The following is a 115343-nucleotide window of genomic DNA, read 5'->3' on the forward strand; positions in this document are numbered from 1 at the left end:
TCCCGATCCGTCGTGCCCGTTGTCGCCAGCCCCTTCGGCAGCGGCCGCGATGCCGTCCGCCATTTCGGCGAGCAGTACCGGACGGAGCCCTGCCGGTGCGCTGATCTGGTAGTCCTGGCCCCTGACGTCGAAGCCGCGGGCCGCCTCGGCCCGGACTCGGGCAAAGGTCTGGTCCGGGGCGAGGGCGCGGCGCAGTCCGTCCAGCGACGGGCCTGCGCTGGATTGGCCGGCGGTGGACGGGCCGGGAAGGCTCATGGCAGAAGCTCCTGTGGTGTTCAGTGGGTCGCAGGCAACGCGAAAACCCGAAATTCGCTTCGAATCCCGGGTAAACCCAGCCTACCCTCCTGCGCCGACATGGCGGGCTGATGGGCGCGGTTAGGCTGGCAGAGCCCAGGCAGGCAGGCAGGGCGGCCGTCCAGACGCGCTGCGGCTCCGAACAGCTTAAGGACGAAGAGGAGACAGCATGACCGGAACCAGCAATACCCAGCGTTCACCCAAAACTGTCCTGGTTACCGGGGCCACCGGCTACATCGGCGGCCGGCTGGTGCCAAAGCTCCTGGAGGAGGGCCACACCGTCAAAGTACTGGTGCGCTCACCTGACAAAATCGCCCGCGTCCCGTGGCGCGACAGGGTGGAGGTCGTGGAAAGCAGCCTGGACGACGGCGACGCGTTGCAGGCGGCGCTTTCCGGCGTCGACGTCTTTTACTACCTGGTGCATTCCATGGCTGCGGGGGCAGGCTTTGAAGCCAAGGAACAGGCGATGGCAGGGGCGGCGGCGGAGGCCGCAGCCGCCGCGGGGGTGGGCCGGATCATCTACCTGGGCGGTCTCCACCCCAAGGGTGTGGACCTGTCCACCCATATGCGCTCCCGCGAGGCAGTGGGCAAAGTGTTCCTGGACTGCCCGGTGGACGCCATCGTGTTCCAGGCGGGAGTGGTGATCGGTTCCGGTTCAGCCTCCTTCGAAATGATCCGCCACCTTTCCGAGACGTTGCCGCTGATGCCGGCGCCCAGCTGGGTTTGCAACCGGATCGAGGCCATCGCCGTGCGGGACGTCCTGTACTACCTCGTGTCAGCGGCATCCTTGGAAGGGTCCATCAACCGCACGTTCGACGTTGGCTGCCGCCAGGTGCTGACGTATGCCGGAATGATGAAGGAGTACGCCGCCGAAGCGGGCTTGCCGTACCGGGTGGTGCTGGCACTGCCTGTCCCTGCGCCGAAGCTCGCCGGGATGTGGGTTGCACTGACCACACCCATCCCGCTGTCCATGGCTGTGCCCCTGGTCCAGTCCCTCCAGCACGACGCCGTGTCCAATGAGCACGACATCGACGAGTACATCCCGCAGCCCGACGGCGGCCTCACCGGCTACCGCACCGCCGTCGCCCTGGCCCTTGGCAAGGAACGCGACGGCCAGGTGGAGACCACGTGGGCCAACGCCGGGGTGGCCGCCGATCCCCTGCCCAGCGACCCCGACTGGGCCGGCCACAAGGTATACATCGACGAACGGACCTTCCACGGCGACGTGGACCCCGCCCACGTGTGGACGGTCATCGAGGGTATCGGCGGCCGGAACGGCTGGTACTCCCTGCCGCTGGCCTGGCAGGTCCGCGGCTGGCTGGACAAGCTCACGGGCGGCGCCGGACTGCTGCGCGGACGCCGGCACCCCCACACGCTGGCCCCCGGAGAGGTAGTTGACTGGTGGCGGGTGGAGCGGATCGACCGCGGAAAGCTGCTGCGGCTCCGGGCGGAGATGCGTGCTCCGGGCAGGGCATGGCTGGAGCTGTCGGTGGAGCCGGACGGGAATGGCAGCCGCTACCGCCAGCGGGCCATCTTCTTCCCCAAGGGCCTCAGCGGGCGGCTGTACTGGCTGGCCGTCCTTCCCTTCCACAGCCTGATCTTTCCGGCCATGGCAAGGAACATCACCGGGGCGGCCCGGAACATGGTGGATGCGGAACGGACAGCCCGGACCCCGTAGGATGTTTGGAGCCTAATCCGATCCCACGTCCCAGGAGGACCCATGGCCTTGAGCGCAACCACCACCCTTCCGCACTCCGTCCCCAACGTTGCAGCTGTCCTGGTGGATGAAGATTTCCAGCGCCACGTCAGCCAGCTTGTCGGCGGCAGCCTCGAATCCTTTACGGTCAACGGCGACGTTGCCGGGGCGTTCAGCGCCACGTCCGTGCGGACCCTTCCCACCACCCGGCTTCCCGAGTTCGCCCGCAAGTTCGTGGGTGAACACCTCAAGGTGACGCAGGTGGAAAACTGGGACGCCCCCGCGGCGGACGGTTCCCGCCAGAGCAACATCTCGCTGAAGATCGCCGGAGCCCCCGTAGACGTTACCGCCGTCCAGCGGCTCGTGGCTGCCGACGGCGGCACGCGCGTAGAGCTTGAAGGCGAAGTAAAGTCTTCGGTGCCGTTCCTCGGCGGAAAGATTGCCGACGCCGCAGAACCCATGGTTGCCAAGGCACTGAACCTCCAAGCCAAGCAGGCACAGGCCTGGTTGGAAAGCCACTAGTCCGTGGAACTGCCCGTAGTCGCCGCCCTGGTCCTGGTCATCGCTGGCCTCTGGTCCCTGGTGGTCTGGCCGCAGTTCCTGCGCCGGGTCATGAAGGATCCCCGAGCCCGGGACGCCGCCGGCAAGGCCACGAAGTTCCTCACCGTTCACGTGGTGCTGGTCAGCATCTCCATGGTGCTGGGGGCGGCCACGGCCCTCATTGGCATCATGGGTCTGTTCGGTTAGGTCATACCTTAAAGAAGTCCGGCCCTCCTTCCTGCGGGAAGGAGGGCCGGACTTCTTGATGCCAGGACTTTTTGTTTTCAGGACTGTTGTCAGGCGGCCTGGTTGAGCGCGTCCTCCGCCGCGACCCAGGAGATCATGGCGCACTTGACGCGGGCGGCGTACCGCGCCACTCCCTCAAATGCCGCGGCGTCACCGAGGATTTCGGGGTCGGCGGGTATTTTGCCCCGGGACCGGAGGACCTCGCGGAAGTTGTCGATCACCTCGTGCATCTCGGCCACTGTCATTCCCTCGGCCAGGTCCGTGAGGACGGAGGCGGACGCCATGGAAATGGAGCAGCCTGCGCCGTCCCAGGCAATCTGTGCCACTTTGCCGTCGGCTACGGCCAGGCGCAGGGTTACTTCGTCGCCGCAGACGGGGTTCAGCTGGTGTGACTGCCCCGTGGTGGCGCCGTCCGGTGCCTCCCTCCCGGCCAGTCCGCTGCCATGGCGGGCTTTGGAATGGTCAAGGATGATCTGCTGGTACAGGTGGTCAAGGCTCATGTCATACCTTCGATGTGCGTCTGCGTTTGATGTATTTAGGCGCGGAAGTAGGCGCGCACGCCCGCAACGGCATCCAGGAACTGGTCCACGTCATCGGTGGTGTTGTACAGGTAAGCGCTGGCCCTGGTGGTGGCCGTCAACCCCAGCCGGCGGTGCAGAGGCTGGGCGCAGTGATGGCCAACACGCACGGCGATTCCCCGCGAATCGAGGAACTGGCCCACATCATGGGCGTGCACTCCTTCGACGTCGAACGCTGCGAGCCCTATCCGGTCCTGGCCGGCAGCGGGTCCCAGGACCCGGATTCCCGGAATGGACTCAAGGCCGGTGATCATCCGCTGGCCCAGCTCAGCCTCCCAGCGGTGGATCCGGTCCAGCCCCGTTTCGGTCAGGTAGTTCGCTGCAGCAGCCAGCGCCACAGCCTGGGAGATCCGCTGGGTTCCGGCCTCAAAGCGCTGGGGTGCAGGAAGGTATTCGGCGCGTTCCATGGTCACCGTGGTGATCATGGAACCACCTGTCAGGAACGGCGGCAGGATGTCCAGGACGTCCTGCTTTCCGTAAAGTACGCCGATTCCCGTTGGGGCAAGCATCTTATGGCCGGAAAAGACAGCGAAGTCGATGTCCAGCTCTTTGACGTCCAAGGGCATGTGGGGTGCAGACTGGCAGGCGTCCAGGACCACCAGCGCGCCCGCGTTCCGGCCCAGGGCGGCCAGTTCCCGAACGGGGTTGATGGTGCCCAGGACGTTGGAGGCGTGCGTAAAAGCCAGCACCTTGGTACGTGCGCCGACGATGTCCGGGGCGAGGTCCATGCGGAGGCTTCCGGCGTCGTCCACCGGGATGTAGCGCAGGGCCGCCCCGGTACGGAAGGCGAGTTCCTGCCAAGGTATGAGGTTCGCGTGGTGCTCCATCTCCGTCACCACGATCTCGTCGCCCGGGCTCAGCGCAAGGTCCTTCAGCCGGGCGTCGCCCCGCCCTTGGGTGGCCCAGAGGCCGGCGTTGGAGAGCGCATAGCTGAGCAGGTTCAGGCCTTCGGTGGCATTGGAGGTCCAGACGATTTCGGAGTATTCGGCGCCTACGAAGTCGGCCACGGTCTGCCGGGCGTCCTCGAATGCTTCGGTGGCCTCGACGGCAAGATGGTGGGCGCCCCGGTGCACGGCAGCATTGCGCTGCTCATAGAATTCCTGCTCGGCTTCGATGACACTCAGCGGGTTCTGGGACGTGGCTCCGGAGTCCAGATAGATCAGCGGGCGTCCGTTGACCAACTGGTCCAGGACCGGGAAGTCGTTGCGGATGCGCTGCACTTCGGCGTTATCCATGACCGGCAAGGCGCGTTCCAGTGTGGCTGGCGTTGATACTACGGCCAAAACTAACTCCTTGAGATGCCAACGGATGACACTCAATTGTCCCACAGCACGGCTGTGGCGGCCGCCTGGAGGGGCAGCCGCCACAGTCGCTCCGGGCTTCAGCCCGCGGAATGGAGGGCCGGCGACGGCTGGGGGGAGAGTCTCGGTCTCAGAAGACTCTGACGTCGCCGGCCCCGTCCAGCCCGGCCCAAAAGGACCGGAAGTTTGTCGGGACGGAGGAGCTTGTTCTGCTGTAGGCAACTCTTACGGCTTCTTTTGTGCCGGTTCCTTTTGCCTCCTTAAGTAAATACTCCGGCGGCACCCTGCACACGAGTAGGGAGTACTCGAATTCGTCGTCCCAGGACTACCGGGGCAGCCTGCGGTACCCGCATTGCCGCGGCGGCAGCCGGCGGAAGGGCTGAGCCGGCATACAGCCTCGCGGCTTGGGCAGGCGGAAGTGGCAGGTGCAGGTGTTGGGTAGGCGGCAGGTGTTGGGTAGCGCCTATTTGGGGAGGGCTGACTCGAGCTCGTCGCGGCTGCGTACACCCAGCTTTACGTACGTACGGTACAGGTGCCCTTCTACCGTGCGTACAGAGACCATCAGCCGTTGGGCGATTTCCCTGTCAGTAAGGCCCTGCACGGCCAGGCCGACGATGTCCTGCTCGCGGCGGGTGAGGTGGACGGCGGGAGCAGCAGCAATGAAGCGCCCTTCCCTGAACCGTTCCCCCAGTTCGTGGTCGCATTTCTCACGCAGCGCCACGGCTTGCCTGGACCGCCGGCGTTCTCCGGCCTGCTCCAGGAGGGTACTCGCGCGGGCATAAGCCTCGCGAGCGAGATTCACAAAGCCTGATTCCTCGAGTGAGTTTGCCGTGTCCATCAGGGCATCCCCATCAGCGGCTTCCCAGCCGGTTGCCAGTGCCAGCATCGCCTGGGCGTATCGTCCTTCTATCGTCTGCGCGACCGACTGCACCATGGGAATGACCGATGGGTCACCCAAGTCCCAACAGATGGACAGAATTTCGAGCAGGGTTCCGGCCCTCGAAGTGGCATCATGCGTGGTGGCCAGGGTATGGAGCGTTGCCAGCCCCTTGCCGTCCCGGGACAGATATTCGGAGGCAGCGGCACCGTATGCTGAAGCCAGCAGCTCGTGGGCAGGACCTCCGGCCACTGCGTCGGTGAAGTCCTCTTCAAGTCGTTTGGCCTGCGCTGCATCACCCAGCCGTGCTGCCACGTAGAAGCCCAGCGAAGACCCGAAACGGAACAGCTGCAGCGGATCATTCAACCTCAGCGCTTCCACAGCCGGGAGCAGCACCTGGTACGCCCGTTCCATCCGGCCTTGCCGCAGAAGCGAGTAGCCGCGAAGCACCTCCAGGCTTCCGTTGAAGGTGGCGGCTCCGCGCGTATGGCCAGCCGCGTAATTGTCGAGTTCGCGCTCGGCCGACTCCCATTCGCCCATCGCCAGGTAATCAATCACCAGCCGGCCCAGCACGAACTCTGTGAAAAAGAACAGGCTGTCCTCCAGCGCAGGCAGTTCCGAGGCAGCCAGGAGGGCGGAATCAAGCCCCTGGCCAGCGCGGCCGGCTGCAGCAAGGGCGTGGGCCAGAAGCGCCTCGCCAAGCGCCCTGATGGATTCGCTTCCGGCCTCCGCGGAGGCTGTGTTCCGGATTTCCCGGACCTCACTCGAGAGCGCCCCGGCATCCACAGCCGCGCCCAGCTGCAGGAGGTGCAGGACCTGCAGGAGCCCGTCCTGCCGTTTCTGGTCTCCGTCAACCCCCTGTTGAGTGTTCATGCCCTCGGCCAATGCGTTTATGGACTGGCCGAGGGCCTGGTGTGCCGCAGCGCGGAGCAGGAGGACGGCGGGGCCCTCGGCGTCATCGGAAAGTTGACGCCAGCAGGCATCAAGAAGGTGGGCCGCCTGGCCATAGGCACCCTCGTTGTAGAGGGCGCGTGCCTGGATGGCCCTGGCCAATGGCACCAGTGCGGGATCCTGGATTTTGGCTGCAATGGAACGTGCGCTTGTGTTGCGGAACCGGCGCAGGGCCTCACGGGCAGCGTCGAGCATTTCGGGGTCCGATACCCGAAGCCCGCACTCAAAAGCCCACTCTACGGACCTGAGCTTGCCCTCCCCGCGCAGGACCGTGCCGTTCTGGTGGACCCGGATTTTTTCGAGCAGCTGCAGGCTTCGCGACACCGAGAGTGTATTCCGGATGGCGGTGGCGAAGAGGGCATTCCACATTGACAGTTCAGCCGGCACTCCTGAACTCTCGGTGATCATCTGCTGGTCAAGGAGCGAGCGGACCACAGCGGCCCCGCTGATGTCCTCGATCACCTTCCGGCCCACCGGTCCGGCAAGCGCGATGAGCTTCAGGGCCTCCTGTTCCTCCGGCCCGCGCCGGATGTGGTCCTTGGTCACTACTGCCGTGAGTTGGCCGCCGTCGGCGGGCAAGGGACCAAGCAGCATCCAGATGCCGTTCCGCTTGGCCAGGACACCGGTTTCGGCAGCGTCGTGCAGCAGTGCGTCGAGGATGCGGGGATTGCCGCCTGAAGCAATCCACACTGAATCCACTGTGGCCGCCGGCACCGTTCCATCCAGGACGTGTGCGAGAACTTCCTCAATCTGTTCCCTGTTCAGGGGCCGAAGGTCCACCCGCTCGGCAAGGCCGTCGTACCAGAGCTGGTCCAGCGGCTGCGGGAGGCCCGGCCGGGGCCTGGCAGCAGCTACCACAGTTGCCCAACCTGCCGAGATCAGGTCCGCCAGTACCCCGGCAGAGGCGTCGTCCAAGTGGTGGGCATCATCCACCATCAGAAGGACCGGGGCGCCCCTGCCGCCTTTCAGCTTCTCGAAGTACGTCCACATGGAACGCAGAACCGCCACGGGTGAGACCGATTCTTCGGCGCTCAGTTCTCCGGTATACGGAGTCAGCACGCCGAAGGGCACAGTAGTCAAGGCAGAACTGCCATGAATCTGCAGGATGTTGAGCTCCCCGGAAAGCCGCTCCAGGATCGCCTCCGTCAGGGACGTCTTACCGATCCCGGGCCCCGCCATCACAAAAACCGCATGGCTGGTCCCGTTCCGGACTATGTTGCAGATGCGTTCCAAAGGCTCGCGCCGGCCGGTGACGGGGCGGTGTGCCGGTTTGTGGCCGTTAGACGAGTCCAGTCAGATCACCCCTGGAAGTTACGCCGAGCTTGGTGAAAACCTGGTACAGGTGGCCTTCCACGGTGCGGACGGACACGCCCATTTCCAGGGCGATGTCACGGTTGGACGCCCCGCGGCCGGCCAGCCGTGCAATCTGGCGCTCCCGGGCAGTGAGCAACGGACTGCCACTGCTGGGCACGATGGGAAGATTCGCCACAGTGGCAGCCAGGATGTCCAGCCGGGCCTGGGCGGTCCGGGCGGAAATGGTATCTCCGTCCTGCCGGGCGAAGTCCACCGCCAACGCCATGCAGCGGGCCTCCACGGTGTCCAGTTCGAGGGTGGCCGCGATTTCCCCTGCTGCGAGAAGGATTTTGGCATCCTTGGTCCGGCTCCCCACTGCCAACAGCCGGGCTACTTCCGCCAGCGGTCCCTGCCGGTGATCCGAGATCTCCTCCAGGAGGCGGAAGTCGGCATCGCTGCCGTTCACGGTCGCTGCCAGCAGGCTGATCCCGGCATTTGTGTAAAGTCCTGCCTCCAGGTTCCGCCGGGCGGACTGCTTTAAGCTGGCAGCGGACTCGGAATCGCCCAGCCAGCGCCCCGCAACCAGGGCGCAAAACTCGATGATGCTCTCGGTGGCAAAACTTGACTTGCCCGGTATCCGCTGGAGTTTGGCCAGGAACCTGCGCGCCTGGGCAGCATTGCCCGTCTGCGCATGGGCCAGTGCCGTGGCTGCGTAGGCGCAGCGGAGTGCATTCTGGAGCGGTTGGAGCTCCAGCTGCGCCACCGCCGAAATCAGGGGGTCCAGGGCAGCGCCACCGCGGCCGGAATAGACATAGGCGAGCCCGACGGCGAGTTCAGTGGCGGCGCTCCGGTAAGGGAGGCGGTCGTATTCACCGCTGTTGTATGGGCCCAGGAGGTCGATGCATCGCCGCCACTGCCCGGCCGTCAGCAACACCAGGTAGGCCTCCCTGGTGTATTGCTCGCGCAAACCCACCACATGCGAAGCGTCCGTTAGCTGGCCCCCAAGCTGCCGCATCAGGCTCAGCGCATCCATTTCCCGTCCGGTCAGCGCCAACGCCGTCATCAGGATGACGGCGGACTGCATCCGGTGGGCGGTGTCCGGGTTCCGTGCCGGGTCTGCAGCTGCCTCCAGCTCGGGAATCATGGCCGCGTAGTCACCAACGAACGCGCGGTATTCGAACTCGCTGAGTGCCACGCGGTGTGCGGCAGTCACTGCCGGGTGGGGCCAGGCTGCGTTGTTTGCGATGGAGTCCAGCCGGTCCCTGGCTTCAGCAAGCAGGGCCGGGACTTTGCCTGCCTGGTCCGGAAGCCACAACATCACCTTGGCCTTGGCCGCCACCACCTGGGCGTATTCCTCGACTCCAACATCCTCAAGTTCCGGCTGGGAGATATCGTCCAAGGCAGCAAGTGCTTGGATGGGCAGGTCCAGCTGAAGATACGCGGCAGCCTTCTGGCGCTGGGCGGGTACCCACTCCTGGTCCGTCCGCTTCAACATGTCTGCATAGGTTAGGGCGAAGCGGGGATCAAAAAGCTGGACGGCGGCTTCCGCTGCGGCGAGGGCCAATGCCGGGCTCAACTCAGCTTCACATTCGTGCGTCCACGCGGCGAAGGCCATCAGTTCCTCGACGGTCATGTTCGCCGGCTCGGGTTCCGTACCGCCCAGAAGCTCGCTGCGCAGTTCCCGGCGCCGGGCAATGCTTAGCCATGACCGCACGACGTCGCCGATGTATTTTTCACGCAACGCAACCCAGCGATGGTCCGAATCATCGATCTCCAGCAGGCCGGCGTCCTCCATGTCCGCCACCACTTCTGCGCGGTATATGGCAGTGAGCCTGGAGAGTTCCACCCGCCTGGCGCAGGAGAGCATCTCAATGACTTCCCTGGTTTCCGGGGTCTCCCTCGACCAGCGGGACCGGACGATGTCGTCCAGGCTGGCGGCGCCGTCGAGTACCACCTTGTCCCGGAGGGTCCAGACGGAGTCGGACAAAACGAGGTTTCCCGAGAGCCGCTGTTCGGTAACAAGTGCCTTCAACAGCAGCGGGTTGCCGCCCACCATATGGTGGTAGGTGCTGACCAACGATGCAGACACCCGTTGGCCCAGCAAGGACAACAGAACCTGGCGGGTCTGCAGCTCGTTGAGGTTGTTGAGCCGGACCTCAGTCAGGCGGCGGTCGGTGAGCAGCCAATGGAAGTCGGCGGGAAGATCACTGATCTTTGGTGCAACCGCGATGATTTTGGCTGTACCGGTCAGAAGGACATTCAAGAGCACGCCCGCGCTCATGTCGTCAATGCTTCCCGAGGTGTCCAGCGTGATGATGCAGCGCCGGCCGGCTGCGTCGCTCCGGATCAGCGATGTGATCCCACGCAGAATGGCCGTGGGAGAACCCATGTAGGCCTGGGGGAGGCGCGCCAGAAGGAAGGAAAGGCAGCCGTACGGCGTGTTGGCGCCGGCGGGCCCGCTTCGGAGTTGCAGGGACCAGACGTCGGGACCGAGGTCTGAAACGGCGGCCCGGGCGAGGGAGGACTTTCCTACACCCCGCCCTCCGGTGACAACAACGCCCAGCGAGTCTTCGCTGACCAGTGCTGTTCGGACGGCTTCAAGGTTTGCGCCGCGGGCAGGCGCCGACCACTGTTGCACCCCGGACGCGCCGGAAGTTTCGGTATGCAGCCCAACATCGTGAGAAGTTGACCCACGCCCCCAGCTAAGTGGCTCGATTGACATGAACTTATCCCCTACGTCCCGCGATAGCGGGATGTAGCCCCATTGCTCCCCCGCATACGAAAAAGACTACCTGTGCCACAGACAAGGAAACAGGTAGGCGGGGCTTTAAGTTTTTATGTTGCTAGCGCTCGGACTTCGCCGGATGGAATTTCTGCTGCGCGGATGTGAGCCCCTCCCGCAGCAGCAACTCCACGGCGTCGGCGGCCTCGTCCAGCAGGAAAGGCAATTCCTTGACCTCGGCAGTGCCAAAATCACGCAGGACGTAGTCGGCCGTGTCCATTCGCCCCGGCGGCCTGCCGACCCCCACTCGGACCCGCAGATAGTCCTTGGTGCCAAGCGCTTTGGAGATGTCCCGCAGCCCGTTGTGGCCGCCTTCTCCCCCGCCGGTCTTGAGTTTCACCGTATTGAAGGGAATATCGATTTCGTCGTGTACCGCCACCACATGGTCGGGGGTGATGCCATAGAAGCTTGCCAGCGCCGAGACCGGCCCGCCTGAGACATTCATGTAGCTCATGGGTTTCGCCAGCACTACCCGCGGACCGCCGATGCCGAGCCTGCCCTCGACCACCTGGGCGCGGGCCTTGTGTGTCTTGAATCCCGCGCCCACGCGTCCGGCGAGTTCGTCAAGGACCATCTGTCCGACGTTATGCCTGTTGCCCTGGTATTGCGCACCCGGGTTTCCGAGGCCAACGATCAACCAGGTGTCAGTCATGAATCAATCCTAAGGTGGGGGCGTGGTGAGGGCGGGGGGCAGACACGGCAGTGGCCGGACCCTGGGGATCCGGCCACTGTCGAAACGTGCAGGGTATTACTCTGCTGCTGCCTCGGAGGAAGCGCCAGCGGCTTCTTCGGTGTCTTCCTCGGCGGACTCGGTGGCCTCGGAGATGTTCACCACGAGGGCATCGGCATCGGCGAGGAGGACTGCGCCCTTGGGCAGGACCAGGTCGGACGCGTGGATGTGCTCGCCGGCGGTGCGGCCTTCGATGCTGACCTCGACGGCGGTGGGCAGGTGGGTTGCCTCGGCCTCAAGGGAGATGACAGTGAGCTCCTGGTTGAACACGTTGCCCGGAGCAAGCTCGCCGACGACGTGGACCGGAATGTCAACTGTCACCTTTTCGCCCTGGCGGACGGTGAGGAGGTCGATGTGCTCGATGATCTGCTTGATCGGGTCGCGCTGGACGTCCTTGACCAGGGCCAGGTGGCTTTCGCCGTTGATGTCCAGCGACAGCAGGGCGTTGGCGGTACGGACGGCCAGGGTGGTGGCCTTCGCCGGGAGCGTCACGTGGATGGGCTCTGCGCCATGGCCGTAGATGACGGCGGGGATGAGGTTCGCCATCCGGGCGCGGCGGGCGTAGCCCTTGCCGAATTCGGTGCGTACTTCTGCTGCGAGCTTCTGCTCAGACATGGATATCTCCTTGAAAACTAAACGGTGTTCAGCAAGGGCGGAGGTCTGTTGCGACCTTCAACGCCGGGCGGCCGTGGCCGGGCCCATCTTCGAAGGGAGATTCAGACCCAGTCGATAACGGAGACTGCAGTCCGGTTTCCGTACAGACGGTTACCGGCGCTCTCCCTCGCCAAGGTATCGCTGAAGAGTCTACCAGCGCCGCCCGTGATTCATGAAAACGGGCCCCGCTCCCGGCAGCCGAACGATCGGCCACCGGGCGCAGGGCCCGACTGTAAACGAAGGGTCAGGCTTTGCCGTCGAACAGGCTGGTGACCGACCCGTCGTCGAACACTTCCCGGACGGCACGGGCGATCAGCGGAGCGATGGACAGCACGGTCAGCTGCGGGAAGCGCTGTGACGCGGTGAGCGGCAGCGTGTTGGTGACCACCACTTCCCGGGCGCCCGATTCCGAGAGGCGCTGGGCTGCCGGCTCGGAGAAGACGGCGTGCGTGGCGGCGATAATAACGTCCTTGGCGCCGGCGTTCTTGAGCACGTTGACGGCACCGGAAATGGTTCCGCCGGTATCGATCATGTCGTCGATCAGGACGCAGGTGCGTCCTTCGATCTGGCCCACCACTGTCTTCGAAACGGCCTGGTTGGGAACGGTGAGGTCCCGGCTCTTGTGCACGAACGCCAGCGGGGCGCCGCCCAGGCGTTCCGCCCACTGCTCCGCAACCCGGACGCGGCCGGTGTCCGGCGAGACCACGGTGATGTTTTCGGCGTCCACCCTGGTCCGGATGTAGTCCGCCAGCAGCGGGATGGCCATCAGGTGGTCCACGGGGCCGTCAAAGAAGCCCTGGATCTGCGAGGTGTGCAGGTCCACGCTCATGATGCGGTCGGCGCCGGCGGTTTTGTACAGGTCGGCCACCAGGCGGGCCGAGATGGGCTCGCGGCCGCGTCCCTTTTTGTCCTGGCGCGCGTACGGGTAAAAGGGCGACACGACCGTAATGCGCTTGGCGGAGGCACGCTTCAGCGAGTCGATCATGATCAGCTGTTCCATGAGCCAGTTGTTCAGCGGTGCGGGGTGTGCCTGGATGACAAAGGCGTCGGTTCCGCGGACACTCTCGCCGGCGCGGACGTAGATCTCACCGTTGGCGAAGTCGTAGGCGTCTACCGGGAGGAGGTCGGTGCCGAGCTCCTTGGCGATCTCCCTGGCCAGCTCGGGGTGGGCGCGGCCTGTAGCGAGCACCAGCTTCTTTTCGCCGCGCGCCGTAATTTCGCTCATTATTGGTTGCCCTCTTCTGTAGATGCCGGGGTACTTGAGGAATCTGGGGTGGCTGCCTGGGCCAGTTCGGCCGAGCGCGTACCAGGGCGGTTGGCCGCCACCCAGCCCTCGGTGTTGCTCTGGGCGGCCACCGTCAGCGCGAGCGCGCCCGCCGGGACGTCCTTGCGGATCACCGCGCCGGCGCCGCTGTAGGCGCCGTCCCCCACGGTGACCGGGGCAACGAATACTGTGTTTGAGCCTGTCCTGACGCCCGAGCCAATGACTGTCCGGTGCTTCTTCTCGCCGTCGTAATTGGCTGTGATATTTCCGCAGCCGATGTTGGTGTCCTCGCCGATTTCGGCATCGCCGGCATAGCCGAGGTGGGACAGCTTGGAACCACGGCCGATGGTGACGTTCTTCGTTTCGTAGAACGCGCCGATCTTGCCGCTTTCGCCCAGGACAGTGCCGGGGCGCAGGTAGGTGAAGGGGCCGACGGCGGCGTCCGGGCCGATGACCGCCCCTGATCCGTGCGTCCGGACCACCTTGGCGCCTTCACCGATGGTGACGTCCGTGAGAGTGGTGTCGGGCCCTACGACGGCGTCCCTCGCCACTGTGGTGGCGCCGTGCAGTTGGGTGTTGGGCAGGATCCGGACGTCCTCGTCGAGGGTCACGGAAGAATCGATCCAGGTGGTTGCCGGATCCACAACTGTCACCCCTGCCCGCATCCAGGCCTCGACGATGCGGCGGTTCAGCTCGGCGCCCAGGGCGGAGAGCTGCACGCGGTCGTTTGCGCCTTCCACCTGCCAGCGGTCAGCGGTCACGACGGCGGCGACCCGGCCGCCCGCCTGCCTTGCCAGTCCGAGGACGTCGGTGAGGTACTTCTCGCCCTGGGAGTTGTCTGTGGTGACATGCGTGAGTGCGTCACGAAGGACGGCAGCGTCAAAGGCGTAGATGCCGGAGTTGACCTCGCCGATGAGCCGCTGGGCGTCGGAGGCGTCCTTGTGTTCAACGATGCCGGTGACGGTCCCGTCGTCGCCGCGCAGGATGCGGCCGTAGCCGGTGGCGTCGTCAAGGACTGCCGTGAGGACGGTGACAGCATTGGCTTCGCGTTCGTGCGTGGCCACGAGCTCGGCCAGCAGCTGGCCGGAGAGGAGCGGCACGTCGCCGTAGGTCACCACAACGGTTCCGGTGAGGTGCTGTTCCCCGTCCAGGGCCTGGAGGGCGACCTCCACGGCACGTCCGGTGCCGGGAATCTCGTCCTGGTCCACGATGACCGCAGCAGGATCGAGCTCTGAGAGGTGGCGGGCCACCAGGTCACGTTCATGGCGGACCACGATGGCGAGCTGGCGGGGATTGATGCTCCGTGCGGCGAGCAGCGCGTGGCCCACCATGGACCTGCCGCCAATCTCATGCAGGATCTTGGGAGTGCGCGATTTCATCCGGGTACCGGCGCCTGCCGCCAGAACGATGACCGCGGCCGGTCCGGTATTCTCGGGGATCACGTACGGGCTCTCCTTGCTAAGTTACGCTGGCGTTTTACGGTGCTCCCGCGGCCTGAAGCCGTCCCGGCACCGAATGTCATCCTACTGAACGCTCCTCGCACAGCAGTTCCGCCCATAGGATTCGAACCTATACTCCACGGCTCCAAAGGCCGGGGTGCTGCCATTACACCAGAGCGGACCGTGCCGCAGCGCGCGGCCGGGCACAAGTAGTTATTTTGCCACGGGTTCGGGGCGCCGCGCGACATGAGCCGTTCATGCCCCGTCCTTGCCCCGTTCCTCCCCCTTTTCCGGGCACGGGGGGCGGCTGCAATTCCGCGGGGGCGGGTAGTGCATGATGGAAATGTGAGCAACAACCCTCCGCGGACGCGGATGACCGGCCTTCAGCGGCGGAGCCAGCTGATCGACGTCGGGCGGGGCCTTTTCGCAGTCCGCGGACTTGACGGCACAACCATAGAGGAGATCGCCGCCTGCGCGGGAGTATCCAAGCCGGTCATCTATGAACACTTCGGATCCAAGGAAGGCCTGTACACGCAGGTAGTGGACTTCGAGTTCCGGATCCTCCTGGACGCCATTAACGCCGCCCTTACCGCGGAGGCGAAGCCGCGCGTCCTCGTGGAACGGGCCGCGCTGGCGCTGCTCACCTACATTGAGGACCGCACCGAAGGGTTCCGGATCCTGATGCGGGACGCCCCGCCGTCGCAGCCCGAGGGCGCCTTCTCCACCCTGCTCTCCCACGTCACCGCCAAAGTGGAACACATCCTCTCCGACGAGTTCGACCGCCGGGGCTTCAGCGCCCAGGACGGCGCCATGTACGCCCAGATGCTCGTCGGCATGGTCGCCATGACCGGCCAATGGTGGCAGGACAGCCGCCAGCCCGACAAACACACTGTTGCGGCCCACCTGGTAAACCTCGCCTGGAACGGCCTCACCGGTCTCAAGAAGGACCCGGAACTCAAGTCCGAGGCTTAGGTCGCCTCCTGAGGGAACCCGGCCAAGGAAACGCGGACTTACTCGCCGAGGACCTCGAGGGCCTCCAGCCATTCGAGTTCGAGGGCTTCGCGTTCTCCTGCGAGGTCCTTGAGCTTTTTGTTTTGGTCGGACAGGGCGTCGAAGTCCGATTGTTCGGTGCTTTTGACCATTTGGTCGTGGAGCTTCTTTTCCTGCTGTTCCAGTTTGCCGAGCTGGCGTTCGATGCGGTTCTTGGCCTTGCGGGCGTCCCGCTTTTCGGCCTCGGACGGTCCGGCGGGAGTAGCCGCTGCGGTGGCGGAACCGCCGCTGGTGACTGGGTTGCCGCCGCCGGTGACCGTGGACCCGGCCAGGGCGGACTCACGCAGCTCCAGGTACTGGTCCACGCCGCGCGGCAGGGCGCGGATCTTCCCGTCGCCCAGCAGCGCCATCTGATGGTCCGTCACGCGCTCCAGGAGGTAACGGTCGTGGCTCACCACAACGAGTGTCCCCGGCCAGCCGTCCAGGACGTCCTCGACGGCGGCGAGGGTATCGGTGTCGAGGTCGTTGGTGGGCTCATCGAGCATCAGCACGTTGGGCTCCCCCACCAGCAGGCGCAGCAACTGGAGACGGCGGCGCTCACCGCCGGAAAGGTCCCGCACTGGGGTCCATTGCTTCTCATTCGTGAAGCCAAGCTGCTCCACGAGCTGGCCCGCCGTGAACTCTTTGCCGCCCACGTTGATGGACCGTTTCTCGCGCTCGATCACTTCGATAACGCGCAGGTCCGAGACGTCGTCGAGCTCTTTGACCTCCTGGGTAAGCACCGCGGTAACCACGGTCTTGCCACGCTTGAGCCTGCCCGACGTGGGCTCGATCTGGCCGTTCAGGAGCTTGAGCAGGGTGGTCTTGCCGGCGCCGTTGACGCCCACCAGGCCCAGCCTCTCACCAGGTGCCAGCCTCAGGGTGATGTTGTCGAAGAGTTTTTGCCCTTCTTCACCTCCAAGGAAGTCCAGTGAAACGTTCTCCAGGTCCAGGACATCCTTGCCCAGCCTCGCGGTTGCCATTTTGCTCAGCGCCATCGAATCCCTGGGCTCGGGCACATCGGCGATGAGGGCGTTCGCCGCTTCAATCCGGAACTTCGGTTTGGCGGTGCGGGCCGGCGCGCCGCGGCGTAGCCAGGCGAGTTCCTTCTTGACCAGCTGCTGGCGCTTGCTTTCCATCACGGTGGCCGAGCGGTCACGCTCGGCGCGGGCCAGCACGTACGCTGCGTAGCCGCCGTCGAAAGGATCCACGATGCCATCGTGGACTTCCCAGGTCTTGTTGCAGACCTCGTCAAGGAACCAGCGATCGTGGGTGACAACCAGGAAAGCACCCTGGTTCGCACGCCACCGGGTCTTCAGGTGCCGGGAGAGCCAGGCAACGCCCTCGACGTCGAGGTGGTTGGTGGGCTCGTCAAGCATGATGACGTCATGGTCCTCGATCAGGAGCTTGGCCAGGGCCACCCGCCGTTTCTGCCCGCCGGACAGGGCGTGGACGTTGGCGTGCCAGTCGACGTCGGACACGAGTCCGCCCATGATCTCCCGGATCTGCGGGTTCCGCGCCCACTCATAATCCGCCTGGTCCCCCACGATGGCGGCGCCAACCGTCAAATCGCCGTCAAGCACGTCACTCTGGTCCAGATAGCCCACGTTGACGTCGCCACGCTTGGTGACACGCCCGGAATCCGGCGTGGACCGCAGAGCCAGCAGTCGCATCAGGGTGGACTTTCCGTCACCGTTCCGGCCCACCATGCCGATCCGGTCGCCCTCTTCGAGTCCGAGGGTGATGCCGTCCAGGACGGTGCGGGTTGCGTAGGAGACCGTCAGGTTCTCGCCGCCAAGAAGGTGAGCCAAAGGGAACTGCTTTCTGCTGCTAAGTAGGAACTGAGGGTTTTACAGAAGGATGTCGGACATGATGCGGGCCCCTGGAACCGGGCCGTGGACGGCGAGGGCCGTCAGCCCGTAGCGCCGCAGGTTCTCCGCCAGGCCTTCCGCGGCGACAGGATCATCGGCCAGCAGCGCCACCGTGGGACCCGAGCCTGAGACGATGCCTGCAATGGCGCCGTGTGCTTCACCGATTCCCAGCGTATCGCGCAACGAAGGCGCCAGCTCAATGGAAGCCCGTTGGAGGTCATTGACCAGGACACGGCTGAGGGCCTCGGCGTCCCCGCTGCGCAGGGCGGTGAGAATCTGCGGATCTACCCCTGTTGGTTCGGCCACGTCGATGCCTTCTGCAGCCCGCAGGCGGTCCAGCGTCCTGTACACCTCGGGTGTGGGGAGGCCGTAATCTGCCGTGACCAGGACCCAGTCCGTCTGTGCCTTGGCCAGGGCCGGGGACAGCTCATCGCCCAGGCCCAGGCCCACGGCTGTTCCGCCGAGCAGGGAGAAAGGAACGTCGGCACCCAATTCGGCGGCAAGGTGCGCCAGTTCCTCCCGGGACAGCCCACTGTTCCAAAGTGCGTCACAGGCCAGGAGCGTGGCTGCAGCGTCAGCGGAACCGCCGCCCATGCCCCCTGCCACCGGCACCCGCTTCGTGATCTCCAGATGGACGCCTGTGGCATGTTCGGAAACGTCCGCCATGATGGCTGCCGCCTTGTACGCCAGGTTGTTCTGGTCCAAGGGGATATCGACGTCGTCCAGGTCCAGCGTGCTGTCCGGGCTGAGGCTCACCGTAATCCCGGGGGCTTCGGTGCTGGTGGCCGTTACTTCCTCGTACAGCGATACAGCAAGGTAGACGCTGGCCACTGAATGGTAGCCGTCGGGCCGGAGCGGTCCGACGTCCAGGGAAACGTTGACCTTCCCCGGAGCCTTGGCACGGACAGTCCTGGCGGTAAACCGCCCTGGCTGTGCGTTCATGGCCGGGCCTCACGCGCTTCCGCGATCCTCGCGAAGGCTGCAATGTCGATCACTTCGCCCCTGGCTGTGGGGTCGACGCCGGCAGCCACCAGGCACCGTTCGGCTTCTGCAGCGCTCCCGGCCCAGCCCGCGAGGGCAGCGCGGAGCGTCTTGCGCCGCTGGGCGAAGGCAGCGTCCACCACGGCGAAAACCTGTTCACGGCCGGCGGTGGTTGCCGGCGGTTCATGGCGGACAAAGGACACCAGTCCGGAGTGGATCTTGGGTGCGGGCCAGAACACGTTCATGCCAATCACACCGGCCTTGCGCATCCGGCTGTACCACGCAGCCTTCACCGACGGCACACCATAGGTTTTGGATCCCGGCCCGGCAGCGAGGCGGTCAGCCACCTCGTCCTGGACCATGACCAGGCCATGCTGGAGGCTGGGGAAATGCTGTAAAAGATGCAGCACAACGGGCACGGCCACGTTATAGGGCAGATTGGCCACCAGGGCGGTGGGCTGGACCGGAAGTTCCGTGACTTTCATGGCATCGGCCTGCACCAGGTGGAAGCTGCCGGCAGCGGCCGGGCGCCATTCCTTCACAGTGGCTGGAAGCTTTGCGGCCAGCACGGAGTCAATTTCGACTGCCACTACCGAAGCGGCGGCGTCCAGCAGCCCGAGAGTCAAAGATCCGAGGCCAGGCCCCACCTCCAGCACGGTTTCGTCCTCGCCAATACCCGCCGCGGCCACAATCCTGCGGATAGTGTTGCCATCAATCACGAAGTTCTGGCCCAGGGTTTTAGTGGGGCGGATACCAATCTCTTCCGCCAGCCGGCGTATGTCGGAAGCACCAAAAAGCGGTGCGGGCGCGGCGGGGATGGGTTCAGTCACCTAGGTATCCTATCCCGGGCCGCACTTGCTCCCCGCCCGGTTAAGTGCTGCGGCCGGGCCCGGAGATCCGGACCCGGCCGCACTTTCCCGCGGGGGTTGAGGTCTTCTTGTGTCAGCTGGTGGCAGCCCAGCCGCAGCCCCACGGCTGCAGGCCCCGCTGCGCGTACACGCGGTTGGCGATGTCGATCTGCTGGGCCTTCGTGGCAAGGCTGGCGTTGGGAGCGTATGCGCCGCCGCCGGCTCCGAGCCAGGTCCTGATGTCGAACTGGAGGCCGCCGTAGTAGCCGTTGCCGGTGTTGATGGACCAGTTTCCGCCTGCTTCACACTGGGCAATCTTGTCCCACATGGCCTCATTCATCATGGCCGGGGCAGCGGCACCGGTGTTGGTCCCGGCAGGGGATGCAGGGGATGCAGGGGCTGCCGGGGCAGCCTTGGCTACGGGCTCGGGCTTGGCCTTGGTTCCAACCGTGATCTTCTCGGTCACGGGCTGGGCGGTCACGGTTTCGGACACCAGGGTGCGGGACGCTTCACGGCCGTCAACCAGCACGAGCTTGAAGGTCTTCTCCACCTTCCCTGCGGAACCCGCCTGGGTGACTTCCTTCTCACCCTTGAGCATTTCGGCGCTCTCGATGGTCTCCGACGTGAACGGGACATTGTCGGTGGTCACCGCAGTCTGGCCGGTGTCCACCCGTGAGACCTTAATGACCATGTTGTTGACAACGTGGGCGTTGGCGGGCTGGGAAGAACGGTCATTGGCACCGAGGGTCAGGCCTGCATCTTCAAGTACCTTGCCCACCGTGGCGGCAGTTGTGGTCGCTGTCTCCACTTTGCCGTCGGCAACAATGCTGACGGATTTGGGAGTGGAGATCGACACGAAGGACCCTGCGACCGAGAGCTGGGCGTCCGCGGGCACGGAGATTGACGACGCACTCGCGACGCCGAGCTCGGTCACCAGTCCCGCAACGTCCTGGGCGGTGGTGTTCACCGTCTTTTCGGCGCCGTCCAGGCTGACCTTGACTTCCTTGGCCATGTTGACGTTGATGACCGTGCCGTTCTGGACAGTGGCATCAACGGACGGGGAAACCCGGTCGGCGGCCTTCAGCTCGACGTTGGCGCTCTTGACCACCTGTCCCACAGTTCCGCCAAAGGTCTGGACGGACGTTACCTTGCCGTCAACGTTCAGCGTGATGGTTTTGTTATTGCCCACGAAGGCTACGAGGCCAACCACCAGCGCGCACAGCACCAGGAGTTGCGTTCCAACCTTGATAAAGCTGAACTTGCCGTCCGTTGTGAAGAACTTGACCACGATTGCCCGTAACTTTAGGTCCTTCCGGGCACGGGGAGAGCGCAATAAAATGCCCGGCACCACCTGAAAAAGGGGTAGTCCGGGCACCTTCGCACCGCCACACTCCGTTAGCAGGCAGACTGGAAACAGGCCCAGCAGATCCTGCTGCAAATGAAGTGAATTTACCCGGTGGCCTTCCCCGACCCCGGCTAATAGTTTCCCACTGTAACCGTAGCGTTATAAACTGGCCAAGAATTGTGCATACCCGGTATCCCGAAGGCGGTTGCCTGGTGGTGTGATCTTAATCCCAGGATCCGTACGCCCGCACCGTGTTTTGACTGATTCGGGCGCCCAGCGCTGCAAGGTCCGTACTTGTCAATTCGGCCATGGCACGCACAGTGTAGGGGACCATGTAGCTGGCGTTCGGACGGCCCCGGTGCGGATGCGGAGTCAGGAAGGGAGCGTCTGTCTCCACCAGGACCAGATCAGCATCCGCGACGGCGAGCGCGGCCCGCAGGTTCGTTGCGTTCTTGAAGGTCAGTGTGCCGGCGAAGGACATCCACCAGCCTTCCTTGTTACACGTGGCCGCCAGCTCCTCATCACCGGAAAAGCAATGGAATACCACGCGTTCAGGGGCTCCTTCTTCCTTCAGTACCTGCACAACGTCGCTATGGGCATCCCGGTCATGAATCTGCAGGGTCAGGTCCAGCCGCTTGGCGATATCTATGTGCCGGCGGAAAGAGTACCGCTGGTGCGCCAGGCCCTCACCCTTGGTGCGAAAAAAGTCAAGCCCCGTCTCGCCGATGGCCCGGACGCGGGGATGAGCCGCCAGCCGCTCAATTTCCGCCAGAGCCTCTTCCAGTTCACCGCGTTCGGCGTAGCGCGGAGCGTCGTTGGGGTGAAGCGCCACAGCTCCGAGCAACCGGTCGTCCAGATCCACTGCCTGGACCGTGAACCGCGAGGATTCCAGGTCGCAGCCCACCTGGACCGCCCCCTGGACGCCCACGGCGGCGGCGGCGTCGAGCGCTTCTTTGATCCCAACCGGCGCTTTTCCGTCCGGGAAGTCCAGGTGCGTGTGGTTGTCCATCACAGGCACCGGCAAAGGCTCTGGAGCAGGGGGGAAATCCCGTTGCGGAGAACTGCCTGCTTCCGGAGCGCCGCCGTCAGCGGAAGCACGGTAAGCGGCGGGGATCAGCGGATTGCACATCCATCAAGCCTAAACCGCCAAGTTGGCCGCATATTTGTTGGAACTCTCTGTTAGCTGCGGCAGTTGTGTTAGTAGTCTGGTACGAACACATGCGGACGCCCACCGACGGGCGAAGGCAGGGCTCTCTGTCCCGTCCAGGTGAACCCGGGCTGAAAGGTTGCCGATGGAATCCCACCGACGCAGTGCCAACGATGTGAACGCCACGAACCGCAACCTGGCGGGGTTCACTGACCCCGTCAGCCGCCTCAACGGGCACCGGCCCAACGCGATGGACAGTACATCTTTCCACGCCGCGAGCCAGCGGATCCTGGACACCATCAACACTGTGATCGACGGGAAGTCCGATGCCGCGAAGCTGGCATTAACGGTCCTGCTGGCCCAGGGCCACCTGCTCCTGGAAGATGTGCCGGGAGTGGGAAAGACACTTCTGGCCAAGACACTCGCCCGGACCATCGACTGTACGGTCAACCGGATTCAGTTCACCCCGGACCTGTTGCCCTCCGACGTCACCGGCGTTTCCATCTACAACCAGTCCTCCAGGCTCTTCGAGTTCCGCCCCGGTGCGGTGTTCGCCAACATCGTGATCGGTGACGAGATCAACCGCGCGTCAGCGAAGACCCAGTCCGCCCTGCTCGAGTGCATGGAGGAGCACCAGGTGACGGTGGACGGCAAGTCCTACCGGCTTGACGAGCCGTTCATGGTTGTGGCAACGCAAAACCCGATCGAGATGGAGGGCACGTACCCGCTGCCGGAAGCCCAGCGGGACCGCTTTATGGCACGTATCTCCATGGGCTACCCGGACAAGGACTCCGAGATAGAAATGCTCGAGACCCACCAGGCATCGTCACCCCTTGCCAAGGTATCGGCAGTGGTAACTACTGCCGACGTGGCAGCCATGATTGCCATGGTGCAACAGGTCTACGTCTCGCAGGCAGTCAAGGAGTACACCGTGTCCGTGGGCAGGGCCACCCGGGAGAGTCCTCTGCTTCGCCTGGGAGCGAGCCCCCGGTCCATGCTGCAGCTGCTGCGGGCTGCCAAGGCCACGGCGGCCCTGGACGGCCGGGACTTTGTTCTGCCGGACGACGTCGTGGATGTTGCGGAAGCTGTGCTGGCGCACCGGATCATCCTCGATAGGAAGGCTGCCGGAGCCGGAGAAACCCCGCACAGCGTCCTCCGTGGCATCCTGTCCCGGCTGCCCGTCACACACAGGCCGGCCGACGCCGGAAACAAGGCTTCCGCGGCCACGGGCAGAACCACCCGTGTGGCAGGCCTGAGCAGGAACCACTAGGCGGGTTTCCCATGGCGCTGCTGGACAGACTGCCCCGACACCTCTTCACCCAGCGCGGCTGGGGCATGCTGGCTGCAGGGGCCGCAGCACTTGCCGCTGCCCAAGTGATGGGCCGGAGGGACCTGTTAAGCCTGGCCGTACTGCTGTTCGTGCTTCCGCTGGTCTCCCTCGCGGGGATCCGGCTGGTGAAGCCCCGCTTCCAGGTGTACCGCGAATTCAACCCCTCCCCGGTGGAAACATCCGCCCCCACTACCGTCCGGCTCGCGGTAGCGCGGACCGGGGCAGCCAGTGGCAGGGCCACCATGGAAGAAAGGCTGCCTCCCCGGTTCGGGGAGTCGCCCGCCTTCCGGTTTCCGTCCCGCTCCGCCAACGGCGGCACCAGCAGGTACGAGTACCACCTCCGCTCCGCCCAGCGCGGCCAGTTCCTGATCGGACCCGTGACTGCCGAATTCACCGACCCCTTCGGACTGTCCCTGCACCGGCAGGCAATAGACGACGGCGACACGCTCACCGTCACGCCCGCCGCCGTTGTGCTTCCCCTGACCGGGCTGGCCGGCGCCCGCGGCAACGACGGCGTCACGGCGACCAGGATCCGGGCGAATCCCAGCGACGACGACGTCATGACCCGCGAATACCGGCATGGAGATCCGATGCGCCGGGTGCACTGGGCCGCTACCGCTCGCCACGGTTCCCTGATGGTGCGGCAGGAAGAATCCGTCACCACGCCCGAGGCCACGATCATTCTGGACCACAGGTTTACCGCGTTCTCCGGCGGTTCAGGTGCGGTGCCGGCAGGAAGCGCAGGGCAGGACGGCTACTCCATGATCAGCAGCGAAACCTTCGAGTGGGCCGTAGTTGCCGCCATGTCCATCAGCGCCCACCTTGCCGATCGGAATTACGCCCTGCGCCTCCTGGACGCCCGCGGGGAACCTGCGTTCCTGCATTCGCCCTCCGCTCCCGAACCCGAGGTGGAGGAGTACAGCGGGGCATCCGGGCTCCAGTCCATCGCTGAAAGTCTCGCGGCAATTCAACTCACCGGTCCGCATGCCCGCCGCGATTCCGGACGCAAAGGCATCGTCGGCCCCCGGGAATCGCACGGACACCAGGACTTCGGACCGCCACCCTTTGAGGACAACCTTATGGACAAGTTGTCAGCGCACCGCATGCGGGGACCCGTGATTGCTGTCTTGGGCAGGATCTCACCGCTGGATGCCTTGTCCCTCGCCCCGGCCGCCGGCTACGGCACCAACGCCTTTGCCATCGTTATCACCGAGCGGCCTGCCGAATTCGAGGATGCCCTCGAGAAGTTGCGGCAGGGAGGCTGGCGGGCTGCTGCCGTACCGCCGTCAGTATCCGTGGCAGCTGCCTGGAACCAGTTCGACCAGGACGTCGCCTTGCCGGAAACGCCGGCAACGGAGGTCCGCCGGGGAGCGGAGGTGGCAGGATGACCATAGCGCCACCCCGGAATTCGGGAACGGACCGGCAACCCGTGCTGCCCGCAGGGAACTCAGCAGGACGAACCCGTGTTGGCGCCTACCCCTGGATGATGGCAGGCTCGATTGCCGTGGCAGTGGCTGGCGCCGCCCTTTCCCTGAACGGAGTCCTGAGGGGCTGGGGCTGGTACTGGCCCGTTGCCACCACCGTCCTGGTAGTCTGCCTGACCCTGGCCGCTTTGCGTTCGCTCAGAGCACAGCCCCTGCTGGTGACGGCCGGGGGGTTCCTTGCCCTGGGCGCCGTCCTGACCCTGACGTTCTTCCGAAGCTCCAGCATTGCCGGTGTCTTTCCCACCGTTGCCAGCGTCGCCGAGCTGAACCGGTTGATTCGCCGCGCCAGTGAAACAGTTCTGTCCGAAACAGCGCCCGTCGCCCCCAACGTGGGCATCGTTATGGTGATCTGCGCCGTCCTGGGCCTGGCTGTCATCCTTGTTGACGCGCTTGCCGTGCCGCTGGGCATGCCTGCCGCCACGGGTGCTGGGTTGCTGGCCATCCTCGTGGTACCTGCCATGATCAAGCCGCAGAGCGTCGGCTTTTGGGGATTTACGGCCGCCGTCGCGGGGTACCTGATGATCCTGGCATGCAGCCAGTGGTTTGTTCCGGATTCCCGCGGTCCTGTCGATTCAGCCCGCAATCCGGGCCAGGTCCGGAGGGCTGCCTTGACGGGGTCCGTGGCGCTGGTTGCCACCATGCTGGTGCCGATAGCGATCCCGGGCTTTGACCAGGGCACGTTCCCGCAGGGATCACGACTCAATCCTTGGGGCACCTCCACTGGTCTTAACCCGATGATCACCCTGGGCAACAGCCTGCGCACTCCTGCCGGCACCGGACGGATCACGTATGCCACCAATTCCAGCGCCCCGCTGTACCTGCGGTCTGTCACTGTGGACCATTTCGACGGCGACTCCTGGGGCCCGGATGACCGCAACGCCTCCCGGCGCCCCCTTGGCAGCCAGATCGATCCCGGCTACACCGTCCTTGCCGACGAACAGCAGCCGCTGGTTACGGCTATCGACGCCGGAACCTTCACCAGCCCCTATCTGCCGGCACCGTATCCGCCCGAATCAGTGCGGGGCCTGGATGGCCGGTGGACCTGGGATCCCGCCACCTTGAGCATCAAGGGGACGGATACCACCTCCCGGCGGCAGGAGTACCTCGTCACCTCCTCCGTTCCAAAGCTGACGGCCGGGCTGCTGGCCCGGTCCTCGTCAGGCGTGCAAGGCATCTCCGAGGACTTCACCAGAATTCCGGGCAACGTGCCCGATATCGTTCGGACAACGGCCAGTACGGTGGCAGGTCCCAGTGCCACGCCCTACGAGAAAGCGATGGCCATCCAGAAGTACCTTCGCTCCGCGGAGTTCACCTATTCCCTGCAATCACCGGTGCAGGGCGGATATGACGGGAACGGGCTCTCGGTCCTGGCGGACTTCCTGGACCAGAAGAGCGGCTACTGCATCCATTACGCGTCCGCGATGGCCGTGATGGCCCGGCTCGAAGGGATCCCCAGCCGGATTGCAGTGGGCTACGCCCCGGGCAGGTTGACCGGTGCCACTGTTTCCGTAGCCGGACAGGGTGCACTGCCCGAATACGAGGTGGATGCGAGGGACGCCCATGCCTGGCCGGAACTATACTTCCAGGGACTGGGATGGGTGCCTTTTGAGCCAACGCCGTCCCGTGGGGTTGTGCCTGACTACGCCACGGAGGCATCCGCCCCGTCAGCCCCGGGCGCCCTCGAGAACAATGACGACCTGGCCCCGGATGCCACGCCGGCACCTGCCCCGGCACCCAGCGCCGCTCCCCTGCCCGCCCCGGGCGGAGGCGGGGGCACGGAAGCCGGCATACAGCTCCTGCCGTTGCTTCTGGGCCTGGGCGGCGTCCTGGGGGCAGCGCTTCTCGCCGCAGCGCCGCGCCTGGCCAGGACAGGCATCCGGGCACGGCGGCTCCGACCGGCGGAACCAGGCACGGCCGCGGTGCTGGCCTGGAGCGAAATGGTGGACCTGGGGACGGACTATGGCCTGCCGCCGAAATCCAGTGAAACCCCTCGTGCCTATAGCGCACGCCTGCGGGAATCCGGGCTGCTGGGCGAACCGGGGGGAATCGACGGTCCTGCCCATCGGGCCGCCGCCGCCTTGACCTCAAACTTCGAACGCCGCGAGTACGGCCCCCCGCCGGCAGGGGCGGACATCCCTGCCAGCACCTACCGCACCGATTCGGGGGCAGAAGGCGCTGACCAGGAGGTAACGGGTGCCCGGATCGCGGCACTTGAAACAGCTTTGCGTGCCCATGCCCCCGCCCCGCGGCGGCTGCGCGCCTTGTGGGTGCCGCCGTCGGTGATTGGACGGCTGGGGCGCCTGCTGGCGGCGCCGTTCCGGGCAGCCGGGGCAACCGCGGCCCAGACAGCCAAAGCCGCCGCACGCTTCTGGTCAACGCGGTGGTCTGCGCGTTCCTGATCCTGGCGCGTGCGGCGGCTTAGCCCGGGGGTACCGGGGCTTACCCGGCGTAGGGGTCGGCGATGCCGATGTACTGGGTGTAGAGATATTCCTCAATGCCTTCGAGGCCGCCTTCACGCCCCAGCCCCGACTGCTTGACGCCGCCGAAGGGTGCGGCCGCGTTGGAGATGACACCGGCGTTCAGGCCGAGCATGCCGGTTTCAAGCTTTTCGCCCATTCGGATGCCCCGGTTCAGGTCCTTGGTAAAGACGTAGGCCACGAGACCGTATTCGGTGTTGTTGGCCAGCCGGACGGCGTCGTCTTCGGTGCTGAAGGTGGTGATCGGGGCCACGGGGCCGAAGATTTCCTCGGCCAGGATCCGGGTGCCTTCGGTAACGCCGGAGAGGATGGTGGGCTGGTAGAAGTAGCCCGGGCCCTCCACCGGTCCGCCGCCCAGAACCGCCTTGGCACCGGACGCAACGGCGTCCGAGACCAGTTCGTGGACCTTGTCCCGGCTCTTGGCGTCAATCAGCGGGCCCACCTTGGACTCGGGTTCGGTGCCGCGGGCTGTGGTCATGTCCTTCATCTTCGCAGCGAACTTTTCCGCGAATTCAGCGGCGATGGATTCGTGGACGATGAAGCGGTTGGCCGCGGTGCAGGCCTCGCCCATGTTCCGCAGCTTCGCGAGCATCGCCCCTGCGACGGCGGCGTCCAGGTCAGCGTCCTCGAAGACGACGAACGGGGCGTTGCCGCCGAGCTCCATGGAGGTGCGCAGGACAGTTTCGGAAGCATCCGAGAGCAGGCGGCGGCCCACTTCGGTGGAGCCGGTGAAGGACAGTTTGCGGAGCCGGGAGTCCTTGATCAGTGGGCCCGTGGTGGCGCCGGCGGTCGAGGTGGGGATAACGTTCAGGACTCCAGCGGGCAGGCCCGCCTCCATCATGACGGCGGCGAACAGCTGGGAGGTCAGAGGGGTGAGGTTCGCAGACTTCAGCACCATGGTGCAGCCTGCGGCAACGGCAGGGGCGATCTTGCGCGTGGCCATGGCCAGCGGGAAGTTCCACGGCGTGATCAGCAGGCACGGGCCCACCGGCTTCTTCGTGACCAGCAGCCGGGACTTACCGTCCGGGGACACAGAATAGCGGCCGAAGGCGCGGACGGCTTCCTCCGAGAACCAGCGCAGGAATTCGGCGCCGTAGGTGACTTCGCCCCGGGCTTCCGCCAGCGGCTTGCCCATCTCCATGGTCATCAGCAGCGCGAAGTCCTCGGCCCGCTCCGTCACGAGCTCAAAGGCGCGGCGCAGGATTTCGCCGCGCTCACGCGGGGGAACCTTCGCCCAGGACTCCTGCGCAGCCGCGGCAGCGTCCAGGGCCGCGGCACCGTCCTCGGGACCGGCGTCGGCAACGCTCAACAGCACCTTGCCCGTGGCCGGGTCCTCGACGTCGAAGGTCTTGCCTGAAGCGGCAGCCCGCCACTCACCATTGATAAGCAGGCCGGTGGGAACAGAGGCCAGAAGGGCGCTTTCGCGTTCTGCGGAAACGGCCGGCTGTGCAGTGACAGTCACGATGACTCCCTTGTCAGTAGGGTTGTTTTGCAGCCCCGGGCGGCGGCCGGAGTAGCCGCCGTCGTCATGGCTGATTAGTTGCCAGACTACTGCTGTGCCACCTGCGGGTCTACGCCTTCACGCACTACGGAAAGATGGAAGGGCTGTGCACCTGCACAGCCCTTCCCCTGCCGCTGACGGCCCGCCTTAGCGGGCGGCGAGAACGGCGGAGTAGAGCTCGCGCTTGCTCACCCGGACGTCTTCCGCCACGGCCGCAACAGCCTCTTTAAGGCGGATCCCCTGGGACATCAGTTCGTTGACCGCGGCGACGTGGTCCTCCGCAGTCCCCGGAGCCTGCTCAGGCGCGCCCGCCAGGACAACGGCGATTTCACCGCGGACCTCAGTGCTCTCCGCCCATTGCAAAAGCTCCCCGAGCGAACCCCGGATCACTTCTTCGTAGGTTTTGGTCAATTCCCGGCACACCGCGACGCGTCGCTCTGGGCCGAAGCGTTCACGCAGCGCCCGCAGCATCACCTCGAGCCGGTGCGGCGCTTCGAAGAACACCATGGTCCGGCGCTCCCCCGCAAGGTCAGCAAGCCGGGACGCCCTTTCGCCTGCCTTCCGGGGCAGGAATCCCTCGAAGCAGAAACGGTCGGTGGGTAGGCCGGACAACGCCAGGGCCGTCAGGACAGCCGAGGGGCCGGGCACCGCAGTGACGGTAAGCCCGCCTGCGACTGCCCCTTCCACCAGCCGGAACCCGGGATCGGACACCGAGGGCATCCCTGCGTCGGTGACCATCACCAGGGTCTTGCCTGCCCTGACCTGTTCAAGAAGCTCAGCTGTCTTCGCTGCCTCGTTGTGCTCGTGATAGCTGATCACCCGCCCGGCGACAGTGACGCCCAGGCTTTGCACCAGCCGGTGCAGGCGGCGGGTGTCCTCAGCGGCAACGATGTCCGCTGTACCCAGCAGCTCTACCAGGCGGGCCGACGCATCACCCGTGTTACCGATCGGGGTGGCTGCCAGCACGATCCGACCTCCGGGAGGCGCTGGTACCGAAACCCGTGTCGGCTGTCCTTCGGCTTCCTCCTCGGGGGTGGCAGTGCCGGAATCGGGAAAGGGGCTGGGGTTAGGGTCCACGCCACCAGCCTACTGCTGCGGGGCGCGGCCAGCCGCAAACGGTAGCATGGGGCTCGTGACGCAGACCTCGACGCGGCCGGCCGGGGCCGAACACGCCACATCCCCGGGCTCCCCCAGTTCACCTACCGGAACTGTTGCCCGGCCCGGGAACCCGACGGCCCGTCCGTGGGTTAGCCGGCCCGCAGAGGCCTTCACGGCGGAGTCCCTGCGCGCGCGGCTGCTGGGGTCCGTCCACAGCTGGCGGGCCTACCCGCCGTCGCTGCGGCTGTGGTTCCTAGTGGTTCCCCTCCTGACTGCGGCAACCGGCGGCGTCCTGCGGTTTGTCCGGCTGGACGCGCCACACAAGCTGGTCTTTGACGAAACGTATTACGTCAAGGATGCCTACTCGTACCTGATCAGCGGTTATGAGCGCAGCTGGCCGGACAAAGCCAATGATTCCTTTAACGCAGGAAACCCCGCCCTGCTCCTGGATTCTCCTGAGTACGTTGTCCACCCCCCGGTGGGAAAGTGGATGATCGCCGCCGGCATGTGGCTCTTCGGTGCAGACAACTCCTTCGGTTGGCGCTTCGCCGCGGCCCTGACCGGAACCTTGTCCATCCTGCTCCTATCCCTGATAGCGCTCAAACTCTTCCGTTCACTTCCGCTGGCGGCTGCCGCGGGACTCCTCCTGGCCGTGGACGGCCATCACCTGGTGATGTCGCGGACATCGCTGCTGGATATCTTCCTGATGTTCTGGATCCTCGCAGCGTTCGGCGCCTTGCTGATGGACCGGGACGACGGCCGACGCCGGCTGGCCGCACGGCTGGCCAACGCTGCCGCAGCCAACGGGGGACTTCCCACGCCCGCGCAGCTGCTGTCCGGACCATGGCTGGGCATCCGCTGGTGGCGGGTCGCAGCCGGAATCTTCCTGGGGCTCGCCGTCGGGACCAAATGGTCAGGTTTATTCTTCCTGGCCGGCTTCGGCATCCTCACCGTCCTGTGGGACCTTAGCGCTCGTCGGGTGGCGGGGATCCGCGGCTGGATCAGCGGCGGCGTGATCAAGGACGGCATCCCGGCGTTCCTGAGCATGGTCCCGGTTGCCGTGCTGGTTTACACCGCCACCTGGACGGGCTGGTTCCGCTCAGAGGACGCCTACTTCCGCCGCTGGGCGCAGAGCAATCCGTCCGCTGAGTGGGGCTGGCTGCCGGATTCGATCCGGTCCCTGGCGCACTACCACCTGGAAGCGTACAAGTTCCACCAGGGCCTGGGGTCCGAGCACCCCTATGAGGCGAGCGCCTGGAGTTGGCTGCTGATGGGCAGGCCCACGTCGTTCTTCTATGAATCACCTGAACGCGGCACACCGGGCTGCGACGTAGACAAGTGCACATCCGCCATCCTGTCCGTCGGAAATCCCCTCATCTGGTGGGCGGCAGCCATATCGCTGGTAGTGCTCTTGTTCTGGTGGGCGGGACGCCGCGACTGGCGGGCAGGAGCTGTGCTGGCCGGTGTCGCCGCCGGGTACCTGCCCTGGTTCCTGTACCCGGAGCGCACCATGTTCTACTTCTACGCCGTGTCCTTCGAACCGTTCCTGGTGCTGGCCCTTGTATATTGCCTGGGCCTGGTCCTGGGGAGGACGTCGGACCCGCCCTGGCGCCGCCGGTCCGGGCTGTACCTGGTGGCCTTGTTCGTAGCGGCTGCAGTGCTGCTGGCAGCCTTCTTCTATCCCGTCTGGGCCGCCGAAGTCATCCCGTACCAGGAGTGGCGGCTGCGCATGTGGATGCCTTCCTGGATCTAGGGCAGGATGGCAGGAGACCCCCGATGGAGCCGCTGCCGCGGCATGGCAGCGGAACGGAGACCCCAGTGAGGGAAGCAAGCACCGAACTGCTGGTTGAGCTTGATGCCGCCAGTAACGTCACGGATCTGCTGCTGGAGCAACAGGCCGCCAATCCGGCCCATGCCCTCTACCGGCGCAAGGGGCCAAACGGCTGGACGGACGTAACGGCGCAGAAATTCCTGCAGGATGTCAGTGGCCTTGCCAAGGGCCTGATCGCCGGCGGACTCGAGCCGGGCGACCCGGTTGCCGTTATGTCCGCAACTTCCTACGAATGGACGCTGGTTGATTTCGCCATCTGGTTTGCCGGCGGCGTGACCGTTCCCATTTATGAAACGTCCTCGCCCAGCCAGGTGGAGTGGATCCTCCACGACGCCGGAGTGCGGCGTGTATTCGCCGAGGACCGTGCCAAGGTGAGGCTTGTGACGGACGTCCTTGCCGGTTCCGCGCTGCTCCGGGACCGCCTCGTCAACGTGGTCCGGATGGATTTCGACGGCGAAGCCCCCGATCTCACGAGCCTGGCCGCGGCCGGAACGGGTGTCACCGATGCCGAGCTGGAACGGCACCGGAGCCGGGCAGGGCTGGATGACGTGGCGTCCCTGGTTTATACCTCCGGCACCACCGGCAACCCCAAAGGCTGCGAAATCACCCACGGCAACTTCGCTCTGGTGGCAAAGAACATCGTCGCGTTCCTCCCGGAACTCCTGCTCCAGGACCAGGCGCGCACCCTGATGTTCCTGCCGCTCGCCCACGTCCTGGCCCGGGCGGTCCAGGTGGTCTGCCTCACCGCCGGCGCCACCCTGGGACACACACCAGGGGCCGCCCAGCTCCTGGAGGACCTGGCCACTTTCCGGCCCACGTTCCTGCTGGTGGTTCCGCGGATTTTCGAGAAGGTCCGCGCCACCGCAGCGCACAAGGCAGCAGTGGCGGGCAGGGCGCGGCTTTTCAACGCCGCGTCGGCAACAGCCATTGAGTACTCGCAGGAGGAAGACAAGCGCAGCCGGGGCAAGGGCAGCGGTCCCGGACTGCTCTGCCGGATCCGCCACGGAATCTTCGACAGACTGCTGTATCCCCGGCTTCGCCATGCCTTCGGCGGCCACGTGGGGTACACCGTGTCAGGCGCCAGTGCCCTTGCGCCGGAAGACGCCCACTTCTTCCGTGGAGCCGGGATTCCTGTCCTCGAAGGGTACGGCCTGACTGAGACCACCGCACCGTGCACTGCCAATACTCCCGCACTCACGCGGGTGGGATCGGTGGGCATCCCCGTCCCCGGCACCACTGTCCGGGTAGCCGACGACGGCGAGATCCTGGTCAAGGGCATCGGCGTCTTCCGGGGTTACCACGCCAACCAGGCGGCGAACGCCGAGGCCTTCGTGGACGGCTTCTTCCGCACCGGCGACCTCGGGGAGCTTGACCCCCAGGGCTTCCTGACCATCACAGGGCGGAAGAAGGACCTGCTGGTCACCGCCGGCGGCAAGAACATAGCGCCCGGGCCATTGGAGGAAAGGATCCGCGCTCATCAGTTGGTGGCTCACGCCGTGGTGGTGGGCGACGGAAAGCCTTTTGTCTCGGCGCTCGTAAGCCTGGACCCGGAAGGCCTGGACAACTGGCGTTCCGAGCGGGGACTGCCCGCCCTTGTCATGCGGGACGCCGTCAAGGACCCGGAGGTGGCGGCAGCAATACAGGAGGCGGTGGATCAGGCGAACCAGTTGGTGTCCACGGCAGAGTCGATCCGCAAGTTCACCGTGCTGGATGCCCGGTTCACCGTGGAGTCAGGTCACCTGACGCCATCCCTCAAGCTGAAGCGTTCCGCCGTCGTGCATGACTACGAAGCTGAGATCGCCAAACTTTACGCCTGACCGGCTGGCTGTACGGCTACATCTGATCGGCTGGTTGTTCTGCGGCCGGTTCATCCTTGGCGAGGCCGCGGCGCCGGCGTGTTGGCCACGTGAGGATCAACGTGACGAGTGCAGTCAACAGCACCAGGCCTGCGATCACGATTCCGGCGTCGATCCAGAACTGGCCGGGGAACAGCCGGATTAGGGTGTCGTCCAGGCTGAACGTCCATGATCCGTCAGCGAAGAAGATCCGGTGGAACTCGGTAAAGAACTGCTGCCAGCCCAGCACTGCCAGGGAGCCGAGGCCCAGGATCAGGACGAGTGTGATGATGGAGCCGGCGAACAGGCCCCTGCGGACCCCCCCGGTGCTTCGCTTGCGCAGGTAGAGGACAGCAATGAGGCTCACCAGGATCAGCAGCACGCCGGCACCAAAGGTGGAGAGGATCACCAGCTTGACGTCCGCCATGTGGCTGACTTCGCCATCCTTGAACAGCTTGTCGCCGCCGCGGTGCACCAGGTCCCCCAGGTAGCGTGGGCCGGCCCAGTTGCTGAGGTAATCAACCGCGTAGGAGCCGTAGGTCATCCTGTCGTCGGTGCTGAATCCGTAGCCGTCACCGGGAAATCCCGGACGGTTGTACTCCACCCACAGGAACAGCGGGCTGGCCACGGCACGGACAGCAAGGATGAGCAGGATCAGTGGGAAGAAGAGGGCAAGCAGGACCTGCATCACCCGCGGGGCCACGGGTTTGGCGTTGGCGGCACTCTCGCGCTGGGCGTTGCGGCGCTCCACCTCCTCCTCCGGCGGACGGACCTGCAGCGCGGAGGTGGGCAGCCGTTCCTTGAACACCGGGGAGCCGTGGTGCCCGGACGCGGGTCCTGAATCCTCGACGGCGGACTCTGCGGCTTTTCGGTCGGCCCGGCTCTCCGGCTGGATGGCTTGGCGCGGCTCCGGGTCCGGGGCGGCCATGGCAGCGGCCGCCGGCGCCGTGGAAGAGCCTCCGGCGCTGGCCGCGGCTGGGCCGCCGTATGCCGCGGAGGAACCGACGCCGGCAGTCCCGGCGTGCACCGGCGTCGTGCCTTGGGTGTCACCGGACGGGTCCTCCGGGGCTTCCGCGTCTAAATCACTGGAGCGGTCCGCGGCAGAACTCCCGGTGCCTGAGCCGGCGGGGGTCAACCACGAAAACGCCGGCTCGTCAGAATCACCTGAGGTGTCCAGAACCGGTTCCGGCTGCGGCTCGGCGCGCCTGGCGCGGGCAGGAGTTTCGTCTTTCACAGCAGCGTCACTTCCGTTGGGTTTCCGCGCCAGGTTCTTGATCCACCGGCGCGCTTCATCTGTTGACGAGCCTACCGTCCGGCCTTCCGGCTGGGCGAGGAACCACCCCGCACCGATTACAACGATTCAGGCAGCGATTTCCGAATAGCCTGCGTCTTCCCGGCGGAGGTCGCCGCGCTCCCCTGCCAGGTAGGCATGCCGTCCGCAGGTGAGGACGTACAGCCAGTAGGCTGCCAGCACCGCGGCCCCGATGCCGATCTTCGCCCAGACCGGCATCGCGCTGGGTGTGACGAACCCTTCCACCAGGCCTGAGACGAACAGCACCAGGACAAGTCCCAGGGCTACGGTGATCAGGGACCTGCCCTCCTCGGCAACCGCCCGGCCGCGTGTGCGTTGGCCCGGCGAGACCATCGCCCAGAAGATCCGGAGGCCGGCGGCGCAGGCGATAAACACCGCAGTCAGTTCCATCAGGCCATGCGGCAGGATGTAGCTGTAGAAAACATCCGACTTCCCCGCGGCCGCGAAGATGCCGGCGGCTATCCCCACTCCTTGGGCGTTGCTGAACAGGATCATCGGCACCCACACTCCGGTGATCCCCAGGGCCACAGCCTGCGCACTGATCCAGGCGTTGTTGGTCCAGACCGCGCCGGCGAAGGACGCGGCAGGATTCGCTGAGTAATAGTTGATGAACTCTTCCTCGACATACTGGCGGGCCGCCGCTTCGGACGCCACCGCCCGCAGCGCTTCCGGCGAGGTGCTGATCCAGAGTGCGTAGGCCGCGCCGACCAGGACAAAGGCTGCCCCGCATGCCAGGGTGAGCCAGGTGAGCCGGTAGAAGGCAGCGGGAAGGGCCACCACAAAAAACCGCGCCAGGTCCTCCATTACGTTGGACCGCGCACCGGTGAAGCGTGTTCGGGCCTGTGCAAGCGTGGCGGACAGCGAGGCGGACAGGCCGCTTTCCGGGGCCAGCGAGCGGATGAGGGAGAGGTGGGCGGAGGTGGACTGGTACAGCGTCAGCAGTTCATCTGCTTCCGGGCCGCTGAGCCTGCCCTTGAAGGCAAGTTCATGCAGCCGCGACCATCTGTCCGCGTTGACGGCGGAGAACGCGTCCATATCCACGGCACCAGCCTAGCGGCCCCGCACTAGACTATGAGCGTCCCGTAAGCCGCGAGGAACAGGAACAGCGTGAGTTCGATCGTCACCGGTGAGGCCGTTGTCCTGGAGTTGCGTCCGGCATCGTTTGCGGCCCGCGCGCTGGGCCTGCTCCTGGACATGGCCTTGAGCATCATTCTGCTGGTGGTCATCCTGATCGGAGTAGCGGCCGCGGGCGAGGACCTGGACGAGGCGGCACTGCGGGCCTTGGTGCTTGCCAGTGTTGTCTTCTGCCTGGTCATCGTTCCGGTGGCGGTGGAAACCCTGACCCGCGGGCTTTCGCTGGGCAAGCTCGCAGCAGGCCTGCGGGTGGTGCGGGAGGACGGCGGCGCCATCCGGTTCCGGCACGCCCTCATCCGCGGCCTGACGGGGTTCCTCGAGATCTACCTGACCTTTGGCGGGCTTGCCATTGCCGTGGCCCTGTTCAATGACAGGTCGCGCCGGCTGGGCGACCTGATGGCCGGGACCTACGCCATCCGCAACCGTGTACCGGTTGAAGAGGCAACGCAGGTGCTGGTTCCGCTCAGACTGCGGTCCTGGGCCGGCGCTGCGGATATCGGACGGATTCCGGATGCGACGGCCCGCCGGGCATCCCAGTTCATCCGCCAGGCCGGCCGGATGGCGCCCCTGTCCAGGGCGGGCATGGCCGAGTCAATCGCCACCGAGCTCGCCGCCCATGTTGCCCCGCCCCCGCCGCCCGGGACCAGTCCCGGCGACTACCTTGCCGCCGTCGTGGCGGAGCGGCGGAGCAGGGAGCTTGCCAGGTTGTCGCAGGCACGACGGCGGAGCGCCGAGACGGGTGAGCGGCTGCACCGTCTGCCTTTCGGCAGCTAAGCGCTAGTTGTCGTATTCGCTCCACGGGATGTTCCAGTCGCCAAACCCATCATCGTGGGCCGCATAGTCGCCCTCGGTGTTGACGATCTGGACAACGTCGCCGGTTCCCATGTTGTCAAAGACCCAGGCGGCGCCGTCGGGAGCGAATCCGATGCAGCCATGTGAGACGTTGGCGTTGCCGATAAAGGGGTAGGCGGATTCCAGGGCCTGGTGGATGTAGGCTCCGCTGAGGGTGAGGCGGATGGTGTATTCCACGTCAACGTCGCCGTAGTAGGCCGGATCATCGGGTTTCAGCCCGATGCTCGAGGCCCGGAAGTGGTCGTAGCGCTTCTTTTCCATCAGTACGCCGTAGCCGCGGGCGGACGGGAACCGCTTGTCCCCCATGCTCACCGGCAGCGTCTTGACTACCTGATCGTTGACGCTCAGTGTGAAGGTGTGGGCGGCCGCGTCCGCCACCGCCACCTTCTTGTCGCCGATGGAAACGTTCACCTTTTTGTTGAAGTTGGCAATCTGGCCGTTGCCCAGGTCCACGCCGAACAGCTGCATGTCCATGGTAATGGTGGAGTTCGCCGCCCAGAAGTTCTCCGCCCGGTACCGGACCATGGTGTCACTGTGCCAATGGAAGGCGCCCACCTGGCCGGCGCTGCTGGTGATGCTGATGGCCTTCTCCACGGCATCGCGGTTGACCACAGGTTCACTGAAGATGACCTGCAGCGGCTGCCCGACGCCCACCTTCATGCCGTCCAACGGGTAGATGGCCGCGTCCGCCTCATGGGAACTGGACACGGTGCTGAAGGACTGCGTGGTGCTGGTTTCGCGTCCGGCGCCGTCTTTCACCACGTATGTGTAGCTGTAGTCCGTGTTGAACTTCAGGGGGCCGGATGCCGTCCAGCCTGTCCCCGCGGCGTCGATGCTGCCCTCCACCGTTTCGCCTGCGGTGCTGGTGAGCGTCACGCGTTCAATGGTGCCGTTGGCCACCTTCAAGGACACCGGGGCGGCCGGGTTCACCTGCTTGGAACCGTTGGCGGGCGCGGCGTCGAGCTTCACGGGCGCAATGACCGGCGAGGCGATGCCGGGCGATGTCCGGACGGCGGTCCCTGCCTCGGATTCGATGGCTCCGCGGGCGATTCCCGGCGCCACTGCAGCGAAGACGCCGCCCACGGCGGCGAGGAGGCAGACAGCGATCACCACAAGAATCTTTTTGACTCTACCCGGACGGCGGGGTTGGACTTCAGGCTCCATATTTTGATCCTAGGCGCAGAAAGTAACAGCCCGGGTGCTCCCGGCACCCGGGCACTTTACTTCTTAGTAACGATAGTGCTCGGGCTTGTACGGGCCGGCGACGTCCAGATCCAGGTACTCAGCCTGGTCCTTGGTCAGCTCGGTCAACTCCACACCAAGGGCGTCCAGGTGCAGGCGGGCCACCTTTTCGTCCAGGACCTTCGGCAGGACGTAGACCTGGTTTTCGTACTCGCGCTCTCCCTCGGGCTGGTCCTTCTTGGTCCACAGCTCGATTTGGGCGATGGTCTGGTTGGCGAACGAGTTGCTCATCACGAAAGACGGGTGCCCTGTGGCGTTGCCCAAATTCAGCAGGCGGCCTTCGGAGAGGACAATGATCGACCGCTCGGCGTCAGTCCCCGCTTCGAAAACCCATTCGTGGACCTGCGGCTTGATTTCCACCTTCTTGATGCCGGGGATCCTGGCCAGTCCGGCCATGTCGATCTCGTTGTCGAAGTGGCCGATGTTGCCCACAATCGCCTTGTTCTTCATGCCCGCCATGTGCTCGGCCATGATGACATCCTTGTTGCCGGTGGTGGTGATGAAGATATCGCCTGTGGCAAGGACGGATTCAAGCTTGGCCACCTGATAGCCGTCCATCGCAGCCTGCAATGCGCAGATGGGGTCGATCTCGGTGACGATGACGCGGGAACCCTGGCCGCGCAGTGCCTCCGCTGCGCCCTTGCCGACGTCGCCATAGCCGCAGACGACGGCGACCTTGCCGCCCATGAGCACGTCCGTTGCACGGTTGATGCCATCCGGCAGTGAGTGCCGGATTCCGTACTTGTTGTCGAACTTGCTCTTGGTGACGGAGTCGTTGACGTTGATGGCGGGGAAGAGCAGCTTGCCCTGTTCAGCCAACTGGTACAGCCGGTGGACACCGGTGGTGGTTTCTTCGCTGACGCCCTTGATGGTGGCGGCCGTGCGGGTCCACTTGTGGGGGTCCGCTGCGAGTGAGCGGCGAAGCACGTCAAGGAAGATGCCGTACTCTTCGGAATCCGTGGGTCCGGCGGAGGGCACGTTGCCCACTGCCTCGAATTCCGCGCCCTTGTGCACCAGCATGGTGGCGTCTCCGCCGTCGTCCAGGATCATGTTGGGGCCAAGTTCCGGGTTGGTCTCCGCGCCCGGCCAGGTGAGGATCTGCTCGGCAGTCCACCAGTACTCTTCCAGAGTTTCACCCTTCCAAGCGAACACGGGCACGCCCTGGGGGTCTTCCACCGTGCCCTTTCCGACCACTACAGCGGCGGCGGCCTCATCCTGCGTGGAGAAGATGTTGCAGGATGCCCAGCGGACCTCGGCACCCAGTGCCGTGAGGGTTTCAATCAGCACCGCGGTCTGCACCGTCATATGCAGGGATCCTGCGATCCGCGCACCCTTAAGCGGCTGGGTGGGTCCGAACTCCTTGCGGAGGGACATCAGGCCGGGCATTTCGTGCTCTGCGAGGCGGATCTGGTGCCTGCCGGCCTCGGCCAGCGAGATATCGGCAACCTTGTAATCAAAAGCCATGGGTCAATCCTTTACTCTGCCCGGCGGTGGCCGGGTGCTGCTTGCGGCGCCCGGTCCGGGAGCCGCGGCGTGGGTGCCTGTGGTGTGGTGCAGTGGGAGGGCTAAACGGCCTGGGGTGCGCCGGCGACTGGGTCGTGCTGGTCTGATCCAGCCGCAGTCGCTGCTGCCAGCAGTTCGGGCGGAAGAAGGAGGGGGATGCCGTCCTCGATGGCGTAGCGGAGCTTCACTCCGGATTCGTCCGCAACGGCTGCAACAAGTTCCTCGCCGTCCTGGATCAGGGACGCCCCTGTCACGGGGCAACGCAGGATGGACAGGAGTTCTGAACTGATCTTTGGCATTACTCATGCTCCCTGGCGGGCGCGCTGGCGCCGGTAGCGGACGGAATTGCAGCTTCCAGCCTACCGCCAGATGCCCGTCAGGACGGTTCCCGCAGCACGCGGAGGTGGCCCCTGCGGGTACCTTCCGCTCCGGCCGGTGCTTCCAGTGCCGAATGTGGGCCGCGTTTGCCGGACGTTGGCTGCGTCTGGGCAGGCAGCGCGGCGGCATCGCGGACCGCATTGGCCAGGGCCAGGAGGTCATCCGGTCCCGGTTGCTGCGGAGTGGAGGGCATGGCCAGGCGCAGAACCTCCCAGCCCCGCGGGACCGTGAGGGAATCAGCGTGCTGCTCGCACAGATCGTAACAATGGGGCTCGGCGTAGGTGGCCAGCGGTCCAAGGACCGCAGTGGAATCCGCGTAGACGTACGTCAGGGTAGCTACCGCTGACTGGCGGCACGCAGATCTTGAACACTGACGGATAGCTCCCACGACATCACAGACTACTCCGTGCAGGCTGCAAAACCCTGCATTGTTGCCACGGGTCGACGCGCCTTCACGGGGGCGGGCCATGTGTCGCGTAAATCCTCCCCCGGGTTTACAGTCAATGTATGCAGTCATCGAACCATGAATCAGGCTTTACGGTCCGGTTGGCTGAGCCGGATACCCGCACGGACCAGCGCACGGCGTCCTCAGGCAAAAGCTTTATGATGCGCCGCCGAAACCGCCACGGGCGGGGTCTTCGGGGCGAAGTGGTGCTCCCCACCCATCCTGGTTACCGCACACGGGCGGACCGCTTTGATGACATGGTGCTGGACTCCGCGCAACGGCTGCACGACATCTGGGGCAAGACCCTCGATGGCGTCCGCTTTGGCGTCGATGAAATCCCGCCGGACCTGGAGCAGTTGGCGGCCAATGCAGCCACTCCCCCCATGGGTTCCTACACCCCTGCCACCGGCGAGGACGGGCCGATGATCACCGTCTACCGGCGCGTGGTGGAGCAGGCGTGCGGGAGCGTCGAGGAACTCCAGGACCTGGTCCATGACGTGGTGGTGGAGCACACGGCTGAGATGCTGGGTGTTGCCCCGGAAACCCTCGACCCGGTGTACCGGCGCAGGTACTGACCCCGGCATCAGCAGCTCCTTGCCCCGCTGCATCAACAGGGTCCTGTACCGGAACTGCAGGCTCAGTAACTCAGGGTGACGGGCACTGTTTCCTGGCCCGCGGCTGCCGGCAGGAAGGCCAGTGAGGAGACGTCGTTCCTTCCCTCCTGCTGCAACAACAGTGCACCGTAGGCGGCGTCGCCGGAAGCCGACACTACATAGCCAACGACGTCGGAATCCTCAACCTTTTCGGGGATGGTGATGGACGCCGTCGTTCCGCCGGCGATATCGGCGGTGGACGGCGCCCGGACCTTGCCGTCGGCGGTGATGGCCGAATAGGTGATGGTGGCACGGTTGTCGAGAGCGCCGAAAACCAGGTGGCGCTGGCCCCCCTGTGGAACGGGGACCACGTGCTGGCTGCCCAGCCTGACTCCTGATGCCGCCCACGCGACGTCTGCTGCCTGGGTGTCCTGGAGGCCGCGGGTGACCCGGGTAGCGGCCACGAACGTGACATCCGACGAGGCAACCACAGTGTAATGGCCGGCCGGGACGCCGGTCAGCGGGATTTCCGTGACGGTGCCCGCTTTGGCAGTCATGACTCCCCCATTCGGCAATGCCTTCTGGCCGTCGCGGCCGTAGAGCTTGACCTCCACCACGGCATCAGAAGGACCGGGCACAGTGAGCTGCAGGGCGGGACCTGCGTCCTCGTACCCCGATCTCCCGGTGAGCGCCGCGACCTGGTCCGGGTCCTGGATATCAACGCCGGTCATGACCTGCCGGACGGCTGGCGCGGCTCCGGGTGCGATGAAGTCCACGCCGCCAGGGGTCAGGCCCCGGAGGACACTCTGCTGGATCACGGCTGCAACAGGGCCTCCGGCGCTGCGCACGTGCACGCTCAGCTGGGCCTCCCCCGGAGCCAGGCCAGCCAGAACAACCGGCCGCGATGTACCGGGCGCCACCAGGAGTCCCCGGCTGCCGGGTGCTTGTATCTGCCCGCCGGACCCGAACAGCTCCAGGCTGACAGTGGCCGGTGTGGTGGAAGCGTTGGTAAGAAGAAGCACGGACGTACGGCCCACAGTAGTGCCCGCGCCCGCCAGCCATTGATCATTTGATGGCTGCAGGCAGTTGGCTGCCGCAGTCCCCTGCAGGTCGCCGTCCGTTGCCGTGAACTTCATGGCCGCTGCGGCCGAAGCCTTCTGGCTTGCCAGGGCGTCGGCGCTGAGGACGCTCACCTGGTCAACGGAACGGCCCGCCACCACCCCTGCCAGAATTTCCTGCGAACCGCCTGCGGCACTGGGCTGGGCCTGCTCTTTGGCGATCTCGACGGTTGTTGTTCCGCGCAGGTCCGACAGCCGGCTGGCCGGCAGCACTCCACCGGCACTGAGTACTGCGCCGGTAACCGAGCTGGCGGCAGTTTCGGACTCGGGGCTGAATTGCGGATCAGTGCCCGCTTCGGTGCCTTCAAGCAGCCGGGCCGGGCCTGGGCAGACTCCGACGCTGCTGCCGGCAGGAACTGCCGACACCCCGGCCGGTACGGTACGGCTGGAAACGGGCTGCGGGAATACGGAACCGGCCGCCACCACGGCTCCTGCACCGGCGATGATGACGGCGGCGGACGCCAGGCTGGAAAACAGCGCGTTCCGCCCCTTGGCCGCCGGGCGCTTCGACGGCTCGGGGCTTTCCTTGGTTTCGTCGCCGGCGGTGCCGCTTCCCTCTGGTGCTTCCGCTGGCATGGAAGTGTTATGCATTCTGGTGTTCCTTACGCAGCGAGCCTTCGTCCCGGGAAAGACTCGTCCTCTGGCGCCGGGCAGGCATCGGGACCGCGAGCATCACCGTCAGTCCGATGACGGTGGCCTGGGCGATCCCGGACCACAGGGCCCACGGGTTTTCGTATCGCACCGTGAGGTGGCCCGCCGAGGCCGGGAGGGTGAAGGCCTGGGACCATCCCGATGTGGTGGCGGTCAGCCTGCGGCCGTCCAGCCACGCACTCCAGCCGGGATCTGCCCGTTCCGCCAGCACCACAAGCCGGCCCTCCGGCCCCTCGGGAACAGCAGCATCAACGTCGTCGTAGCCCGAAGGGACCAGCGCGATAGCGGCACCACCCCCATCGACAACCCGCACGCGGTGGGCAACATCCGCTGCTTCGAGCACGGGCTGGTTTAGCGGGGAGATCCGCCACAGCCAGCCGACGTCGGTCTGCCCCACTGCAATAAGCCCGGGTACAGCATCCATCCTGCTGGCAGTGAGCTGGGCGGCGGTGTCGGCTGCCCGAAGAACCACAAAGCCGGCGCCGAGCTGTTCCAGGTCGCTCCGGGGGTCCACGCCCTGGCCGGCCACGAGCGTTGCCACTACGCGACGGACCGCGGCAGTGACGTCGTCGTCCTCGCGCACCGTTTCTGATCCCGGACGGCCGAGGATGTTGCGCGCGGAGGCGATGGCCGAAAGGCTATCGAGCGTTGTTCCCGCGCCGCGCATCAGGGAAGCGTTATAGGTGCCGTTCTCGCCGGTGCTGATCAAGAGCGTGCGCGTCTGTTCGGGACCGGTCCCCCGGTCGGTGGCCGTGGCCGGGAGGATGCGAACGCCGGCAGCATCCACGAGGCGGGGCGTGCCCAGGGCAGCGGAAGCCGGTGGTATTTGGGCGGCAGCTACAGAGGGCCGGAGGATGTTCTGCGCAGACCAGGCGGCCATTCCTGCAAGGGGTCCGGCAAGCAGGAGCACCATGCCGAATGCTGTCGCTGACTGCAGGGCCCTCTTGTGTTTTACGCTGCCGGCCGCCGCTGCGTTGGCCATTCCCAGGAGGCGTTCTGCTCCCAGGAGGCCGGCACCCAGCAGGGCGAACGCTGCTGCAGAAACCGCAGGTCCGGGGAAGGACGCCACCATGGAGTCGGCATTCATGCCGACAGCCACCCGCCCTGCAAGCCAGCCTCCGGCCAAGGCAATAGTTGCGACAATCCACAGGGACCTGGCAATACCGGCCCGGTTAGCGGGCAGGCATAGGCCCGCCACTGCCAGGAGCAGGACGGGGACGGCAAGAAGGAGGGCAAGCAACAGGGCCCACGGCACGGTGCCGGCCGCAAAATACGGCAGTCCGGCCAGCCCGTCGTTTGAACCGAATTCAAGTGGCTGGCCCAGCAGCTGCTGCCATAGCGGAGCGGCGTCGAAGCCAAGGGGGACGCCGGGATCAGCCAGCAGGGCCCGGGGCCTGTCCAGGGCTGAAAGGCCGAAAGGGATGAACAGGGCTGTGGTGGGCAGCAATGCCCACCACACAGTCCGGCCGCGGCGGCCGAGCAGGAGCCCGCAAAGAACTATCACCACAGTGGCCGGAATCAGCAGGGACGGCGCGGACGCGGTGACAACAGCCAGCGCCAGGCCGGCCGCCGCTGCTGACGTCCACGACGGCATTCCGTTGATCCCTGGTTTTATCGGGGGCCGGTCGGTGAAACGGCGGTCACCGGGAGCCGGCAGCTGGAACCGACCTTGCCCTACCGCGGAGCCGGTGGCACGCAGCAGTGCCAGGACGACCAGTGGAATCATGATGTGCGCAATAAGGGCCCCGGCCCGGCCCTGGTTGAGGGCCACCTGCAGGGCAGGGGCAGCCGCCCAGAAAAGTGCTGCTGCCAGGCGGAGCCGGCGGCGTACTGTCAGCCCGCCTGCCGCAAACCACGCTGTCAGGCCGGAGAGCGGCGTGCTGAGCAGCAGCAGCCAGGCCATGGCGGCATTGGCATCACCGCCACCCAGAAGGCCCAGGATCCAAAGGACGTAGCCGAAGGGGTCCCCGCGACCCGGAAGCCCGGCACCCAACGAGATCCACCAACTGGACGCATGGTGCCAGATGTCGCCCAGGCCGCTTGAAACGGGAATGAGTGCCCCGCCCGATACGCCGGGGGCGCCGAAGATTCCGGTCAAACCCAGAAGGGAGGTGACGGACGCAATGATTACCGCGGCCAGGGCACCATTGCCCACCCAGCCACGCTTGCTGGTGGCAAGCGCCGCGAAGTCATCTGATGCGTCGCCGCTGGGCTGGTTCGCCAAAGGGTCCTGCACAAGGTCGTCCACAGAGCTGCCGTCCGAGCCCAGGGCCTCCATCAGGGAGCGTCTATGGCTCCATACCTCACGGCGGGGTGTCTGGAGCTTCCGGATGACCGACCGGCGGATCCGGCGCGTCTTCCTGGCGTTCGCCCTTGCCCTCATGATGGCGCGGGGGCGACCCAGCGCTGCAAAGGTCGCACCAAGCTGAGTGATACCGTGCGCGGGATCCTTGACGGCGATACTCAACACCAGTTTGAAAATGCTGCCGAGAAGGGCAGCCACGCCGTGCACGGGCACCATCCACAGCGGCGCGTGCTTCAGCCGCAGGTGGACCTGGGCCTTCCGCGCTGCGGCAGCGTTGCCCAGCGCGTGCGGCCGGTGCACGACGTGAAACATCCTGGCCGCCGGGACAACCACCACGCGGTGTCCCGCCAGGCGGTTGCGCCAGCAGAAATCGACGTCGTCTCCGCTGCCGGGCAGGGCGGGATCGAAACCGCCGAGGTGTTCCCAGATGTCGCGGCGCACCAGCATTCCGGCGGAATTCACGGCAAAGGTATCGGTGCGGCCGTCGTATTGCCCCTGGTCAAGTTCGTCAGCGTCGATCAGGGTTAGCCGCTCCGCCCAGCGGCTGGTGGAAAGGCCGACGTCCACCAGCTTGCGGCCCGCGTGCCAGTCCAACTGCTTGCAGCCGGCAACTGTGACGGACGGCGCCCGTTCCACTGCGAGGAGAAGTTCGGCGAGGGCTTCAGGAGCCGGCGCGGCGTCGTCGTGAAGCAGCCAGATCCACTCTGACCTGCCGTTGCCGTGATCTCCACCCCAGGGGGCGAGTTGGGCAAGGCCGGTGGATACCGCAGCGCCCATTCCACTCTTCCCGCTGTGGCTTACTACGTGTGCCCCGCCCAGGGCCTGCTCAAGGAGGACTTTGGAATCATCGCGGGACCCGGTATCGACGCCGATGACGTAGTCCGCCGGCCGCGTCTGGTCCGCCAAGGCTGCCAGGGTTCTGGGGAGATAATCACTGCCGTTGTGGGCGACCACAACGGCAGTGACGTGAACATCCTGATGAATTAGATTGCTCGCTTCCTTAGCCGCCGGCGCTCACGCTCGGAAAGGCCGCCCCAGATGCCGAATCGTTCGTCGTTGGCCAGGGCGTACTCAAGGCACTGGGATCGCACATTGCAGGCGCCGCAGACCTTTTTGGCGTCGCGGGTGGAGCCACCCTTTTCGGGGAAGAACGCCTCGGGGTCGGTTTGGGCGCACAGCGCATCCGTCTGCCAGCCGAGCTCGCCTTCGTCGCCAAAGTCCTGCTGGAAAGGCAGCCCGATCCAAACGGGCTGCGCCGGTCCGGAAGTCAGTTCCATCGGAGGATCGAGCTCGTCCTCAGGGTCCTGCCCGCCGCCCAGGAGTGCTTCATGCGCGGCAAGGAAAGCTGTGGCCTGGTCCTGCAGGAGGTCCTTATTGTTCGTGTTGAACCGCTCCGCAGCATCAGGATCCGCCGGGTCTACGTACCAATCACTGGGCACCCCCCGCGCACGGTATCTGGCCGTTGCCTGACCGGCCACGACGGCATCTTCCTGGATACGCTCTGCTTGCCCCACGGCGACCCTCCTGATGTTGCAGCTTCTGCCTGGATACGTGGACACTCGGTTGTGTGCCGGTATTTACGCAGTTGCCTTTAGTTATCTAATTACACGCGTGTAACTAGGGTGAGTCAAGCCGCTGGCCGGATAATAATCACCTGTAGCAACCAATATGGTGCACGCCACGCCCGGCAATTTTCACTGGACGGCGCGATTCCGGCCGACATCAGCGGGTCAGGCGGCGGAAAGCCTCAAAAAACCGCCTGTTGGCGCGGAAAGTACCCGGCCGCCCGATGAATAGATAGCACGCTTAGCATCAGATGATGTGATAAGTATCACGCAGTTCGCTGGGTTTTCTGCGCGGCCGGAGCCGGCTTGGTGACCTGCTGTGGTGCCGGTGGCAGGATTGAGGCATGACTACCCCGGCAATCGATCTGATGACCAGCCTTCGATCAGGCAACTCCACCGCTCCGCGCCTCACCTGGTACGGCCCTGACTCGGAGCGCGTGGAGCTGTCCGGAAAGGTGCTGGACAACTGGGTGGCCAAAACCAGCAACCTCCTCCAGGACGAACTGGACGCCGAACCGGGCATGCGCCTGGCGCTCGACCTGCCTGCCCACTGGAAGGGCATGGTCTGGGCACTTGCCGCCTGGCAGCTCGGCCTTGAAACGGTCCTGGATGGCGGCGCGGCGGACCTCCTGGCCACCACCCGGCCGGAGCCGGCAGCAGGAAAGTATGGTGCCGTCGTGGCCGTTGCGCTGCCCGCGCTGGCTATGCGCTGGGACGGCGCCCTTCCGGCAGGCTGCCTGGATTACGCAGCGGAAGTGCGCTCCCACGGAGACGTGTTTATGCAGCACGCCGAGGCCGACCCCTCGGCTTGCGCGATTGTTGGGCAGGACGGCCGCCGGCACCTGCACCAGGACCTGCTTGACGGGTTCGCAGTCCCCCACGAGGAGGGCGTGCGGTTGCACATCCCAGGGCGGGACGGACTGGAGGCAGCGCTGGCGAACGCGCTGGGCGCATGGCGGCGCGGGGGTTCTGTTGTGATGACGCACCCCGATGTCGAGCCCACCGACAAGCTGCTGGCGGCGGAACGCATCCACGGCAACTGAACGGCCGCCGTGTCGCCTGGCCTACTTCTGCGGCCGGGCCGGGTCCTCCGTGAGGGGCTCGGGCTCCGCTGCACCGGCACCATCGCCGGTGTCCCTGCTGCCATGGTGGTGGAGTTCGATGAGCTCGTGGTCGTGTGAGAACTCCGGTTCCTGGTCCAGTTCCTTGTTGAACACCAGGAACCGGTAGGCAAAGAACCTGACAACAGTGGCCACGAGGATGCCCGCTACTCCCGCGAAGAAGAGCATGTTTTTGTCGGTGACGCCCAGCCCATACTTGGCAAGGGCGGTAAAGCCTGTGGAAATCCCGATGCCTATCCCGTTGATGAGGATGAACATCAGGAACTCGCGGAGTACGTTGTCCTGCCGCCGGTGCCGGAAGGTCCAGAGGCGGTTCGCTACCCAGGAAAAGATCGTTGCCACTGACGCACCTACAAAACGGGCCTTGGCCTCGCTGTCCGTCATTGGGCCATGCATGAGGTAATACGTCATGCCGTTATCGATGACGAAAGCCACACCGCCGACGGCGCCGAACTTGGCCACTTCGCGCCAAAAAAGCGAGGCGAGCCCCCGGATGCGATCTGCAAGCGTGCTAAACATGACCCTCCATGGCCGTTGAACGATGGGCCACACGGCCAGAGGTCCATTTTAGCCCTTCAAATTCCTGTGGCGGTCCGGCAGCCACCCCTAATGCCGTGCCACAGAACCGTCCTGGAGCCCAAAAAACCACTCATGAAGGCAGGAAACGCGGGATCCGGGCTGGTCTTCGGTAGGCTGGCCCATGTGACTTTTCCAGTAATAGGTGTAGTTGGCGGCGGCCAGCTTGCGCGAATGATGGCCCCAGCCGCAACCGCACTCGGCTTCGAACTCCGCGTCCTTGCTGAAGGCGACGACGTCTCAGCCGTCTCGGCAGTGCCCTCCTCACCGGTGGGCGACTACAAGGACCTGCAGACCCTCCTGGAGTTCTCCGAGGGCCTGGACGTCATGACCTTTGACCACGAGCATGTTCCCACGGCGCATCTGCGGGCGCTGCAGGAAGCCGGCGTCAACGTCCAGCCCGGCCCCGATGCCCTGGTTCATGCGCAGGACAAGCTGGTAATGCGCTCCGCCATTGACCGGCTGGAACTTCCCAACCCCGCCTGGGCTTCGGTGGCGGACGTGGCCGCGCTTGTCAGCTTCGGGGAGGACACCGGATGGCCTGTGGTCCTGAAGACTCCCCGGGGCGGCTACGACGGCAAAGGTGTCCGGATCATTTCCTCAGCGGAGGAGGCTGCCGACACCGCTGAATGGTTTGAGGCCATGAGTCCCCTCCTGGCGGAAGCAAAAGTTGATTTCACCCGCGAGCTTTCCGCTTTGGTTGCCAGGACGCCCGACGGCGAAGCCCGGGCCTGGCCCGTGGTGCACACAATCCAGGTCGACGGGGTGTGCGACGAAGTCATAGCCCCTGCCTTGGACATTCCGGTGGAGGTTGCGGCCGCCGCAGAGGATGCTGCCTTGCGGATAGCCCAGGAACTGGGTGTGACAGGGGTCCTGGCAGTGGAACTTTTCGAAACCCCCGGCATCGGCGCAGGGTTCCTCATCAATGAACTGGCCATGCGCCCGCACAACACCGGGCACTGGACGCAGGACGGGTCGGTCACCAGCCAGTTCGAACAGCACCTTCGCGCCGTCCTTAACCTCCCGCTGGGCGCCACCGACGTGCTGGGTCCGGTAGTGGTGATGAAGAACTTCCTGGGCGGCGACAACCAGGACCTGTTTTCCGCCTTCCCGCTGGCGCTGGCCAGCGAGCCGGCGGCCAAGGTGCACTGCTACGGCAAGTCGGTGCGCCCGGGCCGGAAGATTGGCCACGTTAACCTGGTGGGCTCGTCCACAACGGAGGTTGATTCCGTTCGACGCCGGGCAGGCACCGTAGCGGGCATCATCCGGGACGGGCGGGTACCCGCCGAAGAACCGCCAGCAATTTTTGAGGAGAAAGCATGAGTCCCGAAGCCACCCCCGCCCCCGGTCCTGCCGGCAACCCGCTGGTGGGCCTGGTGATGGGATCGGACTCGGACTGGCCGGTCATGGAAGCCGCGGCTGACGCCCTGGCAGAGTTCGGCATTCCGTTCGAAGCTGACGTTGTGTCCGCCCACCGGATGCCTACCGAAATGATCCGCTACGGCCAGACAGCGCACGAGCGCGGGCTGAGGGTAATCATCGCCGGCGCCGGCGGTGCCGCCCATTTGCCGGGGATGCTGGCCAGCGTCACTCCACTCCCCGTGATCGGAGTGCCGGTTCCGCTGAAGACCCTGGACGGTATGGACTCCCTGCTCTCCATCGTTCAGATGCCTGCCGGCGTTCCCGTGGCCACGGTTTCCATCGCCGGAGCACGTAACGCCGGGCTCCTGGCGGTCCGGATGCTCGCAGCAGGCACCGACGAGCTTGCGGCATCACTGCGCGCCGACCTCCTCGAATTCGCCGCAGACCTCAATGCCGTAGCCGCCCGCAAGGGAGCAAACCTGCGGCAGAAGGTCAGCGAGGTTTTCGCCGAAGCCAACGGTCCGCTCCGGGGCAGCCGTTAGGAAGGCGGCCATGACCAGCAGCAAGGTCCAGCAGTCCCTTTCCGGCACAGCGCTCACCGACCCGGTCCGCTACCCATCCAGCGCTTCCTTCCCGGTGCGGACCAAGCGCGGCTTCGTCCTTGTGCTTCTGACCCTCCTGGTGCCAGGCAGCGCGCAGCTTGTGGCCGGGGACCGTAAACTGGGCCGCGCGGCGTTGAGGGTGACGCTCTGTGTCTGGGCAGCCCTGGTGCTTGCGGTGCTCCTGCTGCTGCTCAACCGGACCCTTCTCATCAACATCGTCACCAACCCCTTCGCCTCGCTGGCACTGGTGATCCTGCTGGTGGCACTGGCTGCCGGCTGGGCAATCCTGTTTATCAACACCCTGCGGCTCATCCGCCCGGTCCTGCTCGCGCCGCAGGCGCGGCCCGCCGTCGTCATTGCCCTGGTGTTGGCGATGGTCCTTGGCAGCGGGTCCCTTGGTTACGCTGCGTACCTGCTCAATGTGGGACGGAACGCGATCGGCAGCATCTTCTCCTCCGGCCCCGCCATCGACCCGGTGGAGGGCCGCTACAACTTCCTGATGATGGGAGGCGATGCCGGTGAGGACCGTACCGGCAGGCGCCCGGACAGCCTGTCCGTCCTCAGCGTGGACGCCACGACGGGCCAGACCGCGATCATCTCCGTACCCCGTAACCTGCAGAACGCCCAGTTCAGCGAGGACTCGCCCATGCGCACCGTCTATCCGGACGGCTACAACTGCGGGGACGACTGCCTGATCAATGCCATCAACACCGAAGTGACAAACGAATACGCCGACCTTTACCCCGGCGTGGCCGACCCCGGTGCGCAGGCAACCCTTGAAGCCGTCTCCGGAACGCTGGGCCTTACTGTCCAGGCGTACGTTTTGGTGGACATGCAAGGCTTCTCCTCCCTCATCGACGCCATGGGCGGCATCCGGATCAAGGCCGGCGGCTGGGTTCCCATGAGCGGCTTCTTCGACGATTTCACCCAAACCCACGGTATGCCCCTCGGGTGGATCCCGGCCGGAGAACAAACACTCAACGGAGACCAGGCGCTGTGGTACGGACGGTCACGCGAGTACGTGGACGACTACGCCCGCATCCAGCGCCAGCAATGCGTGCAGCAGGCCATGCTGAAGCAGCTGGATCCCGCTACGCTGCTGGCCAAGTTCGAGGACATCGCCAACGCAGGAACGAAGGTGGTGGAATCAAACATCTCCTCATCGCAGCTGGGCAGCTTTGTGGACCTCGCCATCAAGGCGAAAGGCCAGGACGTCAAACGGCTCACCATCGGCCCGCCGGATTTCGATGCCTCGTTCTCCACCGTTCCGGACTTCGATGATATTCACTCCCGTGTGGACCAGTTGCTCGCATCTGCATCCGGGCAGGGGGCGCAGTCGGCAGGAGTTCCCGACGACGTCATGGTAGTCCCGGCCGCAGGCGCCGGGCCTGTCCAGGCGGCAGGAGCCTCGCCTGCGGGCCTGCCGGCAGGCCGTACCGCAATGCAGCAGCCCGCGCCGTCGGATTTTGTCCCGGTGACCACTACTCCCGACGGTGAGCCGATTACGGAAGAGATGCTGACCCAGCTCAAGCGCGAAGGCAACGAGGAGGCCATCCGGCAGCTCGTGGCCACCAACGGCCAATGCGCGCCGTTGTAACCAGCATCCCCATCAGACCTACCTAGGAAACGGACCCTGCCTTGTACGAGATCGATAATGTCCTCCGGAATTATGCCTGGGGATCGACGACCGCGATCGCCGCCTTGCTCGGGCGGCCGGAGTCGGGCGAACCGGAAGCAGAGTTGTGGATTGGTGCGCACCCGGACTCACCATCCGTGGCCCACCTGCCCGGGGATGGGTCCACCATGACCCTCGATGCCCTGATCGCGGGCGACCCGGTGCATTTCCTCGGCGCAGACTCCGTGGCGCGGTTTGGTCCGCGGTTGCCGTTCCTTGCCAAAATTCTGGCGGCTGCCCAGCCGCTCTCCCTGCAGGTCCACCCAAGCCTGGAGCAGGCGAGGGCGGGCTTCGCACGGGAGAAGGCCCAGGGCCTCGCCGCCGACGCCCCCAACCGGAATTACCGGGATGACAACCACAAGCCCGAGATGATTCTTGCCCTGACGCCGTTTGAAGCCCTGTGCGGTTTCCGCCCGGCGGGCCAGGCCCGGGAGATCCTGCAGCACGTTGCCGCAGCTTTTGACGCCGTGGAGGGCGAGCCGCCCGCGCTGATCAGCTCACTGCTGGCGGATCTTGAGGACACCAACGAAGGCGCCGGTTTGCGGAAGGCCTTCGAGCGCTTGATCTCCGGAGGCACGTCCGTGGCTGAGGACACGGCCCTGGTGGTGGCCGCGCTGCTTTCCGGAGCGCCGCTTGCCCCCTTCGACGCCGAACTTGCGACGGCCATCAGCCTCAATGAAAAGTACCCCGGTGATCCGGGAGTCCTGATCTCGCTGCTGCTGAACCGCATCTCGCTGGAGCCTGGTGAGGCGGTCTACCTGCCGGCCGGGAACGTCCACGCGTACCTGCACGGCCTCGGCGTTGAGGTCATGGCGTCCTCTGACAACGTACTGCGGGGCGGCCTCACCCCAAAGTTCATTGACGTCCCCGAACTGCTGCGGACCGTCGACTTCCACCCCGTGGCCGTGCCGATGCTCGAGGCCAAGCGGACGGTGATGGACCAGGAACTTTTCCGCCCGCCTTTCGAGGAGTTCCAGCTGCAGCGGATTGAACTTACGCCCGAGGCAGGACCCGTCCCGCTGGCACAGTCCGGCGCGGCAGTGGTGATTGTGGTGGCCGGGGATGTCTACCTGGATTCACCCAAGGGCGACCTCCAGCTTTCCCGGGGCGGGAGCGCTTTCCTGGCTGCCGCCGAGGCGCCCGTCAATGTTCATCCGGTAGCCGGCAGCACTGAACCCGCGCTGGCATTCGCTGTGACGACGGGCTTGCGGGAGGGTCTCGCCCGCGCCTAGCAGAAAGGGCGACGACGGCACCATGGCAGGTGCCGTCGTCGCCCTTGTCCTGAGGCTGCTAGCTGCCCCGGCGCACCTTCCGGATCAGTGGCCGGACCCTCCCGGCAGCAGTCTTCAGGAGCCGGCGTGCTGTTTGGAGTCCACGGCGTGCCAGGGGCATGGCCTGGGCATACGCCGGGTACAGCGGCGAGAGCGGCTTCTCCCAGGTTCCCAGGAGCATGTTCTCGTGCTTCGCGAACTGCTTCTTGAAGTCGGAAATGCCGTCGTTGAGGAGGCCGTTGAAGTCATAGCGTCCGCAGCCGTCCTCGCGCATGGCCTGCAGGGCTGCCCATTTCACGCCGTAATTGACGCGCTGCTTCTGCCCTTCCGCGGAGACACCGCCGTAAAGCTCGAAAGCGGTGGAACCGCTCTTGGCGAGCCAGACGAACGCCAGCAACTGCTCGCCGTCGAAGGCCCCGATAATCGGTGAGCCATCCCCCATGTTCCGGAAGATGTCCCGGTAGTACTGGTCCTCGTGGATCCCGAACCCGGCGCGTTCGGCCGTCTCGTGGTAGATCGCGAGCACCTGCTCAAGTTCGGCGTCGTTCTTTACCTTGCGGAACTCGACGTCGCTGCGCATCGCCTTGCGGATGTTCGCGCGGGTGGACTTGGACATGTCAGCCATGAGTTCGTCATCGGATTTGGTGAGGTCAAGGATCAGCGTGCGCGGGATCAGTACCGTATTGGTCGATGAATGGAATCCTGCATCTTTCACCGCAGCCGCGTATGGCGAGTCCTGGTCCCAGTCCGGTTCAATGCTGAGGGCGACTCCCCGGTGGCGGACGGCAGCGTGCCCGGCAAGGCTGGCGAGGACGGCCTGCGCATCTTCCGGCGCACACATAGGCCCCCGGGGAATGTAGACCAGTGCGCGGAAGGGCAGCGGCAGCCGCCGGATCAGCAGCTGAGCGCAGCCGATGGTGTTGTCCCCATCTTTCAAAAGCACCCGGTCAACGGACCAGCCGTGCATGGCCTTGGTCTCACCCCAGCCCCAGAGCTGTTGCGGGTGCCCCTGGAACCGGTCGACGTATTCGTCCCAAAGGGCGCGGTCAGTACAGGGCACAACAGCTGGAATCATGGCTTAAACCCTATACCAACGCATTAACGCCAAAGCCCCGGAATGCGCTGGGCGCTCTCCGGGGCTCCGTCTGGCGTGGGGCCTGGATCAGCTCTTGCGGGCGTAGGCTTCCCACTTGCTGGCCTGGTGCTCGCCGTCCACAAAACGGATGGTGCCGGACTTGGAACGCATCACGATGGACTGGGTCAGGACCTTGTCCTTGGAGTAGCGGACGCCCTTGAGCAGGTCGCCGTCGGTAATGCCGGTAGCGGCGAAGTAGCAGTTGTCGCTCGAGACGAGGTCGTTGGTGGAGAGGACCCGCTCCAGGTCGTGGCCTGCGTCGATGGCCTTCTGCTTCTCTTCGTCGCTGGTGGGCCACAGCCGGCCCTGAATGACGCCTCCCAGGGTCTTGATGGCGCAAGCGGCCACGATGCCCTCGGGGGTGCCGCCGATGCCCATTAGGGCGTCCACGCCAGTGCCCGAGCGGGCCGCTGCGATGGCGCCGGCAACGTCACCGTCCATGATGAACTTGGTGCGGGCGCCCGCCTCGCGGATTTCTTCAACCAGCGGGCGGTGACGGTCGCGGTCCAGGATCATGACGTTGAGCTGGTTGACCTTGACGCCCTTGGCCTTGGCGATCAGGTGCAGGTTCTGCTTCACGGGGAGGCGAAGGTCCACCATGTCCGCGGCTTCAGGACCGGTGACCAGCTTCTCCATGTAGAACACGGCGGAGGGGTCGAACATCGATCCGCGCTCGGCCACAGCCAGGACGGCCAGGGCGTTGTTGATGCCAAGTGCGGTGAGCCGGGTTCCATCAATGGGGTCCACTGCCACATCGCATTCCGGACCGGTGCCATCGCCCACGCGTTCGCCGTTGAAGAGCATGGGGGCTTCGTCTTTTTCGCCTTCGCCGATGACCACTACGCCGTTGAAGTGGACGGTCTGAAGGAAGGAGCGCATGGCGTCAACGGCAGCGCCGTCGGCCGTGTTCTTGTCGCCGAAGCCTACCCAGTGTCCGCCGGCGATTGCTGCCGCTTCGGTAACGCGGACGAGCTCGAGGGCAAGGTTGCGGTCCGGCTCATCGTTGCCCACCGCCAGGGAGGGGGAGATCGTGGAGTACTTCTGGGTCATGGACGCTGGTGACACGTGAACCTCTTCTTCGAGTGGCGATCATTGAACCCGCCCAGCCGGAACAGCCGCGCGGTGATTCCTCTGATATCGATCATAGTCGCGGCACCGGGTTCCGGCTGCGGGATGACGCGGCCGCGCAATGTAGTCCGAAGGTAGTTGCCGGAGCGGCAGCGGCCACGGCGGACCGAGTGTGAGTTGCGGACCGGCATGGGCGACTATAGAGGGGTGAATGAAATGCAGGAAAAGACCAGTCCCTCCCCCGAACCAGCAGGATCCGGAAGCAACAGCGGATCCAGCGCGGCCGGAGGGCAGGACCCGGTTAAGCCTGTCATTCCGGCGGCGGCAGCCAAGCGGGCCAACGCCTCCGTGATCGGGATGATCATTGCCCTGGTGCTGAGCATCGCCGCGTTCCTGCCCATCGTCCTGATGAACCCCTCCCCGAAGAGTGACGGCTACCGTCCCAATATCGACGTCAGTGCCGCAGCCCGGAATGCAACGGACGTGGCAGGATTCACGCCGGTAGCGCCGGACACCGGCAACTCCTTCCGGCCCAACTACGCCAGGTGGGAAGGTGGCACGGGAAGCGGCGTGCCTGCATGGGAGGTCGGCTATATCACGCCGAAGGAGTCCTTCATTGGACTGGTCCAGACCCGTACGGCCAACCCCACCTGGCTGCTTCAGCAAACGAAAAATGCTCCTGTTACCGGGTCCCGCAACGCGGGCGGCCAGGAATGGGAGCTCCGCGATACCGGCAAGGGCGAAAAATCAATGGTGCTGGAGTACCGCGGCACCACTGTCATCCTCACCGGCTCCGCCCCGCTGGACGAGTTCGGCACCCTGGCAGACGCCGTCGTGAAGTCCATGGACAGCAATCCTGCCGTCACAGTTTCACCTGCGGCCACCACCGCCCCCTAAAGTAAGCAGGGTGACTACCTATCTGACTCCTGCCCTTGCCTGGCGCCGGATGCGCGAAGGAAATGAACGTTTCGTCGCCGGCCAGTCCTCCCACCCGAACCAGGACTCCTCGCGCCGGTCCTCGCTGGTGGAGAACCAGCACCCGTTCGCCGTGATTTTCGGCTGCTCGGACTCCCGGCTCGCTGCCGAGATTATTTTCGACGTCGGACTGGGTGACGTTTTTGTGGTCCGTACGGCAGGGCAGGTTATTGACGACGCCGTCCTCGGCTCGCTGGAGTACAGCGTGGGTGTGCTCGGCGTACCGCTGATCGCCATCCTGGGACACGACAGCTGCGGTGCCGTCAGCGCCACCAAGGCGGCAGTGGACACCGGTGAGATGCCGGCGGGCTTCATTCGCGACCTGGTAGAGCGGATCACCCCGTCTGTGCTGACCTCAATTCGCCAGGACAAGCACGAGGTCAACGACATGGTGGTGGAGCACGTCAAGCAGACCGCCCAGCGGCTGGTGGACAGCTCGCGTGTGATTTCGGACGCAGTTGAAAGCGGGCGCACCGCCGTTATCGGCCTCTCGTACAGCCTGGCCGAGGGCCGCGCCAACGTTGTTTCCGGGATCGGTGAGCTCTAGGGCGGGGGTTAAAACCCGCCCGTAGCATGCTCTTCACGGTTTTCGATGGGATGCAGGATCGCCCTAAGCTAGCCCCATGACTTCCACTGAAGAGTTCCGCATTGAACATGACACGATGGGCGAAGTCCGCGTCCCCGTGAACGCACTGTACCGCGCGCAGACGCAGCGGGCAGTGGAGAATTTCCCTATTTCCGGCAAGACCCTGGAACGCGCGCACATTGAAGCGCTGGCCAGGGTCAAGAAGGCTGCTGCCCAGGCCAACGCTGAACTGGGTGTGCTCGACGGCGAGCTTGCCAAGGCCATCGCAGACGCCGCTGATGAGGTGGCCACCGGAAAGTACGACGGCGATTTCCCCATCGACGTCTTCCAGACCGGCTCCGGCACCTCCTCGAACATGAACACCAACGAGGTCATCGCCGAGCTTGCCACCCGTGCACTGAAGGCCGCCGGCAGCGACAAGGTTGTCCACCCGAACGACCATGTCAACGCCTCGCAGTCCTCCAACGACGTCTTCCCCACGTCGGTGCACGTGGCAGCGACGTCCGCCCTGATCAACGACCTCATCCCGGCTCTCGGCTACCTGGCCGAGTCCTTGGAGCGCAAGGCCGTGGAGTTCAAGGACGTCGTCAAGTCCGGCCGCACGCACCTGATGGATGCCACCCCCGTGACGCTTGGCCAGGAATTCGGCGGCTACGCTGCCCAGGTCCGCTACGGCATAGAGCGCATCAACGCTTCCCTTCCCCGCGTCGCCGAGGTTCCCCTGGGCGGCACGGCCGTGGGCACCGGCATCAACACCCCGGCCGGTTTCCCCGAACGCGTGATCGAACTGCTCGCCACGGACACCGGCCTGCCCCTGACCGAGGCCCGCGACCACTTCGAAGCGCAGGCCAACCGTGACGGCCTTATCGAGGCGTCCAGCCAGCTGCGCAACATCGCCATCTCGTTCATGAAGATCAACAACGACCTCCGCTGGATGGGCTCCGGTCCCAACACCGGCCTGGGCGAAATCGCCATTCCGGACCTGCAGCCGGGCTCTTCGATCATGCCCGGCAAGGTCAATCCGGTCATCTGCGAGGCGTCCATCATGGTGGCTGCGCAGGTTATCGGGAACGACACAGCCATCGCCTGGTCCGGGACCAACGGTGCCTTCGAGCTGAACGTCGGCATCCCGGTGATGGCGTCCAACCTGCTGGAGTCCATCCGCCTGCTGGCCAACACCAGCCGCGTCATGGCCGACAAGATGATCGACGGCATCACCGCCAACGTGGAGCGTGCCCGCTTCCTGGCTGAGGCCTCGCCGTCCATCGTTACCCCGCTGAACAAGTACATCGGCTACGAGAACGCAGCCAAGATCGCCAAGACGGCCGTGGCCGAAGGCCTCACCGTCCGCCAGGCCACCGAGAAGCTCGGCTTTGTCGGTGACGGCGAGGGCAAGGTCTCCGAAGCCGACCTCGAGAAGGCCTTGGACGTTACCACCATGACCTCCCCGGCCCACAAGGCTTAGCCCCCAGCGCCTACCTGCCTGCGGCGGCCCCGCTTACGACGACGGCCGGTACCTTTCACACGAAAGGTACCGGCCGTCGTCGTACTGTTCTCTGCCTCCTGCTCTCTGCCTAGTGCGCCCGGTCATCAAAAGTTGCACTAACGTCTAAGGAGTGCAAAACTTTACTTTGTGGATGAAAGTGCAGTTATTGAGGGTGGCCTCCGTGAACGGAAGCGTGCTGCGACCCGTTCAGCCCTTACCGCCATCGCCCGAAGGCTGACCGCTGAACGGGGGCTGAATGGCTATACCGTGGACGAGGTCTGCGAGCAGGCCGACATTTCGCGCCGGACGTTCTTCAACTACTTCCCCACGAAGGAAGACGCCATCCTTGGCCACGTGGATGACGAAATTCCCGCTGATGTCATCGAGGACTTTGTTGCCGGCGGCGAAGCATCCCCACCCGGCAGCATCTCCTCCACCCTCTTCCAGGACCTGATCGGGCTTTCATTGAAGTTGTCCGAAAACATGGCTGCCTCTGAAGAGGAAACCCGCCAGCTGATCGGCGTCATCAAGAAGGAACCACAGCTCATGCTGAGGATCATCGGTGCCACGGAGGAGCGGGAGGGTGAGTTCGCCCGGGTCCTGGCCCGCCGGGAAGGCGTTGATCCACAACACCCCGTGATCCAGATGGCCGTTGTCCTGCTCGGAAACATCGCCCGTAAAAGCAGCATGGTCTATTTCTCCGACGGCAACACCCGCTCCTACCAGGAACTCTTCCTCGAGAACATCAGCGCCGCCCGCCAACTGTTCTCCCAAAACTTCGCAAAGCCCATACCCGCAGAAGGACAACCATGAGTATTGCCGTCAATAAGGGGACAACAGCAGCGGGTCCCCTGCTGCTCACCCAAAAACGCATCTGGATCATCTTCTCGGCGCTGATCGCCGGGATGCTGCTGTCCAGCCTCGACCAAACAATTGTCTCCACCGCCATGCCTACCATCGTGGGCAAACTGGGCGGCGTGGAACACCAGGCCTGGATCACCACCGCGTACCTGCTCGCCACCACCATCGTGATGCCCATCTACGGCAAGTTCGGTGACGTCCTGGGCCGGCGAAATCTGTTTCTTATAGCCATCGCGTTGTTTACGCTCGCCTCGGTGGGCTGTGCCCTTGCCACGGATTTCTGGGGCTTCGTGGTCTTCCGGGCCATCCAGGGCCTTGGCGGCGGCGGCCTGATGATCCTCTCGCAGGCGATCATTGCGGACATAGTGCCGGCCAAGGACCGCGGCAAGTACATGGGGCCGCTGGGCGCCATCTTCGGCCTTTCTGCCGTGGCCGGCCCCCTGCTGGGTGGATTCTTCGTGGACCACCTGACCTGGGAATGGGCTTTTTACATCAACATCCCCATCGGCATCGCAGCCTTCGCCATTGCCTGGTTCACACTGACACTGCCGAACAAGAAGGCTGAAAAGCGGATCGACATCCTGGGTGTTGTGCTGCTGTCCGCAGCCACCACCTGCCTCATCTTCTTCACCGACTTTGGCGGAAAGAAGGACGAGGGCTGGGACTCCCCCCTTACCTGGGCCTTTGGCGCCGGCATGGTCCTGTCCGCCGCAGCCTTCGTAATGGTGGAGCGCCGGGCCGAGGATCCAATCATTCCCCTGAGCCTGTTCCGCAACCGGATCTTTGTCAACGCCACGGCCATCGGTTTCACCCTTGGCCTGGGCATGTTCTCCGCAATTGCTTTCGTCCCCACGTTCCTGCAGATGTCCTCCGGCACCTCTGCGGCCGAGTCCGGCCTGCTGATGCTGCCGATGATGGCGGGCCTGATGGGCACCTCCATCTACTCGGGCATCCGGATCTCCAAGACCGGAAAGTACAAGCTGTATCCCATCCTGGGGGCGGCCTTCACCATGGCTGCGATGCTTTGGATGACCACCCTCGCTGCCAGTACACCCATCTGGGTGATCTGCGTCCAGCTGTTCATCTTCGGAGCCGGCCTGGGCCTCATCATGCAGGTAGTGGTCCTTGTGGTGCAGAACTCCGTCCCCGCGGACCAGATCGGCACCGCCACCAGCACCAACAACTACTTCCGCGAGGTGGGCGCCGCAATGGGCGTTGCAGTCTTCGGTGCCATTTTCACCAACCGCCTCTCCGAGTCCCTCACCAGCGCATTCACCGGTGCAGGAGCGTCCGCGGACCAGGCGGCCCAGTCCACCAGCACCCTGGACCCACGAGCGCTGAGCCAGCTTCCGGAGCAGCTGCGCGATTCGATCGTCAACGCCTACGCCGAGTCGCTCGCCCCGGTCTTCTGGTACCTGATCCCGTTCATCGCGGTTGCCTTGATCCTGGCCGTCACGCTGAAGCAGATCCCCTTGTCGGACACTGCCGGAATGGTGGCCCGGGGCGAAGCCGTGGGCGGTGAGGAGGCCGAGCGCCTTGCCGCCGGCCTGCCGGACAATGCCAAGGACGACGACGGCGAGCTGGTCTCCCAGCGCAACTGACCGCCGTCGTACTAAAAGGATTGCCTAGTGCGGACGGTCAGGGTTTGAAGTGGGCGGCTTCGGCCGGAGCGAGGGCTCGGTGGATGCTGGTGAGGTGACCGGGCATCAGCTCAGGGAGCTCATCGACGCCGAACCAGCCCACCGCCAAGGACTCGTCGTCATTCACGCGGGCAGTCCCGGAGACGTAGCGGCAGCGGAACACCACGTCCAGGAACTCGCACACATCGCCGTTGGGGTAGGTGAACGGACCTACAGCCCCTACAGACACAAGCCGCTCCGGTTCCGCCACTACCGCCGTTTCCTCAAAGATCTCCCGCACCAGGCCTCGGGCTGGCTCCTCGCCCGGCTCCAGCATTCCGCTGACCAGCGCCCACTGTTTGTTGTCGGCCCGCTGGGCGAGCAGGACGCGCCCCGCATCATCAATCACTACGCCCCGGACCCCGGGGACCCAGAGCGGATCGTTGCCGATTTTCTTGCGGAGTTTCAGGATGTAGTCAGGCGCAGGCATCCCGCCAGCCTACCGAAACAGCCAGCCAGCTCTACCCATAAGCCAGGCAGGTCCAGGCTCACGCCGCATGTTGGGTCACGCCGGCAGCAGCATGGCCGCGGCTGCACCGGCGAGCATAAACGGTCCGAAGGGGATGGACGATTTCAGCGTCCCCCTGCGTGCAGCCAGAAGTGCGATTGACCAGAGCCCGCCGAGGAGGAAAGCCAGGAAGGTACCTGCAAACAGGTGTCCCCAGCCGAGATAACCGAGGTACATCCCCAGGACGCCAGCGAGTTTCACATCCCCGAAACCCATGCCGGGCGGATACGCGAACCGCAGGATGAAGTAGAAAAGCCACAGGATGGCGGCACCGGCCACAACCCGGAGCGCCGGTACAGCCATGAGCTCCGCGACGGGACCGGCAGTGCCCTGGCCTGTGGCGGCGCTGGCCCCGGCTCCGGCTAAGGCAGTTGCCGCAAGGAGCAGGACACCGGCCACGGCGTAGGAAGGGAAGACGATCCGGTTGGGCAGGAGGTGATGCCGGACGTCAATCACCGTGAGCCGGACGGCCATCACCGCGAAGTAGGCGCAGGCAGCAAGCACCAGCCAGAAGGCCAGCGGGGTGTGCTGCCATAATTCGCCCAATCGTTGGATCACCCTCGGATGCTACTGGATTTCCGCCCGCCGCCGCACCGCCCGCGCGTAAACTGTGGATATGGCGACGTGGGACTCCCGGCACCGGATGGATCCGGACACCACTTCAGCCGCCGCGCACCCTGCCCTTTTCCGGAACCTTTGCAGGTCCTCGCCCTGGAAATGGCAGTCCCTGCGCTTTGAGTATTGGGATGAGCCCTTCGCGGATGCGCCTAGCCCTACGGCGTCCCTGGTGCGGGCGTGGCTTCGGCGGCCGGGCGCACTTCGTCTTGAAACCGCGGACGGACTTGTCCTGCACAGCACCACGGGAATCAACGATTCCCGGGACGGACTCTATGTCAGTGCCACCCGGAAGTCCTGGCTTCTGCCACCGCACCTGGTGACGCCCGTTTACGACGAGCATGGCCTGGTGCGCAGGCGGCCGGAAGCAGCCTATGGCGAGCCAGGGTTCGGCAACGGGCGGTTCGCCGCGGCCTTGGATCCTGTGGAACTGGCCGGGAACGCCCCAGTGCCTCTGGAGTTTCCCGGCAGCAATGCGGTGGAGATACAGGAAGTCCGGCAGCAGGAGCACGAAGGACGCCCTGTCCTTGAAGCAGTTGCAATCCGCACAGCCGCGTACCATCCGGCCCATCCGGCAGCGCCGCTGTGCCTTCCCGGCAGATCCCGGATCCGGCTGGACCTGGGCACCGGCGTATGTGTGGCAAGCCAGTCGCTGGAACCGGGGTCGGAGGACTACGGTCACTGGCTGCGCATCCTCGCGGTGGACGAGTACATGCTGGACGACCTCTTCCTGGCCCAGTCAATGAATCTCACAGACGTCCGGCAGCACATCCCCTGGGAGGTCCCTGCCTCACTGTGACAGGCCGCAGCAGGGCGCATCCGCTAGGCTTCGCTGATGACATCACTGAGCGACGTTTGGCCACTTTTCGGCCTGAGGATGGCCACACCGCGGCTGGAACTCCGCCCCATCCAGGACCATGAAATTCCTGCGGCCGTTGCAGCAGCAAGGAGCGGCATCCACGAGGCGGGCAGGAGCCCGTTCAGCACTCCGTGGACTGAGCTTCCGGCAGATGAACTGGGGCCGAATATGGCCCGCTGGTACTGGCGCTGCCGGGCCGAATGCTCCCCCGAATCCTGGACCCTGCTCCTGGGCATCTGGCATGGGGGCGCCTTCATCGGCTGCCAGGACGTCGGCGCCAAGGATTTCGCCGCGCTCAAGACCGTCACCACAGGCTCCTGGCTGAAGCAGTCAATGCAGGGCCGCGGGTTCGGCAAGGAGATGCGCGCCGCCGTCGCCCTCTATTCCTTCGACTGGTTGGGCGCCGAAGCAGCAGAGTCCGAAGCAGCCACGTGGAACGAAGCTTCCCTCGGCGTCTCCCGCTCCCTCGGCTACGAACTGAACGGCACCACAAGGCAAGCCTGGGGCACCAAGGTCGAAACAGTCCAGCACGTCCGGCTCACCCCGGAGACATTCAAACGCCCCGACTGGACCCTGCGGGTCGAGGGCCACGAACCTGCAGCGAAGTTCCTGAAGGTCAGTTAGTGCCCACCGTGGCTGGTTCGTCCGTCCCCCCAGCGCTTCGCCGTCGGGTTGAGTGCGGCGCCGTGGTTGGGTTCGCCAGGCCAGGGCCCTTCTCCGTCGCTTAGGTTCGCCGCGGCCGGTTTCGTCCGGGGGTCACCTCCGCAGGACGAAACGCACTCACGAGTCGGGTTGCGGTCCTTCGCGTAGGAGCGCATCGCGGCGCATCGGGCTCCGGAGGTCGCCCAGCGACCGGAGGGGCCCCTATGCGACGTGTCTAAGCGACGGCGAAGGGCCGTGGCCCGGCGAACCCGGCAACGGAAACGCACAAGGGCCGTGGCCCGCAAACGGAACCACGGCCCTTGCTATCGAACCGAAACTAGCCTTCGAGCAGTTCCGTGACCAGGGCTGCGATTGGCGAGCGTTCGGAGCGGGTCAGGGTGATGTGGCCGAAGAGGGGGTGTCCTTTCAGGGTTTCGACGACGGCGGCGATTCCGTCGTGGCGTCCGACGCGGAGGTTGTCGCGCTGGGCGACGTCGTGGGTCAGGACGATCTTCGAGTTCTGGCCGATGCGGCTCATGACGGTCAGCAGGACGTTCTTTTCGAGTGACTGGGCCTCGTCAACGATCACAAAGGCGTCGTGAAGGGAGCGTCCGCGGATGTGGGTGAGGGGCATGACCTCGAGCATGCCGCGGTCCATGACCTCCTCCACGACTTCCTGGCTGACCAGTGCCCCAAGGGTGTCGAAGACCGCCTGCGCCCAGGGGTTCATCTTCTCGGACTCGGAGCCGGGCAGGTAGCCCAGTTCCTGGCCGCCCACGGCGTACAGGGGCCGGAAAACGATCACCTTGCGGTGCTCCCGGCGCTCGAGGACCGCTTCCAGGCCCGCACACAAAGCCAGGGCTGACTTGCCGGTGCCTGCCCGGCCGCCTATGGAGACGATGCCGACGGCGGGATCCATCAGCATGTCGATGGCCAGCCGCTGCTCCGCGGACCGTCCGTGCAGTCCGAATACGTCGCGGTCGCCCTTCACCAGGCGGACCTGCTTGTCCGGGCCCACCCGGCCGAGCGCGGAGCCGCGGTTGGACAGCAGGACCAGGCCGGTGTTCACGGGCAGTTCCGCTGCAGCAGGTATAAACACGGGTTCGTGGCCGTAGAGCGTGGAAATCTCCTGCTCGCTGGCCTCCACCTCGGCCACGCCGGTCCAGCCGGAGTCCTTCACCAACTCGTTGCGGTATTCGTCGGCGGTGAGCCCCATGGCTGAAGCCTTGACCCGCATGGGCAGGTCCTTGGACACCACGGTGACGTCCCGGCCTTCGTTCGCGAGGTTCTTTGCCACCGCGAGGATACGGCTGTCGTTGTCGCCGCTGCGGAACCCCAGCGGCAGCACCTCGGCGGAGATGTGGTTCAGTTCCACCATGAGGGTGCCGCCGTCGTCACCGATGGGGATCGGCTGGCTCAGGCCGCCGTGCTTGACCCGAAGATCATCGAGGAGCCGGAGCGCCTTCCGCGCAAAGTAGCCAAGTTCAGGGTCGTGCCGCTTGGCCTCAAGCTCGGTGATCACCACCACCGGCACGATCACCTCATGCTCAGCAAAGCGCAGCAGCGCGCGCGGGTCGGACAGCAGGACGGAGGTGTCGATCACGAAGGTGTGGATGTTGGCTTCCCTTCCGGAAACAGCAAAACCGGCTGCAGCATCTTTCGCTGCGCCGGTTTCTGACGTGGCTCGCATGGCGCGAGAGGTAGCTTTCCCGCCCTGGCCGAAAAGGACCTCGGGCAGTTGTTCAGAAGTAGCCACATCGACTCCAGCCCCGGGCGCATGCCCGGATTTGTTAGTGGTGAGGCGGCTCGGCCAAGAGGCCGGGTCCGGCCTCCCATACAACCGGTGCGATGTCTCGCTCCATGTACTGGCCTCCCCGATCAGCCGGCGGTTTTGCCTGCTGATGGATATAACGTAAATCCATCGGAAGTAATTTCCGCAACCATTACGCGGCGATTCCTGTTGCAGCCGTGTGAACTGTCGGTGAACCCGGAATGTCAGGTGCCGAAGCGGCGCTGCCGGCCGGCATAGTCCCGGAGGGCGCGCAGGAAGTCCACTTTGCGGAATGCCGGCCACAGCGCCTCGCAGAAGTAGAACTCGCTGTAGGCGCTCTGCCACATCAGGAACCCGGAGAGCCGTTGTTCGCCGGACGTGCGGATCACCAGGTCCGGATCCGGCTGGCCCCGGGTGTAGAGGAACCGGGAGATATCGTCCACGCACAGGTCGTCGGCGAGCTTGCCAATATCGGCGCCCTTGGCGACGGCGTCGTGCAGCAGTTCCCGCACGGCGTCAACGATTTCCCGGCGTCCGCCGTACCCCACCGCCACGTTGACATGGATTTTTTCCCGGACCGGGGTGCGTGCCGTGAGCTTGTTCAGCCGCTCCGCAAGATAGTCCGGCAGCAGTTCCGGTGCACCCATGGCGTGCACTGATATGTTCGCGTCGCCGTCAAGCCGGTCCAGGGTGTTGGCGATGATGCCCATGAGGAGGTCCAGTTCTTCGCTGGACCTGTTCATGTTGTCGGTGGACAGCATGTACAGCGTGACCACCTTGACCCCAAGTTCCTGGCACCAGCCAAGGAATTCATGGATCTTGTCTGCGCCTGCCTGATGGCCTTGGCTGGTGGGCGCGTTGAACTGCTTGGCCCAGCGCCGGTTGCCGTCAACCATCACTCCAATGTGCCGGGGGATGCGGTCGCGCGCGAGGTCCTTGAGCAGCCGGCGCTCGTAAAAGCCATAGAGGAACCCGGGCAACTCCACGCGGCCACTCACCTGACTTCCTTGATGTACGTTCGGCTTGCACATCCTAGGCTACCGTCCGCCGCGGGCGGGGACGGTCTTCTGCGCGCCACCCTACACAGGGCCATTGTTACCCGTGGGTAACTTACTGGCCCGTAAGTTATTCTGGAGCCATGAACAGCGACACCCCGGACGGTCCGCGGAGGCCGCAGCCCAAGGACATTTCAGGCGCGGGAGCCAGCGCGGAAACGAACTCTGGCACCTCCCCCATGGACGACGCAGCCGTGCGGCTGGCAGAGCTCCTGATGATCAAGCCGAAGTGGCGCGGCTGGATCCACACCGTGACGGCTCCGCTGGCACTCGCGGCGGGGATTGTCCTTGTCCTCCTGGCCCCGACCCTTGACCGCAAGGTCACGTCGGCCATCTACGCGGCCACTGGCGTGCTGCTGTTCGGGGTCAGCGCCGTGTACCACCGGGGCAACTGGTCCCCGCGGGTAAAGATGACGCTCAAGCGGCTGGACCATACCAACATCATGCTGGTGATCGCAGGCAGCTACACGCCGCTCGCCTGGACCCTGCTGGAACGGCCCCAGGCCATCCTGCTGCTATGGGTCATCTGGTCAGGTGCAATTCTCGGCGTGTTGTTCCGGCTGCTCTGGACCCAGGCACCCCGCTGGCTGTACGTTCCGATCTACATCGCCCTCGGCTGCGGCGCACTGTTCTACCTTCCGCAGTTTTTCCAGGCCAGCGCGCCCGCCGCCGTCCTCATCTGCGTGGGCGGAGTGCTGTACATCACCGGCGCGGTCTTCTACGCCCTCAAAAAGCCCAACATCAGCTACCACCATTTTGGCTTCCACGAACTCTTCCATGCCTTGACCGTGGTGGCCTTTGCTGCGCATTTCACAGCCATAGCCCTGGCAGTGCTCAGCTAGCGCTGCCAGGGGCTGTCCGCTATCTGCCAGGCGGTATCAAGGGCCGGATAAGGCCCTGGAGGAGCCCGGAAGACCTAGTGCCGGCGGTTTCCCGGATCAGCGTCCGCGCCGCCGTCGGCCGGGCCCTGGTAGGAGTCGTCGGCAGCTGAACCGGCACCGGCAGCAGGGCCCGCCGCTCCGGAATCCGCCTCTGCAGCCTCCGCCGCTTCAATGTCGGCGGCAGCGGCCGCGGCGATGCGCTCCTCCTCCACCTGGGCCCGGTAACGGACCCGGCGGATGCGGCGCACCATGTCAACGATCAGCAGGGCAGTGGCTACCACAAAGAAAGCCGTCATGATGAAGCCCAGGAGGCCCGGCGTCACCTGGTCCTCGGAGATGCCCTCACGCAAGGAGGGCGTGGGCAGGGGCGAGGGGGTGGTAGCCAGGCTGAGGAGCAGACGTTGCACGTTGAATACCTTCTATGGAACGGGTGTCAGCAGGCAGCACATTCGGCGGCCCGGATCCGGGCACATTTTCTACACGGCATAGAAATGCCTGCGCTTCTATCTTAGCCCCGCGAACAGGTCCTTCTCCGGGAGCTCGGACGGCACCCGGGACCGGATGAGTGAGTAATCTTCCCAAGGCCACGCCCGGCGCTGCATTTCCGGGGATACGGCAAAGAAGAACCCCAGCGGATCCACCTGCGTACGGTGCGCCCGCAGGGCGTCGTCGCGCACTTCGAAAAAGTCTCCGCAGTCCACCTGCGTGGTGGTGGGATGGGGGGCCGGCGGCGGAGTGTGGCCTTCGGCGTCGGACTCCAGCCATGCCGCGAGCCGCTCGGCGTAAGGGGACTGGAGGCCCGCTTCCTCAAGGGCGAAATGCAGCGCACGGAATCGTTCCGGACTGAAGGCGCGGTCGTAGTACAGTTTGCCCGGTTCCCATGGTTCGCCGGCGTCCGGATAACGGGCAGGGTCACCGGCCGCGTCAAAAGCCTCAACGGCAACCCGGTGCGCCATGATGTGGTCCGGGTGCGGATAGCCGCCGTTCTCGTCATAGCTGAGGATGACGTGGGGCTTGAAGGAACGGACCAGCCGCACCAGCGGGGCGGCCGCATGGTGCAGCGGCAGGGTTGCGAAGGACCCGGCCGGCAGGGGCGGAAGCGGATCACCTTCGGGCAGGCCCGAATCCACAAAGCCCAGCCACCGCTGCTTGATTCCCAGGATCCGGGCTGCCCGTTCCATCTCCAGGCGCCGGGCACCGGCCATGTCCCGTTTGGGATGCGGCTCGCCTTCCACCGCGGGGTTCTGGATGTCCCCGCGTGAGCCGTCCGTGCAGGTGGCCACCATCACCTCCACCCCCGACGCTGCGTACATGGCCATCGTCGCCGCACCCTTGCTGGACTCGTCGTCGGGGTGGGCATGGACGGCGAGCAGCCGGAGCGGTGCGTGGGAGTTACTGGACGCTGTCATTGAAGGACGGCTCCTTATTCTTCATTGCGGCTTGCGGCTGCTGAGCGGTTGCTGAACGGGCGGGGACTGCAGGGCCTGCTGTGCCGCCGGCCGGGAAAGCTCCGCCGGAAGGGGCACTAAACTGGTCTGGTGACTTCCCCGGACCAGCCGGCCCATTCCGAGCCCGCGAACACTAGCCTAGCCAATCGTTATGGTGCTAAAAAGCGCCGGCTCTCCCCAGCCGCCACGCGCACTATCGGAGGCGCCGCACTGGCCGCAGGGATCGGTTTCATGGCCTGGGTTTCCACGTCGAATTCCCTCACCGAGGTGAGCTTCAAGGACATCGGCTATGTCACCACGGACGCCACGCTGGCCGAGGTGGACTTCCAGGTCACCCGGGAACCTGGAACCTCCGTGCAGTGCGCCATCAAGGCGCTGGATTCCAAATACGCCGTGGTGGGGTGGAAAGTTGTGGACATTCCTCCTTCGGAGGCAGATGGAACAGCCGACGGCGGACGAACAGTCTCGCAGCGGGTCCCGGTCAGGACAGAGTCACAGTCCGTATCCGGCGTGGTGGACAGCTGCTGGATTCCCGGCGACTCAGGGCAGAAGATGTGATGCGCGCCGCTTGCTTGTTGGGTTAAATCCACAGGATTGACTACAATGGAGCAATACCTTTACCCCGCTGAGCTGGTTACTGTTCCACAAGTGGCCACCGTGGCGGGGTCTTTTGCATGTAGGACCATTAGAGGAGAAGTCCGTGTCTACCACCAACAGCGCAGCTGCAGCCTGGCTTACCCAGGAAGCTTTTGACCGCCTGAAGGCAGAGCTGGACCACCTTTCCGGCGCTGGCCGGGCGGAGATCGTCCAGAAAATTGAATCAGCCCGGCAAGAGGGTGACCTCAAGGAAAACGGCGGCTACCACGCGGCCAAGGAGGAGCAGGGCAAGATCGAGGCCCGCATCCGCCAGCTGACGGCCCTGCTTCGGGACGCCCACGTTGGCGAGTCTCCGGCAGATGACGGAATCGTGGAGCCCGGCATGATCGTCGTTGCCAGGATTGCCGGTGACGAAGAAACCTTCCTGCTCGGTTCCCGCGAGATCGCAGGCGATTCCGATCTTGACGTCTTCAGCGAGAAGTCTCCGCTGGGTGCCGCCATCCTTGGACACAAGGAAGGCGACACGTTGAGCTACACGGCGCCCAACGGCAAGGACATCAAAGTAGAGATCCTTTCCGCCAAGCCGTACGCGGCATAGTCCCGGACGCACCAAGCGCGCCGGCAGTCCCTCAGGGGCTGCCGGCGTTTCGCTTTAACGAGGAAAGGTTCCGGCGGAGGTCAGGACTTGATGCCCGTTAGACCTTCGCGGGGCCGCAGGAGCAGCGCGGCCACCACTCCCCCGGCTGCGCCGCCGAGATGGGCCTGCCAGGAAACGAATCCCGAAACCAGCGGGAGGACGCCCAGCAGGATGCTGCCGTAGCCCATAAACAGCACAACGGCCAGCAGGATCTGCCGCCAGCTGCGGTTGAAAAAGCCCCGGACCAGCAGGAAAGAGAAGAGCCCGAAGACCAGGCCGGAAGCGCCCACGGTGATGCCACCGTTCCCGATCAGCCAGACCGTCAGCCCGGATCCGAGCCAGCTCAAGGCCAACGCCGTCAGGAAAACCCGGAGCCCGGAGAGGAAGACCAGGAAGCCGAAAATTATCAGCGGCAGGCTGTTGGACAGCAAGTGGTTCAGGTTGGCATGCAGGAGCGGGAAGGTGAAGATGTCCAGCAGTCCGTCGGCGCTCCTGGGCCGCAGGCCGAACGTGCGGTTCAGCGAACGCAGCATCAGTGCGTTGAACAGTTCTATGGCGAACAGGAGAGCCACAAAGCCGCCCAGCACCAGCAGTCCGCCTTTTGCCCGGGCGGCGATGGTCCGCCGCTCCCAGCCTCCGCTTCCCGTGAGTCCGGCCATGGCCTGTCCTAGTGCACCACGATGGGCTGGAAACCCTCGGCGCGGAGCGCGCTAAGGACCTGCTGGCAGTGCTCGTGGCCCTTTGTTTCCAGGTTGACGGTGATGGAGACGTCGCCCATGCTGATCGACCCGCCCACCCGAGTATGGTCCAGCCCGGTGACGTTGGCGTCGTTCTCGGCGATGATCCGGGCGATGGTGGCAAGCGAACCTGGCCTGTCGTCCAGCATCATGCGGACGGTCATGTAACGCCCTGCGGCGGAGAGGCCCCGCTGGATGACTTTAAGCATCAGCATGGGGTCGATGTTGCCGCCCGAGAGGACCACGGCCGTGGTGCCCGGGTTCTCGATCTTGCCGTCCATGAGTGCGGCCACACCTACAGCGCCGGCAGGCTCCACCACCATCTTCGCGCGCTCCAGGAGGAAAATCAGCGCACGCGCCAGAGAGTCTTCGCTGACCGTTACGACGTCGTCCACCAGTTCACGGATGATGCTGAAGGGAAGCTGCCCCGGGCGGCCGACGGCAATGCCGTCGGCCATGGTGGACACCTTTTTCAACGGAACGAGTGCATCAGCAGCAAGCGAGGGCGGGTATGCGGCGGCATTTTCCGCCTGCACGCCGATGATACGGATCTCCCGGCCCAGTTCCCTGGCCCGGGCTTTGATGGCGACGGCGACACCCGCCAGGAGTCCCCCGCCGCCTACGCCCATCAGCACTGTGTCAACGTTGGGTACCTGCTCCAGGATTTCGAGCCCCAGCGTGCCTTGGCCTGCGACGACGTCCACGTTGTCGAACGGGTGGACGAAGACAGTTCCGGTTTCGTTGCTGTACCGCTGGGCTTCGGCGAGCGCTTCGTCGACATTGTGCCCGTGCAGGATGACTTCTGCCCCGTGGCTGCGGGTGGCAGCCAGTTTCGGCAAAGCTACACCCAGGGGCATGTAGATGCGGGCTTTGATCCCGAGGCTCTTGGCTGCCACGGCAACACCTTGGGCGTGGTTTCCTGCGGACGCGGCCACCACGCCGCGCTTTTTCTCTTCCGGGGACAGCCGCGCCATCCGCACGTAGGCGCCGCGGACCTTGAACGATCCCGCCCGCTGGAGGTTTTCGCACTTGAAGTAGACGTCCCCGCCGACGAGGGCTCCCAGCGCCCGTGATGATTCCACCGGGGTCCGCGCAATAATCCCGTCGAGCAGCTTCTGCGCCTCCAGGACATCGTCCAGCGTGACGGGAAGGGTTTCAAGGATGTTCACGGACTAATCTCCTCTGGATTTCGGCCCCGGCGCCGCGTCGTTGGAACGGGCGCCAGGTTGTTCTGCGTCGGTGCTGGCCGCGGCGTCCTTGCCGCCTTTGAGGGCGTCCGGCGGGTCGACACGCGTAATGGTGTTGTCCGGGCCGGCGCCGGCAGTCACCGAGCCTGCAGGTGATGCCAACACCTGTTCATGTTCCCACGTTCTGGCGGCGATGTAGCGAACGGCCGAATTTGCGACGGCGAGGATGGGCACCGAGAACAGCGCTCCAGGGATTCCGGCCAGGTAGGAACCGGCTGCTACCGAGAGGATCACTGCCACCGGATGCAGGGCTACCGCCTTGCCCATCACAAGTGGCTGAAGGATATGGCTCTCCAGCTGCTGGACCAGCAGCACAATACCGAGCATGACAAGGGCGTTGATGGGGCCGTTGGCTACCAGCGCGAGCAGAACAGCGATGGCGCCTGTCACCAGGGCGCCGACGATCGGGATAAACGAGCCGATAAACACGAGCACACTCAGGGGCAGCGCCAGCGGGACGCCGATAATCGCCGCCCCCAGGCCAATGCCCACCGCGTCCACAAATGCGACAAACATCTGGATGCGGGCATAGCTGACCATCGAAGCCCAGCCCTTGCGCCCGGCGCCGAACGTCGCCGCCCGCGCCTTCCGGGGCAGCAGCCGCACGAGGAACGCCCAGATCCGGTCGCCTTCGAGCAGGAAAAAGATAAGGACGAACAGGGCGAGGACCAGTCCCGCCGCGAAATGCCCTGCGCTGCTGCCAAAGGACAGTGCACCGCTGAGGATATTGCTGGTGTTGTCCTGCAGCGCGGTACTGGCCTCCTGCAGGTACTGATCGATTTGGTCGGCCGTCAGGTGGAGGGGCCCCTCGGACAACCAGTTCTGGATCTGGCGGATGCCGGTCAGCGCTTCGGACCAGAGTTCCCCGAAGCCGGCCACGAGTTGCCTGCCCACCAGCGCCAGCGATCCCCCGATCAGGCCCAGGAAGCCCACCACAGTGATGGCCACAGCCGCCCCGCCGGGCACCCGGCGCCTTTTCAACCAGCCCACCACGGGGTTCAGGAGGCCGGCCAGGAGGGCGGCGACCATCACCGGGATGATGAGGAAACTGATTCCCCGCAGCAGCCATACCAGGGCGCCGCCCACAAGGAGGATGAGTCCCAGGCGCCAGGCCCACGATGCGGCGATACGCACTCCGTAGGGAATGTCCTTGTCCAGTTCACGGTCCGTCAGGACGCGCAGTGGCGGAGTTCCATTTGCCGGTGCAGTGGATGGTTGCCGTACGGGTAGTTGAGGGTCGGGCGAAACGGGATCCTCGGCTGGCGTCATAGCCTAATAATTCCCCAGCCACGGCCTAATGGGAAACTGCTAGCCGGCGGCACCGGAACTGTAGTCGATCCCCCATGACATAGTGAAGGACTTCCCCGGCTGCAGCCAGCGGAGGCCCTCGCCGGAGTTGAAGGCATTGGCGGGACCGGTCATGGGTTCAACAGCCACCGCGCGGCTGCGGCCCGGGTACTGGGTACTGACATAGACGTGGACATACTGGCAGGATTCGTCCTGCCAGAGGCTCACCTGCCGTCCGTCCGGGGCGGCCAGCGTGTGCCGTGCCTTCCCCCCTTCGAACTGCAGGCCGGTCAGGGCGACGTCCACGTTCAGCGGGGCAACATGCAGACCCGCCCGGAAGTCGGTGTCACCGTGGACGGGTGCGCTGCCGCGCGGAATGAGGCGCTCGTCTGCCAGCAACTGGGTGTCAGCGGACACGGTCAACACCAGTTCCTCAACTGCGGTGTCCCCCAGCCGCAGATACGGGTGGGCCCCAAGGACAAACGGCGCGGCCTTCCTGGAATCGTTGGCCAGCGTCTGGTGGACCTCCAGGCCAAGGTCTTCGGTGAGGAGGTACTGCACCCGGTGGCGCGCCAGGAAGGGGTACCCGTGCTGGGGAAAAATGGTCGCCTCGAGCGCAACTGAATGTTCGGACTCATCAACCAGCGCGTAGGAAGCGTTGCGGAGGAGTCCGTGGCTTGCGTTGTTGCGTGCCACCTCGGTGATGGCCAGCTGCTGCTTCTTGCCGTCCAGGAACCACGTGCCGTCTTCAACGCGATTGGCCCACGGCGCAAGCGTGATCCCTGACCCGCCAGGCGGGATCTCGTCGTCGCCGTACGTTTCCGTCAGCTGGACGCCGGACCTGCTGAACAAGCGGAGTCCGGCGGCCAGTTCGGTGACCACGGCTAAGGCGTCTCCCCGGCGGAGTTCGTACTGCCTGCCGGTCGCGTAAGCCCGGTAGCCTGAAGCGACGCTGGTTTCGAGGGGTGAATCGGAAGTCATGAGCAATACCGTACAGCGCGGCCCGGCTGCCTGCACTGAACGACCTGTTGTATTTTGTTAGTTTCTATTCCTTTTTGAGCGATGCATGGAACAATAGTGGTAAATCGCAGCGACACCAACAGGACGGGTTTCATGACGGGAATTACCAGTACCAGGCTCTCCGACGGCAGGGAACTGATCTATTTTGACGACGCCCATACACCCAAAGCGCGGACCGCGGACACCACCACTGACCACCGCGCCCTGCCTCCCAGGGGCGAACCGGGTGAAGTCCGCTTCGATGCCCTCACCGATGAATGGGTGGCTGTAGCAGCCCACCGCCAAAGCCGCACCCACCTGCCGCCCGCAGACCAATGCCCGATCTGCCCCACGACCGCCAACAACCCATCGGAGATACCGGCTGACGACTACGATGTCGTCGTGTTCGAAAACCGCTTTCCGTCCCTCGGCCCGGCGCTCGGCACCGTTCCCGCGGAAGCGGCCTGGGGAACAACGGGCCCGGCTTTCGGCCGCTGCGAAGTGGTGGCGTTCACCCCGGCACACACCGGGTCCTTCAGCGGCCTGGGTGAAGCCCGCTCGCGCACAGTGATCGAGGCATTGGCGCAGCGCACGGCGGCCCTGAGCGCCCTTCCGGGTATCAAACAGGTTTTCCCTTTCGAAAACCGTGGCGCGGATATCGGCGTCACTCTCCACCATCCCCACGGCCAGATCTATGCCTACCCCTACGTGACGCCGCGCGCTGGCGTCCTGGGCGCCGCTGCCCGGAAGTTCTACGACGCGGCGGGCGGCCGTGAGACTCTCACCGGCTCGCTGCTGCGCTCGGAACGTGAGGACGGCAGCAGGATGGTCATGGAAGGCGAAAACTTCAGCGCCTACGTCCCGTTTGCGGCACGCTGGCCGCTCGAGATCCATTTGGTTCCCCACCGCCAGGTTCCCGACCTGGCGGCGCTGAGCGGGGAGGAAAAGGACGAACTGGCGCACGTCTACCTTAATCTGCTCAAGCGGTTGGATGCCCTCTACCCCACACCCACGCCGTACATCTCCGCATGGCACCAGGCCCCGCTGGACGCACTGCTGCGTCCCGCAAGCTACCTCCACCTCCAGCTGACTTCGCCGCGGCGTGCCGCCGACAAGCTGAAGTTCCTCGCGGGGTCGGAGGCCGCCATGGGAGCCTTTATCAATGACACCACCCCGGAAAGTGTGGCGGAGCGCCTGCGCAATGTCACCGTTCCAGCTTCAACACCCTCCCCGGCTGCCCTTCGGGCAGCCCTGCCCGAAGGAGCCCCCGCTTGAGTGCCGCATCTGACCCGCTGACCGCACCGGAAAGCACTGCTGTCGAAGGCCTCGCCGCCCGGTTTACCCGGGAGTTCGGCGGGGTTGCGACTGGAGTCTGGCAGGCGCCGGGGCGGGTGAACCTTATCGGGGAACACACAGACTACAACGAGGGTTTCGTCCTGCCCTTCGCCATCGACCGGACAGCCCGCGTGGCAGTGGCCGTCCGCCCTGACAACACCGTGCGGCTCCTGTCCACCTACGGCGACCAGGGCGTGGTGACCACGTCGCTGGATTCCCTGCAGCCTGGTTCAGCCAAGGGCTGGACCAAATATCCGCTGGGCGTCATGTGGGCGCTCCAGCAGCGGGGCATTGATGTTCCGGGCGTTGACCTGCTGCTGGACTCGAACGTCCCGCTGGGCGCTGGGCTCTCCTCCTCCCACGCCATCGAGTGCGCCGTCATCTCCGCGTTGAACGAACTGACCGGCGCAGGGCTGGAAGCCGAGGACATGGTCCTTGCCACACAGCAGGCCGAAAATGAATTCGTGGGTGCGCCCACGGGAATCATGGACCAGTCCGCCTCGTTGCGTGGGTCAAAAGGCCACGCCGTGTTCCTGGACTGCAGGGACCAGCACGTCAGCCTGGTTCCGTTTGAGACGGAATCGGCAGACCTGGTGATGCTGGTCATCGATACCAAAGTGTCGCATTCGCATGCGGACGGCGGCTACGCTTCGCGCCGGGCATCGTGCGAGCTGGGGGCTGAGGTTTTGGGAGTGAAGGCACTGCGTGATGTGCAGGTAGCCGACCTTGAGGAAGCCGCCGGGCTCCTGGATGAAGTGACGTTCCGCCGGGTGCGCCACGTGGTGACCGAGAATGACCGCGTCCTGCAGACTGTGGACCTTCTCGCGGGCCAGGGGCCGGCAGCGATCGGCCCCCTCCTGGACGCGAGCCACGCCTCCATGCGCGACGACTTTGAGATCTCCTGCCCCGAGCTGGACCTGGCCGTGGAGGCTTCGCGCGCCAACGGAGCCATTGGCGCGCGGATGACCGGCGGTGGCTTTGGCGGCGCCGCCATTGCGCTCACTCCGGTCGGTTCGGAGCAAAAGGTGCGCGACGCCGTCGTCCAGGCTTTCGCCGGCGCCGGCTTCACCGCACCTGACATCTTCACGGTGACGCCGGCGGCCGGCGCCACGCGGATCGCCTAGGTCCGAAACAACGGCTGAGGGCCCCACCTTCCGGTGGGGCCCTCAAACTTTTGCGGTTTTACAGCAGGAGGCGTCCGACGGCGGGACGCCGGTGTGCGGGTTAGTCGTCCCCGCGCAGGATGGCGAGCAGGCGGATGATTTCCACGTACAGCCACACAAGGGTGACGGTGAGGCCGAAGGCCGCCGTCCAGGAGAAGCGCTGCGGAGCGCCGCTGCGGACGCCCGCTTCGATGCTGGTGAAGTCCATGATCAGCGAGAAGGCCGCCAGGCCGATGGCGAGCAGGCCGATGAAAACACCCAGCGGAATGCCGAAGATTTCGATCTCGGTACGCAGGCCGAAAGGCGACTGGACCGCGCCGGTCCACATCATCACCATGTTGATCAGCGCAAAGACCGCGTAGCCGATGACAGCGATCATAAAGAACCGCATGGCCTTCGGCGTGGCGCGGACCTTTCCGCTCTTGAACAGAACGAGGGTCACGGCGAACACGGACAGGGTGCCGATCACGGCCTGCAGGCCAACGCCCGGGAACTGCGCATCGAGGATACGGGTCAGGCCGCCGAGGAAGAGGCCTTCCAGTCCGGCGTAAGCCAGGATGAGGGCCGGCGAAGGCTGCTTCTTGAAAGTGTTGACCAGTGCCAGGACGAAGCCGCCGAGGGCGCCGACAATCATCAGCAGCGCTGCGAGCCCCATGCTGACGAACATGGTGACGGCGGCACCGGCCACCACGACGCCAAGGCAGGCCGCCGTTTTCACGATGACGTCGTCGAACGTCATCCGGCCGGTGTCAGCCGGACCCGCCGCAGGCTGGTTGTACATCTGCTGCAGCTGCGCGTCGGTCATGGGCTGCTGTCCGTAGCCCTGCTGGCCGTAAGGGGCCTGGCCGTAGGGAGCCTGTCCATACGGCTGCTGGCCGTAAGGAGCCTGGCCATAGGGAGCCTGCGGGACAGGCGGTGCCTGGGTGGCTCCACGGAAGTTCTTTCCGTTGAAGATCGGGTTGCCGCCAAGTGCCATTGCGGGATTCCTCCATTGATGGGATGTGTTTGTGAACCTTATGGTTTACGCTACCAATTTTCACGTCGCGGCACTGCTAAAAGTTCCCTGCTGCTGCGGGTGCAACACAACCGTGACGTGCTGAAACCGAACGATGGCTGGGTGACCGGAGGTCACCGGGGGGTCGAGCTGCCCGGGAAGCACCGTGGCTCAACAAAGGTTTCCTCATGCTCTCCCACCGCTTCGGGCCCACGGTACAGCGCAGTTGTTACCTGATCGCTATGCTGACGCCTCCAATCAGGGCATTTATAGGTTCTTCCGCGCTGTAGCATAAGCCAAGCAGGGTGACGGAACTCACATGCGTGACGGGTGCAGGGCGTTATGGCATCATCCCAGCCCTGCATCCGTTCGCAGCGGTTGCATTTGCGCAGCCGAGACCGCCCCCCAAGTGGAGGTTTTCAATTTGAGAAGTACATCCCAAGGCCTGCCGGCCGGAGGACGCCGCGGGTTGCTAAGACTATTGGGAGCCATCAGCGCCTCCATCCTGGCAATCCTCCTCGTGGCGGCCCCGGCATCCCAGGCCGCTTCCCCCTCACCGACACCATCCCCGTCGAACCAAACCTTCCAGAACAACATCAGCGGATTCCTCCGCGACGATACCCGTGCACCATTGGCGGACGTGACCATCACCGCCAAGAGCGGCGACTTCACCGGTACCGCCAAGTCGTCCGCCAACGGGTCCTGGAGCATTGGGGTGCCCGAGCAGGGGACCTACACGGTGGAGCTGGACGAATCGACCCTGCCTGAGGGCATTACCCTGGCCGAGGGCCAGGAGAATCCCCGCGACGTCACGTTCAGCCAGACGTCCAATCTGTCGGTCATCTTCGCCTTCGGCAAAGGCATTGTGGTCCAGGAGCAGGACTTCGGCCAAAACCTGCTCAACCGGCTCGTGGCCGGATTGAGTTTTGGGCTGCTGCTGGCGCTGGCGTCCGTAGGCCTCTCGCTCATCTTCGGTACTACGGGACTGACCAACTTCGCCCACGGCGAGATGGTCACCCTCGGCGCAGTACTGGTGTTTGCCTTCAATGCCATCGGGCTTCCCTTCTGGCTGGCCATCATCCTCTCCCTGCTCGGCGGCGGGTTGTTCGGCTACGTCCAGGACAGGGGGCTGTGGCGGCCCCTGCGGCGCCGCGGCACCAGCCTGGTGCCCATGATGATCGTCAGCATTGGCCTTGCCCTTGCCGTCCGGTATGTCATCCAGTTCTTCTTTGGCGGCGCCACCCAACAGTTGCCGTTCGCCCAAAGCCCTGAGATCCAGCTCGGCCCGGTATCCATCTCACCCAACAACCTCTGGTCCCTGGGCATCAGTGCCGTGGTCATCGCCCTGATCGGCATCGTGCTGCTGAAAACCCGGCTGGGCAAAGCCACCCGCGCAGTGGCGGATAACCCCGCCCTCGCTGCGGCGTCTGGAATCGACGTCGACGGTGTGATCCGGCTGGTCTGGATCACCGGTGGCATGCTGGCGTCGCTCGGTGGCATCCTCTGGGCCTATTACCGTCCAGGCGTCACCTTCGACATGGGCTCCGCAATCCTGCTGCTGATCTTTGCCGGCGTAACCCTCGGGGGGCTCGGCACGGTGTTCGGCGCCCTGATCGGATCAATCATCGTCGGCATCTTTGTGGAGCTGACCACCGTGTTCGGCCTCGCTGCCGACCTCAAATACGTGGGAGCCCTGTTCATCATGATCGTTGTCCTCTTGTTCCGGCCGCAGGGAATCCTGGGCCGACGCGAGCGCGTGGGTTAGGAGACAGCCATGGACTTTGGATTTATTCTTGCCAGTGCCGCCACTGAGATTTTCAGCCCGACGACGGCCGCCTACGCCTTGGCTGCACTGGGCCTCGCGGTACATTTCGGGTACTCAGGGCTGCTCAACTTCGGCCAAGCGGGCTTCATGGCCGTGGGCGCCTACGGCTTCGCCATCTCCACCCTCAGCTTCGGCGTCCCGTTCTTCGTGGGACTGCTGATTGCCGTTATTGCCTCGGCAATTTTTGCGCTGCTGCTTGGCATCCCCACCCTGCGGCTCCGCGCCGACTACCTGGCCATTGTCACCATTGCGGCGGCCGAGATCGTGCGGTACATCGTCACCACCAACCAGCTCACCTCGGTCACCGGATCGGCCAACGGCCTGGCGGCCTTCGAAGGCGGGTTCTACTCCATGAACCCGTTCCCTGAAGGCTCCTATTTCGGCATGAACAACCGAGACTTCTTCATCCGCGTGGTGGGATGGGCGCTGGTGATCATCTGCTGCACGCTCGTGTGGCTGCTGATGCGCAGCCCTTGGGGCCGGGTGCTTAAAGGCATCCGCGAAGACGAGAACGCCGTACGCTCGCTGGGCAAGAACGTCTACGCCTACAAGATGCAGGCCCTTATTATCGGCGGCATACTGGGCGCCCTCGCCGGCATGGTCTTCACCCTTCCCCGTGGAGCGGTGCAGCCGGCAAACTACGGAACGGAACTTACGTTCTTCCTCTATACCTGCCTCCTGCTCGGTGGCATGGCCACGGTCCTCGGACCGGTCATCGGCGCCATGATCTTCTGGGTGGTCCTCTCCTTGACCCAGGGGATCCTCTATGGCCTGATCGAATCAGGCGCCATTACGTGGCTTAACACGGTCCAGGCCGGGCAGCTGCGCTACATCCTGGTTGGCGTCGCCCTCATGCTGCTGATGATTTTCAGGCCGCAGGGCGTCTTCGGAAACAAGAAGGAGCTGGCGTTCGCATGAGCAAGCACAGTGAAGAAATCACCACCCCACGGTCCGGGGAACCGGACTACATGACGGACACCCGTCCCATAGCTGCCGGCGAAACCGCCCCGGGGTGCAAGAAGCGGGACCCTATCGTCGTGGCCGAAAACGTCACCCGAAGCTTCGGCGGCATCAATGCGGTGGACGTTGAGTACCTCGAGATCCCCCGCCACAAGATCACTGCACTCATTGGCCCCAACGGAGCCGGCAAAACCACCCTCTTCAATCTGCTGACAGGTTTTGATACGCCCAACAGCGGCAAATGGCAGTTCGAAGGCCAGAGCCTGGCCGGGGTATCCCCCTACAAGGTGGCGCGGATGGGAATGGTGCGCACGTTCCAGCTCACCAAGGTGATGGGCAAGCTCACGGTGATGGAGAACATGCGCCTCGGCGCGGCAAACCAGCCCGGTGAGAGCCTCGCGAAGGCCCTGTTCAAGGGCATCTGGGGAGGCAGGGAAAAGCAAATTACCGCTGAAGCAGATGTCCTGCTGGAGAAGTTCAAGCTCGACGCCAAAAAGGACGACTACGCGGCTTCCCTTTCAGGCGGGCAGCGCAAGCTCCTGGAGATGGCACGCTCCCTCATGGTCCGGCCCAAGCTTGTGATGCTTGATGAGCCCATGGCAGGCGTGAACCCCGCGCTGACGCAATCCCTGCTGGACCACATCAAGAACCTCAAAGCCGAAGGCATGACGGTCCTCTTCGTCGAACACGACATGCACATGGTCCGGCACATCGCCGACTGGGTAGTGGTCATGGCTGAGGGAAAGGTGGTTGCGGAAGGTCCTCCCGGAGAGGTTATGAAGAACCCCGCAGTCATCGACGCTTACCTGGGCGCCCACCACGACGTTGACCTTGGAGACTCCGAGGGCATCAAGGAGCTGGCAGCAGAACTTGTGGCTGACGAAGAATCCATCGTCGGAACAGAAAATGCGGGCATCATCGCGGTGGACGTAGTGGCCGCAGAGGGCGGCGAACCCGCCCGCGGCGACGACGGCGGGCCACAGCGCGATCAACCCCGTGGCCGCCACGGAAGCACGGAGACCGGCAGCACAGAGAAGGACACTCAATGAGCAGCACCAGCACGGCACCCGCCGCACAGCCAGTCAGCGACAGCGACTCGGTTGTTAAGGTCACTGACCTCGTGGCCGGATACCTTCCCGGGGTCAACATCCTGAACGGCTGCAGCATCGAGGCCCGCAAAGGCGAGCTGATCGGCATCATCGGGCCCAACGGAGCCGGCAAGTCAACACTGCTGAAAGCGATGTTCGGCCTCGTTAAGGTCCATTCCGGAACAGTGATTGTGCGGGGGCAGGACATCACCGGGCTGAAGGCGAACAAACTCGTATCCCGGGGCGTGGGATTCGTTCCGCAAACCAACAACGTGTTCGCCACCCTGACCATCGAGGAAAACCTGCAGATGGGCATGTTCCAGCGGCCCAAGGACTTCGCGGAGCGGTTCGACTTCGTCACCGGCCTGTTTCCTGAACTCGGCAAGCGCCGCGCCCAGCGCGCCGGCTCCCTTTCAGGCGGCGAGCGCCAGATGGTGGCCATGGGCAGGGCACTGATGATGGATCCGGCGGTGCTGCTGCTCGACGAGCCGTCCGCCGGCCTTTCCCCCGTCAAGCAGGACGAAACCTTCCTGCGTGTCCACGAGATCAACCGCGCCGGCGTCTCGGTGATCATGGTGGAACAGAACGCCCGGCGGTGCCTCCAGATCTGCGACCGCGGCTATGTCCTTGACCAGGGTAGGGATGCCTACACCGGCACCGGTCGCGAACTCATGAAAGACCCCAAGGTCATTCAGCTGTATCTTGGCACGTTGGCCGATACCGTCGAGTAGACAACAAAAGGCGACATACAAAGAGCCCCTGTCCGGTTGGACAGGGGCTCTTTGGTGTATAGGGAGCGGTGTTACAGCTTGCCGAACTCCGACTGGAGGGGCTTGAGCTTGTTGTCGTTGGTGTACTCGTAGATGCCGATGTAGGCCTCGGTCGGGTCACCGGCGTCAGAGAACGTCACGGGGCCGGACTGGCCGTCGTAGTCGATGTCCTTGCCCTCGCGCAGCAGGGTAACGCAGGAGGGGAAGTTGGTGCACTTTTCACCGGACTCCGAGACTCCCTTGAGCTGCTTGGCGATTTCAGGGCCGCTGGTGCTGCCGGCAGCCTCAGCCGCCAGCGCGATCAGGTTCACGGCATCGTAGGATTCACCACCGTAGGTGAAGTCCTTCAGGGCCGGGTCCACTTCAAGAAGCTTCTTGGTGAAGGATTCGTTGGCAAAGGTTCCCGGGAAGGTGCCGTGGGCTCCAAGCATGGTGCCGGGCTGGAAGTCCTTGCTGTAATCCGAGGTGTTGCCGTCCACCAGGAACATCTGGGTGGGCTTTACGCCCTTGCCGGTCATCAGCGGAACGATGCTCTTGGCCTGGTCGAAAGTGATCAGGGCGATGGCATCGGGCTTGGCTGCGATGACCTTATCCACCTGGCTGCTGAACTGGGTATCGCCCTCGTTGAAGAGCTCCTCGGCTACGACCTTGCCACCGGCTGACTCAAACGCTGCCTTGATGTTGGTCGCCAGCCCTGTGCCGTAGGCGTCATTCAGGACGATCATGCCGACCGTTTGGGCTCCACAAGTGGCCATGTAGTTGCCCAGGACCTTGCCCTGGAGAACGTCGGAGGGCGCTGTGCGCCAGTAGAGGCCCTTGTCATCCCACGTGGTGAAGTCAGGTGAGGTGTTGGCGGGAGAGAACTGGAGCACGTTGGCGCCCGTGATCTGGTTGATGACCGTCTTGGACACGCCTGAGGAGGCTGCACCGATGATGGCGTTGACGCCCTGGCCGAGCAAAGCTGCTGTGGACTGCGTTGCGATGTCCGTCTTGGTGTCACCCGAGTCGCGGTGTACCACTTCAACAGGCTTACCGAGGACGCCGCCGGCGTCGTTGACTTCCTTGACGCCGAGGTTAACACCGGCGATTTCCGGCGGGCCGAGGTACGCCAGCGAACCGGTGGTGGGCAGGAGGGAGCCGAGCTTCAGCGGAGTCTCGGTTGTGCCCTTGGACGGTGGGACCGCGCCGCCTGCACCAGTGGGCTGGGCGGTGCTTCCGCCGGTGGAGCCGGGGGCAGGGCAGGCAATTCCTGCCGCTGAGCCGGTGGCGGTTTCGGACGCCGTGGGTGTGGACGAACCGCCGCAAGCCGTTGCCATAAAGGCGACGCCGATGCCAAGCACTGTCAGCTTGGCAACGCGGGTTCCCGCCTGGGGGAATAAAGTCATTTACGAGCTCCTCGATCTAAAGGTGCGAACGGCCTCTGACACGAAAAATCAGGTGTTCCTGATTTAGCTTCAAGCTAGTGCATATCCCGGGCGAAGATAAGTGACTGAGGTCACATCCTTATAACAGTCGTTGCATATGTGGAATTAAATGCGGGAAGCCGCCCGCGCTGCGGACGGCTTCCTCTGTCACCCGGCGCTCGCCGCCAGGTTCTGCCAGGTACCCCAGGTGGGACTCGAACCCACAACACGCGGATTTTAAGTCCGCTGCCTCTGCCAATTGGGCTACTGGGGCATCGGCTCAATGGTATCCCGTCAGAGGCGCGTGAACGGTTCGGCATACCGGAAGGTCCCCCGGACCCCGCCATGCCACAGGGCGAGCGGCAGAAGCTGGAAATAATCGCCCCACGCCTCCTCCGGCGGGAGCACACCCATGGTGGCGGCCGGGACGAACCCGAAGCGGGAGTAGTAGTCGGGGCTGCCCAGCAGCGCGATGCCGATCTCCCCTGCAGCGTTGGCCCTCTCAATGCTCTCTTTCATCAGGGCAGAACCGATGCCCTGCCTTTGGAGCCGCGGCGTGACTCCAAGAGGGCCCAGGCCCAAAAGTTCCTGGTCCCCCACCCACCCGCGGGTGCTGATCACGTGCCCCACCACCTGGCCGTCGAGGACCGCGACCACGCTGAACCCGGGGAGGTACTCCTCGGCGTCAAAGAGCTCCCGGAGCACGTTGACTTCAACTGGTTCCCCGTCCGCCGGGAGCCCGGTGGCCGGCGAGATGGCGAAGGCGTCGGCTGTCAGGGCGAGGATCGCGTTCCGGTCGGCTGGAGTCTCGTCACGCAGCACTAGCTTGGGCCGGGGCAGCTGCCCATTATCCTGAACCTGCCCCCGCCCGGAGAGCTCAGCCAGCACCCCAAGGGCGCGTCCGGCGTCGGCCACCGGTACGAGCAGGTGGTCGTGATGGAACCCGGCCAGGACGTTGCAGCTGATCCTGGCATCCGTGAGGGCCTTGCTGACGGCGGCAGTCAATCCGACGGCTTCCAGTGCCGAGTGGATCTGCAACGTGATCCACGCGGCGACGAAGTCGTAGGACAGCCCTTCCTTGTCGGCCTCGGCACGGGGCAGGACCACCGTGAGGCCCTCTGCTTCCCTGACCGCCGCTTCGATGCCGGGCGCCAGCGGCCGTCCATGGGGCCACAGGACGTAAACGTATTCGCCCGGCCGCCGCACCGGGTGCATCCCTGCCAACAGGGCCTGAAGGTTCTTCTCGCCAGTCATGCTGCCCAGTCTAGAAGGCGCGGCAGCCGGCCGCCGGGTAAGCGGCCGCTATCAGGCTGCCGGGCAAACGCAAACGGCGGCCATCCCCGGAAGGGGACAGCCGCCGTCGGGCATAAAAGCTGGGCCGGCCTATTTGGCGTTGGCCGTAACCGATTCCTTGGAGTCCACCGCAGTGGAACCGGAACCGCCGGCCACAGGGGCAGGGGCGTCAGCAACGGGCGCGGCGGCCGGCTTGGGAGCCGGGGTAGCGGCAGCGACGAAGGCGCCGCGCGGGTTGTCCAGGTCCATCAGCTGCGTGGTGTCGCGGCCGGCGAAGAAGCTGATGATCCAGTTGAAGATCACCCGGAACTTGCGCTCGAACGTGGGCATGGCCATGCCGTGGTAGCCGCGGTGCGCGAGCCAGGCGAGTCCGCCCTTGAGGCCGATGCTGCCCACCAGGTTGATGTTGGCAACGCCCTTCCACTCACCGAAGCCGGCAACAGCGCCCAGGTTCTTGTGCTTGTAGTCCTTCAGCGGCTTGTCCCAGCGCGAGGCCCAAAGGTTCTTGGCGAGGCGCTTCGCCTGGCGGAGCGCGTGCTGGGCGTTGGGGACGCAGGTACCGTCCGGGAGGCCCTTGCCGGTGAGGTCGGGAACGGCGGCGACGTCGCCGGCTGCCCAGGCGTTGTCGATGATGCCTTCATCGCCGGCAACCCGGAGGTCCGGCAGGACGCGGACGCGCCCGCGCGGCTCGAGCGGGAAGTCGGTGGACCGGACCATGGGGTTGGCCTGCACGCCGGCGGTCCATACGAGGGTGTCCGTTTCGAACTCCTGCGCGGGGGTCTTGTCCGGGAGGTTGATGAGCTTGAGGCTACCCTCAGCGTTGTCCAGGGACGTGTTGAGGAGTACCTCGATGCCGCGGCTGCGGAGGTGCTCCACAACCCATTCCGCCTGCTTGGCGGTGACTTCCGGCATGATCCGGCCCATGGCTTCAACCAGGACGAAGCGCACTTCCTCCTGCTTGATGCGTGGGTTGTTTTTGACGGCGGCCCGGGCAAGGTCCTCCATCTCTGTGATGCATTCGATGCCGGCAAACCCGCCGCCCACCACAACGAAGGTGAGGGCCTTGGCACGCGCAGCGGGGTCGGTCATGGTGGAGGCAACTTCGAGGCGCTCCAGGACCTTGTTGCGGAGGGCTACAGCTTCCTCGATGGTCTTCAGGCCGATGCCCTTGTCCGCGAGGCCCTTGATGGGGAACGTGCGGGTGATGGCACCTGCAGCCATCACAACGTCGAAGTAGGGAACCTCGAAGTGCGCGCCGCCGTCGGCGGGAGCCACCACAGCCGTGCGGTTGGCGTGGTCGATCGAGGTCACGCGGCCCTGGATCAGTTCGGTCTGCTTGAGGTGCTGGCGGTGGGAGACCACAGCGTGGCGCGCCTCGATGTTGCCGCCGGCCACCTCGGGCAGGAACGGCTGGTAGGTCATGTAGGGCAGTGGATCCACGAGGGTGACGATGCCACCGGCATTCGCGATCTTCTTCTGCAGTTTGAGTGCTACGTACAGGCCGACGTACCCGCCGCCGACGACGAGTACCCTGGGACGGTCCTGGAGCTCTGGGGTGGTTGCCATAGTTTAAGGATACAGCAGTTTGTGAAAATCTTCACTAACTGCCGGACAGGCTTCCCGCCTCAGGTTTCCGGCCGGATTCGATGCTGTCCATCACGCCGGTGTCGAACTCATCCGCCACTGCTCCCGGCCGCCTCGCCGCCCGCCGGAGTTGAATGACGGCTGCCGCGATGATCGCCACGAACAACAGGCTGAACCCGATCACGACGGCGGCGCCGAGGGCGATGTCCCGCTGCGACGGCGGCTCGGCCGCGGGAACGGTGGCCTCCGGCAAGGTAGGCACGGCGCTGGGAACTTCCGACGTAGGCAGCGGGGCTGGGGTGGCGAGGTTGCCCCGCCGGTGAACGCGGATCCATTCCGCAATGGAGCCAAGCGGGTTGGCACTAGCCTCGGGAACGTTGCCCTTCAAAGCCGCCTCGGCATCGAGCACACCGAAGCCGTACAGGGGGTCTTTGCCGGGTGCTCCGGCGTCCTTTGCCGTTGTAACAATCCTGTTGATGACCTGCTTCGCGGACATGTCCGGCCACTTGGAGCGGATCAGCGCCGCAACGCCGGAGACAATCGGCGTCGCCCCCGAGGTGCCTGCCCATTCCGCGTAGCTGCCGCCTGGCACGCCGCCCAGCAGGTTTTCCGCGGGCGCCGCAACCCCGATGCTGATTCCCTGGGAGGATGCGTCAACGCTGGCTGCGCCCTTGCGGTCCAGGCCGGCGACGGTGAGGACGCCGGGAATGGTGGCAGGAGCGCCCACCTGCATGTTGCCACCCACCCGGTTTCCGGCCGCGGCCACGATCACGACGTCTTTTTGCTCCGCGTAGAGAAAGGCGGCGTCCCAGCTTTGCGGCCATTGTGGCGTGGTGCTGCCCAGGGAAATGTTGATGACCTTGGCACCGTTGTCCACCGCCCAGCGGACAGCCTCGGGAATCTGGTCCTGGTCGCTTTTACCTGAGGGATTCGTTGAGCCCAGCCAGGTGGAGACCGCTAGGATCTGGGCCTCCGGGGCCACGCCTATGATTCCGTCGGGGGGAAGGGCTGCGGGGCCGGGTGTTGGACTGGCAGTGGCGTCGGCGGGCTGATGGCCCCGTCCTGCAAGCATGGTGGCCACGAGCGTGCCGTGCTCAGTCTTGGAGCCCACGCCTTTTTGGCCGTTGGGCTGCCCCGAACCGGAGGCGTCGTAGCCGCCGGCAACTGCTCCCTTAAGATCCGGATGCTGGGCGTCCACGCCGCTGTCGATGACGGCAACTTTCACGCCGGCGCCCTTGGAAACCTCCCAGGCCTTGGTGATGCCGGACTCGCCCAGCCAGTACTGCTTGTCGCGCCATTCGTCCGCGTGGGCTGCCGGGGCGGTGAAAAGACCTGTGACGAGGCAGCCGCCGGCCAGGGCCAGCGCGAGCAGTGCTGCGCCGGCCCGTCCAAGCGGTTTCATCCCAGTGGTGTGTTTCTCCATGGGCCGTCAGCCGATGCTCAGGGCAATGCCGTCGAGAATGTCGTGTTCGCTGGCGGTGGCTGTTGCAATGCGCCCGCCGGTCAACCCGGCCAGCCGCTCAAGGATGCGCCGCCAGACCAAACCGCCTGCACCGATGACATCCACCCGGCCCGGATGCATGTAGGGCAGCGCGGCGCGGTCTGAACGCGTCATGGTGAGGAGATCGGTGCCGGCAGCCCTGACCGTGTCGAGGGGCAGTTCCGTGCCGTGGATCGCGTTGGGCGAATATTCGGTCAGCCGAAGGGCGTGGGCAGTGATGGTGGTAATGGAGCCGGCAACGCCGACGACGGCGGTGGCGCGTTCCAGCGGAACGTCCTGTCCGGCGCGGGCTATGGCGGCGTCCACATCAGCTTCCGCGGCGGCTATCTGTTCGGGAGTGGGCGGGTCCTGGCGCAGATGCCGTTCGGTCAGGCGCACGCAGCCGATATCCACTGATTTTGCTGCTGTCACGCCGGCTGCCGTGCCCAGGACGAATTCGGTACTTCCGCCGCCGAGGTCAACTACCAGTACCTCCTGGCCGTCCAGAATGGGCAGGACGCTGCTCGCGCCGGCGAAGGACAGCGCGGCTTCCTCGTCGCCGGAGATGACCTCAGGTTCCACGCCCAGGAGCTTCCGGATGCCGTCCACGAAGACATCCCTGTTCCGCGCGTCACGGCTGGCAGAGGTGGCAACGAAACGTACCTTGCCGGCACCGTGCTCCCGGATCAGGCGTGCGTAGTCAGCAGTCGCCGCGAAGGTGCGCTCCAGCGCCTCGGGAGCCAGTTCGCCGGTGGCGTCCACTCCTTGCCCCAGCCGCACAACGCGCATCTCGCGCACCACGTCCCTGAGGCTGGTGGTCCCGTTGCCGCGTTCGATATCGGCGATGAGGAGGCGGATGGAGTTGGTGCCGCAGTCAATGGCGGCGACGCGGGTCATTGCCCGGCCTCTGCAGTGCCGGAGGCCTTCCGAACGGGCGCGGGACGGCCAACGATGTCCGGAAGCCCCTGCGGCCCGTGGCGGCTGAGGTCCCGGGACGGGGCTTCACCCTCGGTGTCCCATGCGCCTTGGCAGTAACACGCGTCTGCGGTCCACCACTCACTGATGGCGGAGATGGCCTGGTCCCCCAGCGGATTGACTCCCGGACCGGCCGCGAGTGAGTGCCCTACCAGGACGTGCAGGCATTTGACGCGGCTGGGCATGCCGCCGGCGGAGATCCCATCGATTTCGGGGACGGCTCCGATGCCGGACCGTTCACCAATGTCCGAGCGTGCCTTTAGGTACGCATTGTGCGCGGAGCGGTAGGCGGCGGCCAGTACGTCATCGTTGGCCAGTTGCTCGTTCATTACGTTCATAACGCCCGCAGCTTCGAGCCGGGAAACCGCAGAGGTAATGACCGGATGCGTCAGGTAGAAGGTGGTGGGGAACGGGGTTCCATTGCCGAGGCGGGGAGCGGTGGCGGCAACCAGGGGGTTGCCGCAGACGCAGCGTGCAGGAATCTCCACCACATCACGGACCGGCCGTCCCAGCTGGCGGCTCAGTACTTCCAGGTCTCGCGGTGATGGTTGGCGGGATTCGTCCCGGGCGGCTGCCGTGTTGGGTTCCACTGTCGCGGGCCGTCCTTCCTTTTGCGGTTCAGTCTGTGGCCGCGCGCGTGATGGACTCCCACAGGGAATCCACCCACGGCAGATCGGCGGGGTCTTGTGCTGCTGCGCCGGTTTGGCTACTGCTCTCTCCGGCCGGCAAATCGCTGTCGAAGACCCAGTAGCCGGTTTCGCCCGGCATAACCATGTTAATGCGGTCGCGGGCCTGCTGTTTCACGTAGTTGGGATCCTGCCAGCGGGAAACCTGCTGCCGGAGGCTGTCCCCTTCCGCCTCGCGGGCGGCAATGTCAGCGTTCAGGGCCGCTATCTCTGCCCTTTTGTCGAAAAAAATCTTCACCGTGGGGGCCAGCATGATGGTGATGGCAATCATGACCACCGCCAGCGCGAGCATCCGTCCCGAAAACGCCTTGGCCGGGACGGGCTGCTGGTCTTCGGGGGTTCCGGCGCCGGCCGCCGGGGAGGCACCTTGGGAACTGCTCCCCTTTCCTGCACCGGCAGGCGAGGTGGCGCCGTGCGACCCAGGGACGTTCCTGGAGCCGGGCGAGTGGGCACCCGCTGCGTTGGCCGCCGCCGGCGCGGCAGCTTTCCGGCCCGCCCCGTTGGTGCCGGGCTTTTCCTTGCCCGAGCCGAAATCCGCCCTGATGACAGCGGCGTCCCCGTCCGTTTCCTGGCTTGACCGCGTTGTGTCCGAACGGGAAGAGGCGACCTTTGGAACTTTGGGACGGCGGGTAGCCATGACACTCCTGAAACACGCAGCCTGCCTGGGCCGCCACTAGTTGGGCTGGAACTATATTGCCGAAACAACAACGGTGGCTATGGTCTTTCAACCATAGCCACCGCCTCGCCGTTTATGCGGCTACTAGCCCTTGAAACGCGGGAACGCGCTGCGGCCTGCGTAGCGTGCCGCATCGTCGAGTTCCTCTTCGATGCGCAGCAGCTGGTTGTACTTGGCAACGCGCTCGGAGCGGGCCGGTGCGCCGGTCTTGATCTGGCCGGCGTTGGTGGCCACCGAGATGTCGGCGATGGTGGTGTCCTCGGTTTCGCCGGAGCGGTGCGAGGTGATGGTGGTGTAGCCGGCACGCTGGGCCAGGCTCACGGCGTCAAGCGTCTCGGTGAGGGAACCGATCTGGTTGACCTTGACCAGCAGCGAGTTGGCGGTCTTGGTGTCAATGCCACGCTGCAGGATGGCGGGGTTGGTGACGAAGAGGTCATCGCCAACCAGCTGCACCTTGTCGCCGATGGAGTCGGTAAGGGTCTTCCAGCCGTCCCAGTCGTTTTCGTCCAGCGGGTCTTCAATGGAGACCAGCGGGTAGTCAGCGACGAGTTCGGTGTAATACGCGCTCATCTCGGCGGAGGTCAGCGACTTGCCTTCGAACTGGTAAGCGCCGTCGGTGAAGAACTCGGAGGAGGCAACGTCCAGGGCCAGCGCGATGTCCTTGCCCGGGGTGTAGCCGGCGTTCTTGATGGCTTCCTGGATCAGGTCCAATGCTGCACGGTTGGACGGCAGGTTCGGGGCGAAGCCGCCTTCGTCGCCGAGGCCGGTTGCGAGGCCCTTTTCCTTCAGCACGGACTTCAGAGCGTGGTAAACCTCGACGCCCCAGCGCAGGCCCTCGGAGAAGGTCTCGGCACCCAGCGGGACAACCATGAATTCCTGGATGTCGACGTCGGAATCAGCGTGCGAGCCGCCGTTGAGGATGTTCATCAGCGGAACCGGCAGGACGTGGGCGTTCGGCCCGCCCAGGTACTTGTACAGGGGCAGGTCTGCCGAGGCGGCAGCCGCGTTCGCAACGGCCAGCGAAACGCCCAGGATGGCGTTGGCGCCCAGCTTGCCCTTGTTCGGCGTACCGTCCAGGTCCAGCATGGCCTGGTCGATGCTGCGCTGGTCCGTGGCGTCGAAGCCGGTCAGGGCCGGGGCGATCTGGTCGATGATGGCGTCAACAGCCTTCTGGACACCCTTGCCGAGGTAACGGCCCTTGTCGCCGTCACGCAGTTCGACGGCTTCGTGCTCGCCGGTGGAAGCGCCGGAGGGAACTGCAGCGCGGCCGATCTGGCCGTCGGAGAGCAGTACTTCAACTTCTACGGTCGGGTTGCCGCGGGAATCGAGGATCTCGCGGGCGTGGATGGCATCGATAAGCGCCATGAATTTGCTCCTTATGGGCGATTAACGGGGGGATCTTGCAGAAAGACTCGACGTACTCGTCACGGACCAGCGTAGTCGAGAGTGGTCCGGGTTACGGAAACCTATCCAGCCCCCGGACGTCATGATGGTGCGGTTATCTCTGGTGGTACTGCTCGGGGACACGGTGCTGGTAGGCACGGACCGCGCCGCGCAGGGCACGCTCGGCGTCGAGCCCGCTGGCCTGGGCGGATTGCACGACGGCGAGCAGCAGCCCGCCGAGTTCTTCTTCCGACCTGAAGGGGCCAACGTTTGCCGGTGGTTGACATGGCTCAAACCCCGCCCTGGCCGCCCGGTCAAGGGATTTCTGGGCCCGGGCCAGCGCCGGGAGGGCCAGGGGGATCCCTTCAAACAGATCCCGCCGCTCCGGCCGCTCGGCGCGCTTGACGGCGTCCCACTTCTGGATGATTTCATCAATGGTGGCCGGAAAGCTGTCCTGCAGGGAGCCGTCCGGGCGGAACACATGGGGGTTCCGGCGGACCATCTTGGCACTGAGCCCGCGTGCGACGTCGTCGAACGTGAAGGCGCCGCGCTCCTCGGCAAGCCGGGCGTGCAGCACCACCTGGAGCAGGACGTCGCCCAGCTCGCCCCGGAGTTCGGCGTCGGCTGCTTCAGCCGTAGTGCCGCCAGCGGTTCCGGCCTCGATCGTTTCGGCAACCTCAAAGGCCTCTTCGAGGAGGTACTCCACCAGCGACGCGTGGGTGAGGGCCCCCATCCAGGGGCAGTGCTCGCGCAGGGAAGCGACTATCCCCAGCAGCTCCCCCAGCTCGCTAGCTCGCTCGGGGCCCCCTGCTGCCGTGGGCCCATTCCGCAGCTCCCCCACCGGGGAGCTACCGGCCTCCGGCTCGTTAGCCAAGGTTCGCGTAGGCGTCGTTGATGTACTCCACCAGGGCTTCCTTCTCCTCCAGCGGCAGGAAGGATGCCTCGGCGGCGTTCAGGGTCAGCTCCAGCAGGTCATCGAGATCGTAGTCGAAGGTTTCCACCAGGAGGTCGAACTCGTCCGTCAGCGTGACACCACTCATCAAACGGTTGTCGGTGTTGATGGTGACGTTGAAGCCGAGCTGGTACAGCATGTCCAGCGGGTGGCTTTCGATGCCATCGCCAAACCCGGCAATCGCACCGGTCTGGAGATTTGAGGACGGGCAGATTTCCAGGGCTATGCCGCGGTCGCGAACCCAGCTGGAGAGGTCGCCGAGCGTCACCAGTCCGATGGTGTCCTCGGTCTCGTCATCGTCGTCGAACTCCACCATGATGTCCTCGGCGATCCTGACGCCGTGTCCCAGCCGGAGCGCCCGGCCGTCCACCAGGGCTGACTGGATGCTCTCCAGGCCGGCTGCCTCGCCCGCGTGCACGGTGGCCGGGAAGTTGTTCTGGGCCAGGTAGGTGAAGGCCTCCCTGAAGCGCGAGGGCAGGAAGCCGTCTTCGGCTCCGGCGATGTCGAATCCTACGGCGCCCTTGTTGCGGTGGCGGACGGCCAGTTCGGCGATCTCCTGGCCGCGGTCGGCGTGGCGCATGGCCGTGATGAGCTGGCCCACCTGGATTTCGCGTCCGGTCTCCCCCACGGCTTCGACGCCGGCCTCGAGGCCCTCCTGCACTGCCTCCACGGCTTCGTCCAGGGTGAGGCCCTTCTGCAGGTGCTGCTCGGGCGCCCACCGTACTTCGCCGTACACCACGCCGTCGTCAGCCAGGTCCTCGACGAATTCCTTCGCGACGCGGAAGAGGCCTTCGGCGGTCTGCATCACGGCGACGGTGTGGTCGAACGTCTCAAGGTAGCGGACCAGGGAGCCGGAGTCCGCGGACTCGCGGAACCATTGGCCCAGCGCCACCGGATCGGTGGACGGAAGGGTGTGGCCAACTGCCTCGGCCAGTTCGATGATGGTGGCCGGACGGAGTCCTCCGTCCAGGTGGTCGTGAAGTGAAACCTTTGGGAGGTTCTTCAGGTCAAAATCGATGGCAGGGGCAGCGTCAACAATAGGCTCAGTCACGTTCCCACCTTAGGGTGGGCAGGAGTTCAATGCCAGCGGCTAGGTGGCGGCGGGCTTGCCGTCCGCGGCAGCGGGGGCCAGGACGGCGTTGCCGCCGGTTTGGCTGTCCCGTGCGCCGTCCGGGCCGCCGTCGAGCCACTCATCCACTTCCTGGGCGTCGTTGCGGGCAAGGTGCTTGTGCCACCACCGGAGCAGGTGGTCGATGAGGATGCCGAGCACAATCGCGAACACCACCGCTATGCCCGCGCTGAGCAAAGGGTTGTGGTGCAGCCACGGGAAGGAACTGGCCAGCAGTCCGATGCCGATGGAATACCCCACCCACGTGATGCAGGCGAAGGCGTCCAGCAGGAAGAACCGGCGGTGGGCGAAGCCGGTGCTTCCAGCCACGTAGTTCACCGCCACCCGGCCCCAGGGGATGTAGCGGGCAGTGAAGATCAGCACCGCTCCGCGCTTCTCAAGTTCATAGCGGGCCCAGCCGAAAGCCTTCTGGACCTTGGGCCGGCGCATCCATTTCCACCGGTTCAGGCCAATCCGGCGCCCGAGCATAAAAGCCATGTTGTCCCCGGCGATGGCACCGATCAGGGCCGTGATGCCCAGGATCCAGAGATTGGGCTCCCCACCGTGCCGGGAGAACGCTGCAAGGGCCACGATGAGGGTTTCGCTGGGGACCACCATGGCGAAGCCGTCCACAAAGAAGAACAGCAGCAGTACCGGGTAGATCCACCACTGACCCGCTGCATGGAGCACGGCCTCATTAATAAACTCCACGCGGTCTTGCTCCTATGCAAAATGGCACCAGCCAAAAGTGACGCAGCCAAAGCGGAAATCGTTCCTAAGTGTCCCACGGCCGCGGCGCAACACGCTACGCCCCTGCCTGCCCGAACAACGGTTGAACTACGCTTCCGGTTCCTTCATTCGTTCCACCATGGGCGCCTTTCGCCGGACCCGGTTGATGACGAGGTCCACCACGATCCCGAGCGCCACCGCACAGATGATGGCGATGACGGCGCCCAGGAGGTGGTTGTCTTCAAACCACTGGCCAAAGAACAGCCCGATTCCCACCGAGTAGGCCGCCCACAGGCTGGCCGAGAGGACGGTCAGCCCCACGAAACGCAGGTGCGGATAATGCGTGACCCCGGCCGTGAGGTTCACAGCTACCCGGCCGATCGGGACGAACCGCGCCACGAGGATGAGCGAGGCCGGGCGCTTGCGCAGCTCCCGGCCTGCCCACCGGAAGGCGCTTTGCATCCGCGGGCCCCGCATCCACGACCACCTGTTGGTTCCTACCCTGCGGCCGATCAGGTACGCGATGTTGTCGCCGGTAAAGGCGCCAAGGGCCGCCACCAGCATCAGGAGCCAGGGGTTGGGTACATCCGCGGTGGCAGCCACTGCGGAGAGTCCTACCACCACTGATTCACTCGGTACGGGCGGAAAGAAGCCGTCAATGATGCAGCAGGCCAAAACAAGGAACAGCACCCAGGGCTGTCCGGCTGCCGCGAGGATGAAGTCATTGATGGCCTGCATGGGTCCCTATGCTATGCGGTCAATGATCAGGCGCTGCGCCGGCCGCGATCCCTCGGGTGCGATGACTGCCGCGTTCTCCAGGGCTTCCTTGGCCCTGGCAAACCGTTCCGGAGTATCCGTGAGCAGGGTCATCAGGGGCTCTCCCGCCCGGACCACGGCACCGGGCTTGGCATGCATCCGCACGCCCGCGCCTGCCTGCACGATGTCCTCTTTCCGTGCCCGCCCTGCGCCGAGCCGCCAGGCTGCCACCCCCACAGCAAGGGCGTCGAGTTCCACCAGCACTCCATCGGCTGGGGCGTAAACTACCTCGGACTCCCGGGCCACCGGCAGCTTGGCCCGCGGGTCGCCGCCCTGCGCCTGGATCATCCGGTTCCAGACGTCCATGGCACGGCCGTCCTTCAAGGCGGCGGCGGGATCGGCGTCGTGCACTCCTGCAGCGGCGAGCATTTCCTCGGCGAGCCGGACCGTCAACTCCACCACATCGCCGGGGCCGCCGCCCGCCAGCACCTCGACGGATTCCTCCACCTCGATGGCGTTGCCGGCAGTCAGGCCCAGGGGCGTGCTCATGTTGGTGAGCAGAGCCACGGTGTTGACCCCGGCATCCTTACCAAGCGCCACCATGGTCTCCGCCAGCTCGCGGGCCTTGGCCTCATCCTTCATAAAGGCGCCGCTGCCCACCTTGACGTCCAGGACCAGCGAGCCTGTGCCCTCGGCGATCTTCTTGCTCATAATGGACGAGGCAATCAGCGGGATAGCCTCGACGGTGCCCGTAACGTCCCGGAGTGCGTAGAGCTTCTTGTCTGCCGGAGCCAGGCCTGCGCCTGCTGCGCAGATGACGGCGCCCACGTCCTGGAGCTGGGCCAACATCTCCTCGTTGGTGAGTGAGGCCCGCCAGCCGGGGATGGCCTCCAGCTTGTCCAGCGTGCCGCCGGTGTGGCCCAGTCCCCGGCCGGAGAGCTGGGGAACGGCGACGCCGAACACGGCAACCAATGGCGCCAGCGGCAGGGTTATCTTGTCCCCCACGCCTCCAGTGGAGTGCTTGTCCGAGGTGTACTTCAGCCCGCCGTCCGGACGGCGCAGGCTGGAGAAGTCCATCCGCTCGCCGGAAGCGATCATTGCGGCCGTCCACCGGGCAATTTCGCTGCGGTTCATGCCATTGAGCAGGATGGCCATGTTCAGGGCGGCCATCTGCTCGTCCGCGATGACTCCCCGCGTGTAGGCGTCAATGGTCCAGTCGATCTGTTCCGGGCTCAGTGTGCCCTTGTCCCGCTTAATGCGGATGATATCGACGGCGTCGAACGCTTCGGCCAAGTTGATCGCTGCGGCGGTGTCTGTCATCGGGTTCCCTCCAGGTGTTCGGGACCAAAGGCGTCCGGCAGCACCTGGTCCATGGTCTTGATGCCTTGGGTGGTCATAAGCTCCATGCCGGAGGCACGGAATTCGTACAGCAGCTGGCGGCAGCGCCCGCAGGGCATAAGGATGTTGCCGGCGCCGTCCACGCAGTAGAACGCGCGGAGCAGGCCGCCGCCGGTCATGTGCAGGTTCCCCACCAGCGCGCATTCGGCGCAGAGGGTCAGGCCGTAGCTTGCGTTCTCCACGTTGCAGCCGCTGACGATCCGGCCGTCCTCGGTGAGGGCCGCCGCCCCCACCGGAAACTTGGAGTAGGGCGTGTAGGCCTTTCGCATGGCTTCGACAGCGGCGGCCTCCAGTGCGGGCCAGTCCACGTGCCCTTCGCCGGCCACGCCGTCAACCCTTGACATACGGGATGCCGCTGGCAGCCGGCCCTCGTGACCTGCCCACCAGCCCGGCCACGGCCAGAACCGTCACCAGGTAGGGCAGCATGGCCATGAACTGGCTGGGCACCGGGGTGCCAATGATGGTCACGATGCTCTGCAGGTTGTCGGCGAACCCGAACAGCAGGGCGGCGAAGAAAGCACCGATCGGATTCCACCGGCCAAAGATCAGGGCAGCCAGCGCGATGAAGCCGCGGCCGCCGGAGATCTCTTTGGTGAAGCTGTCGATCGCCACCAGGGTGAAGAACGAACCGCCGATGCCGGCTACTGCCCCGCCGAGGGTGACGTTCCAGAACCGGGTGGCATTGACGTTGATGCCCAGGGTGTCAGCCGCCTGCGGATGTTCACCGACGGCGCGTACACGCAGGCCCCAACGGGTTTTGAAGAGGCCTACCCAAACCACCAGGACCGCTACGTACATCAGGTACCCCACCAACGACTGGCGGAAAAGGATGGGCCCGATGATCGGGATGCTGGACAGGACGGGAATCTCGATGATGTCCAGCCCGGGAGGCGAATTGAACTGCGCCTTGTTGGCCTGCATCACCGTGCTGAACAGGAAACCGGTAACGCCGGAGACCAGGACGTTCAGCACCACGCCCACGATGATCTGGTTCACGAGGTACTTGATGCTGAACAGGGCCAGGACCATGGAAACGACTGCCCCGGCCACGGCGGCAGCCAGCAGCCCAATGAAGGGGTTTTGCGTCATGCTGGCAACGATGGCGGCGGTGAATGCGCCGCCGAGGAGCTGGCCCTCGATGGCGATGTTGACCACGCCCACCCGCTCACACAGGACGCCGGAGAGTGAACCGAACACCAGCGGGACAGCAAGGGTGACCGACCCGGCGATGAGCCCGGCCAGCGAGATGCTCGGGGTACGCGCGCCGCCCACCACCCAGATGAGGAAAGCGGCCACGAACAGGACAATGAAGGTAACTGACAGCCAGCCCGGGGCCGGCCGGTCCTGGGTTTTGAGGTACACCGCATAGGCTGCGAGGCCCAACAGGAGGACGGACAACACGATACCCGCGGCGAATGCGTTCACCTCCAGGGCAGGCAGCTGGAAAAAGTCCTCGCCGGTGGAGATCCCGAAACTGGCGGTCTGGTTGGGTGCCATCAGACCGAAGAAGACCAGGGCGATCAGTCCGAAGGCCGTGAGCAGGACCGGCGTGCGCCAGGTCACCGGCTTCGCTGAGACGGCTGCCGTGCCGGTGCCTGCCAGGGTGTTACCCGGCTGCGGCTTTCCGGAGAGGGGCGACGATACTTTTGTGCTCATGCTGCACCTCCGGTTGTGGCTGCCTGGCGGGACTTGGCCGCGCGGGCAGGCTTCTTGCGGCGGGGGTTCAGGCCGAAGACGGCCCGCACCAGCGGCGGAGCCGCAATGAAGAGGACGATCAGGGACTGGACCACCAACACGATATCGATGGGAGTTCCGGTCTGGATCTGCATCTGGACGGCCCCGGCGCGGAAGGCACCGAACAGAAGGCCGGCAGCGAAGGTACCCCAAGGCGTCGAACGTCCCAGCAGGGCGACGGTGATCGCGTCGAATCCATAGGTGGCAGCCACGCCGTCGGTGAGGACTTTCTCCGTGCCCGCCACCTGGGCGACGCCGGACATGCCGGCGAGTCCGCCGGCAATGGCCATGACCAGGATGGTGGAGCGGGAAACGTTGATGCCCGCGGTCTGTGCTGCCTTTGGGTTGGCACCTACGGCACGGAACTCGAAGCCCACCGTGGAGCGGTTCAGGAGCCACCACACCAGCACGGTGGCTGCAATAGCCAGGAGGAAGCCCAGGTGCAGCCGGTACTGGGTGCCGAAAATCTGCGGGTAGACGGCGGTGGGATCAAGGATGGGCGAAATGGGGTTCGTCTCCCCCGGCCGCTGGAAGGCCGGCGTGTTCAACAGGTAGCGCAGGAAGTACAGCGCGATGTAGTTGAACATGATGGTCAGGATGACTTCGTGGGCCCCCGTCCGGGCCTTAAGCAGCCCCACGAGTCCGCCCCAGAAAGCGCCGCCGATGATGCCGGCCACCAGGACCAGCAGCAGGTGCAGCCCCAGCGGCAGGTGCAGCGCGAAGCCAACCCAGGCGGCAAGGATGCCGGCCACAATGATCTGTCCCTGTGCACCGATGTTGAAGAGTCCGGCGCGGAATGCCAATGCTACGCCGAGGCCGGCCGTAATCAGCGGCGTGGCAATGGTGAGCGTCTCCATGAACGGTGCGAACTGGGCCGCGACGCTGTTGCCCCGGGGGTTGAAGACCGAACCCTGGAACAGCGCCACGTAAGAGCGCGTTGCGGCGTTCCACACTGCTGACAGGAAATCAGAGGGACGGGCAAAGAGGTAGGTGGACGTGGTGGCTACCTGTTTGTCGGTGCTGGCAATCAGGAGTCCGCCGATGACGAGTGCAAGCAGCACTGCCAGGACGGAGACCATGCCGCTCCCGGTGAAGATCTTGCGGAGCAGCGTGTCCGGGCCGCCCGGAAGCTGCCCGCTTTGCGCAGTGGCCGGAACGGCGGAGGGTTCCATGGCCCCGCCGGCAGTATCAACGGATACGACGGCGGCCGTCTCCTCCGCAGCGGGCGTTGCCTCGTGCGCTTTGCCGCTGTGTTCGCCGGCCGCGTGCTTGGGGGGATGCCTGTCAGACATGGTCGCCTCCTTCGGCGTCAGAAGTGGAGGCCGTGGCAGCAGAGGGCGCCTGCCCCGTGGGATGGGCGTGTTCCTCGGGCGGAATACCCGCCATCATGAGGCCCAGGACGTCGCGGCTGGTGCCGGCCGGAACGATGCCCACCAGCTTGCCTTTGTAGAGCACCGCGATCCGGTCGGCCAGTTCCATGACCTCGTCCAGCTCGGTGGAAATGATCATCACGGGAGTGCCCTGGTCCCGCTCCGCCACGATCCGGCGGTGCAGGAACTCGATGGACCCCACGTCCACGCCGCGGGTGGGCTGGGAGGCGATGAACAGCCGCAGCGGGCGGGAGAGCTCGCGCGCCATCACCACTTTCTGCTGGTTGCCGCCGGACAGCGTACCTGCCGCGGCTACGGCCGATGGCGTCCGCACGTCGAATTCGCCGATGCGGGCCTTGGCGTTCTCCAGGATTTTCGCCGGGCTCATGCTGATGCCCTTCGCGAAGGGAGGCTTGTCATAGAGATCAAGGACCAAATTCTCGGCCACGGAGAACGTGCCCACCAGCCCGTCCACCTTGCGGTCTTCCGGCACGAATCCGACGCCGGCGTGCAGGACTTCCTTGACGGACCGGACCAGCAGTTCCTTGCCGTCCAGCGTGATGGAGCCGGAGACCCGGTCCTGGAGGCCAAGGATGGCTTCGGTGAGCTCGGTCTGGCCGTTGCCCTGCACGCCGGCTACTGCCAGGATCTCGCCGCGGGCAATGTCGAAGCTGAGTCCGTCCACCACGTGCTGGCCGTTGGGAGCGATGACTGTGAGGTCCCGGACTTCGAAGGTTTTTTCCTTCGGCTGGGCGGGTGCCTTATCCAGGTTCAGGCTGACGGCGCGCCCCACCATCATGGAGGCGAGTTCCGCAGTGGGGGCGGCAGGGTCCGCCGCGCCCACCACCTTTCCGCGCCTGATCACGGTGATGGTGTCCGAGACTTCCTTTACTTCCCGCAGCTTGTGCGAAATAAACACGATGGACGTGCCGCTGGCCTTGAGCTGGCGCATGATGTCCAGCAGTTCGTCAGTCTCCTGGGGCGTCAGGACGGCAGTGGGCTCGTCCAGGATCAGGACCTTGGCGTTGCGGACCAGTGCCTTGATAATTTCGACGCGCTGCTGGACGCCCACCGGCAGGTCCTCCACCAGGGCGTCCGGATCGACGTCGAAGCCGTATTGATCGGAGATTTCCTTGATCCGGCGGCGCGTCTCTTCCAGGTTGAGGAAGCCGGCGGCCTTGGTGGGTTCTGCGCCCAGCGCCACGTTCTCGGCCACCGTAAAGACGGGGACCAGCATAAAATGCTGGTGCACCATTCCGATCCCGGCGGCCATCGCATCGCCGGGGCCGCGGAAGGACACTACTTTGTCATCAACGAGGATTTCGCCCTCGGACGGCTCGTACAGGCCGTACAGCACGTTCATCAGGGTGGATTTTCCGGCACCGTTTTCGCCCAGGAGACAGTGTATTTGTCCGGGCTCAACCACCACGTCGATATGGTCGTTGGCTAGCAGGGTCCCGAAGCGTTTAGTGATCCCTCTGAGTTCAAGTTTCACAACTCTGACCAATCTCGAAGCGTCCAGTGATCGACCGGACGGGATATGTGGCTGCAGCACCAGCCTAGTGGGTGCAGTCGGAGGATGAGCGGGCGGTAACCCGAAAGAGGAAGGCAACAGCAAAAAGCGCCACGCCCGGCCAGTCATTGACCAACCGGGGGTGGCGCTTCAAGCGGGAATCAGGCCTTGGGGCTGGCGGCGGACTCCACCTTCAACTTGCCGTCCACAATGTCCTTCTTAATCTGCTCCAGCTCGCTCTTCAGCTCAGCGGGAACCTGGGATTCGAGGTCGTGGAACGGAGCCAGCTGTACACCTTCGTTGGCCAGCGTTCCCACGTACGGGGTGTTGCTGAACTTGCCGTCCTTGTCGTCCTTCACCACAGCTTCCACGGCCTCACCCATCGTCTTCATGACGGAGGACAGCATGATGTCCTTATAGTCCGGAGCGGTGAGGTAGCCGTCGGAGTCAACCCAGATCAGCTTGACGTCCTTGCCGGCGGCCTTGGCTTCCTTCAGGGCAGCACCGGCGCCCTTGCCTACGGGCCCGGCGACCGGCATCACGATGTCGGCACCCTGGTCCAGGAAGTTCTGGGTCAGCTGCTTGCCCACGTCCTGCTTCTCGAAGTCGCCGGTGAAGCTGCCGTCCTGCGCCTCCTTGTTCCAGCCAAGGAGCTTAACGTCCTTGCCCTTCTGCTCGTTGTAGTACTTCACGCCGTCGGCATAGCCGTCCATGAAGATGGTCACGGTGGGGATCTTGATGCCGCCGAAGGTGGCCACCGTGCCGGTCTTGGTGGTTCCGGCGGCAAGGTAGCCCGCGAGGAACGCTGCCTGGGCGGTGTCATAGATGATCGGCTTGACGTTGTCGATGGGTGTCTCGTAGCCGAAGTCGACAATCGCGAAGTGGCTGTCCGGGTTGGCCGTTGCCTGTGCTTTGGTGGCGTCGCCCAGCAGGAAGCCAACAGTGACGGTGAGGTCGCAGCCCGCGGTGACCATGGCGCGCAGGTTGGGCTCGAAGTCGTTGTTGGTCTTCGACTCCACCTGGTTCACCTTGATGCCCAGATCGGTTTCAGCCTTTTTCAGTCCCTCGTAGGAGGACTGGTTGAAGGACTGGTCGTCGAATCCGCCGGAGTCGGAAACGATGCAGCCCGTGTAGTCGGTGGCTCCGGCGGACGAGGTGCTTCCGGCTTCGGGGGGTGCGCCGCAGGCGGTCAACAGAAGGGCCGAAGCACTGACGGTAGCCAGGCCGGCCATTGAACCGCGCTTGAAGTGTGCACGCAGTGATGACTTCAATTTTCCTCCAGGATGAAGAGAGTGGCGCTGCGGCTCGAATTCAATGAGTGTCCGTTTCTACACTGAAATTCTGTTTTCACTGAGGTCCCGCAGCACTGCGCCTGAGCGCACTAATGGCAACTACTTTAGTGGCCTGCACCACGTCCCAATAGCACAGCGGGCCCCGTTCCCGGAGATTGTTGACAAGTTGTTACCAACCAGTAGGGGTGCCGCTCCGTGACGCGGCACCCCTCCTTGGTCCGGCTGCTGTTACTGGGACTGGAGGCGGACCAGCATCTTGCCGGTATTGGCTCCGTCCAGCAGATCCATAAAGGCCTGCGGGGCATTTTCAAGCCCATCCACGATGGTCTCGTCATACCGGACGGTGCCGTCAGCCAGCCAGCCGGCCATTGCGGCGGCGAACTCAACGGCGTGTTGCCGCTGGCCGCCCACCAGGAAGCCCCGGAGGGTGAGCTGTTTGCCGATGGCCAGCATCAGGTTGTGCGGTGCCGGCGTCGGCTCCGTTGAGTTGTACTGCGCGATGGCCCCGCACATGGCCACCCGCCCTCCGACATTCAGGGTGGCCAGGGCTGCCTCGAGGTGCTCGCCGCCCACATTGTCGAAATAGACATCGATGCCGTCCGGACCGGCAGCCTTCTTCAGCTGTTCGCGCACGGGACCGTCGTGGTAATCGAACGCCGCGTCAAAACCCAGCTCAAGGAGCCGGGCAACCTTTGCGGGCGAGCCCGCCGAGCCGATCACGCGGGAGGCGCCCATGGCCTTGGCAATCTGGCCAACCAGGGAACCCACGGCACCTGCCGCGCCGGAAACGAAGACGGCGTCGCCGGGCACAAACTCAGCCACCTTCAGCAGTCCGGCGTATGCCGTCAGGCCGGTCATACCCAGCGCACCCAGGAAAGCCGAAGCGGGGGCAAGGTCAGTCCGCGCGGGCGTGGCGGCGGCCGCATCCACCACGGAATATTCCCGCCACCCGAGGGAATGCACGACGACGTCCCCCTCCTTGTGCGCTTCAGACCGGGACGCGATAACCTCCCCCACAGCACCGCCGTCGAGCGCTTTGTCCAGGGCAAACGGCGCGGAGTACGACTTCGCGTCATTCATCCGTCCGCGCATGTACGGGTCGACGGACATGTAGAGGTTCCGAACCAGGATCTGGCCGTCGGCAAGTTCAGGCAGCGGGGCTTCGGCAAGCCGGAAGTTTCCCGGCGCCGGCCGTCCCACCGGGCGGGAGGCCAGCTGGATTTCGCGGGTGGTGGCGGGAAGGGTTCCGAGGCTCATGCGGCGAACTCCATGATCCTGATGTCCACAGTGATGTTTCCGCGCGTCGCGTTGGAGTAGGGGCAGATCTCGTGGGCCTTGGCGACCAGCGCCTCGGCGGTGGGCAGGTCCAGTGCGGGCAGCGCTATTTCCAGTTCTGCGGCAAGGCCGAAACCTGAATTGTCCAGCTGGCCAAGGTGGACCTTGGCAGCCACGGCCGAGTCGGTAAGGTCGGCACGTTCCCTGCGGCCCACGAGACGGAGCGCGGAATGGAAGCAGGCCGCGTAGCCGGCGGCAAAGAGCTGCTCCGGGTTGGTTCCCTGGCCGTTTCCGCCCAGCTCCACTGGGCTGGACAGGGTGACGTCCAGCTTGCCGTCGTTGGTCCGCGCATTGCCGTCGCGTCCTTCGCCTGAGGCCAGTGCCTGGGCAGTGTAAAGAGGTTTCACGGGGGTGTATCCGTCCTGTAGGTGGATTGAAAACTGCGGACTGATGCAGTCAGCGGGCGTTATGCAGGGCGGCCGTCAGCCGGGCCAGGGTGTTGTGCAGCTGGTCGAGCTCCTCGGTGGTAAGCCCTGCAGCCTGGGCCAGCCGTTTCGGCAGGGCGCCAGCCTTGCTGCTCAGTTCCCGTCCGGCGGCCGTCAGGTGGATGGCGACGCGGCGCTCGTCCTCACCGGACCGGCGGCGCTCCACCAGGCCCAGGGACTCCAGGCGCTTCAGCAGGGGTGACAGCGTGCCGGAATCAAGGCCGAGCTCCTCGCCCAGCTCCTTCACCCCGCGCGGCTCGTCCTCCCAGAGCACCAGCATCACCAGGTACTGGGGATAAGTCAGGCCGAGCTCGTCGAGGACCGGCCGGTAGACCGCAGTCGCGGCACGGGAGGCCGAATAGAGGGCAAAGCACACTTGGCGGTCCAGCCGTGGAGCATCAGTCATAAAAAGACTATAGGGGACAATTGAATTGCACACAACTTACATGCAGGAGCCTTCCTGGGGACGCTCATATGCAGTGACGCGGCGGCCGTGAAGCCCGACGGCGTCCGCGTCTTTGGGATTACAGGTCGCGGATGGTGCGCAACGCCGCAGCGGTGAGGACCCGGATGCCAAGGCCCAGGGCCCGTTCGTCCAGGATGTAGTCGCCGCGGTGGAGGTCGTATTCCTCGCCGCCTGGGGTCTTGGTGCCGAGCCGCATCATGGCGCCCGGCAGCTCGGCGAGGAACCAGGCGAAGTCCTCCCCGCCCATCGACTGCGGGGTCAGTACTACGGCGCTTTCGCCGATTTCGGCGCGGGCGGATGCTTCGATGATGGCTGTTTCGTGCTCGGAGTTCACCACCGGCGGCACTCCCCTGGTGTGCTCAAGGCGGACGTCAACGCCGTAGGGGGCAGCCACCTGGTGCACCACCTCATCGAGCAGTTCACCGGCGGCGTGCCACGCCTCGCGGTCCAGGCAGCGCATGGTCCCTGCCATATAACCGGTGCCGGGAATGGCATTGGGGGCGGAGCCGGCCGAAATCTGGCCCCACACTACGGAAACCCCGCTACGGACGTCCACGCGGCGGGAGAGAACAGCCGGGACGTTGACGGCAATCTGCGCCAATGCGAACACAAGGTCCTCGGTCAGGTGCGGGCGGGACGTGTGGCCGCCGCGGCCGGAAAGTTCGATCCGGATGGTGTCGGAGGCCGAGGTGATGGCACCGATGCGCGTGCCGATCTTGCCCACTTCGATGCGCGGGTCACAATGCAGGGCCAGGATCCGGGGAACCCCGTCCAGGACCCCCTGTTCAATGCACGAGTGCGCGCCGCCCGGCATGGTTTCCTCGGCGGGCTGGAAAATGATGCGTACGGTGGCGCCAAGCGGCTCCTCCTGGTGCATCCTGTGCAGTACCAGGGCGATGCCCAGCATGGTGGTGGTATGCACGTCGTGGCCGCACGCATGGGTCACACCGTGATTTTTGGAGGCAAAGGGCAAGCCCGTTTCCTCGATGATGGGAAGGGCATCGATATCACCGCGAAGGGCAGTGGCGATGGGGCCTTCCCCCACATCCACGGTAAGCCCGGTGCCCTCAAGGCGGCGCGGGCTGAGGCCTGCAGCTTCCAGCCTGTCAGCCAGCTTGTCGGTAGTGCGGAATTCCTTGAAGGACAGTTCCGGATGCGCATGCAGGTCCCGGCGGAAATCAATCAGTTCCGGCAGGAGCGGCTCAAGCCATGGAGCCACCAGGGCGGTGGGCTCTGCTTCCGTAGTGTAATTGCGCACTGCTTCACTCTAGCGAGGGTCGCTGGAATCCGGGCCATCGCAGTCCCCGCGTTACATCCGGGGACCGCGGGGCCTCAGAGAACGTCGGTATCCCCGCTGGCCTTCAGCGCGTCAACCGCTGCTTTGACCCGCTGCGAGTTGGCCATGGTGGTTACCAGCAGCGCATCGGGGGTGTCCACGATGACAACGTCCTGGATTCCGATCAGCGCGATGACGCGCTTGGTGTCCGTCACCACCACGCCGCTGGAGTTCTCGGTGAAGACGCGCGCGCCCTCCCCCAGCACCGTGACGTCATCCACTTCCTTGGCACTGTTGAGCCGGCCCACGGAAGCGAAGTCGCCGACGTCGTCCCAGCGGAAGGAGCCGGGCACGACGGCGACGTCCCCGGCTTCGGCCGCAGGTTCGGCAACGGCGTAATCGATGGCGATCTTTGGCAGCGTGGGCCACACGCGCGCCGTCACTTCGTCGCGGGCGGGGGTGTCCCAGGCGCGCGCGATTTCCTGCAGGCCCTGGAACAGCGCGGGCTGGTTGGCTTCCAGGTGCTTGAGCAGCAGTGCGACGGGCGCCACAAACATGCCCGCGTTCCAGACGTAGTTGCCGCTGTCCACGTACTGCTGGGCAACTTCCTCGTTCGGCTTCTCTACGAACTCCACCACATCCTGGGCACTGGGGGCGCCTTCGATGTGCAGGTCCTGTCCGGAGCGGATGTAGCCGAACCCGGTGGACGGGTGGGTGGGCTTGATGCCGATGGTCACAATCTTGCCGGCAGCGGCTGTGTGGATCGCCTCGCGGACAGCTTTCTGGAAAAGGTCTTCGGGGCTGATCACCTGGTCGGCGGCGAAGGAACCCATGATGGTGTCCGGATCGCGCTCGTGGAGGATGGCGGCTGCAAGGCCGATCGCCGCGGCGGAATCCTTGGGCTCGGACTCCAGGACCAGGTCCGAATCCTGAAGTTCGGGAAGCTGCCGGCACACCGCTTCACGGTGGGCCTTGCCGGTGACCACCAACATCCGGCTTCCGGCGAGCGGGTGCAGCCGGTCGTAGGTGGCGCGCAGCAAGGTGCTGCCCGAACCGGTGAGATCGTGCAGGAACTTGGGAGCCGCGGCTCGCGACAGGGGCCATAGGCGGGTCCCCACTCCGCCTGCCGGGATCACCGCGATAAAGCGGTCAAGGGGTGAAGCCGGGCTTGTCACTTTGTCTGTACTCATCACGGCCTACTTTAGCCGACCCGGTACCGGGCAGCCCTTTCGGCCCGCTTCGGCGCAGCTTAAGCCCCCTCCGGGCCGCGCGGCCGCAACAAAGTTAGCCTGATGCGCAGGAGAGTGTGGTGTTTGTCTCATTAATCTGCAGAATCCTTGCCGCTGCTGGGCACCAAGGAGTTCCTAAATTGAATAAGCTGTTAGCGGAGCCTAGATTTAGGCCCTGAGCTACGAGTGCTCTCGCAGCAGGCGTTCCCCCCGCGTGGATCTCATGCCAGCGCCGCTGTGTTGCAGGGAGGTTTATCAGTGCCGACAAAACCAGCTGGCACCTTGTACCGCGGCCGTGAAGGCATGTGGTCCTGGGTAGGACACCGTATTACCGGTGTAGTGATCTTTTTCTTCTTGTTGGTCCATGTCCTGGACACCTCCTTGGTACGGGTGTCCCCGGAGGCCTACACCGCGGTGATCGGTGCCTACAAGAACCCCCTGATGGCCCTGGGTGAGACCGGACTTGTTGCCGCCATCGTTTTCCACGCCTTCAACGGCCTGCGCATCATTGCGGTGGACTTCTGGAAGAAGGGCGCCAAGTACCAGCGCCAGATGCTCTGGGCAGTCCTGGGCCTCTGGGTGGTCACCATGGTCGCCTTCTCCATCCGCCACCTGTCCCTTGCGCTCGGAGGTCACTAAGCCATGTCTGCAACGATTGAGAGCCCGCGCAGCGGGCGCATCGCCCCCCAGTACCGCCGCACCGGTGGAAGCCGGGGCAACTTCGAAATGATTGCCTGGCTGTTCATGCGGCTCTCCGGCGTGGTGCTGGTGGTCCTCATCTTCGGTCACCTTTTTGTGAATCTCCTGGTGGGCGAAGGCATCCACGCCATCGACTTCGGCTTCGTGGCCGGCAAGTGGGCAGACCCGTTCTGGCAGTTCTGGGACCTCACCATGCTGTGGCTGGCCATGCTGCACGGGACCAACGGCGTACGCACCATCATTAACGACTACGCCGAAAAGGACTCAACCCGCCGCTGGCTGAAGACGGTCTTGTACTCGGCCACCGTCGTCATCATCGTCCTGGGAACCCTGGTGATCTTCACCTTCGATCCGTGCCCCGTGGTGGACGGCGTTCCCCTGCCTGGCGGATTCTGCCCTGCCTAGCACCGGCGGCATCCCGGGCCCGCGGGTACAACCGCGGGCCTTGTTTTGCGGAGCGGGTAACGCCCGCCCGTTGTTTTATTGCGAATTTTGAGAGAAAGAGCGTCTGGTATGCAGGTCCATAAGTACGACGTCGTCATCGTCGGTGCCGGTGGCGCTGGCATGCGCGCCGCGATCGAGTCCGGTCAACGCGCCCGCACAGCAGTACTGACCAAGCTCTACCCCACCCGCTCGCACACGGGTGCGGCGCAGGGTGGCATGTGTGCAGCCCTTGCCAACGTCGAGGAAGACAACTGGGAATGGCACACGTTCGACACCGTCAAGGGCGGCGACTACCTGGTTGACCAGGACGCGGCAGAGGTCATGGCCAAAGAGGCCATCGACGCCGTACTGGACCTGGAGAAGATGGGCCTGCCGTTCAACCGCACGCCGGAAGGACGGATTGACCAGCGCCGGTTCGGCGGCCACACCCGCGACCACGGCAAAGCTCCCGTCCGCCGTGCATGCTACGCCGCTGACCGCACCGGCCACATGATCCTGCAGACCCTGTACCAAAACTGCGTCAAGCACAACGTCGAGTTCTACAACGAGTACTACGTGCTGGACCTCCTGACGGTCGAAGAGGATGCGGTCCGCGAGGACGGCACCCCGTACAAGCAGAAGCGCGTTGCCGGCGTGGTCTCCTACGACCTCGCGTCAGGCGAGCTCCACGTGTTCCAGGCCAAGTCGGTAGTGTTCGCCTCCGGCGGCGCCGGCAAGGTCTTCAAGACCACCTCCAACGCCCACACCCTCACCGGTGACGGCATGGGCATCGCGTTCCGCCGCGGCATCCCCTTGGAGGACATGGAGTTCTTCCAGTTCCACCCGACCGGTCTGGCCGGCCTGGGCATCCTCCTTTCCGAGGCCGCCCGCGGCGAAGGCGCCATCCTGCGCAACTCCGAGGGTGAGCGGTTCATGGAGCGCTACGCCCCCACCATCAAGGACCTGGCGCCCCGTGACATCGTGGCCCGTTCCATGGCCAACGAGGTCCGCGAAGGCCGCGGCTGCGGCCCGAACAAGGACTACGTCCTCCTGGACCTCACGCACCTGGAGCCCGCACACATCGATGCGAAGCTCCCGGACATCACGGAGTTCGCCCGCACCTACCTGGGCGTTGAGCCCTACACGGAGCCCGTCCCCGTGTTCCCGACCGCGCACTACGCCATGGGCGGCATCCCCACCAACATCACCACCGAAGTCCTGCAGGACAACGACACAGTGGTCCCCGGCCTATACGCAGCCGGCGAGGTCGCATGCGTCTCCGTCCACGGTTCCAACCGTTTGGGCACCAACTCGCTGCTTGACATCAACGTCTTCGGCAAGCGTGCCGGTATCGCTGCGGCAGAGTACGCCAGGACGGCTGACTTCGTGGAGCTGCCGGAGAACCCCATCGCCTACACCACTGAGTTGCTGGACATTGCCCGCAACGGCACCGGTGATGAGAAGGTGGCTGTGATCCGCAAGGAACTGCAGGACACCATGGACGCCAACATGCAGGTGTTCCGCACCGCGGAGACCCTGAACCAAGTGCTGCGCGACATCGCATCCTTCGAGGAGCGCTACAAGCGCATCAATGTCCAGGACAAGGGCAAGCGTTTCAACCTTGACCTGCTCGAGGCCGTGGAACTGGGCTTCCTGCTGGAACTGGCCAAGGTGATGACCGTGGCGGCCCTGCACCGCGAGGAATCCCGCGGGGGACACTTCCGCGAAGACTTCCCGGAACGCAACGACGAAAAATTTATGAAGCACTCCATGGCGTACAAGGACGACCACGCCCCGGCGGACGGATCGGCAGAATCAATCGCCGGCATCCGCCTGGCCACCAAGCCGGTTGTCTTTACCCGCTACGAGCCGATGGTGAGGAAGTATTAATATGACCGCTGAAATCGCTGAGCCAGCCTCAAAGATTGAACTGCCTGCCGGTGTCGGCGGGGGCGGCGAAATCCCCACGTTCGACGTGCACCTGCGGGTGCGCCGGTACAACCCGGAAGTTTCCGAGGAGGCCACGTGGGATGACTTCCACCTCACCATGTACGGCACCGACCGTGTCCTCGACGCCCTGCACAAGGTCAAGTGGGAAACCGACGGCAGCCTCTCGTTCCGCCGCTCCTGCGCCCACGGCGTCTGCGGGTCCGATGCCATGCGCATCAACGGCCGCAACCGCCTCGCCTGCAAGACGCTCCTGAAGGACCTGGACACCTCCAAGCCCATCACCGTCGAGCCCATCAAGGGCCTGCCGGTGGAGAAGGACCTCATTGTGGACATGGAGCCGTTCTTCCAGTCCTACCGCGAGGTTATGCCGTTCCTCATCAACAAGGGCCACGAGCCCACCCGGGAACGCCTTCAGTCCGCCGAGGACCGTGAGCGCTTCGACGACACCACGAAGTGCATCCTCTGCGCCGCCTGCACCTCGTCCTGTCCGGTGTTTTGGACGGACGGCCAGTACTTCGGGCCGGCAGCAATCGTCAACGCGCACCGTTTCATCTTCGATTCACGCGACGACGCAGGCGACATGCGCCTGGAGATCCTCAACGACAAGGAAGGCGTGTGGCGCTGCCGCACCACCTTCAACTGCTCCGAAGCATGCCCCCGCGGCATCCAGGTCACCCAGGCCATCCAAGAGGTCAAGCAGGCCATTCTCTCCCGCAAGATCTGACTTAGGATTTAGCGGACGACGGCGCTGTCCCCCACGCGAGGGGGGACAGCGCCGTCGTCGTTTCTCCCCACCCGCCCCCTGAGCTCGGCCAGGGAACCCGGCGGGCGTGGGCCCACAGCCATTCGTACCAAACGAAAGGGGACGCCGTGTCCCGCTCTGAAAAAGTTTCCTTCGCAGGTTCCACCGGCGAGATGCTCTCCGGCATCATCGACGTCCCGGAGGGCCCGATTAAGGGTTGGGGCGTTTTCTCCCACGGGTTCACGCTCGGAAAGGACGCGCCCTCCGCCTCGCGGATGTGCAAGGCGCTGGCGGACAGCGGCGTCGGCATGCTCCGGTTCGACAATCTGGGCCTGGGCGGCTCCGCCGGTGAGTGGTCCGCGGGTTCCTTCAGCCACAAGGTGGCGGACACGGTGAAGGCGGCGGAGTTTATGCGCAGCGAGGGCAAGCAAATATCCCTGCTGGTGGGCCATTCCTTCGGCGGAGCCGCGGTGCTGGCTGCAGCGCGGGAGATCCCCGAGCTCGACGCCGTCGCTACCGTTGGGGCACCCTTCTCACCCAAGCACGTGGCGCATGTCTTCGACGCTGCGCTGGACAAAATCCTGAGCGAAGGCTCGGCCGAGGTGGACCTCGGCGGAAAACGGGTGGAGATCCGCAAGCATTTTGTTGAGGACCTCGAGAATGCCGACCTGACGGACTGCATCAAGCAACTGCACAAGCCGCTCATGGTGCTCCACTCCCCCACGGACAACACCGTGGGAATCGAGAACGCCAGCACCATCTTCCAGACAGCCCGCCACCCGCGGAACTTCGTGTCCCTCGAAGGCAGCGACCACCTCCTGACCGGAAAGGGCCAAGCCGCGCGGGCCGCCCGGATCATCGCTGCCTGGGCCGACCAGTACCTCGACGCCGGAAACCCTTCCTGACGCCGCCGGCCGCCGCTGCCGGCGCGGTTCCGCCTTTGCGGCTTCTCCTACTTCCCGATGGCAGCTTTGCTTTCGCTGATCCACTGCTCCGCCGCTTTTTCGGGTGAAAGCCGCTTGAACAGGACATCAGTGTTGATGCGGGCAGTGATTTCCGAAACCGCCGTTGATCCGGTGGGCCCAATGTAGGTAGGGGCAAAGTCCATCTTGCCGATCTGGTCAATGTACTCGGCTTCCACCTTGCCCTGCGGCGTCAGCAGATCCTGGATCGTGGAACGCATGTCGGAGTTGCTGGGTACACCGCGGTCGCTCTGGATGATCTTGGCTGCGGACTCATTGTTCACCAGGAAGTTCACCAGTTTGGCCGCAGCATCGGTGTGCTGGCTGCGTGCGGAGATGGTGTAGAACTGCGAGGACTGGAGCCAAATTCCGGGAGTGGGCGTCTCGCCGGGGAGCTTAAGCAACTTCAGGTCAGCGCCTGAGGCCTTACTGAGGGCGGACAAGGAGTTGCTCCACGTAAGCATCATGCCTGCCTGGCCCATCCCCATCAGGGTCTGCTCAGTGCTGACATTGAGCTTCTCCACGGTCTCGGAAGCATTCGGCGCCGCCCCCGACTCGCTCAGCTTCAGCGAGTATTCGAAGTAGTCCTGCACCGTTCCCTTGCCCAGGCCGAGCTGGCCGTCCTCGGTGTACAGCGATTCTCCCTGCTGGCGGGCGAAGGCGTCCAGCGAATCGTGCGTGAGGACCGTTGCCGTGCCGTAGGTTCCTTTGGGGCTCTTGGCCGTCACGTCGGCAGCGGTTCTCGCGAAGTCGTCCCAACTCCACTTGCTGTCATCGGGAAGTTCAACGCCGGCCGCCTTGAAGACGGCGGGGTTCGCGACAATAGCGAGTGCATTGGCACCGGTGGACACACCATATTGTGTGCCTTGGACCTGGCCGTTCTCGAGCGCTCCCTGGTCCATGTTTGACAAGTCCAGTGAGCCGCTGACCTTCGACAGATCCAGCAATGCCCCCCGGTTGGCATATTCCGCCGGATACGCGCCGCCCATGGTGATGACGTCTGGGGCATCATTGGCCGCCACCTGCGTGGCAAGCTTGTCAAAATAGCCACTGATGTCGCCATACTCCGGCTTCACCTTGATGTTCGGGTTGGCGGCCTCAAATTCCGCGATGGCTTTGTTGGTCAGCTGGGCGCGTCCCTCGTTACCCCACCACGAGAAGCGAATTTCAACAGGGCTGTCCTGCGCCTGGTTGGACGGACTGGAACAAGCTGCTGTGAGGCTCAGCATCCCCACGACTGAGAGCATTGCGACGGATTTGCGAACGTTCCTGAGGACATTACGCGCCATTCGGTAAGCTTCTTTCCCGAGAAGAAAACGGTTTCCTGAAACGTATCAAGACCCGGATCAAGGGTCAATAGGTCACTCCGCCGGGGGCTGCGGCCTCGGGATTGCACAGAATGGACGGCATGGCACTGCAACTCAGCGAGATACCGATCCGGGACCCCTTCGTCCTCACACTCCCTGACGCCGGGGAGTATCTTCTGTTCGGCAGCACAGACCAGAACATCTGGTCCGGGCCTGCTACCGGCTTCGACTGCTACCGGAGCACGGACTTGGTCCGTTGGGAGGGGCCCCTTCCAAGCTTCCGGCCGCCACCGCACTTCTGGAGCCAGGAGCAGTACTGGGCGCCGGAAGTGCATGCCTACCAAGGGCGGTACTTTATGTTTGCGACCTTTACGGCGCCAGGCCATTTCCGCGGCACACAGATACTTTCAGCCGACCTCCCGGCGGGGCCCTACACGCCTTGGAGCGACGGCCCCGTCACCCCATCGAACTGGCATTGCCTGGACGGGACGCTCCACGTGGACGGGGAAGGAGTACCTTGGATGGTCTTTTGCCATGAATGGAAGCAGATCCACGACGGCGCGATCATGGCCCAGCGCCTGACGCCCGACCTCCGCAGCGCAGTGGGAACTACAACATTGCTGTTCAACGCGTCGGATGCCCCATGGTCACACCCCTTGCGTTCCCTCGACAAAGCACCTAGCCCACCCTGCCTACGTCACCGATGGCCCCTACCTCTTCAGGCTCAGCAGCGGCAAGCTGCTCATGCTGTGGTCAAGCTTCGGCGATCACGGATACGCCATGGGCATTGCACGCAGTGCGTCCGGGACAGTACTGGGCCCCTGAACCCAGGAAGCCGAACCGCTCTGGAGCACGGATGGTGGCCATGGCATGATTGCCCGCACCTTGGATGGTGGACTCTTCCTGACTTTGCACCAGCCGAATACCAGCCCCCACGAAAGAGCTTCGTTTTATGCCCTTCGGGAGCTCGAGGACACAGTCGTGCTCGAATCGACACCGGAACTGGCCGACCCGTACCGGCCCGAGGCTTGACAGGGGCTTGGGCCGCTACAAGGATGGAACTCAGAAAACGCTTTCTTACGTCTCTTCCTTCAGGAGGGCGTGCACATTGCACAGCCAAACCACCGATACTCCCCCGGTTCTCCCTTCCCCCGGCGCCGCCACAGGCGGCATGATCAAGAGGGAAGAACTCGTCCGGCGTCACAATGTCCGCCAGCTGGCCTTTGACCCAACAAGCCCCGTGTCCGTGGGCAACGGCGAGTTCGCTTTCACCATGGATCTGACCGGGCTTCAATCGCTGCCGGACGCCTACCCAGTGGGCTCGAGGGAGGAACTTCCGCCAGGAACGCTTCTTGGCACGCAGGCCCAATGGGGGTGGCATGCCACCCTCCCGGCGCAAGAGTATGACGTGGCGGACTCCACGGTCCTCTACGACTCGCCGCGCGGGCCGGTGCCATATGTGGACATGGTGGGCGACATCGTCAACGACCGGGAAACCGACACCTCCCTTGCAGAAACGTGGCTGCGCGCCAACCCGCACCGCCTGGATCTGGGACGCATCGGCTTCAGGCTGGTCGAGGCCGGGACAGAACGCGCCGTCACCGAAGCTGATGTCACCGACACCGAACAAACACTCGACCTGTGGACCGGCGTAGTAACCAGCCGCTTCACTCTTGCCGGCCACCCGGTCACTGTCACCACCGCATGCCACCCCCACCGCGACGAACTCGGGCTTCGCGTGGAGTCGCCCGCTCTCCGTGACGGTTTAGTGATTGGCATCGATTTTCCCTACGGCTCGGAGGCGTGGCACGATGCCGCGGATTGGAACAGCCCGGACGCCCACACCACCAGTCTCGGCGAAC

At 64.9% G+C, this 115343-nt stretch carries 102 protein-coding genes, 2 tRNA genes and 1 pseudogene (1 of these 105 running past the window's edge); 40 read left to right on the forward strand and 65 right to left on the reverse strand.

Translation table 11 applies throughout. From position 1 onward, the window contains the following. Window positions 1-255, reverse strand: a 255-nt coding sequence (locus tag AC5RV1_RS02890) for a hypothetical protein (protein WP_493993475.1), incomplete at its 3' end; no start/stop codon positions are given. 208 nt (window positions 256-463) lie between these two features. On the opposite strand from AC5RV1_RS02890, the gene AC5RV1_RS02895 reads away from it, so the two are divergent. From AC5RV1_RS02895 to AC5RV1_RS02905, 3 genes are read left to right on the forward strand one after another with little or no spacing between them, the layout of a single operon-like run. Then, on the forward strand, window positions 464-1972 hold the full coding sequence (locus AC5RV1_RS02895; RefSeq protein ID WP_493993476.1) for an SDR family oxidoreductase: 1509 nt from the start codon (window positions 464-466) through the stop codon (window positions 1970-1972). Window positions 1973-2014: 42 nt separating this feature from the next. Then, window positions 2015-2512, forward strand: coding sequence for a DUF2505 domain-containing protein (locus tag AC5RV1_RS02900; RefSeq protein ID WP_493993477.1), 498 nt, complete (start codon window positions 2015-2017; stop codon window positions 2510-2512). Window positions 2513-2515: 3 nt separating this feature from the next. Further along, window positions 2516-2737 (forward strand): SCO4848 family membrane protein, encoded by a 222-nt coding sequence (locus AC5RV1_RS02905; RefSeq protein ID WP_493947400.1) that lies wholly within the window; start codon window positions 2516-2518, stop codon window positions 2735-2737. Window positions 2738-2826: 89 nt separating this feature from the next. On the opposite strand, the gene sufU is transcribed toward AC5RV1_RS02905, so the two are convergent. The 9 genes from sufU to AC5RV1_RS02950 all read right to left on the reverse strand — a co-directional run bounded on the left by sufU (window position 2827) and on the right by AC5RV1_RS02950 (window position 14826). Next, window positions 2827-3276, reverse strand: a complete 450-nt coding sequence (gene sufU / locus AC5RV1_RS02910) for a Fe-S cluster assembly sulfur transfer protein SufU (protein ID WP_493993478.1) — start codon at window positions 3274-3276, stop codon at window positions 2827-2829. A 35-nt stretch (window positions 3277-3311) separates the two neighbouring features. Continuing rightward, a complete protein-coding gene (locus AC5RV1_RS02915) occupies window positions 3312-4637 on the reverse strand; it encodes a SufS family cysteine desulfurase (protein ID WP_493947402.1) in 1326 nt (441 codons plus the stop codon). Between the two features lie 481 nt (window positions 4638-5118). Beyond that, window positions 5119-7716 carry a helix-turn-helix transcriptional regulator gene (locus AC5RV1_RS02920; protein WP_493993479.1) on the reverse strand — a complete coding sequence of 866 codons (2598 nt, stop codon included), beginning with the start codon at window positions 7714-7716 and terminating at the stop codon, window positions 5119-5121. A 46-nt stretch (window positions 7717-7762) separates the two neighbouring features. Further along, entirely contained in the window at window positions 7763-10498 is a 2736-nt protein-coding gene (locus tag AC5RV1_RS02925) for a helix-turn-helix transcriptional regulator (protein WP_493993480.1), read from the reverse strand. Between the two features lie 121 nt (window positions 10499-10619). After that, window positions 10620-11210, reverse strand: coding sequence for an aminoacyl-tRNA hydrolase (pth, locus tag AC5RV1_RS02930; protein WP_493993481.1), 591 nt, complete (start codon window positions 11208-11210; stop codon window positions 10620-10622). A gap of 96 nt (window positions 11211-11306) precedes the next feature. Beyond that, window positions 11307-11903, reverse strand: coding sequence for a 50S ribosomal protein L25/general stress protein Ctc (locus AC5RV1_RS02935; RefSeq protein WP_493993482.1), 597 nt, complete (start codon window positions 11901-11903; stop codon window positions 11307-11309). A 283-nt stretch (window positions 11904-12186) separates the two neighbouring features. Further along, window positions 12187-13167: a ribose-phosphate diphosphokinase gene (locus AC5RV1_RS02940; RefSeq protein ID WP_163164303.1), complete on the reverse strand. Its 981-nt coding sequence runs from the start codon at window positions 13165-13167 to the stop codon at window positions 12187-12189. After that, complete coding sequence (glmU, locus tag AC5RV1_RS02945; protein WP_493993483.1) at window positions 13167-14648, reverse strand: bifunctional UDP-N-acetylglucosamine diphosphorylase/glucosamine-1-phosphate N-acetyltransferase GlmU; 1482 nt, start codon at window positions 14646-14648, stop codon at window positions 13167-13169. The genes AC5RV1_RS02940 and glmU overlap by 1 nt, the downstream gene beginning before the upstream one ends. 106 nt (window positions 14649-14754) lie before the next feature. Beyond that, window positions 14755-14826 (reverse strand) — tRNA-Gln (locus AC5RV1_RS02950). 164 nt (window positions 14827-14990) lie between these two features. Between AC5RV1_RS02950 and AC5RV1_RS02955 the strand changes: the two genes are divergently transcribed. Beyond that, window positions 14991-15617 (forward strand): TetR/AcrR family transcriptional regulator, encoded by a 627-nt coding sequence (locus AC5RV1_RS02955; RefSeq protein ID WP_493993484.1) that lies wholly within the window; start codon window positions 14991-14993, stop codon window positions 15615-15617. Between the two features lie 38 nt (window positions 15618-15655). Here AC5RV1_RS02955 and AC5RV1_RS02960 read toward each other — a convergent pair whose 3' ends face one another. The 5 genes from AC5RV1_RS02960 to AC5RV1_RS02980 all read right to left on the reverse strand — a co-directional run bounded on the left by AC5RV1_RS02960 (window position 15656) and on the right by AC5RV1_RS02980 (window position 21848). Beyond that, the gene (locus AC5RV1_RS02960) at window positions 15656-17485 is read right to left on the reverse strand and encodes an ABC-F family ATP-binding cassette domain-containing protein (protein WP_493993485.1); all 1830 of its coding nucleotides are present in this window, start codon (window positions 17483-17485) and stop codon (window positions 15656-15658) included. 39 nt (window positions 17486-17524) lie between these two features. Next, window positions 17525-18487, reverse strand: a complete 963-nt coding sequence (locus AC5RV1_RS02965) for a 4-(cytidine 5'-diphospho)-2-C-methyl-D-erythritol kinase (protein WP_493993486.1) — start codon at window positions 18485-18487, stop codon at window positions 17525-17527. Further along, window positions 18484-19356 (reverse strand): 16S rRNA (adenine(1518)-N(6)/adenine(1519)-N(6))-dimethyltransferase RsmA, encoded by an 873-nt coding sequence (gene rsmA / locus AC5RV1_RS02970; protein ID WP_493947410.1) that lies wholly within the window; start codon window positions 19354-19356, stop codon window positions 18484-18486. Before rsmA ends, AC5RV1_RS02965 begins: the two co-directional genes overlap by 4 nt. A 112-nt stretch (window positions 19357-19468) precedes the next feature. Continuing rightward, window positions 19469-20662, reverse strand: coding sequence for a resuscitation-promoting factor (locus AC5RV1_RS02975; RefSeq protein WP_493993487.1), 1194 nt, complete (start codon window positions 20660-20662; stop codon window positions 19469-19471). A gap of 280 nt (window positions 20663-20942) precedes the next feature. Beyond that, complete coding sequence (locus AC5RV1_RS02980; RefSeq protein ID WP_493993488.1) at window positions 20943-21848, reverse strand: TatD family hydrolase; 906 nt, start codon at window positions 21846-21848, stop codon at window positions 20943-20945. A gap of 163 nt (window positions 21849-22011) precedes the next feature. On the opposite strand from AC5RV1_RS02980, the gene AC5RV1_RS02985 reads away from it, so the two are divergent. From AC5RV1_RS02985 to AC5RV1_RS02995, 3 genes are read left to right on the forward strand one after another with little or no spacing between them, the layout of a single operon-like run. Continuing rightward, complete coding sequence (locus AC5RV1_RS02985) at window positions 22012-23136, forward strand: AAA family ATPase (protein WP_493993489.1); 1125 nt, start codon at window positions 22012-22014, stop codon at window positions 23134-23136. Between the two features lie 11 nt (window positions 23137-23147). Further along, the gene (locus AC5RV1_RS02990) at window positions 23148-24584 is read left to right on the forward strand and encodes a DUF58 domain-containing protein (RefSeq protein ID WP_493993490.1); all 1437 of its coding nucleotides are present in this window, start codon (window positions 23148-23150) and stop codon (window positions 24582-24584) included. Beyond that, window positions 24581-27079 (forward strand): transglutaminase TgpA family protein, encoded by a 2499-nt coding sequence (locus AC5RV1_RS02995; protein ID WP_493993491.1) that lies wholly within the window; start codon window positions 24581-24583, stop codon window positions 27077-27079. Before AC5RV1_RS02990 ends, AC5RV1_RS02995 begins: the two co-directional genes overlap by 4 nt. 40 nt (window positions 27080-27119) lie before the next feature. On the opposite strand, the gene AC5RV1_RS03000 is transcribed toward AC5RV1_RS02995, so the two are convergent. Both AC5RV1_RS03000 and rsmI read right to left on the reverse strand, forming a co-directional pair. Next, on the reverse strand, window positions 27120-28619 hold the full coding sequence (locus AC5RV1_RS03000; RefSeq protein WP_493993492.1) for an NAD-dependent succinate-semialdehyde dehydrogenase: 1500 nt from the start codon (window positions 28617-28619) through the stop codon (window positions 27120-27122). A 186-nt stretch (window positions 28620-28805) separates the two neighbouring features. Then, complete coding sequence (rsmI, locus tag AC5RV1_RS03005) at window positions 28806-29735, reverse strand: 16S rRNA (cytidine(1402)-2'-O)-methyltransferase (protein WP_493993493.1); 930 nt, start codon at window positions 29733-29735, stop codon at window positions 28806-28808. A 46-nt stretch (window positions 29736-29781) separates the two neighbouring features. On the opposite strand from rsmI, the gene AC5RV1_RS03010 reads away from it, so the two are divergent. Together AC5RV1_RS03010 and AC5RV1_RS03015 are read left to right on the forward strand one after the other, a co-directional pair. Next, window positions 29782-31509 (forward strand): dolichyl-phosphate-mannose--protein mannosyltransferase, encoded by a 1728-nt coding sequence (locus AC5RV1_RS03010; RefSeq protein WP_493993494.1) that lies wholly within the window; start codon window positions 29782-29784, stop codon window positions 31507-31509. 65 nt (window positions 31510-31574) lie between these two features. Next, a complete protein-coding gene (locus tag AC5RV1_RS03015; protein ID WP_493993495.1) occupies window positions 31575-33404 on the forward strand; it encodes an AMP-dependent synthetase/ligase in 1830 nt (609 codons plus the stop codon). Window positions 33405-33420: 16 nt separating this feature from the next. Here AC5RV1_RS03015 and AC5RV1_RS03020 read toward each other — a convergent pair whose 3' ends face one another. Further along, window positions 33421-34656, reverse strand: a complete 1236-nt coding sequence (locus AC5RV1_RS03020; protein ID WP_493993496.1) for a TIGR01906 family membrane protein — start codon at window positions 34654-34656, stop codon at window positions 33421-33423. Between the two features lie 126 nt (window positions 34657-34782). Further along, the gene (locus tag AC5RV1_RS03025) at window positions 34783-35775 is read right to left on the reverse strand and encodes a stage II sporulation protein M (RefSeq protein ID WP_493993497.1); all 993 of its coding nucleotides are present in this window, start codon (window positions 35773-35775) and stop codon (window positions 34783-34785) included. Window positions 35776-35841: 66 nt separating this feature from the next. Here AC5RV1_RS03025 and AC5RV1_RS03030 point away from each other — a divergent pair, with 66 nt between their 5' ends. Further along, a complete protein-coding gene (locus tag AC5RV1_RS03030) occupies window positions 35842-36642 on the forward strand; it encodes an RDD family protein (protein ID WP_493993498.1) in 801 nt (266 codons plus the stop codon). Between the two features lie 3 nt (window positions 36643-36645). On the opposite strand, the gene AC5RV1_RS03035 is transcribed toward AC5RV1_RS03030, so the two are convergent. The 4 genes from AC5RV1_RS03035 to AC5RV1_RS03050 all read right to left on the reverse strand — a co-directional run bounded on the left by AC5RV1_RS03035 (window position 36646) and on the right by AC5RV1_RS03050 (window position 40231). Further along, window positions 36646-37884: a L,D-transpeptidase gene (locus tag AC5RV1_RS03035; protein ID WP_493947423.1), complete on the reverse strand. Its 1239-nt coding sequence runs from the start codon at window positions 37882-37884 to the stop codon at window positions 36646-36648. Between the two features lie 63 nt (window positions 37885-37947). Further along, window positions 37948-39426 carry an adenosylhomocysteinase gene (ahcY, locus tag AC5RV1_RS03040; protein ID WP_493993499.1) on the reverse strand — a complete coding sequence of 493 codons (1479 nt, stop codon included), beginning with the start codon at window positions 39424-39426 and terminating at the stop codon, window positions 37948-37950. Window positions 39427-39527: 101 nt separating this feature from the next. Beyond that, complete coding sequence (locus tag AC5RV1_RS03045; RefSeq protein ID WP_493993500.1) at window positions 39528-39764, reverse strand: Trm112 family protein; 237 nt, start codon at window positions 39762-39764, stop codon at window positions 39528-39530. 77 nt (window positions 39765-39841) lie between these two features. After that, window positions 39842-40231 (reverse strand): DUF3499 domain-containing protein, encoded by a 390-nt coding sequence (locus AC5RV1_RS03050; protein ID WP_256246844.1) that lies wholly within the window; start codon window positions 40229-40231, stop codon window positions 39842-39844. A gap of 119 nt (window positions 40232-40350) precedes the next feature. On the opposite strand from AC5RV1_RS03050, the gene AC5RV1_RS03055 reads away from it, so the two are divergent. Continuing rightward, on the forward strand, window positions 40351-40863 hold the full coding sequence (locus tag AC5RV1_RS03055; RefSeq protein WP_493993501.1) for a metallopeptidase family protein: 513 nt from the start codon (window positions 40351-40353) through the stop codon (window positions 40861-40863). A gap of 62 nt (window positions 40864-40925) precedes the next feature. Here AC5RV1_RS03055 and AC5RV1_RS03060 read toward each other — a convergent pair whose 3' ends face one another. Genes AC5RV1_RS03060 through AC5RV1_RS03070 form a run of 3 tightly spaced genes read right to left on the reverse strand, consistent with a single transcriptional unit; the run spans window position 40926 to window position 46469 of the window. Further along, window positions 40926-42590, reverse strand: a complete 1665-nt coding sequence (locus AC5RV1_RS03060; RefSeq protein ID WP_493993502.1) for a DUF5719 family protein — start codon at window positions 42588-42590, stop codon at window positions 40926-40928. Next, a complete protein-coding gene (locus AC5RV1_RS03065) occupies window positions 42583-45909 on the reverse strand; it encodes a glycosyltransferase (RefSeq protein ID WP_493993503.1) in 3327 nt (1108 codons plus the stop codon). The genes AC5RV1_RS03060 and AC5RV1_RS03065 overlap by 8 nt, the downstream gene beginning before the upstream one ends. Before the next feature lie 29 nt (window positions 45910-45938). Then, on the reverse strand, window positions 45939-46469 hold the full coding sequence (locus tag AC5RV1_RS03070; RefSeq protein WP_493947430.1) for a WhiB family transcriptional regulator: 531 nt from the start codon (window positions 46467-46469) through the stop codon (window positions 45939-45941). Window positions 46470-46864: 395 nt separating this feature from the next. Between AC5RV1_RS03070 and AC5RV1_RS03075 the strand changes: the two genes are divergently transcribed. Further along, the gene (locus AC5RV1_RS03075) at window positions 46865-47563 is read left to right on the forward strand and encodes a TIGR03089 family protein (protein ID WP_493993504.1); all 699 of its coding nucleotides are present in this window, start codon (window positions 46865-46867) and stop codon (window positions 47561-47563) included. Between the two features lie 21 nt (window positions 47564-47584). Here the strand turns inward: AC5RV1_RS03075 and AC5RV1_RS03080 are convergent, their stop codons facing one another. Beyond that, window positions 47585-48160 carry a GtrA family protein gene (locus AC5RV1_RS03080; protein ID WP_493993505.1) on the reverse strand — a complete coding sequence of 192 codons (576 nt, stop codon included), beginning with the start codon at window positions 48158-48160 and terminating at the stop codon, window positions 47585-47587. A 183-nt stretch (window positions 48161-48343) separates the two neighbouring features. Here AC5RV1_RS03080 and AC5RV1_RS03085 point away from each other — a divergent pair, with 183 nt between their 5' ends. Genes AC5RV1_RS03085 through manA form a run of 4 tightly spaced genes read left to right on the forward strand, consistent with a single transcriptional unit; the run spans window position 48344 to window position 53088 of the window. Then, complete coding sequence (locus tag AC5RV1_RS03085; RefSeq protein ID WP_493947433.1) at window positions 48344-49540, forward strand: 5-(carboxyamino)imidazole ribonucleotide synthase; 1197 nt, start codon at window positions 48344-48346, stop codon at window positions 49538-49540. Next, window positions 49537-50121: a 5-(carboxyamino)imidazole ribonucleotide mutase gene (purE, locus tag AC5RV1_RS03090; protein WP_493947434.1), complete on the forward strand. Its 585-nt coding sequence runs from the start codon at window positions 49537-49539 to the stop codon at window positions 50119-50121. Before AC5RV1_RS03085 ends, purE begins: the two co-directional genes overlap by 4 nt. A gap of 10 nt (window positions 50122-50131) precedes the next feature. Next, on the forward strand, window positions 50132-51778 hold the full coding sequence (locus AC5RV1_RS03095) for an LCP family protein (RefSeq protein ID WP_493993506.1): 1647 nt from the start codon (window positions 50132-50134) through the stop codon (window positions 51776-51778). Window positions 51779-51819: 41 nt separating this feature from the next. Beyond that, the gene (gene manA / locus AC5RV1_RS03100; RefSeq protein ID WP_493993507.1) at window positions 51820-53088 is read left to right on the forward strand and encodes a mannose-6-phosphate isomerase, class I; all 1269 of its coding nucleotides are present in this window, start codon (window positions 51820-51822) and stop codon (window positions 53086-53088) included. A gap of 58 nt (window positions 53089-53146) precedes the next feature. Here manA and AC5RV1_RS03105 read toward each other — a convergent pair whose 3' ends face one another. Together AC5RV1_RS03105 and glpX are read right to left on the reverse strand one after the other, a co-directional pair. Next, entirely contained in the window at window positions 53147-54202 is a 1056-nt protein-coding gene (locus AC5RV1_RS03105) for a lipid II:glycine glycyltransferase FemX (protein ID WP_493993508.1), read from the reverse strand. Window positions 54203-54289: 87 nt separating this feature from the next. Beyond that, window positions 54290-55312 (reverse strand): class II fructose-bisphosphatase, encoded by a 1023-nt coding sequence (glpX, locus tag AC5RV1_RS03110; RefSeq protein WP_493947438.1) that lies wholly within the window; start codon window positions 55310-55312, stop codon window positions 54290-54292. Between the two features lie 234 nt (window positions 55313-55546). Here glpX and AC5RV1_RS03115 point away from each other — a divergent pair, with 234 nt between their 5' ends. The 5 genes from AC5RV1_RS03115 (at window position 55547) to AC5RV1_RS03135 (ending at window position 60839) form a co-directional block, all read left to right on the forward strand. Next, window positions 55547-56227 carry a DUF4245 domain-containing protein gene (locus AC5RV1_RS03115; protein ID WP_493993611.1) on the forward strand — a complete coding sequence of 227 codons (681 nt, stop codon included), beginning with the start codon at window positions 55547-55549 and terminating at the stop codon, window positions 56225-56227. Window positions 56228-56237: 10 nt separating this feature from the next. Beyond that, the gene (locus tag AC5RV1_RS03120; protein WP_493947439.1) at window positions 56238-56852 is read left to right on the forward strand and encodes a carbonic anhydrase; all 615 of its coding nucleotides are present in this window, start codon (window positions 56238-56240) and stop codon (window positions 56850-56852) included. 76 nt (window positions 56853-56928) lie between these two features. Further along, on the forward strand, window positions 56929-58356 hold the full coding sequence (locus AC5RV1_RS03125; protein WP_493947440.1) for a class II fumarate hydratase: 1428 nt from the start codon (window positions 56929-56931) through the stop codon (window positions 58354-58356). A 168-nt stretch (window positions 58357-58524) separates the two neighbouring features. Further along, window positions 58525-59190: a TetR/AcrR family transcriptional regulator gene (locus AC5RV1_RS03130; protein ID WP_493993509.1), complete on the forward strand. Its 666-nt coding sequence runs from the start codon at window positions 58525-58527 to the stop codon at window positions 59188-59190. Continuing rightward, complete coding sequence (locus AC5RV1_RS03135; protein ID WP_493993510.1) at window positions 59187-60839, forward strand: MDR family MFS transporter; 1653 nt, start codon at window positions 59187-59189, stop codon at window positions 60837-60839. The genes AC5RV1_RS03130 and AC5RV1_RS03135 overlap by 4 nt, the downstream gene beginning before the upstream one ends. A 37-nt stretch (window positions 60840-60876) precedes the next feature. Here AC5RV1_RS03135 and AC5RV1_RS03140 read toward each other — a convergent pair whose 3' ends face one another. Both AC5RV1_RS03140 and AC5RV1_RS03145 read right to left on the reverse strand, forming a co-directional pair. Next, window positions 60877-61347 carry an NUDIX hydrolase gene (locus tag AC5RV1_RS03140; RefSeq protein ID WP_493993511.1) on the reverse strand — a complete coding sequence of 157 codons (471 nt, stop codon included), beginning with the start codon at window positions 61345-61347 and terminating at the stop codon, window positions 60877-60879. Between the two features lie 75 nt (window positions 61348-61422). Then, entirely contained in the window at window positions 61423-61983 is a 561-nt protein-coding gene (locus tag AC5RV1_RS03145) for a prepilin peptidase (RefSeq protein WP_493947444.1), read from the reverse strand. 58 nt (window positions 61984-62041) lie between these two features. On the opposite strand from AC5RV1_RS03145, the gene AC5RV1_RS03150 reads away from it, so the two are divergent. Both AC5RV1_RS03150 and AC5RV1_RS03155 read left to right on the forward strand, forming a co-directional pair. Further along, entirely contained in the window at window positions 62042-62839 is a 798-nt protein-coding gene (locus tag AC5RV1_RS03150; RefSeq protein ID WP_493993512.1) for a hypothetical protein, read from the forward strand. A 36-nt stretch (window positions 62840-62875) separates the two neighbouring features. Then, window positions 62876-63523 carry a GNAT family N-acetyltransferase gene (locus AC5RV1_RS03155; protein ID WP_493993513.1) on the forward strand — a complete coding sequence of 216 codons (648 nt, stop codon included), beginning with the start codon at window positions 62876-62878 and terminating at the stop codon, window positions 63521-63523. Between the two features lie 355 nt (window positions 63524-63878). Here AC5RV1_RS03155 and phoH2 read toward each other — a convergent pair whose 3' ends face one another. Both phoH2 and AC5RV1_RS03165 read right to left on the reverse strand, forming a co-directional pair. After that, window positions 63879-65297, reverse strand: coding sequence for an RNA 5'-3' helicase PhoH2 (phoH2, locus tag AC5RV1_RS03160; RefSeq protein ID WP_493947447.1), 1419 nt, complete (start codon window positions 65295-65297; stop codon window positions 63879-63881). A gap of 239 nt (window positions 65298-65536) precedes the next feature. After that, window positions 65537-66298 (reverse strand): isoprenyl transferase, encoded by a 762-nt coding sequence (locus AC5RV1_RS03165; protein WP_493947700.1) that lies wholly within the window; start codon window positions 66296-66298, stop codon window positions 65537-65539. Between the two features lie 152 nt (window positions 66299-66450). Here AC5RV1_RS03165 and trhA point away from each other — a divergent pair, with 152 nt between their 5' ends. After that, window positions 66451-67209: a PAQR family membrane homeostasis protein TrhA gene (trhA, locus tag AC5RV1_RS03170; protein ID WP_493947448.1), complete on the forward strand. Its 759-nt coding sequence runs from the start codon at window positions 66451-66453 to the stop codon at window positions 67207-67209. 74 nt (window positions 67210-67283) lie between these two features. Here trhA and AC5RV1_RS03175 read toward each other — a convergent pair whose 3' ends face one another. Both AC5RV1_RS03175 and mca read right to left on the reverse strand, forming a co-directional pair. Next, window positions 67284-67655 carry a hypothetical protein gene (locus AC5RV1_RS03175; protein WP_493947449.1) on the reverse strand — a complete coding sequence of 124 codons (372 nt, stop codon included), beginning with the start codon at window positions 67653-67655 and terminating at the stop codon, window positions 67284-67286. 96 nt (window positions 67656-67751) lie between these two features. Then, the gene (mca, locus tag AC5RV1_RS03180) at window positions 67752-68657 is read right to left on the reverse strand and encodes a mycothiol conjugate amidase Mca (RefSeq protein WP_163164263.1); all 906 of its coding nucleotides are present in this window, start codon (window positions 68655-68657) and stop codon (window positions 67752-67754) included. A 129-nt stretch (window positions 68658-68786) separates the two neighbouring features. Between mca and AC5RV1_RS03185 the strand changes: the two genes are divergently transcribed. Next, window positions 68787-69254: a DUF4307 domain-containing protein gene (locus AC5RV1_RS03185; RefSeq protein ID WP_493993514.1), complete on the forward strand. Its 468-nt coding sequence runs from the start codon at window positions 68787-68789 to the stop codon at window positions 69252-69254. 142 nt (window positions 69255-69396) lie between these two features. Further along, entirely contained in the window at window positions 69397-69891 is a 495-nt protein-coding gene (greA, locus tag AC5RV1_RS03190; RefSeq protein ID WP_163164261.1) for a transcription elongation factor GreA, read from the forward strand. 80 nt (window positions 69892-69971) lie between these two features. Here greA and AC5RV1_RS03195 read toward each other — a convergent pair whose 3' ends face one another. Genes AC5RV1_RS03195 through AC5RV1_RS03210 form a run of 4 tightly spaced genes read right to left on the reverse strand, consistent with a single transcriptional unit; the run spans window position 69972 to window position 74182 of the window. Further along, window positions 69972-70589 carry a rhomboid family intramembrane serine protease gene (locus tag AC5RV1_RS03195; RefSeq protein ID WP_493947450.1) on the reverse strand — a complete coding sequence of 206 codons (618 nt, stop codon included), beginning with the start codon at window positions 70587-70589 and terminating at the stop codon, window positions 69972-69974. Between the two features lie 8 nt (window positions 70590-70597). Next, window positions 70598-71836 carry a threonine ammonia-lyase gene (gene ilvA, locus AC5RV1_RS03200; RefSeq protein ID WP_493947451.1) on the reverse strand — a complete coding sequence of 413 codons (1239 nt, stop codon included), beginning with the start codon at window positions 71834-71836 and terminating at the stop codon, window positions 70598-70600. A gap of 3 nt (window positions 71837-71839) precedes the next feature. Continuing rightward, entirely contained in the window at window positions 71840-73183 is a 1344-nt protein-coding gene (locus tag AC5RV1_RS03205; RefSeq protein WP_493947452.1) for an AI-2E family transporter, read from the reverse strand. Between the two features lie 39 nt (window positions 73184-73222). Next, entirely contained in the window at window positions 73223-74182 is a 960-nt protein-coding gene (locus tag AC5RV1_RS03210; protein WP_493993515.1) for an aldose 1-epimerase family protein, read from the reverse strand. Between the two features lie 132 nt (window positions 74183-74314). Between AC5RV1_RS03210 and galT the strand changes: the two genes are divergently transcribed. Both galT and galK read left to right on the forward strand, forming a co-directional pair. Next, window positions 74315-75475, forward strand: a complete 1161-nt coding sequence (gene galT, locus AC5RV1_RS03215) for a galactose-1-phosphate uridylyltransferase (protein WP_493947454.1) — start codon at window positions 74315-74317, stop codon at window positions 75473-75475. Next, window positions 75472-76659 carry a galactokinase gene (galK, locus tag AC5RV1_RS03220; RefSeq protein WP_493993516.1) on the forward strand — a complete coding sequence of 396 codons (1188 nt, stop codon included), beginning with the start codon at window positions 75472-75474 and terminating at the stop codon, window positions 76657-76659. The genes galT and galK overlap by 4 nt, the downstream gene beginning before the upstream one ends. 100 nt (window positions 76660-76759) lie before the next feature. Here the strand turns inward: galK and AC5RV1_RS03225 are convergent, their stop codons facing one another. After that, the gene (locus AC5RV1_RS03225; protein WP_493947456.1) at window positions 76760-77674 is read right to left on the reverse strand and encodes a Bax inhibitor-1/YccA family protein; all 915 of its coding nucleotides are present in this window, start codon (window positions 77672-77674) and stop codon (window positions 76760-76762) included. A gap of 442 nt (window positions 77675-78116) precedes the next feature. On the opposite strand from AC5RV1_RS03225, the gene AC5RV1_RS03230 reads away from it, so the two are divergent. The 4 genes from AC5RV1_RS03230 to AC5RV1_RS03245 are packed head-to-tail and all read left to right on the forward strand — an operon-like array spanning window position 78117 to window position 82296. Next, a complete protein-coding gene (locus AC5RV1_RS03230) occupies window positions 78117-79457 on the forward strand; it encodes a branched-chain amino acid ABC transporter permease (RefSeq protein ID WP_493993517.1) in 1341 nt (446 codons plus the stop codon). Window positions 79458-79466: 9 nt separating this feature from the next. Then, the gene (locus tag AC5RV1_RS03235; RefSeq protein WP_493947458.1) at window positions 79467-80435 is read left to right on the forward strand and encodes a branched-chain amino acid ABC transporter permease; all 969 of its coding nucleotides are present in this window, start codon (window positions 79467-79469) and stop codon (window positions 80433-80435) included. Then, a complete protein-coding gene (locus tag AC5RV1_RS03240) occupies window positions 80432-81526 on the forward strand; it encodes an ABC transporter ATP-binding protein (protein ID WP_493993518.1) in 1095 nt (364 codons plus the stop codon). Before AC5RV1_RS03235 ends, AC5RV1_RS03240 begins: the two co-directional genes overlap by 4 nt. Continuing rightward, the gene (locus tag AC5RV1_RS03245) at window positions 81523-82296 is read left to right on the forward strand and encodes an ABC transporter ATP-binding protein (protein ID WP_163164253.1); all 774 of its coding nucleotides are present in this window, start codon (window positions 81523-81525) and stop codon (window positions 82294-82296) included. Before AC5RV1_RS03240 ends, AC5RV1_RS03245 begins: the two co-directional genes overlap by 4 nt. A gap of 71 nt (window positions 82297-82367) precedes the next feature. On the opposite strand, the gene AC5RV1_RS03250 is transcribed toward AC5RV1_RS03245, so the two are convergent. From AC5RV1_RS03250 to AC5RV1_RS03365, 24 genes are all read right to left on the reverse strand, one after another. Continuing rightward, window positions 82368-83720: an ABC transporter substrate-binding protein gene (locus AC5RV1_RS03250; protein WP_493947461.1), complete on the reverse strand. Its 1353-nt coding sequence runs from the start codon at window positions 83718-83720 to the stop codon at window positions 82368-82370. Window positions 83721-83938: 218 nt separating this feature from the next. After that, window positions 83939-84012, reverse strand: a tRNA-Leu gene (locus tag AC5RV1_RS03255). A 20-nt stretch (window positions 84013-84032) separates the two neighbouring features. Next, window positions 84033-84992 carry an N-acetyltransferase gene (locus tag AC5RV1_RS03260; RefSeq protein WP_493947462.1) on the reverse strand — a complete coding sequence of 320 codons (960 nt, stop codon included), beginning with the start codon at window positions 84990-84992 and terminating at the stop codon, window positions 84033-84035. 129 nt (window positions 84993-85121) lie between these two features. After that, window positions 85122-86597, reverse strand: a complete 1476-nt coding sequence (locus AC5RV1_RS03265; RefSeq protein ID WP_493993519.1) for an NAD(P)/FAD-dependent oxidoreductase — start codon at window positions 86595-86597, stop codon at window positions 85122-85124. Between the two features lie 34 nt (window positions 86598-86631). Then, complete coding sequence (locus tag AC5RV1_RS03270) at window positions 86632-88017, reverse strand: S8 family serine peptidase (protein ID WP_493993520.1); 1386 nt, start codon at window positions 88015-88017, stop codon at window positions 86632-86634. Between the two features lie 27 nt (window positions 88018-88044). Then, window positions 88045-88992 carry a Ppx/GppA phosphatase family protein gene (locus AC5RV1_RS03275; RefSeq protein WP_493993521.1) on the reverse strand — a complete coding sequence of 316 codons (948 nt, stop codon included), beginning with the start codon at window positions 88990-88992 and terminating at the stop codon, window positions 88045-88047. Further along, window positions 88989-89660 (reverse strand): DUF501 domain-containing protein, encoded by a 672-nt coding sequence (locus AC5RV1_RS03280; RefSeq protein ID WP_493993522.1) that lies wholly within the window; start codon window positions 89658-89660, stop codon window positions 88989-88991. Before AC5RV1_RS03280 ends, AC5RV1_RS03275 begins: the two co-directional genes overlap by 4 nt. Window positions 89661-89688: 28 nt before the next feature. After that, window positions 89689-90393: an FtsB family cell division protein gene (locus AC5RV1_RS03285; protein ID WP_493993523.1), complete on the reverse strand. Its 705-nt coding sequence runs from the start codon at window positions 90391-90393 to the stop codon at window positions 89689-89691. A 123-nt stretch (window positions 90394-90516) separates the two neighbouring features. Further along, entirely contained in the window at window positions 90517-91797 is a 1281-nt protein-coding gene (eno, locus tag AC5RV1_RS03290) for a phosphopyruvate hydratase (RefSeq protein WP_163164245.1), read from the reverse strand. Between the two features lie 133 nt (window positions 91798-91930). Next, on the reverse strand, window positions 91931-92548 hold the full coding sequence (locus AC5RV1_RS03295) for a MazG nucleotide pyrophosphohydrolase domain-containing protein (protein WP_493993612.1): 618 nt from the start codon (window positions 92546-92548) through the stop codon (window positions 91931-91933). A 133-nt stretch (window positions 92549-92681) separates the two neighbouring features. Beyond that, window positions 92682-93818, reverse strand: coding sequence for an adenosine deaminase (locus AC5RV1_RS03300; RefSeq protein ID WP_163164244.1), 1137 nt, complete (start codon window positions 93816-93818; stop codon window positions 92682-92684). A gap of 39 nt (window positions 93819-93857) precedes the next feature. Continuing rightward, entirely contained in the window at window positions 93858-94586 is a 729-nt protein-coding gene (locus AC5RV1_RS03305) for a DedA family protein (RefSeq protein ID WP_493947468.1), read from the reverse strand. Between the two features lie 126 nt (window positions 94587-94712). After that, window positions 94713-95342, reverse strand: coding sequence for a DedA family protein (locus AC5RV1_RS03310; protein WP_163164242.1), 630 nt, complete (start codon window positions 95340-95342; stop codon window positions 94713-94715). Between the two features lie 6 nt (window positions 95343-95348). Further along, window positions 95349-96680, reverse strand: a complete 1332-nt coding sequence (locus AC5RV1_RS03315) for a thymidine phosphorylase (RefSeq protein WP_493947469.1) — start codon at window positions 96678-96680, stop codon at window positions 95349-95351. After that, window positions 96677-97102, reverse strand: coding sequence for a cytidine deaminase (locus AC5RV1_RS03320; RefSeq protein ID WP_493947470.1), 426 nt, complete (start codon window positions 97100-97102; stop codon window positions 96677-96679). Before AC5RV1_RS03320 ends, AC5RV1_RS03315 begins: the two co-directional genes overlap by 4 nt. After that, window positions 97089-98414 carry an ABC transporter permease gene (locus tag AC5RV1_RS03325; RefSeq protein ID WP_493947471.1) on the reverse strand — a complete coding sequence of 442 codons (1326 nt, stop codon included), beginning with the start codon at window positions 98412-98414 and terminating at the stop codon, window positions 97089-97091. Before AC5RV1_RS03325 ends, AC5RV1_RS03320 begins: the two co-directional genes overlap by 14 nt. Then, on the reverse strand, window positions 98411-99784 hold the full coding sequence (locus tag AC5RV1_RS03330; protein ID WP_493993524.1) for an ABC transporter permease: 1374 nt from the start codon (window positions 99782-99784) through the stop codon (window positions 98411-98413). Before AC5RV1_RS03330 ends, AC5RV1_RS03325 begins: the two co-directional genes overlap by 4 nt. After that, complete coding sequence (locus AC5RV1_RS03335) at window positions 99777-101357, reverse strand: ABC transporter ATP-binding protein (protein WP_493993525.1); 1581 nt, start codon at window positions 101355-101357, stop codon at window positions 99777-99779. The genes AC5RV1_RS03330 and AC5RV1_RS03335 overlap by 8 nt, the downstream gene beginning before the upstream one ends. 179 nt (window positions 101358-101536) lie before the next feature. Continuing rightward, window positions 101537-102646, reverse strand: a complete 1110-nt coding sequence (locus AC5RV1_RS03340) for a BMP family lipoprotein (protein ID WP_493947474.1) — start codon at window positions 102644-102646, stop codon at window positions 101537-101539. 249 nt (window positions 102647-102895) lie between these two features. Further along, window positions 102896-103924 (reverse strand): NADP-dependent oxidoreductase, encoded by a 1029-nt coding sequence (locus AC5RV1_RS03345; RefSeq protein WP_493993526.1) that lies wholly within the window; start codon window positions 103922-103924, stop codon window positions 102896-102898. Then, window positions 103921-104349 (reverse strand): organic hydroperoxide resistance protein, encoded by a 429-nt coding sequence (locus AC5RV1_RS03350; protein WP_493947476.1) that lies wholly within the window; start codon window positions 104347-104349, stop codon window positions 103921-103923. Before AC5RV1_RS03350 ends, AC5RV1_RS03345 begins: the two co-directional genes overlap by 4 nt. 49 nt (window positions 104350-104398) lie before the next feature. Beyond that, a complete protein-coding gene (locus AC5RV1_RS03355; protein WP_493993527.1) occupies window positions 104399-104833 on the reverse strand; it encodes a MarR family winged helix-turn-helix transcriptional regulator in 435 nt (144 codons plus the stop codon). 118 nt (window positions 104834-104951) lie between these two features. Further along, window positions 104952-106151: an amidohydrolase gene (locus AC5RV1_RS03360; RefSeq protein ID WP_163164233.1), complete on the reverse strand. Its 1200-nt coding sequence runs from the start codon at window positions 106149-106151 to the stop codon at window positions 104952-104954. A gap of 74 nt (window positions 106152-106225) precedes the next feature. After that, window positions 106226-107359 carry a mannose-1-phosphate guanylyltransferase gene (locus tag AC5RV1_RS03365; protein WP_493993528.1) on the reverse strand — a complete coding sequence of 378 codons (1134 nt, stop codon included), beginning with the start codon at window positions 107357-107359 and terminating at the stop codon, window positions 106226-106228. Between the two features lie 297 nt (window positions 107360-107656). On the opposite strand from AC5RV1_RS03365, the gene sdhC reads away from it, so the two are divergent. The 5 genes from sdhC to AC5RV1_RS03390 all read left to right on the forward strand — a co-directional run bounded on the left by sdhC (window position 107657) and on the right by AC5RV1_RS03390 (window position 112117). Then, complete coding sequence (gene sdhC / locus AC5RV1_RS03370) at window positions 107657-108037, forward strand: succinate dehydrogenase, cytochrome b556 subunit (protein WP_015936418.1); 381 nt, start codon at window positions 107657-107659, stop codon at window positions 108035-108037. Between the two features lie 3 nt (window positions 108038-108040). Continuing rightward, entirely contained in the window at window positions 108041-108502 is a 462-nt protein-coding gene (locus tag AC5RV1_RS03375) for a succinate dehydrogenase hydrophobic membrane anchor subunit (protein ID WP_050055919.1), read from the forward strand. Between the two features lie 108 nt (window positions 108503-108610). Then, entirely contained in the window at window positions 108611-110410 is a 1800-nt protein-coding gene (gene sdhA / locus AC5RV1_RS03380) for a succinate dehydrogenase flavoprotein subunit (RefSeq protein WP_163164231.1), read from the forward strand. A 1-nt stretch (window position 110411) separates the two neighbouring features. Beyond that, on the forward strand, window positions 110412-111194 hold the full coding sequence (locus AC5RV1_RS03385; RefSeq protein WP_493947479.1) for a succinate dehydrogenase iron-sulfur subunit: 783 nt from the start codon (window positions 110412-110414) through the stop codon (window positions 111192-111194). Between the two features lie 146 nt (window positions 111195-111340). Continuing rightward, window positions 111341-112117 (forward strand): alpha/beta hydrolase family protein, encoded by a 777-nt coding sequence (locus AC5RV1_RS03390; protein WP_493947480.1) that lies wholly within the window; start codon window positions 111341-111343, stop codon window positions 112115-112117. Window positions 112118-112164: 47 nt separating this feature from the next. Here AC5RV1_RS03390 and AC5RV1_RS03395 read toward each other — a convergent pair whose 3' ends face one another. Then, window positions 112165-113463, reverse strand: a complete 1299-nt coding sequence (locus tag AC5RV1_RS03395) for an ABC transporter substrate-binding protein (protein ID WP_493993529.1) — start codon at window positions 113461-113463, stop codon at window positions 112165-112167. 119 nt (window positions 113464-113582) lie between these two features. Here AC5RV1_RS03395 and AC5RV1_RS03400 point away from each other — a divergent pair. The 3 genes and pseudogenes from AC5RV1_RS03400 to AC5RV1_RS03410 all read left to right on the forward strand — a co-directional run. Further along, window positions 113583-114056: pseudogene (locus AC5RV1_RS03400) on the forward strand (family 43 glycosylhydrolase); the annotation flags it as partial. 295 nt (window positions 114057-114351) lie between these two features. Beyond that, window positions 114352-114513, forward strand: a complete 162-nt coding sequence (locus AC5RV1_RS03405) for a hypothetical protein (protein WP_493993616.1) — start codon at window positions 114352-114354, stop codon at window positions 114511-114513. A gap of 76 nt (window positions 114514-114589) precedes the next feature. Next, window positions 114590-115343: the 5' end (the start) of a hypothetical protein gene (locus AC5RV1_RS03410; RefSeq protein WP_493993530.1), read on the forward strand. Its footprint extends 1523 nt past the window's final position; 754 of the gene's 2277 nt are visible here — the first part of the coding sequence; the start codon lies at window positions 114590-114592; its stop codon lies beyond the right edge, outside the window.

Source organism: Arthrobacter sp. Hb9-2 (assembly GCF_059091165.1).

Bases quoted from the DNA above. Each gene is read 5' to 3' on its own strand.
- AC5RV1_RS03260 (WP_493947462.1), bottom strand. From the start codon at position 84,992: ATGACTGGCGAGAAGAACCTTCAGGCCCTGTTGGCAGGGATGCACCCG.
- AC5RV1_RS03240 (WP_493993518.1), top strand. From the start codon at position 80,432: ATGAGCAAGCACAGTGAAGAAATCACCACCCCACGGTCCGGGGAACCG.
- AC5RV1_RS03060 (WP_493993502.1), bottom strand. From the start codon at position 42,590: ATGCATAACACTTCCATGCCAGCGGAAGCACCAGAGGGAAGCGGCACC.
- AC5RV1_RS03395 (WP_493993529.1), bottom strand. From the start codon at position 113,463: ATGGCGCGTAATGTCCTCAGGAACGTTCGCAAATCCGTCGCAATGCTC.
- AC5RV1_RS03035 (WP_493947423.1), bottom strand. From the start codon at position 37,884: ATGGAGCCTGAAGTCCAACCCCGCCGTCCGGGTAGAGTCAAAAAGATT.
- AC5RV1_RS03055 (WP_493993501.1), top strand. From the start codon at position 40,351: ATGCAGTCATCGAACCATGAATCAGGCTTTACGGTCCGGTTGGCTGAG.
- AC5RV1_RS03375 (WP_050055919.1), top strand. From the start codon at position 108,041: ATGTCTGCAACGATTGAGAGCCCGCGCAGCGGGCGCATCGCCCCCCAG.
- glpX (WP_493947438.1), bottom strand. From the start codon at position 55,312: ATGACCCAGAAGTACTCCACGATCTCCCCCTCCCTGGCGGTGGGCAAC.
- mca (WP_163164263.1), bottom strand. From the start codon at position 68,657: ATGACAGCGTCCAGTAACTCCCACGCACCGCTCCGGCTGCTCGCCGTC.
- AC5RV1_RS03125 (WP_493947440.1), top strand. From the start codon at position 56,929: ATGACTTCCACTGAAGAGTTCCGCATTGAACATGACACGATGGGCGAA.
- AC5RV1_RS02900 (WP_493993477.1), top strand. From the start codon at position 2,015: ATGGCCTTGAGCGCAACCACCACCCTTCCGCACTCCGTCCCCAACGTT.
- AC5RV1_RS03405 (WP_493993616.1), top strand. From the start codon at position 114,352: ATGATTGCCCGCACCTTGGATGGTGGACTCTTCCTGACTTTGCACCAG.
- AC5RV1_RS03315 (WP_493947469.1), bottom strand. From the start codon at position 96,680: ATGACAGACACCGCCGCAGCGATCAACTTGGCCGAAGCGTTCGACGCC.
- AC5RV1_RS03275 (WP_493993521.1), bottom strand. From the start codon at position 88,992: ATGACCCGCGTCGCCGCCATTGACTGCGGCACCAACTCCATCCGCCTC.
- AC5RV1_RS03010 (WP_493993494.1), top strand. From the start codon at position 29,782: ATGGGGCTCGTGACGCAGACCTCGACGCGGCCGGCCGGGGCCGAACAC.
- AC5RV1_RS03195 (WP_493947450.1), bottom strand. From the start codon at position 70,589: ATGGCCGGACTCACGGGAAGCGGAGGCTGGGAGCGGCGGACCATCGCC.
- AC5RV1_RS03080 (WP_493993505.1), bottom strand. From the start codon at position 48,160: ATGTTTAGCACGCTTGCAGATCGCATCCGGGGGCTCGCCTCGCTTTTT.
- AC5RV1_RS03285 (WP_493993523.1), bottom strand. From the start codon at position 90,393: ATGGCTACCCGCCGTCCCAAAGTTCCAAAGGTCGCCTCTTCCCGTTCG.
- AC5RV1_RS03355 (WP_493993527.1), bottom strand. From the start codon at position 104,833: ATGACTGATGCTCCACGGCTGGACCGCCAAGTGTGCTTTGCCCTCTAT.
- trhA (WP_493947448.1), top strand. From the start codon at position 66,451: ATGAACAGCGACACCCCGGACGGTCCGCGGAGGCCGCAGCCCAAGGAC.
- AC5RV1_RS02940 (WP_163164303.1), bottom strand. From the start codon at position 13,167: ATGAGCGAAATTACGGCGCGCGGCGAAAAGAAGCTGGTGCTCGCTACA.
- purE (WP_493947434.1), top strand. From the start codon at position 49,537: ATGAGTCCCGAAGCCACCCCCGCCCCCGGTCCTGCCGGCAACCCGCTG.
- AC5RV1_RS03365 (WP_493993528.1), bottom strand. From the start codon at position 107,359: ATGAGTACAGACAAAGTGACAAGCCCGGCTTCACCCCTTGACCGCTTT.
- ahcY (WP_493993499.1), bottom strand. From the start codon at position 39,426: ATGGCTTTTGATTACAAGGTTGCCGATATCTCGCTGGCCGAGGCCGGC.
- AC5RV1_RS02965 (WP_493993486.1), bottom strand. From the start codon at position 18,487: ATGAACGCACAGCCAGGGCGGTTTACCGCCAGGACTGTCCGTGCCAAG.
- AC5RV1_RS03135 (WP_493993510.1), top strand. From the start codon at position 59,187: ATGAGTATTGCCGTCAATAAGGGGACAACAGCAGCGGGTCCCCTGCTG.
- AC5RV1_RS03330 (WP_493993524.1), bottom strand. From the start codon at position 99,784: ATGTCTGACAGGCATCCCCCCAAGCACGCGGCCGGCGAACACAGCGGC.
- AC5RV1_RS03245 (WP_163164253.1), top strand. From the start codon at position 81,523: ATGAGCAGCACCAGCACGGCACCCGCCGCACAGCCAGTCAGCGACAGC.
- AC5RV1_RS03045 (WP_493993500.1), bottom strand. From the start codon at position 39,764: ATGCCAAAGATCAGTTCAGAACTCCTGTCCATCCTGCGTTGCCCCGTG.
- AC5RV1_RS02995 (WP_493993491.1), top strand. From the start codon at position 24,581: ATGACCATAGCGCCACCCCGGAATTCGGGAACGGACCGGCAACCCGTG.
- AC5RV1_RS03250 (WP_493947461.1), bottom strand. From the start codon at position 83,720: ATGACTTTATTCCCCCAGGCGGGAACCCGCGTTGCCAAGCTGACAGTG.
- AC5RV1_RS03225 (WP_493947456.1), bottom strand. From the start codon at position 77,674: ATGGCACTTGGCGGCAACCCGATCTTCAACGGAAAGAACTTCCGTGGA.
- AC5RV1_RS02985 (WP_493993489.1), top strand. From the start codon at position 22,012: ATGGAATCCCACCGACGCAGTGCCAACGATGTGAACGCCACGAACCGC.
- AC5RV1_RS03235 (WP_493947458.1), top strand. From the start codon at position 79,467: ATGGACTTTGGATTTATTCTTGCCAGTGCCGCCACTGAGATTTTCAGC.
- AC5RV1_RS03210 (WP_493993515.1), bottom strand. From the start codon at position 74,182: ATGACTTCCGATTCACCCCTCGAAACCAGCGTCGCTTCAGGCTACCGG.
- AC5RV1_RS02990 (WP_493993490.1), top strand. From the start codon at position 23,148: ATGGCGCTGCTGGACAGACTGCCCCGACACCTCTTCACCCAGCGCGGC.
- AC5RV1_RS03105 (WP_493993508.1), bottom strand. From the start codon at position 54,202: ATGATTCCAGCTGTTGTGCCCTGTACTGACCGCGCCCTTTGGGACGAA.
- AC5RV1_RS03150 (WP_493993512.1), top strand. From the start codon at position 62,042: ATGGCGACGTGGGACTCCCGGCACCGGATGGATCCGGACACCACTTCA.
- AC5RV1_RS03270 (WP_493993520.1), bottom strand. From the start codon at position 88,017: ATGAAACCGCTTGGACGGGCCGGCGCAGCACTGCTCGCGCTGGCCCTG.
- AC5RV1_RS03320 (WP_493947470.1), bottom strand. From the start codon at position 97,102: ATGTCAAGGGTTGACGGCGTGGCCGGCGAAGGGCACGTGGACTGGCCC.
- AC5RV1_RS03265 (WP_493993519.1), bottom strand. From the start codon at position 86,597: ATGGCAACCACCCCAGAGCTCCAGGACCGTCCCAGGGTACTCGTCGTC.
- AC5RV1_RS02925 (WP_493993480.1), bottom strand. From the start codon at position 10,498: ATGTCAATCGAGCCACTTAGCTGGGGGCGTGGGTCAACTTCTCACGAT.
- AC5RV1_RS03325 (WP_493947471.1), bottom strand. From the start codon at position 98,414: ATGAGCACAAAAGTATCGTCGCCCCTCTCCGGAAAGCCGCAGCCGGGT.
- AC5RV1_RS02935 (WP_493993482.1), bottom strand. From the start codon at position 11,903: ATGTCTGAGCAGAAGCTCGCAGCAGAAGTACGCACCGAATTCGGCAAG.
- AC5RV1_RS03345 (WP_493993526.1), bottom strand. From the start codon at position 103,924: ATGAGCCTCGGAACCCTTCCCGCCACCACCCGCGAAATCCAGCTGGCC.
- sdhA (WP_163164231.1), top strand. From the start codon at position 108,611: ATGCAGGTCCATAAGTACGACGTCGTCATCGTCGGTGCCGGTGGCGCT.
- AC5RV1_RS03075 (WP_493993504.1), top strand. From the start codon at position 46,865: ATGACTACCCCGGCAATCGATCTGATGACCAGCCTTCGATCAGGCAAC.
- eno (WP_163164245.1), bottom strand. From the start codon at position 91,797: ATGGCGCTTATCGATGCCATCCACGCCCGCGAGATCCTCGATTCCCGC.
- AC5RV1_RS03310 (WP_163164242.1), bottom strand. From the start codon at position 95,342: ATGCAGGCCATCAATGACTTCATCCTCGCGGCAGCCGGACAGCCCTGG.
- AC5RV1_RS03115 (WP_493993611.1), top strand. From the start codon at position 55,547: ATGCAGGAAAAGACCAGTCCCTCCCCCGAACCAGCAGGATCCGGAAGC.
- sufU (WP_493993478.1), bottom strand. From the start codon at position 3,276: ATGAGCCTTGACCACCTGTACCAGCAGATCATCCTTGACCATTCCAAA.
- AC5RV1_RS02980 (WP_493993488.1), bottom strand. From the start codon at position 21,848: ATGTGCAATCCGCTGATCCCCGCCGCTTACCGTGCTTCCGCTGACGGC.
- AC5RV1_RS03155 (WP_493993513.1), top strand. From the start codon at position 62,876: ATGACATCACTGAGCGACGTTTGGCCACTTTTCGGCCTGAGGATGGCC.
- galT (WP_493947454.1), top strand. From the start codon at position 74,315: ATGACGGGAATTACCAGTACCAGGCTCTCCGACGGCAGGGAACTGATC.
- AC5RV1_RS03140 (WP_493993511.1), bottom strand. From the start codon at position 61,347: ATGCCTGCGCCTGACTACATCCTGAAACTCCGCAAGAAAATCGGCAAC.
- AC5RV1_RS03095 (WP_493993506.1), top strand. From the start codon at position 50,132: ATGACCAGCAGCAAGGTCCAGCAGTCCCTTTCCGGCACAGCGCTCACC.
- AC5RV1_RS03205 (WP_493947452.1), bottom strand. From the start codon at position 73,183: ATGACGCCAGCCGAGGATCCCGTTTCGCCCGACCCTCAACTACCCGTA.
- AC5RV1_RS03295 (WP_493993612.1), bottom strand. From the start codon at position 92,548: ATGGGGGCCCTCACCCACGCGTCGCTGGTGGAGTACCTCCTCGAAGAG.
- pth (WP_493993481.1), bottom strand. From the start codon at position 11,210: ATGACTGACACCTGGTTGATCGTTGGCCTCGGAAACCCGGGTGCGCAA.
- AC5RV1_RS03385 (WP_493947479.1), top strand. From the start codon at position 110,412: ATGACCGCTGAAATCGCTGAGCCAGCCTCAAAGATTGAACTGCCTGCC.
- AC5RV1_RS02895 (WP_493993476.1), top strand. From the start codon at position 464: ATGACCGGAACCAGCAATACCCAGCGTTCACCCAAAACTGTCCTGGTT.